Origin of the sequence: Spirosoma aerolatum, assembly GCF_002056795.1 — a bacterium.
Lineage (GTDB): Bacteria > Bacteroidota > Bacteroidia > Cytophagales > Spirosomataceae > Spirosoma > Spirosoma aerolatum.
This window is the reverse complement of record NZ_CP020104.1, coordinates 2946517-3061859: the sequence shown is the minus strand read 5'-3', so window position 1 is coordinate 3061859 and position 115343 is coordinate 2946517. Positions and strand designations below refer to the sequence as shown.

Here is a 115343-nt window from a genome sequence, read left to right as displayed (position 1 = left end):
CGATAATCGTCTGTCGATAGTCAATAGTAAGTCATTGTTTATACTTACTATTGACTATCGATTATTTTTAATCCATGAAACGAAACATCTGGATCGGTGCCGGAGCAATAGTGCTACTACTGATAGGCTGGTGGGTCTATCGGCAATTCGTACCGGCATCCCGTACAGTTGGCTCGTTGATTCCGCCCGGTTCGCTGATGATTCTGACCAGCGACCGCCTGCAGGATACGATTTCGGCCCGTGTGCTACGGACAGAGATGTCGCTCCGGCAGATACCCGTTTTTGATGAAGCCCGTCGGCGGCTGGATCGGTTTTTATACGCTACTGCCGATTCGGCCACGGTTATTAAATTCATATCTGGTCGGCAGGTACGCTACTCGCTTCATTCCCTGTCAAAAACAACGCTCGATTTCATCTTTTATATTCCAATTACGGATAAAGATGCGTCATTTCTACACCGGCTTACCACCCCTGACCCCCGCCAGTACAGGGTGCTCAGTCACACATTTTCGGGGGAAAAAATCCTGGATTTAGTTTCCCGAATGAATGAACCGATTGGCTCATTTATTCTCACGGATGGATTCCTTGTCGGCAGTGTATCGGGGATTCTAATTGAAAATGTGGCGAAACGAATGCACCAGTCCCTCAAGTTCTCTCAGGCTGAACCCGATTTTCGGGTCGATGCCGACCACCTGGCTGGTGTATCGGTTCGGCCAGAGGTACTTCAGGCGCTATTCAGCAATGCAGGTTCACTGGTTCGTTTGTTTCTGCCCGAGGAGCTAAACTTACAGTTTCGTCAATCGGCTTCGCGTTCACACCTGATCGGCTACGCAGTTGACCAGATTGGCAATCGACGTGATGTGGCCGACTTATTTGCCGATCAGACACCCCAGCGAATTCAGCGCGCCAACCTGATTCCACAAACGACAGCTACCCTCTATCACATCGCCATTAGTGATGCCGGGCATTTTGGTAGTTCACTGAGTCGATTACTAGGATCGGCATCCAGCGATTTTCTGCGCGATCGCTTCGACCAAATAAAGCCAGCCGCCCAAACACTCTACAAATCGTTGGGCAGTGACCTGCTGTTAGTTCGTCTGGAATCGCCAACAGGAGCGCTCCGGCAGGTTCTGATTTTGACGGGGAAAGACGGCAAAAAACTGGCAAACCTATATCAACTGGCGGCTTTTCAGGCAGGTGCCAAATCGCCATCTTCTCCTAAAGACTATCTTGGCCATAAACTTTTACAGTTAGCTGTTCCAGAGCTTCCCGCGTCCTTATTTAGTAGCCTTTTTGCAGGCTTTTCACAGAGCTGGGTCACTTTGCATAACAATGCACTGATTGTGGCAAATAGTGAAGAAGCCATGCAGGACTATCTCCAGCAAATACAGCGTGGGACTGTCTGGACAGCGGATAAACGTCAGGCTGAGTTACTAAATACAACCCTTCGTCCCGCCAATTTCACCGCACTGGTTCGGTTAAATCGAGCCCAAACAACAGTACCTCTATCCTGGCCGTTGGCCTGGCAAAATCTGCTGGATCAGGTTGACCCCACTACGGGTAGTACAACCCTCTCTAATCTGGAAAACATGGCCTACCAGGCCAGTTACGGCAACGAAAACATTCAATCGACGGTCATTTTAGGCCGTACGACCCGACGGGCCAGTCGGACAGTCCTTAATAAATTGCTGCTACGGAAGAAGGTAGTATTCGAAGCTCCACTCATTGCCGCTCCCATAGTATCGGGTAATTTAAGCGATAGTTCGGCTCAGTTTTACGCGCAAAATGAGGCCGGTGAGTTTGTGCTGGTGACGCCAAAGGGTGAAAAAATTGTTCAGAGCCGCACTGATGGCCCCATCCGTAGTAACGCGCTGGCAGTCGATTTCCTGAACAATGGGCGACTCCAGTACCTGTTCATGACCGATCGAACGCTGTACGTAGCCGATCCGATCCGTACTCGTAACGAAGTTAAATTACAGGCTATTCCACTACCCCAGGGCCTGGACCCATCCTATCTGGCTCGTCCACGAGGAAGTCAACAACGTAATCTGGTAGCGCTGGCAGCCCATCAGGATGGCCATGTTTACGCCCTCGATCGCCAGCGTAAGGCGTTTATTCGGATAATGACAGCACCCCGAAAAGGACCGTTGCAGTTACCTTTCCAGGTCATGGCGACATCATCGGGTATGAACGTACTGGGCATTCAGGCCGACGGAACCTTGAACTACTGGCGCGAAAACGGCAGCGAATTCCCTCATTTCCCCGCCCGTATTGAGCGAACGAGTGAAGACGAGCCCGAAATCCGGTTCGCAGGTCCGGCCCTGATTCCTACGGGTCAAACGTTGATCCAGACCATTGCCGACGAAGGCCAACTGCTTTCGATCAACACCAATGGACTTATTGCCAAACGGACTCAGTTATATCGGCCGGTTCGGCGTGGCTCATTCCGGCTATTCCCTGATGAGGAACAAACGAACTGGCTACTTATTCGGGCGGCCGATACCGAAGTAACCATACTGAACCAACAGGGCCAGCGGATGTTCGACGTTCGGGCGTTGCAGTCTGGTCGTAACAACGTACGTTATCATCGGCTTGGTGCAGGTATCGAACTCATCAGTGTGCAATCGGGTGGGTTCACCACTTTATATAATCTAAACGGTCAGATTATTGGGGAACGACCCATTCCGAGCGATTTTCCAGTAGTTTTGCAGTTCGATGAACGATCAAACGAATTGTCTATTTTGAGCGGAATCAAACAGGCTGTTCAGTTATTCAGCATTAGATTGAGGTAAAGTAACTAAGAATGGGATAACCTACAGCGGCAATTTACCACTCCATACATATGCGTGTTCTACGTTACCTTATTTTAGTGATCGCTATTCTGCTCTGGGGAGGTGGCCTTTCGACTACGCTATCACGGTGGTTATACCGTATTGGGGTTATTGTTGACGACTATCGATTTGGTGATTTGTATCGGTTGTCGGCTCTTCCTCAGTTCAAAGTAGCTCAGCCTCAGTGTCCTCCCTCAAACCGATCCAGTGATACGGCTTCGACACAGTTATATTTGATTGGCGATAGCTTTTCAGAACCTCAACGGCTGAGCCAATCCGATTTTCGGGTGAGTCATTATCAGCGAGTGGGTTGGGATAATCAGCAACGCATCCAGCTCGATCCATCAAAGCGTAATCTCTTACTGATCGAATCTGTAGAACGCCATGTGCGGGAGCATTTCGCCAAACACATTACCGAATTTGTAGTTATACAGGACTCCACAAAGAATCCGACCCCAAAGCCAACGCTGACCCAGCGTATCAGCTCTGAGCTTCACCGCACCGATGTAGAAGAACGGCTCGAATCGGCCTTATTCAGTGGCAACTGGGCTTTCTGGTTTAAAGAGTTGAAAGCGACTCTCACCCTGAACTGGTTCGACCGACCCAATGCCAGCGTTAGCCTATCCCGAAACCACCAGCATATTTTTTTACACAGCGATACCGATTCGGCCAATAGTTTAAACTCCTCCTTTTCAACCTTATCGGATCGGGAAGTCAATACGCTGGTGGATAGTATCAATTCGGTGGCAAAGCGATACCAGCAATTGGGCTTCGATGCGGTTTACCTGTCGCTTATTCCCAATAAAGCGACTATTCTGGAACGGGAACGCACCGGCTATAACCATCTGATTGAGCGAATTCAAAACAACCCCAGGCTAGCTGTACCGACAATCAACACCTATACTCGTTTTCTTGAAGCTCCCCAGTCGCCTTATCTGAAAAGCGATACACACTGGAATTGTGAAGGTCGGGCCATCTGGCTGGACCTGGTACGACAGAAGTTGCAGCTATAAATTAGCTGGTAATCCCTATTACAGCCCAGTCGATTTCTCCATTTGTTCAGGGTAACGAGCTCCAGTTACAGTAATCCGCGAAGAAGCCTCTTCAATTTCCTGAAGTTCGTCGGCCGTGAGTTCAATGGAAGCAGCACCGTTATTTTCCGTTAGCCGATGTACCTTCGTTGTGCCAGGAATAGGCACAATCCAGGGCTTTTGCGCCAACACCCAGGCTAGGGCGATCTGGGCAGGTGTGGCGTTGTGCCGAGCAGCAAAGGTATTCACTAAATCGAGCAGCGCTTTGTTGGCTAAGCGGGCTTCTTCGGTATATCGGGGTAAGATGTTCCGAATATCACCTTCCGCAAATTGTGTGTTCTCGTCGATTTTGCCCGTCAGAAAGCCTTTACCTAAGGGGCTGTAGGCAACCAACCCAATCCCTAATTCGTCAATCGTCGGAATAATTTCCTTCTCATGCTGGCGAGTCCAGAGTGAGTATTCGCTCTGAAGGGCCGTAACGGGCTGTACAGCATGCGCCCTACGAATGGTTTGTGCACCTGCTTCAGATAGGCCAAAATGCTTTACTTTCCCTTCCCGAATCAGGTCTTGTACCGTGCCAGCCACATCTTCAACCGGGACCTCAGGATCGACGCGGTGTTGATAAAACAGGTCGATCACCTCCACCCGAAGACGCTTCATCGATGCTTCGGCAACCTGTCGGATACGCTCAGGACGGCTATTCAAACCCTCCAGCCGGTTGCCAGCATAATCGATATTAAAACCAAATTTAGTGGCAATAACGACCTGACCTCTAAAAGGCTCCAGGGCTTTGCCGACCAGTTCTTCGTTGGCAAATGGACCATACACTTCAGCCGTATCGAAGAAGGTAACGCCTTGTTCGACAGCCGACCGAATTAGCCTGATCATGTCCGTTTTATCGGCAGCCGGTCCATAGCCGAAGCTCATTCCCATACAGCCAAGTCCAATGGCCGACACTTCCAGATTTTTGCCTAGTGTTCGCTTTTTCATTGTTGTATGCGTACTTTGTTTACTTCATTTATTCATTAAACAAACCTACAGCCGCCATGGCTCGAAAAACAACTAAATCCAAATAGGAACTTACAAAAATCAAACAGGTTATAAAGGGCGCCTTCCTAAGAATACCTTTCTATTCGTACTCACTAAAGTGCCTAAAGTCTAGCAACAGTTGCCTACAATACAATGTAATTTTTGGATACTGCAAAGTAGAGATCAACTGTTTTTGAGTTTTTTCCAACCTACATTGCGCAGACAAATTTTAAAACACGACTAAAACGTTGGACGATCCTAAACGTATTGTACAGCAAGGGTATGACCGTCTGGGCAGCTCATACCGGGCTTTCTTTGAGAAAACGGATTCAAAACGGTATATGAACTGGCTGGCCAATTTCGTCCAGCACCTTCCTACTGGAAGTAGTGTACTTGAACTAGGCTGTGCGGATGGGATTCCAACCGCCCAATACCTAAGCCAGTTTACGGATTATCTAGGCATCGATCTATCCCCCATACAAGTCGAATTAGCTCGCCAGAACGTCCCTCAGGCTCGCTTCGACATTGCCGACATGTCAGCTCTTTCTTTTCCTGCCGAATCATTCAATGGTGCTGTTGCCTTATATTCCATCATTCACCTACCGCTGGCAGAGCAGCCTGATTTATTCAAAGCTGTTTACCAATGGCTCAAACCGGGTGGTTACTTTCTGTGTATAGCAGGGTCTGGCGAGTGGACAGGTACCGAATCAGACTGGATTGAACCCAACACTGAGATGTACTGGAGCCACGCTGATGCCAATACATACCGAAACTGGTTCAGCGAAACAGGTTTTATCCTAGTAGATAGTTTCTTCGTACCCGAAAGCAACGGAGGTCACACCTACTTCTTACTGGCAAAGTAATCATTTCAGACCTAGTCGGAATCTGTAGAAACACGCACTGGCTAAGTAAGTCTAATCGACCAGGTACGGTAAATAGGGCTCTAGTTTATCAGTACCCCGAAAGGCTGAGACCTGATTCAACTGATTGTTGTAGGCGTCGTAGCGAAGTTCGACGTAAAAATCGCGAAGATTATAGAGCAGAAAAATATTGTCGCCCTCGTAGCGGTTGGCCAGAATGTCACCGGCAAAATACAGCGTGTCGAGTTGCTGCTCGGCGGGGAGTTTGGTAAAGTCGGTGGGTTGCATAAACGTACGGGGTTGACAGGCGAAATAAGTAAAAGTCAGGCACCCCACCAAATGCGCCAGCCGACTTTATATAATACAACTAAAACATCCAAGCCTACACATAAAACATACCCATGGCTAAATAACCCCATTTCAGGCAGTTCAATAAGAGCTTCTTTTAGCAACTGGATAAAGAGTTACGCTAAAGAAATTCAATGTCCTTCTCCATGTTACGAAAATGAAGGTTAGATGGAAGCCAACATTCGTAAGTTTTGGCCACTAGTCTGGCGTATTCGCCCCAAATGTGTCAGCTCTCCTTTTTATAACCCGTCAGCTACCCAAGATGTTAGTAAATTTCAACAAAAGGGCGAGTTCAGAGTGTGCAGATTCGATAGTATTGTAACTTCCAGGACCACCATTGAAATGTATATATTTATTATAATTTTGCTACTTCTTTTGTCAACGTGAACTATATTTTTTCAATTCATGTGACAATATTCGGCTGAATTAGAATACTCAACGGCGTAAACAATGAATTTGAAGCCCAAACTAGTCTCAATTGCCAGAAATTCATGAGTACAATACAAATACTCACTAACCTGACGGCCATGAAGCTTCTTCGCCTGGGGTATGTGCTATTGTCGGGCGCGGGTGCTTTCTTGGGTTTGTTTATAGCTGTCTGGGCCGATCACGTCTGGCTTGGCACATACGTGTATTGGATTCCGATTGTGTTTCTATCATTCGTAAGTGGCATATTGACAGCTGTTTTCTGGTTGCTTCGGCTAATCTGGCTGTTCGTTGCTTATGATCCGCAGCCAATACCCGTTTCTGACCATAAGTTAGAAGTGACATTTGTTTGTTTAGCCACATTGACTAGCTTCGAACTAGTATCATACTTTATACTTTATTAGCTAGCCGATCACTGGCTGTTCATGAAGTAGGCTTGAGATGGTCTACTAAATCGACACAGTGAACCTGTCTACTTTTACGAGATCATGTAGCCTAAAAACAAATCCATTAAATGGCGTAAATACGACCGCACGGCGGACCCGGCTAAGTCGTTTATGCCTCGCACGACAGATAGTACCCACGGTAGAGGCTACTGGCCAAATTATTATTAGAGCAGCTTCGCCCAAGGCACCCAATTTGGTGGAACACCTCACCCATAACAATCCGTGTTCTATGTGCAGTATACCAATCTCCAACTGATTCTAATCAAGTCGGTTCCTGTGTCAAATCATAGGCTAACGGTCCGAATCTGGTTTGTTTTGTCTTGACTAACAAGCCGTTTACCTCTATGAAAACTATTCTGGTACCCACCGACCTAAGCCCTATCACAATCTATGCCCTCGATGTAGCGGCTGATATAGCCCGCACCTACGATTCTGAAATCATTCTTCTCCATACCGTATTGTATGGCGTTCCCTCTTTAGGAATAGCCGATAGCGTTACGGGCCTTTCCCTGGATATGGGGCCTCTCTATGCAGATGCCTGGAAAGAAGCCGAAAAAGCCCTTCATGAATTGGTAGCCAACCCGGCCTATGCCGATGTGACCATCAAACCCGTACTAGGCAGCAACATAGAAGGGCTCATAAACGCCATTAATGCGCAACAGGCCGATCTGATTGTGCTGGCATCAAAAGGGGCATCTGGTTTACTGGAATGGATTGAAGGTTCGCATGCTGAATTCATTACCCGTTTCGCTACCTGCCCGGTACTGGTTGTTAAGGAGCCTGTAGGCCGGTTCAGCCCTCAGGAGATTGTGTTTGGCATCGATCTGGATGAGGAATTAAAAAAGCCACATTTATTCCCGTTTAGGCTCGATGATCAGTTTTGCCGACAATATGTGTATGTAGTTACCCCTACCGACAATCGCCAGCCTGAAGGGATTCGGGAGTGGGTAGGCGACTTTACTGCAGCAAACGACATTGACCACTATAATCTTAAAATTATTCACGACCACACCGTACCCGATGGCATTCTGGATTATGCCCATTCCATTCACGCCGACCTTATCGTGCTATATACACATGGGTACACGGGTCTGCGGCACTGGATACAGGGTAGCGTGGCCGAAGACGTTTTAAACCATGCCGATATACCAGTCCTGATTATGCGGGCTTAGCCTAGCTTCACCTCTTTCCCTGACTTCGCTGCGGCATAGATCGCTTCAACAACCCGTATATCACGAAGCCCCTCTTCGCCCGGTACCAGCAGCGGCTTTTTTGCCAGGATGGCGGCCGCATCGTCGTCCATTTGCATGGCCTGTTGCATAGGTACTTCGTAGGGGTGTTCTATGCGACCTCCATTGCTCCAGACACCTTTCTGGCCATTATAACCCGAATACGGTTCCATATAGAGTGTTCCTTTCGATCCCGTCACATGCAGGTAATTCATATTCATGCCGTAACTGGTTTGTAGAGCAGCACGTGCGCCACTCGGGAAAACGAGCTGGACCATTGAGGTTTCGTCGAGGCCATTCTTGTAGACGTTTGGCCGGGAAGTATACTGCTGGGCTGTTACCGCAATCGGTTCTTCTCCCGTAGCCAGTCGAGCGCCCTGCACCACATATACACCCATGTCGTACATAACCCCACCGCCCATTTCTTTTTTCTGCTTCCAGTGATCGGTACGCGCATCATAATAAGCCGCCGAGCAACTCACCATCAGCACATTACCAATTTTCCCTCCCCGCAGCGCCTTCGTCCACTCCTGCGTGTTGGGTTCATGATGCAGTCGGTAGCCTATAGCCAGCGAAACCTTATTTTTTGCACAGGCGTCGATCATATTCTGACACTCCTTTGCCGTAACTGCCATTGGTTTTTCGCACCATACATGCTTACCCGCTTTGGCAGCCCGAACCACATATTCCTCATGCATCGACGGGGGCAACACCACATACACGACATCGATGTCAGGATTGTTGGCAATCTGATCGAAGGTCTGGTACGAATAAATATTCTTATCTGGAATGTTGTATTGCTTCTTCCACTTCTCCGCCTTTTCGGGCGTACCTGTCACGATACCAGCCAGGTAGCAATTCTTTGTTTTCTGGAGGGCCGGGGCCAGCAGGTCGGTGCTATAGTATCCTAAGCCAACCAGAGCAACCCCCAGCTTATCTTTGGCAGGTCGGGTAGCCGCCCAAAGAGCATTGGGAGCGATCGTGGTAGCCAGGCCTGTAATGCCAGCAGTATGAAGAAAGGTTCTGCGTGAAGTCATGGTTCTTTAGGTTTGCGATTTGGAGTTTCAGGCTGATTACTATAGAATCTTTTAAACAGATTCATAAGTAATTCGAATACTAGCCGATATGAACGTTGAAAGTTTATCAGACAAACTTAAAAAGTTTTCTGTTCTAACTATGTACCTCCTAATTTTGTCGCATGTCTAAAAAAGTCAATATCGGTTTGGTGCAGATGAGTTGCTCGGCGGATGTCGAAGCCAATATTCAGAAAGCCATCGACCACATTCGGGAAGCCGCCCAAAAAGGGGCCCAGATCGTTTGCTTACAGGAATTATTCACCTCGCTTTACTTCTGCGATGTCGAAGATCACCATAATTTCAGTTTGGCCGAAGCCATTCCCGGTCCCACCACTGAGCGGCTGGGCAAAGTAGCTGGCGAATTGGGTGTGGTCATTATTGCTTCGCTGTTCGAAAAGCGGGCGCAGGGTTTATATCATAATACAACGGCCGTGCTGGATGCCGATGGGTCGTATCTGGGTAAATACCGAAAGATGCACATTCCTGATGATCCGGGCTATTACGAAAAATTCTACTTCACACCCGGTGATCTGGGTTATAAAGTATTCGATACTAAATTTGCTCGCATCGGCGTATTGATTTGCTGGGATCAGTGGTATCCCGAAGCAGCTCGTATTACCTCGCTGATGGGTGCCGAAATTCTATTCTATCCAACGGCTATTGGCTGGGATACGAACGAGCCGGACCCCAAACAGAACGAAGAGCAATATAACGCCTGGCAAACGATCCAGCGTAGCCATGCCATTGCCAATGGGGTCCATGTCGTGTCGGTGAACCGCGTAGGTCGTGAAGCCGATCAGCAATTCTGGGGTGGGTCGTTTGTTGCCAATCCATTCGGTTCGTTATTATATCTGGCCCCGCACGACCAGGAACTGGTTCATGTGCAAACCGTCGACCTCGAATTGTCCGAAAAATACCGCACCACCTGGCCTTACTTCCGCGACCGACGCATCGACTCCTACCAACCCATCACAAAACGCTACATTGATTAATGTATAATAGATGTATGAGATAGGATGTAGTTTCGGTTTACATCATACATCCTACCTCATACATCTATTAGGCATCATACATTCACTATGAGACTTGGTATTGAAATAGGCGGAACAAAATTGCAGTTGTTTACAAGCGATGAGCCTGGCCAGATAACGCAACGCTTCCGATTAGCCATCGATCCTGCCAAAGGGGCCGAAGGAATTCTGGCACAAATTGCCTCAACGATCGATCAGATCAGTACACCGATACAATCGATTGGGGTTGGCTTCGGTGGTCCGGTCGACTGGCAAACGGGTCGAATTGCAACCTCCCATCAAATTGGGGGCTGGTCGGGCTTTAACCTGGGCGAATGGCTCCAGCAGCAGGTTCCCGGCGCTCAGGTACGGATCGAAAACGATGCCAATGTAGCCGCCCTGGGCGAAGCGCTTCGTGGCGTAGCTACCGGATTTCGGAACGTCTTTTATGTGACCCTGGGCAGTGGTGTCGGCGGTGGCATGGTCGTTGATCGACAATTGTATCATGGGGCTCTGCCCGGCGAAGCTGAAATCGGCCATTTATGGCTTGTGCCGCCCAGCGAGTCGAGCGAAGGACAAACCATTGAACAAACGGTTTCGGGCTGGGCAGTCGATCAACAGATTCGGTCGTTACTCCCACAGCTACCCGATGATTCCTATTTGAAGCAGGCCGTACAGCAGGCGCATGAAGGCGGAACGACTGGCAAAGAAGCCCGTTTTCTACATCCTGCCTATGAGGCCAGCGACCCGGTAGCCAAAATGCTGATTGAACAGATCGGCTCGGTACTGGCGCTTGGTCTATCGCACGTTACCCATTTGTTTCATCCCGATGCCATTGTACTAGGCGGAGGTCTTTCGCTCATTGGTGAACCGTTACGGGCGGCTGTTCGGCAGGCCCTTCCCCGATTTGTCATGAAAGCCTTCCATCCCGCCCCCATCGTTTTACTCGCTAAACTCGGCGAAGATGCCGTACCCATCGGTGCCTTAGAATTAATGGGTGATGAGTAATGAATAATGGATAATGAATAATTTTTGGGTCCTTCTTCATTATTCATTACTCATTGTCCATTACCCAATGTTCATTATTAATTACCCCTTTTCCATGAACCAGACGTATTTTAAAAATTACCTTGAGCAGCAAAAAGCCGCTTACGATGCTATCCCCATCGATCGGGTCGAACATTTTATTAATCTGATCAAAAAATGCTGGGAAGACGACCGGCAGTTATTTGCATTCGGCAATGGAGGAAGCGCGTCCAACGTGTCGCATTTTATCACAGACCTCGGTAAAAGTGCTTCCGATCGGATGGGAAAGCGATTCCGCTGCATGTCGCTCAACGAAAGCATTTCCTGGATCACCGCCCTTGGCAACGATTATGCGTATGAGGACGTATATATGCGCCAATTAGAGAATTACGCCCGTCCCGGCGATTTGGTTCTAACCTTAAGCGTTAGCGGTAATTCACCCAACGTAGTTAAAGCGGTAGAGTGGGCCAATGCACATGGGCTGACTACGATGGCCCTGGTGGGCGGTAAAGGCGGCAAACTGGCCGAGCTGGCCCATGAATCGATTACGGTTCAGGATCGTCACTATGGTCGGGTCGAAGATGCCCAAATGACGATCTGCCATATGCTGTGCTATGGATTCATCGATAGCTAGCCAGCTCATTTAAAACGCTTCGGAAATATTGACGTAAAAGCCGTGGGTGTGATTGCCCACGGCAGCATCGAACCGAACATTAACGTGTTCTTTCCGGCTGATCATAAAACGTAAGCCAGCTCCTCCCGTCGGTTTTAGGTCACTGATGGCAAATTCGTTTGGTTTATGCGCCACATCGCCAACGGATGCAAACACAACCCCACCGAACCGCCCAATGAGCCGCTGGCGTAACTCGGCCTGAAAAATGACGGCATTATTGTCCCGGTAACGACCATTGTAATAGCCCCGCAGTAACGACGATCCGCCTAGGGTAGCTGCCTGCTTAAAAGGGACTTCGCCTACGTTCAGATTTAAATAAAACTGCCCCGCCAGAACCGTTTTGGGCGACAATGAATGATAATGCCGGATGTCGAATAGGTAGTTGGTAAAATCAAACTCGGTACCCATCCATTTTTCATAGTCCATAAATGACACATCGGCATACCAACCCCGAACGGGCGAGTAAATATTGTCGCGGGTATCCACAATACTCGCCACGCCTACCCCATTTACCACGCTACCCAATCCGCCTATAAGCGTTTGAGCAGGTACTTGCCGATCCGACGACCGACTGACATCGAACGTTTTAAAATACTGCTGCTGAATACCCACAAACCAGCCAGGTTTTACTTTCCGCAGAAATCGGTTATAGGCCCGTAAACTTTTGTAGGAAATCAATTCTTCCTGATTGTCGGTCGTCCCCGGCCCTATGCCGTAGTACAGCTCGGGGAAGTCGGCATACAGAAAAAAGCCCCGAATCAGGTATTTTTCATGACGGGTAAAAATCGTGTACGTCGGCTCAACAACGGTCTGAGCATTCTGGGTGTGAATAACCGCAAAATCCAGATTCGACGTACGGGCTGTGCTATCAGTCCGGAACAGGAAAACGCCCAATGCTCCGTATGCAATGTGCGTTTCGGGAGTATAGAATATAACAGGGAGTGGAATAAAATGAAACCGGTGCGTTTCTTTGGCTGTATCTGCCACCATTATGGATTGGCTGGTTCGGCTCCGGCCAGAAAGAAGCGTCCCAGAACGGCCAGGACGGGCGAGCATAAAAAACAGCAGGCTCATCCAGTAAAAATAGCTACGCATCGACACGCAAAACGCTCAGGGTTATTGACTGTACTTTCTAAACGATTCGTCTGCAACTACTCGTTTGTTGGCATCGAACAAGGCTTTAGAGTACATGAAATTTACAAATAAATAATGGTAGCTATACCTGATTAATCAGATTTTAACTTATACCCCTCAACGCTTGTTTAGTCTATCATCATCCGTAATCATCTTCTTATTCGTACCTTTGCGGCCATTTTATAGTGCCTATGTCCATTTTCACACCGAATTCTGTTGGCGATATTGCCTGGTCAATCGCCTGGCAGTCATCCGTATTTCGCCGAAAGTTTGCGATTGGCGTTATTAGCTTACTCGCCTTGTTAGCCACATTTCCCTACTTTTTTGCGACGATCGAACAACACACTGGCCCCGTTCTGAACGACTGGCTACTGAGTCGTATTCCGCCAGTCGATGTATCGCTCATCATTTTTCTGGTAATCTGGGCAACAGCCTTATTATTGCTCGTCCGCGTCCGACACAGTCCAGCTCTGTTCATGATGTTCGTGTACAGTTACGTAATCGTCAGTTTATCCCGCATGATCAGCATTAATGTGATGCCACTCAATCCGCCGATTGGCCTGATTCCCATGGTCGATCCGATTACTAATGCGTTTTACGGGAAAGTCTACATCACCAAAGACCTGTTTTATTCCGGCCATACGTCAACCATCTTTCTGATGTTTCTATGTTTCCGTCGGCGGGGGGATCGGGTTATTGCCTTGATTGGTTCGTTGATTGTTGGGGCCTTATTGCTGGTACAACATGTTCATTACACCATCGACGTGTTATGTGCGTTTGCGTTTACATATCCGCTGTATCGACTGGGAACATGGCTGGCCTTAAGCGGCTGGAATGATGCGGGCAAATCAGTGGCGAACACCGGGAACTGATCGTTCAAACTTTATAAATCGCTGCTTCAGATCATTCAGCAGCGATTTTTTTAATGCCTCTTCCTCAATAAAACTGTAGTCGATGCTATTGAAAACGTATTGTTTTATGTCCTGATACGAGATTTGTTTGTAGCGTTTTGCCAATAGTACATATTGGTCCGTCAGATTCGTTCGCAGAACTCCTGCATCATCTGATGAAATAACAATCGGTACATTAAACGTTTGATACAGACTGATCGGATGCCTGTCATCTTTCACTTTCAGGATAAATTCATTGCTGAATAGATTAATTTCGACGGCTATTTTTTTCCGGCTCATATACCGTAACAGCTCATAGCAATCGGTTTCATAGGGTATGTCGACGCCATGTCCGATTCGATTGGCGCCGGCTAAGTAAACGGCCGAATGAATATGCCAGGTCAGGTCTTCGGGTTTGACCATACCCAGAGCTAGTTCGCCCGCATGTAAGGTGTATTTAACGGCAGGGTATTTTGTGTGGCAGTACCTGAACATCAGCATGTGGAGCCAGTAATCTCTCATGGCCACTTCGTTATCTTCAGGGGCAGCAATATTGACGCCCACCACCAACGGACTACTGGCGGCTGCTTCAAAAGCTACGATCATATTTTTGAACAATTCGACCGGCTCTACCGTGCGGACTACATAGCTTTGGTAACGCATCGTAAACTGCCCGTCGTCGATCTTCAGGCTGGTATGCAGGCGGTTAAGCGTCTCATGGATAAATGTAGTGGCACATTCCCGCACATTTTTTGTCTGGATGGCCGCATACAGCGAATCCAGTAATTGTAGACAGGCGGCTGTATCTTTTTGCGTCTGCCCGTCTCTCAGTTTCGTCGTAAAATCGGCTAGCTCGGTTAATTCTTTGGGGCAGGGCGCATAAACAAACAACGTCTCGATATAGCTGACATTTTCTTTTTTAGCGCGGTTTTTAATTTCCAGTAATCCTTTGTCTAGCTCTGCCCGGCTGGCAACGCCAAAACCAGCGAACGTCTCAAAAAATAATTTATCGGATGGGTAGTCAACGTGGTTATAATCTTTAACCGACCACTTTTGGAAAAGCTTCTGTTTATAGTCTGAAAATGTCCCCTCCTGTTTCAGCGTTGCGAAGTCGACCCAATCATCGCCCTGTGGTTTTTTATCTGAAACTTTCAGTGTTTTTCGATTAAGAAAATAATTATTGTTGACAACATAATCGATGTAAGTTTCGGTATAAATAGAGCCACTGTAATGGTGATGTAAATCACCGCCTTTAGGCATTTGGGCAAAAAAAGCCGTCAGGAGCGCATCGTTATTCCGAATTTTCTCAAAATAATCGCTTACCGACTGACCAAAAGAGGATAGTGATATAAAAAAGCCAACTAAACAAAAGCGTATTCGCGCGATCATCAATCGATTGTTTCTGTGCAGGATTATCGTTGAGTAACGCGGACGATCCGAGTTACTTAAGGAAATAATACGGTCAGTGTTCCGACCAGTAACGCCAAACCGAAAATAATGAGTAACCCGATTAATACCGTTTTTAACAGGCCGCCGGGTCGCTCTGGAGTTGATTTTGCCATACAATTAACCATTACTAAAGCATATCCGTCCATACACCGTTTACAACGGAATATTTCCGTGTTTTTTCTTGGGCATGCTCGCCACTTTATTTTCCAGCATCTGGAAGGCCCGGATTAGTTTCTGACGGGTCTGGTCGGGCATAATGACCTCGTCGATATAGCCCCGGTGAGCCGCCCGGTACGGATTCGCAAATTTCTCGGTATAGTCCTGCACTTTCTCCTGTAATTTGGCCTGGGGATCTTCGGCCTCCGCAATTTCTCGCTTAAAAATAATCTCGGCCGCTCCACTAGCCCCCATCACGGCAATTTCGGCCGATGGCCAGGCGTAGTTCAGGTCAGCACCGATGTGTTTGGAATTCATCACATCATACGCGCCACCGTAGGCTTTGCGGGTAATGACCGTTACACGCGGCACGGTAGCCTCACAAAACGCAAAGAGCAGTTTGGCCCCATTGGTGATGATCCCATTCCACTCCTGATCGGTGCCGGGCAGGAAACCGGGAACGTCTTCGAGTACCAGTAAGGGAATATTGAAACAGTCGCAGAAACGTACAAACCGGGCCGCCTTAGTGCTGGCATGAATATCCAGTACCCCAGCCAATACAGCCGGTTGATTGCCGACCACGCCAATGCTTCGACCCGCGATCCGGGCAAAGCCCACTACAATGTTCTCTGCGAAATTTTTGTGTACTTCAAAGAAGCTACCCGCATCGACCAGTTCCTCTATTATCTCCCGCATATCGTAAGGCTGATTCGGGTTGTCGGGAATGATCGTATTCAGACTAGCGCGGGTTTCTTCGGTTGCTTCGTAGGCCAGCATAGGTGGCTCATCTTCACAATTTTGTGGAATATAGCTCAGCAACTGCTTGATATGCTGAATACAGGCCAGCTCATTTTCACAGGCAAAGTGCGTCACTCCCGATTTAGTGCTATGGGTGCTGGCCCCGCCCAGCTCTTCGGCCGTAACGGTTTCATGCGTAACGGTTTTCACCACGTTCGGGCCAGTCACAAACATATAGCTCGTGTTTTCGACCATAAAAATGAAATCCGTAATAGCCGGACTATAGACGGCGCCACCGGCACAAGGCCCCATAATGGCCGACAGTTGCGGAATTACCCCCGATGCTTTGGTATTGCGGTAAAAAATATCGGCGTACCCCGCCAGCGACAATACCCCTTCCTGAATTCGGGCACCCCCGGAATCGTTCAGCCCAATAACGGGTGCGCCATTCTGCATGGCCAGGTCCATAATCTTACAGATCTTTTCGGCGTGGGTTTCCGACAAGGCTCCACCAAAAACCGTAAAATCCTGCGCAAACACATAAACCAGTCGCCCATTAACCATCCCATAGCCCGTTACGACGCCGTCGCCCAGGTAGTGTTCTTTGTCCAGTCCGAAGTCGCGGGTGCGGTGCATAACAAACTTGCCAATCTCTTCGAATGACCCCTCATCGACCAGCAACGCGATACGTTCGCGGGCGGTGAGTTTGCCTTTTTTATGCTGAGCGTCAATTCGTTTCTGGCCACCACCTTGTTCTGCTTCCGCATGTTTCTGCGCTAGAACGTCGACTTTAGATGGCCTGGTAACTGGGGATAGATTGGAATCGGAAGGGGTTTCGGTTTGCATAAAGTTGGTCGTCTCGACATCAAGGACGAGCAAAGTTAATTTTTCTTACGAATTCCAACGGTTCAAATTGTTTTTGTATCCTTACCGCAATCTAAACCTATACACCATGCATCGACTGTTCTCTGCCTTTTTATTGACAATGGCTTGTTTTCTTTTGGATGGCTGCGATCGCTACTACGCCCCCAAACCGCCAAGCACAGGTGCCACGTACCGCCCCGTTTACGCAGCCTATTCCGACATTCGAACGATTCAGGCACTAGGCCCGCAGCCGCTCAGAAATGCGGGCAAAATTTATGTAAAAGACAGCTATTTGTACATCAATGAAGTGGGTAGTGGTATACATATCTTCGACAATCGGAATCCCGAAAAACCCGTTCAGGTTGCTTTTATTGGAATTTTGGGCAATCAGGAACTGGCTATTAAAGACAGCATTCTCTACGCCGATAATGTAACCGATCTGGTGGCGCTCAACATCGCTAATCCCCTCAACGTCCGAGTAGTAAAACGCGTCGAAAACGCCTTCGACTACTCGGCCTATCCATTGGCTACCAACGTGCGCTTTGAATGTGCAGATCCAGCCAAAGGGGCTGTTATCCGGTGGGAAAAAGCTGACATCGACAATCCACAATGCTATCGGTAGCCTGTATTAGGTCCCGAAAGTCTAAAGAATCCTTTCCCATGAAAATCCACCTTATTTTACTCTCGCTGATTGGCATATCGACGGCCTGCTCTAGTAGCAGCGATTCCGTATCACCCGGCACCGGCGTTGGTGGCTCCACAGCCCGGTTTACGATTAGTGGCAATACACTATATACCGTCAGTAACACGGCCCTGCAAGCGTACGACATTTCGGAAAGCGGCAACCCTAAAAAAGGAACGAATACAAAACTCGGATTTGGTGTCGAAACGATTTTTCCGTACCGAAATAACCTGTTCATCGGCACTCAAACGGGCATGTACATTTACGACATCAGCCAACCCAACACCCCTAAACAGGTCAGTCTGTATACACACATCCTCAGTTGCGACCCGGTAGTGGCGCAGGGGAATTACGCCTACGTCACATTACGAACAGGGACTAACTGTCGGAATCAGTCCGTAACCGTTAATAGTCTGGATGTGATCGACATCAGTACTGTGAGCAATCCGAAATTGCTGAGAAGCTATCAAATGACCAATCCTCGTGGGCTTGGTGCCGACAGCACATTATTATTTGTGGGAGAAGGCGATTATGGCCTGCGAGTTATGGACATCAGCAATCCACTCGATGTTAAAGAGTTGGAATACTTTTACAACACCAAGACGTACGATGTTATTCCAACCCAGAAACGGCTCATCGTGACCGGCCCGACCGGAATTTATCAATATAGCTATGCCGATTTTAGCCAGTTAAAACTCCTCAGCCAAATCCCTGTTCAGCCATGAGACTAGTTTATACGCTTAGCATAAGTGGCCTGCTTTGGTTTGGGTGGCTACAAGCTTTAGCTCAATGGGTTAGCCCGGCTCCTACTACCTATACGCCCACTTCCAACACCCTTCCCAAATGGGTCGTCAAGTTCGCGCCATTAAGCCTGCTTGACCCCAGTGGTACGGTACAATTTGCTCTTGAACGAACAATTGGTCATCAGCAAAGTCTGCAATTCGAAGCAGGTTATGGCTCCCAGCGGACGAATATCTGGCAACAACCTGACAATAACCACTATACCCGATACAGTCAATATGAAGTTTGGCGTGGCCGCGCCGAATGGCGCTACTACTGGCGTCGATTTCAGGCTCCTATTGGTTCTTATTTAGCTCTGGAAGGACTTTATAAGCAGGAAAATGCCTTCGAAAACGGTACTGTTGGTGTAGGAGTTAATGAGCAGACAGGCCAGTACCAGTACTACCAATTGTATTCGCTACCTCTTTCAAAGCACGTCTGGGCCTTTACGGTTAAAGTGGGCCGACAATTTCCTTTACCGTTCAACAATCGATTCGTCGCTGACTTCTACGGTGGGTTGGGCATCCGGCACAGAACCATTACAAGGCCTGACCGCCCCGAAGGCTACTTATTTTATTCATCAAGCGGCTCACTAATCGATCCGTTTTCAACAGCTTCAAGCCCTTATTCTTTTTTGAATGTTTCATATGGAGTAAAGGTCGGCTATACGTTTTAGGAACAACACTTGGTTTTTGGTTATCCAGTTATAGCTCAGTTTTCCAAGCTGAATATGTTTAAGCTTTCCTATCTAACTTTTAAACGAAGCTACAATTGCGTGCGTTTTTGCCATTCCGACCACAGGGAGGAATCTCAAAAAATCGATGGCTTAGGCTAATAAAATAGCTTCTTTGTGGTGTCAGATGAAAGCATCTGACACCACTCATGGCTTTTATGGTGGCTAAAATTGGCGTTTCTTTGTACCAAACTGCGACCAAATCCGCTTGAAAAACCGATTTATTCTTTTGCTACTTAGTGGGCTTCTACCCATTTGGGCAGTTGCCCAGCCCATCGGCGGACAGCGTGTCTTTTCATTCCTGGATTTACCTACCCATGCCCGTGTGGGGGCATTGGGAGGGCAAGTCGCCACAGCCGTCAGTCCCGACGGTTCGTATCATCTGAACAACCCAGCCTTAGCCGATTCGTTACCTGCCAATCAACTATCGATCAGCCTGATGCCCTATCTGGCAGCGGCTAAATACTATACGCTGCAATACGGGCTTCCTATTCAGTCGCAGGGGAAATGGGCCGTTGGGCTGCAATACCTCAGTTATGGGCAATTTACACTGACCGACCCGGTTGGCAATACCCTGGGAACATTTATGGCCAACGACTATGCACTGAGCCTCACTCATGCCCGAACCGAAGGCAATTTTACCTTTGGAGCCACATTGAAAGCCGTTGGGTCGAGTATCGAAATGTATTCCGCCTTTGGGGCTCTGGCCGATTTAGGGGCCGTTTGGCGGCATCCGAAAAAGGGCCTCACCTTTGGGCTGGTCGCCAAAAACGTCGGCTACCTGATCAAAAATTATGGTACGCTGGATGCCGATTTACCCTTTGATTTGCAGGCGGGTATCACCCTGAAACCCGAACACGCCCCAATCCGGCTCACGCTGACGGCGCATCATCTGCAACGATTCGACATTGCCTACAACGACCCCAACCTGAATGTGCGCTACGACCTGAGCGGCAATCCGATTCCACAAACGACCAGCATAACCGAAAAAATAGCCCGGCATTTGAGCGTGGGGGCCGAATTGCTCGTTCATCGAAATGTACACCTACTGGTTGGCTATAACCACCAGAAACAACAGGAAGGCAAACTAACAACAGGTGGTGCAGGTGTAGGCTTTTCTTTTGGCATTTCGGTACAGGCCAAAAGCTTCCAGCTCACCTACGGCCATTTTTCCTCCGTTCCTACGGCTGGCACCAGCCAGCTATCCCTGCGTATCGACCTGGCCCGGCTCATGAAGTAAACAAAGACAATAACAACAAATAGCTATGGCTCACAGCAGAGTCCAACTCTGCTTTTACCGAACAATACCTGTAGCTTATTCTGAACGCAGGGCATTAACAGGATTTGCCAAAGCGACTTTTAGCCCCTGATAAATAACCGTAAGAATACCGACTACCAGGCTAATTACACTTCCGGCAATAAATATCCACCAGTGTATTTCTACCCGATAGGCAAAGCCCTGGAGCCACAAATGCATCAAATAATAGGCGCTTGGTATAGCGATTAAAACAGCAATTACCATCAACACTAAAAAATCTCTGGAAAGCAACGAGAGAATATTGGCTATGCTAGCACCCATTACTTTCCGGATACTAACTTCCTTTAAGCGAGTATGGCCAACAAAAGCTAATAGGCCAAACAGCCCCAGACAAGCTAATGAAATCGCTACAGCCGTAAATAGTTGAACCATATACAACATCCTGGTCTCGGCAATAAAGGTATTCTGAAAGTCATCATCTAAAAACGAATACAAGAACGGTGTCTCAGGGTCGTATGTATGATAAATCTTTTCCAGTATTGCTAGCTTATCACTTATGTGATCCTGTTTACCAAGCCGAACCTGCATATTTCTGAACCCATCGGCTACCAATGTATTTTTTTTCACGAGAAATAGCATTGGCTTACTGTCTGTCAATGGACCGTTTAGGCTAAAATCCTTTACAACGCCTACAATTTTACCATACTCCTGTCCATCTTTGGGAAAGATGCTTTGCCCGATAACATTACCATTTGTATAGCCTAGTGCCCGAACTGCTTTTTCGTTGAGTGTAACGTAAAAACCATCAGCATTAACTACTGCATTTTCAGTTGGTTTTACTTTCCAAATAAGCCCAAGATTAGACACAAAATCTGCATCTGCCTCCAGCATAGCAAGAGATGTTACCTTGCCCAATGTCTTCGTTTGAAACTTACCTTCCATGTAACTTTTGAAAAAGGGGGTATTTGACAAACTGACATGCTCAATTCCGGTTTGACTCTTTATATCTTTCTTAAAATTGTCACTCTTAGAAGAAACCTTGCTACTCAACTTGATGCTTACTACCTGATTTCGATTAAACCCGAGGTCTCGATCTTTTATGTAGTCAATTTGACGCTGCATCATCAGACTGCATAAAATAAGTGTAGCAGATACACTAAATTGAAAAACCATCATCGTGTTTCGTACACGCCTGCCCTGATTTTTGCTGATGTAATTTCCCTTAAGAACCTTTATTGGGGAAAAGCTTGATAAAATCAGTGCGGGATATGAGCCAGCGATTAAGGTACTTATTAAAAATAAACTTATAAGAACCGCAATAAATTTTTGACTTAATAGAAAGGAGAGGTCTATTTCTAGCTGAAAAAGGGCATTGAAAGGTTCTCTAAACAACAAAATCAGGCAAAAGCTTAATATAAAAGCGAAAAAATTAACCAGAGTTGATTCCAAAAAGAATTGTTTGACAAGGCTGAACCGATTTGCGCCGATAGCTTTTCTGACCCCAACCTCCTTTGCTCGTAACGTAGCGCGTGCTGTAGCCAGGTTGATGTAATTGAATAAGGCTAAAAAAAGTATTAGCACCGAAACTCCGGATAAAACATACAGCAACTTTACACTGGTCTTTTCATTGTAAGTATAGCTATTCCCAAATCGAAGTTCCTGCAAAGGCTCAAGCTCATATATATCCTTATCATTGTAATTCACTGCACCGATCAATTTGTTAGCAACTTTAATATTCCTGATAATTTTAGGAATGGCCGCTTTTTGATCGATCAATAGGAACGTTTCAAAGTTGGGCAGGTTATCGAATGCAAATGGATTAATTTTTTGATAGGTATCCTGAGACGATACAAAATCAAATCGTAGCGTAGAATTTGTTGGCACATTGTTCGCTACGCCTGTAACTTCAAGCAAATGCTGTCCGTTATAGCTAATAGTTTTACCAACTGGGTTCTCTTTTCCGAAATAGTTATCTGCTACTCGTTCAGAAATAACCACAGTGAAAGGCTTTTCCAGGCACTTTTCTACATTGCCGTATTTTAATGGAAAAGAGAAAATTGAAAAGAAGGATTGATCTGCGAACACAAATCCGGTTTCTTCATTAATCAGTGTTGGGTTTTCCAAACTTTTAATAACCGCTGACTTATCCCGAAGAATTCGCGTACAGGCTTTGATCTCTGGATTTTGCCGGACAAGTTGATTAGCTAACTTTGAGGAAAATGCGGGATAAGAACTTTGTTCATTCCGACTTAGTATACGGTATATACTTCCCTCTTTTTCATGAAATGAATCGTAACTCCATTCGTGAAACACGAACTGAAAAATTATAACAGAAATAGAAACCCCGACAGCCAGACCACCAATGCTGATCAGAGAATAGAACCGCTCTTTCCACAGATTACGGAGCGCTATTTTTAAATAGTTCCTAAGCATAAACCAAGAATATTACCTTTATGAATACGGATCTGTTTTATTAATAAGCAAGCAATTGAAAAGAGCGGTTCTTACCTATATGATTTTACCTAAAACCGACCAACCCGGCGTTGCAGAGCATCTCGCGTCAAAGTAATTAGGTGACCGATGGGTTTTCCGGCACGATAGGTGACGACGCGCAGGGTGATGGGGCCATCGGGCAGGTCAATGGGTTGGGTGTATTTGGTCGAAAACTGGTCGGGCATGGTGTCATCGAGGGTGTAGTAGATGTCGAGGTTGGGGGCTTCGCCAGCGAGTTCGAGCCGGAGTTTACCGTCTTTCATACTTGTCCGCACAATGGCATCGTAAATAGCCTTCGAGTAATTGACCTGGGCCACATCGGCCCGGTCGAAATGGGTTTCCATACGCTCCACAAAATTGGCCCAGTTCTTTACCGCCTTTGGCGACCAGAATACTTCCGACAATGCCCAGCCACGCGGGTAAGTCATGTATTCGGCATAGCGCAGGGTGGGTATCTGCTCGGTCCAGAGGTTACCCTGCCCACCCAAAATATATTTAGCATCGACACCATCCGGTACTGGATCGAAACTGTAGCACTTTTCAGCCCGCAAACTGGCGTAGATCGGCGGATCGACCGAAGGATCGCCCTGCGTGTAATCGATATAGGCAAATGTGGTTGGGGTCATCACCACATTGTGCCCGGCCTGTGCCGCTTCGATCCCTCCTTTGATTCCCCGCCAGCTCATGACCGTTGCCCCCGGAGAGATTCCTCCTTCCAGTATTTCGTCCCAGCCTAGCAGTTTCTTGCCTTTGGCAGTCAGAATTTTCTCAACACGGTTCATGAAATACCCCTGCAAATCTTCCACATGCCGGATGTTCAGTTGTTTCATCAATGCCTGACACCCCGGATCATTAGCCCAGTAGCCTTTGTAACACTCATCGCCCCCCACGTGAATGTAGGGATTGGGAAAGAGAGCCGCCACTTCGGTAAACACCTTATCCAGAAACGCATAGACATTTTCGTCCGATGGATTCAGCGTGTTTTCTACTTTCATCTTAAACGTACCGTTTCCGTACCATTCCGAGAAGGGCGTACCGGGATTTACGCTCACCTGCTGTTTGGTACAACTCAGTTCGGGATAAGCCGCCAGAGCCGCCATACTGTGACCCGGCACATCAATTTCGGGAACGATGGTTACGTTACGAGCCTGTGCATACGCCACTACCTCCCGAATATCGTCCTGCGAATAAAAGCCACCAACGGGAGTAGGTTCGCCGGGTTTCGGCTCGGCACGATCCCCAAAATGACCGGCCCGTGCCACCCGCCAGGCACCTACCTGGGTCAGTTTAGGCAACGATTTGATTTCGATTCGCCAGCCATTGTCGTCGGTCAGGTGCCAGTGAAGCGTATTGAATTTTAGTTTGGCCAGTTGATCGATATACTGTTTGACTTCCTCTTTCGTAAAAAAGTTACGGCTCACATCGAGCATAATCCCCCGCCAGCCAAACCGTGGATAGTCGGTAATCTTTACTGCCGGAAGCGACCAGTTTTTTGAAACAGCCGTTTTACTCTCAATTTCTTTTGGCAATAACTGCGTGAGCGTCTGCATCCCATAGAATAGCCCCGCCGGACGATTAGCCGTTATCACCACGCCTTTCGACGATGCATCGAGCATGTAACCCTCGTCGCCAAGTTGGGCATTCGGTGTTGTATTCAGGTTTAGTTGAATTTTGCCCGCTTTTCCTTGTTTTGCTGCCAGCGCATAACCTGTTGGTTTGTTTAAGCGTTGGCTAAGCATGTCAGCAACCACGCGGGCATCGGCCTGATTATACTCGATTGAGGTTGTTTTGGTCAGAGCGAACAGACCGGTTTGAGGCTGAACACTCACGGGCTGCGGTATTAAATGAATGGGCGTTTGCGCGTAGGCTGTGGTCAGGCAAAACGCGAAAAGTAGAATCCGACAGAAATTCATGCAAAGACTGATTATTGATTTCTGGAGAAAGCCAGTTAGTCGAAGTTTTTAATCATGGTTACTTAAACTACTATTTTTTCTGTAGCATTGGCACAATTTTAAAATTCCTGTGTTTTAGAAAAAGCGCAAGTAGTGTTTCGCTTTTGTTTTTATCAATGACCCACTCACTGAAAGACCTTACTCCCCGGCAGATTGTTGCCGAGCTAGATCAATACATTATTGGCCAGCACGATGCCAAACGCAACGTAGCTATAGCCCTGCGGAACCGCTGGCGCCGGATGAACAGCAGCGCCGACATGCAACGCGAAATTACGCCCAACAACATCCTGATGATTGGGGCTACGGGCGTTGGCAAAACGGAAATTGCCCGTCGGCTGGCTAAAATTGCTGATGCGCCTTTTATCAAAGTAGAAGCGTCCAAATTTACGGAGGTTGGTTACGTAGGCCGCGATGTAGAAAGTATGGTGCGTGACCTGGTCGAGCAATCCGTCAATATGGTGCGGGCGGCCAAGAAAGAAGCCGTTCAGATAAAAGCCCAGCAACAAGTCGAAGAAACCATTCTGGACATTCTGATTCCCCCCGTCAAACCGGCCAATGGTCAGCTTGGGTTCGAAAATGCCCCAAAAGACGCCGACGCTGAGCTCAACGAACGCACCCGCGAACGGTTCCGCGAAAAAATCCGCTCGGGCGAAATGGACGACCGAAAAATCGATATCGACGTTCAGCAAAGCCAGACACCCAATATTGGTGTAATGGGCGGCACCGTCGATGATCTGTCGATGATGAATATCCAGGAGATGATTGGCAACATGATGCCCAAACGCGGTAAAAAACGCAAAGTGAGCATTGCCGAAGCCCGCAAAATTCTGCTGGAAGAGGAAGCCGCCAAACTGATCGATATGGACGAGGTGAAAGAAGAAGCCATCCGCAAAGCGGAAGACGCAGGTATCATTTTCATTGACGAAATCGACAAAGTGGCCTCGGCTCGTTCCGGCAACGGCGGTGGCGGTCCCGATGTAAGCCGCGAAGGGGTGCAGCGCGATCTGCTACCCATTGTGGAAGGCAGTGCGGTAAATACAAAGTATGGCGTTATTCATACCGACCATATTCTGTTCATTGCCGCCGGTGCTTTCCACGTGGCCAAACCAAGCGACCTGATCCCTGAATTGCAAGGCCGCTTCCCGATTCGTGTTGAGTTGCAAAGCCTCTCGGAAGATGACTTCTACCAGATCCTGAAAGAGCCTAAAAACGCCCTTACCAAGCAGTATGAGGCCATGCTAGCAGCCGAAGAGGTTGAACTTGGTTTCCAGGACGACGCCCTTCGCGAACTGGCCCGGATCGCTTTTGACGTAAACAGCGAAGTGGAAAATATTGGTGCCCGACGACTTCAAACGGTTCTGAGCCACCTCATGAACGACTTTATGTTCGACATTCCCGACGTGATCGGCGCTAATGCCAAAGTGGTGGTTACCAAAGAACTGGTCAGTGAAAAACTAAATGGCCTGGTCAAAAACCGGGATTTAAGCCAGTTTATTTTGTAATTTTTGATGTAGCGACTCGTTCCCCTCTTCCTACCCAGCCCCCTTTAGGGGGAGGACGTCAGAAGACTTGACCTTGCGAGCAACGGTAGATATGCTGGTCGTAGATGGCACGATTATCAGCCTGGCTGAACCACAAATTATTCAACTTAACCGCTCAACGGCCGACCGACTTACCGGGCGATTCGGTAGCCAATCCCTTACCCAAGCCGTGGTAGAGGTAATCGTTGATTCGACTCAAGTTATTGCTATAAACCTGAAGGGTGGCAGGACTAACGTATATTGTAACGATTACTGAACATTAACTCATCCCCCAGTATCTAATCGATCATAAATTAACTTTTCTACCTGGTCAATGGCCCGATCTACATCTGTTCGTTTGCGGTCGGGGGATCGAAGCGATTGAAGGGATGAAGTTCAAGCACAAAGGTTTCTTCCACCCGTTCGTCTTCGATGGGTGTGTAGAGTTTATAGGCCATTAATTTAACCGGAATCAGGCCATGCTGGTGTTTGAACCGGGTAAGCACATACGCCAGCAGGTTTTCTACCTGAGCCAGGGAGCAGTCTTCGGCAGGTATAAAGCGAACATACGCATGATTGCGATCAACGATCGTTTGCTGGTCAGGAGCAAAATGGCCTTCGCAACTGGAAAACGTGCGTGCGATACCCGTTCGGTTCAGCGCATCGACCAATGGGCGGATTTTCGGCTCGATCTCGTTCATCCCGGTTCACCATCCATCAGAGCCACTTCATCGGCTCCGTCGGTCCGATGCCGGGATGTTCTCCGGCCTTTTTGCCATAACCAGCCCAGATACCCAACCGCAATCAACGCCATCCCCCCTGATACGGCAAAGGCCGCATCTACCCCCAATTCACCCACTACGTGATTGAGCAGCCAGCCCGAACCGACGGCTCCCAATCCAATACCCGCTTCGAGGGCAATGTACATGGTAGCCATCGCTCGTCCACGGGTATGCTCGTCGCTAAGGTCCGCTGTCCAGGCCTGCACTGTCGGCGAGTTCATGCCCCACGACATACCATAGAAAATAGCGGCCGTCCAGAACAAAACCGGCGAGTCGACCATAACCAGCAAGCCCATTGAAAAAGCTAGAATAACCGTAGAGATAAATAATACGGGTACCCGGCCGTAGCGATCCGACGACTTACTGAACAGAATACGAACCATCAGCGAAGCCACTGTATAGACCGTGAAAAACAGCCCTTTATTGGTAATGCCCAGTGACCCGCTCAACGTAGAGATTACCGTGAGTACCGCGCCAGAAGAGAACGATTGCAATAGCAGAACTAGAAATGGCGGAATAGCCTGTTTATCAAAGAGCTCATCTTTTTTCAGACGAAGTAAGCCAAACCGAAAACGTTCTGGTGTCGCCAGGGTTTCGGGCATACGGAGCAGAATACCAATGGAAAGTAAGGCAAAAGCCGATGATGTCCAGAACATAACATTCATGGAAAAATCGGTAGCCAACCAACTCCCAATAGCCGGTCCAAGCGACATGCCCATCGCCGTAAATAGCCCAAGCATACCCATTGCTTCGCCCCGACGATTGGCCGGAACCACATCGGCAACATAAGCCGATGTAGCCGTTGGTTTAGTCCCCGTCGAAAAGCCGTGAATTAGCCGGAGCGTCAGAAACCCCCATACGGTCAACAGATACGGATACAACAGTCCGCAGACAAAGCACACGATAGACCCGAAGGCCATCACCGGAACCCGACCAATTGTATCGGTCAGTTTGCCGCTAAATGGCCGTGAAACCCCAGCCGTGAACGTAAAAAGTGCAATAATCAGTCCGATGTATTCTTTGCCGCCCAGCTTCGTCAGATAGGCCGGTAACTCGGGAATCATCATCGAAAAACTGGCCGAAAACAGGAAGTTACTGACCGACAGTAACCAGAACGAGAGCGTATACAGCGAGGGATCTCGCAACGTTTGAGGAGTTGACGATGAACGAACGGTCAAAACGAGTTGAGTTGGTTCGCCCAAATTTACGATTCATTTTTGAAAAGGTTACCGTAAGCCGTAAACTCTATTTGGGTTCGGGGGTACTGTTCCCACCATCGACAACAAACCGCCATTGACCGTTGCGTTGGCGTTTCCATACAGTCACATAAACCCCAAACTGTGTTTTCTTCTTGCCCGACTCGTCGCGTTGGCTAAGCATCCACTGCCCAAACGTGTAGCCCAGATCACCCGCCTGCGAGGCATCGGCCTTAAGCACCTGCCAGGTTAGCACACGTCCATCAACCGGCATACGACTCATCTGTGCCCGCAACGAATCGAAGCCGACCGTCGGAGCACTGCCATCGTTCAGCTTGATTACTTCATCGGCTGCATACGTTGTAAAGGCTTTGGCCATTCCCTGTCTTTCAGACAATTGGCTAAAATTTAAATCCGCTTCACGAATCTCATCAATGGCCTGTTGTCGTTTGGCGGCTGCCGGATTCATGGCTCGTGGACTATCAGCACTCGTCCGGCAAGATGTCATCACGGTCACCATCAGTAAGAGAGATAATACGTACTTCATTATGGGTAGGTAGCTATTTTGGCTAAATTTGCAGCATCAAAATGAATAATGCCTAGTGGACACTACACAATTGTAGTGCCAAAAATCGTAGTTGTAACCATCTGCGCATTCTTCATTATTCATTGTTCCTTATTGCTCGCAATCATGTCTCGTAATTTTAAAATTGGGCTGTTTCTCACCGTTTCTATCCTTCTGACCACCTTTACCTTTTACTTCTGGCAAGTTTTCAAAAGCCCAAACCTACAGGTAAAAGAGAACGACAAAACGTTTGCCCTCCTGATTCCACGTGGTTCAACGTTCGAGTCAGTCATGGACACGCTCAAAACGCATAAGGTCATCAACGACGAAACGTCGTTCCGTTTCCTGGCCAAACTGATGAAATACCCCGAACTCGTTAAAGAAGGACGGTATGAAATCAAGCCAAATATGGGCAACCGCGACGCGCTGGTCAAACTCCGCAGTGGCAATCAGGATGCCATGCCCGTAACGTTCAATAGTATGCGGCAGAAATCGGACCTGATTCAGCGCCTGGGCAGCAAATTTGAGTTTGGCTCCGAGGCCCTGGGTAAACTGCTGAACGATCCGGCTACCTGCGAGAAATATGGATTCGATACCACAACGATCGTCTGTATGTTTTTGCCTAATACCTACGAAATGTTCTGGACCATCAAGCCCGAAGCCCTGTTGGATCGGATGGGGAATGAATACAAGAAATTCTGGACGCCCGAACGTCAGGAAAAAGCCAAAGCCCTTGGACTGACCCAAACGCAGACTCAGGTACTGGCTTCGATCGTAGCGGCCGAAACCAACAAACGCGATGAACAACCCCGCGTGGCTGGTGTGTACCTGAACCGCCTGAAAAAAGGCATGAAACTCGAAGCCGACCCCACTGTCATTTTTGCCCTGCGCGATTTCACGATTCGTCGGCTGCTCAACAAGCAACTCACTATCGACTCGCCTTACAACACCTATCGGCATACCGGCTTACCACCTGGGCCAATTAACCTGCCTGCTCCTGCCACCATCGATGCCGTTCTGAACGCCGAGCAACACGACTACCTTTACTTCGTGGTCGATGCCCGTTTCAATGGGTATCATACCTTCTCGAAAACTATGGCTGAACACCTGGCCAACGCTCGTCTGTACCAACAGGCACTCACCCGCATGAAGATTATGAAATAACCTATGATTACCCACGACGTTACCAATATCCGGGTGCGCTATTACGACACCGATCAGATGGGCATTGTTTATTATGGCAACTACGCCCGTTATTACGAGATCGGACGTGTCGAAGCGCTTCGCCATCTGGGACTTACGTATAAAAAAATGGAAGAAGATGGCATTTCGATGCCTGTCTACGACCTGAATTCCCGATTCATTCGACCAGCTAAATACGACGATCTTCTTACCATTCGAGTGACGATTCCGCAAATGCCCAAAACCCGGTTGATGTTCAATTACGAAATTTTCAATCAGGATGGGCAACTGCTAAATACGGGCCAAACTACACTCGTTTTTGTTCGTTCAGAAACGGGGCGTCCGTGTTCTGCACCCATCGATTTACTAGAAGCGACCAAACCTTTCTTTGAACAATAATTGTCAATCGTTAGTCACTAATTTATAGTCAGTTGCACCAGCATGCTCTTGAGGTGACCATTGACTACCCGCAACGGCGGGCCTTGACCATTTACTAACGACGTTTGCAATATGTTCGATAAACTATTCGGCTTCAAGGCGTTGGGCAGGGCAAAGGCCTGGTTACAGGCGCACCACCCATTCAATTCCAAAAGCACCTGGTATTCGTTTTTGAAGCGAATGGCCACCCAAATTATTGACAATGATACCAGCGAACGGGCCGCTTCGGTATCGTACAGTCTGATTCTGGCTGTTTTCCCGACGATCATTTTCTTTTTCACACTCATACCCTATATCCCGATTCCTGATCTTGAAGAACAGGTGATGGGCTTTTTGCAACGGGTTTTACCAGGCGACACCTTCAGTACAGTCGATACAACGATACGGGATATTATCAATCGGCCGCGCAGTGGTGTCCTATCATTAGGCTTCGTTCTGGCGCTCTATTCAGCTACCAGTGGGCTGGTTGCTTTGATGCAGGCATTCAACTCATCCTATCATTCGGCAGAGCGCCGTAGCTTCCTCAAAATTCGAGCCATAGCTGTGGGGTTAACGTTTACCCTGGCATTTGCGCTGATTTTAGCCGTAGTCGTTCTGATCATTGGTGGGATTGTGAGCGACTATCTGCTTCATTTTGGCTTTTTTAACAACGTCGTGTTCGTTAATCTGCTCACGATTGGGCGGTATCTGATTGTGTTTGCGGTATTTGTGGGTTCCATTTCGGTGATATACCGATTCGGCCCAAACGTGAACATGAAGTGGCTGTTTATTTTGCCAGGCGCTGTTACCGCTTCGGTACTTATCGTTCTGATCACGCTCGGCTTCTCCTTCTATGTTGCCAACTTTGGGTCTTACAACAAACTATATGGGTCGATTGGAACGCTGATTGCCCTGATGATCTGGATCAACCTGATTTCGCTGGTGCTTATTTTAGGGTTTGAAATGAATGTGGCACTCTATAATCTTGAGGGTGACCCACACCCGAGCGTAGCTGCTAAAACAACAAACGCCACCTCGAACACTTGAGGTGACGTTTGTAAAACCTAACCCATAAATGTAAAAGCACACGCTTTCCTGGCGCCAAAACTGGCACGGGGGTCACGTGTTCGTATTACGAAATCGCGAAAAGCGTGCCAATCTTCCGCTCCATCCAAAATAAGCGATTTAACAGTGGGCTAAATTGGGAAAATGACCGATGTAATCGTTCGTCGTCTGTATAGTATCCGCTCACTGTCAATAGTTTCCATGCCGAGCAATTTGTGGCAAAAAAATTTACCTGTTCCACACATACCTACCTGGGTAACGGTCATTTGCATCTGCTACAATCATCGGAATTACGTTAGGCAAGCCCTGCAATCGGTTATTGATCAAACTTATCCCTTTATTGAATTAATTATTATTGATAACGGAAGTATCGATGGTTCTGATGAACAAATCTGTTCGTTTATTGAGCAGTACCCATCTGTACGATCCATAAAAAACAGCACCAATCTGGGCCTGAACCGAGCCTTCAACCAGGGGCTGGCGACTGCCAAAGGGAGTTATATTATTGATTTCGCAGCCGATGATGTGCTGTTGCCTGATCGGGTGGCTAAACAGGTTGCCTTATTCGAGCAATTACCCGATTCTTACGGGGTGGTATTTTCCAATGCAGCCTTTATCGATGCAGCGGGTAAACGAATCGGCGTGCATTATCCGGTTGACAGCCTGGGACATACAACCGTGCAGGTGCCAACTGGAGATGTATTCGAGGCTGTTTTGGCTAGTTATTTCATCTGTACACCTACCATGCTAATTCGCCGTTCTGTATTCGATAGGTTGGTCGGTTACGACGAAGCATTGAGCTATGAAGATTTTGATTTCTGGGTTCGTTCATCACGGTTCTGTCACTACGCGTACCTCGACGAGGTATTGACTCTGAAACGACAATTACCCGATTCGTTATCCAGCCAGATCCTGCAACGTCACAATCAATTATTGCCTTCTACACTGATCGTCTGCCAGAAAGCATTCGAGCTATGTCAGACTACGGATGAGTTCGATGCATTGGCTGGCCGACTCAATACGTTTATCCGAAAAGCCTTTTATACCGAGCAGTTTACGCTGGTTCACCAATTCTATAGCCTGCTAAAACAGATTAAACAACCGCCTATATTGACCCGATCTATAGCTGCTTTTTCTTACTATCATCTGCCTATCAACTACATTTACCGTTTGTATCATCGGTATTGGCGAAACCCGTTTAGGACGTTTATGGTTACTGATGTATAGTTAACCGTTTTAGCTATGTCTGCTGAATTCATCAAGCTTTATCCGAAAAACCCTGATCCCCGTCGGATTGCGCATATCGTGAACGCACTTCGCGATGGAGCCGTCATTATTTACCCAACCGATACCATTTACGGTATGGGTTGCGACATCCATAATGCACGGGCTGTTGAGCGAGTTGCCCGTATCAAAGGCATAAAGCCGACCAAAAATGATTTCTCGTTTATCTGCTATGACCTGAGTCACATTGCCGACTATGCTCGCGTGAGTAATCAGGCCTTTAAATTGATGAAGAGTCTACTCCCAGGACCCTTTACATTCATACTTCAGGCAACCAACCAAGTACCTAAGCTACTGAATACCAATAAGAAAACCGTAGGTATTCGCGTTCCTGACAATGACATTCCCCGGCAGATCGTTCATGAGTTGGGTAATCCGATCATTACCACGTCGATCCGGGATGAAGATGAAATTATTGAGTATTCAACCGACCCGGAGCTAATCTTCGAGAAATTTCAGCACCAGGTGGATATCGTAATCGACGGGGGCTATGGCGGCAACATCCCTTCTACTATTGTCGATGTCACGAACGATGAGTTTTCTATTGTACGGCAAGGCTTAGGCGAATTAGTGCTTTGAAAAGTTACAAATAGGAATTATACTTGCACTGTAGGGTAGGTTCTACTACAGCGGTTACATGCTGTCGGCAAGGTTATTGCTCCAATCCCAGAAATAGGGTTATTACTGATAAAGCCAGGGGTTGCCCACCTAATTAAAAAACAATTGTCAAACTCATTTCACAGTATGCGTTTCTCCTTGGCCGCGCTCTCTCTGCTGGCTCTCTATTCGCTTTCCAACTGCACGTCTTCTTCAAAAGAAGAGTCCTCCCACACCGGAAAACTCACGGCCGAAGCGTCTGCCAAACCCGTTGCCGATTCATCGAAAACGCCAGCACCTGAACCTGTTGCCACAACTGGCAAGGCTAACACAGGCGATCCAACGCTCGACTCGCTGACCTACGCCCCGACGGGCGCTATACTGCCGGGCAAACGCATTTTCGCTTACTACGGTAACCCACATTCCAAGAAAATGGGCATACTGGGTAAGTATGAAAAGGAAGAAATGCTCCAACGACTTGATAAGGAAATTGCCAACTGGCAAAAAGCCGACCCGGCTACACCCATCCAGCCTGCATTGCATCTGGTGGCGATCTCAGCCCAGGGTGCTCCAGGAAAAGATGGCGGTTATCGGCTTCGAATGTCGGACAAAACCATCAAAAAAGTCATCAAGTGGGGGAATGAGCACAAAGCCATCGTCTTCCTCGATATTCAGCGTGGCCACGCACCGCTGGGTGGCGAAATGGAATACCTTACAAAATACCTCAAATTACCCTTCGTCCACCTCGGTATAGACCCTGAGTTTTCGATGGTAACGGGCCATAAGCCTGGCACTAAAATTGGTAGCTACGATGCCGCCGATGTAAACCAGGCCGTTCAGTTTCTGAGCAAGATTGTGAAAGAAAACAATCTGCCTCCCAAAGTACTGGTCGTTCACCGCTTTACACAGGGCATGATTAAGAACTACAAAAACATTAAACTCGATCCAAACGTACAAATCGTTATGGATATGGACGGCTGGGGCCCTCCCGTATTGAAAAAAGACTCTTACCACGACTACATCCAGAAAGAGCCAGTTCAATACACAGGATTCAAACTATTCTATGATAATGATTTCCGCAAGCCTGGCTCGCGTATCATGACTCCCGAAGAAGTGCTGGCCCTTACCCCAAAACCGATGTACATCCAGTACCAATAGGTATTTTTCTCTACAAATAGAAAAGGCTGCTCAACTAAGTGGGCAGCCTTTTCTATTTGTAGAGAAAAACAATCAATACAGTGAGACAGAGTAAATGACCGCCTTGGTTAATGGATTCATTGTTCCCTGCTTAGTCTGCACGTTTACCTTTTCAAACTGCATCACGTAGCGATCTCCTGCCTGTGCCTGAGTGGATAGCTTTATTAATGACTCGTCACCAGTCCAGTTCAGATAATCAATCCGTTGGGTTCCTCTTACTAAACTGATCATGACCCGTTCAATCAGAACATCGGAATGAAGTTGAGGAAACTGCGCTTTACTTTCTTTAGTCAGTTTCCCTTGCAGTTGAATGGTTTGTGTAATCGCAGCAATTCCTTCTTTTAGATCAACAGGCTTACCATCCGCAATGATCGATACCGTGTAGTCCGGTTCCTGAAACAGAGGTTGCGCTAACGCGATCCTTGAGATTATGGCCAGAATAAAGGCAAATAAGCATACGGTACGCATTGGTCAATTTATTTAGGTGAAACACACCTTAAAAACGCCATGAGTATAGTTATATATATAGTTGGGTCAAAATAAAACTACAAAAATAGTTTTACAACTACATATTCAGGTTATAAAACCGATACGGTTAATCTGTTTAGCTATCAGGCCTCCTCCATCATCCAACAAAAAAGCGCCCCAACCTATGGCCAGGGCGCTTCTGAAGCAGTCTTTTCACTCAACTAGCGGTTTTCAACCAACGCTTTAAATTCATCAACAGTGACTTCCTGAGTTGTCAGGGTCAGCTGCGTTTTAGCATAGTCGATCACTTTGTCGTCGTACACCTGGTTGAAGGTACTGGTGTAGTTCTGACCGTTATTTTTTTCATCCATCAGGTAGTTGCGGGCAATGCGATCGATGGTCTGATTCATCTCGGCATCTTCTGAACTGGCAAAGCCAAACTGTTCGCGCACCATCCGACGAGTCGCTTCCATTACCTCTTCAAAATCAACTTTGATGTCGGCTTTGTCGGCAATTTTGTTTTTAATAAGCTGCAGCTTCACCGATTTGGTGAAATCGTCATACTGTTCATCAATTTGCTCAGGAGTAAACTTGCCTTCATTCACTTCCATCAGCCAGTTTTTCAGGAACTCATCAGGCAGCAAAATAGGTGTACTGTCGAGCAGGGTTTTCTCAATATCCAGACGCAGCAACTGAGCCGTCTCACGGGCGTAATTGCTCTGGATGATTTCAGCCACTTTAGCCCGGAATTGCTCTTCGTCTTCTACAGCACCAGCACCCAGCACCTTATCGAAAAGCTCCTGATTTAGTTCAGCAGGCTCATGACGGGTAATATCGTCGATAGCGAAGGTAAACTCACCGGTCAGATTAGCAACTTCCTCCGCTTTAGCCCCCGTCGCATTGGCCCGGGCTTTCTCATCCGGAAACGCCTGCTCTAGTACAAACGTAACGACGTCTCCTTTTTTCTTACCGATAAACTGCCCTTTAGCATCATCGGCCATTTTGGCCATCGGAAAAGCAGTTTTCGCCGAGAAACCTGTAGCGCCTTCCGGTGCCGATACCTGATTCAATTCACCATAAATCGTGTCGCCATCAGCTACTTCCTCGCCATGCGAATGGGTGTGGAAACGCTGCTGCAACTCAGCAATGGTTGAATTGATTTCGGCATCACCAGCCTGAATTTCATACTGCGGTACACTTGGTAAATCGTTGAAATCAATATCGAACTCCGAAGCCAGCCCCAGCGTGTAGCTGAACGCAAAATCCGTCTGATTATCCCAATCAATGGCATCAGCCTCTTCCCGATTTGGAACCGGGTCACCAACTACCTGTAACTTATTGTCGCGGATGTACTGGCTAACGGTTTTGCTCAGCATCGAGTTGATTTCATCGACCAGAATGCTTTTCCCATACATCTTTTGTACGAGCGAAGCGGGTACGTGTCCAGGACGAAATCCTTTAAGTTGAACTTTCCGACCATAGTCTTTCAGTTTCTTATCCACTTCGGGTTTATAATCAGCAGGGGTTAGCGTAATCTTGAGTGAAGCGTTGGTGTCGCTGGCTTTTTCGAGCGTAATATCCACGGGTATGTCGGTTTAAAAGTAAAGAGCGAAAGAGTGAAAAAGCGAAAGAGTGAATTGTTTAGACAAACGCTCTTTCGCTCTTTCACTCTTTCGCTTTTATAGTACGGGCGGAGGGACTCGAACCCCCATGCCTTGCGGCACCAGATCCTAAGTCTGGCACGTCTACCAATTTCGCCACGCCCGCTGGTAGTTAATGGATAATGTTAAATGAATGGGCTTATTAAAGCCAATATTCATTTCGCATTTCACATTATGTGTTGTTTTTGGGACTGCAAAGGTAGCAAAAAAAATCAATAGACCAAATCAATTCACAGAAGGTTTTATTTTTAGTTAATACTGGCCCATTTTTCGATGAATATTTTGTTATCTTGGTAGTACGAGTACAACCTCAAGGCCATTACCTACAACGAAGCCATTTATGACTAATGCAATCGAGCATCGACCCAGCCCAGAGCCTGTAATTGATCTGGAACTGGAACGCCAGGAAATCCTGAAGCGTTACCGTCGATTGTTGCGTGCCGCAAAACCCATGCTCAAAGGCGACGACGCCAAGCTGATCAAAAAAGCGTTTAACACGTCGGCCGAAGCCCATAAAAACATGCGTCGGCGCTCAGGTGAGCCCTACATCTATCATCCTCTAGCAGTAGCCCAGATTGCTGTTGAGGAAATTGGGCTGGGTACAACCAGTATTGTAGCTGCACTCCTTCACGATGTCGTTGAAGATACAGATACTACTATTGCCGATATCGACCGGGCGTTTGGCCCGAAAGTAGCCCGCATTATCGACGGCTTAACCAAGATTTCGGGGTATTTTGAATACGGCACGTCGCAGCAGGCTGAAAATTTCCGAAAAATGCTGCTGACGTTGTCCGACGATGTTCGGGTTATTCTGATCAAATTGGCCGACCGACTGCACAATATGCGAACGCTGGACTCGATGCCCCGCGATAAGCAGTTGAAGATTGCGTCGGAAACGATTTATATATACGCCCCCCTCGCCCACCGCCTGGGTTTATATACGATCAAGTCGGAACTGGAAGATCTGTATCTGAAACACGTTGAGCCAGATGCCTATAAAGATATTGCCCGGAAATTACGTGAAACCCGGCTAGCCCGCGATCGATTTATTGGCCGTTTTATTGAACCAATCGAGAAAGACCTGGCCGAAACGGGACTTAAATACGTGGTTAAAGGTAGGCCCAAGTCCATTTATTCGATCTGGAACAAGCTGAATAAGTCGAAAAAGCCCTTTGAGGAGATCTACGATCTGTTTGCGGTTCGGATTATTCTGAACGTACCTCCCGACGAAGAAAAAGCCGCCTGCTGGCGAGCCTATTCGATCGTTACCGACCACTACAAACCCAACCCCGACCGGCTGAAAGACTGGATCAGTACCCCACGCGCCAATGGGTATGAATCGCTGCATACGACCGTAATGAGCAAGCAGGGGCAGTGGGTAGAGGTTCAGATTCGAACCGAACGGATGAACGAAATTGCCGAGAAAGGCTATGCTGCCCACTGGAAATACAAAGGCAACGACACCCAAACCGGCGCGGGTATCGAAGCCTGGATCAGTCAGGTGCGCGATATGATCGAGTCGGCAGGTAGCGATGGTAAAAAAGCCGCGATCGAATTCGTCGACGATTTCAGAAGCAATCTGTACAGCGAAGAAGTCTTTGTTTTTACGCCTAAAGGTGAACTACAGGTATTGCAACGCGGAGCTACAGCTCTCGACTTTGCTTTCAGTATTCACACCCAGATTGGGGCCCGTTGTATGGCGGCCAAAGTCAATAATACCCTCGTTCCACTAAGTTACGTCCTACAAAATGGTGACCAGGTCGAAGTGATTACCTCAAACCGACAGAAGCCGAATGAAGACTGGCTGCGGTTTGTGGTTACCTCAAAAGCCAAGACCAAAATTAAGGACTTAATTAAGGAGGATAACAAACGATATGTGACGGATGGCCGGGAAATGGTCAACAAGAAGCTTCGTCTGTTAAAACTGGAAATGACCAACGAGGTCATTAATCAGTTACGGGCCTATTTTGGCTCGAAAACAACCGATGACTTCTTCTACCGGGTCGGTAAAGGGCATATTGACGTTGCTGAGCTTAAAAAATTCAAGGCCGATAAAGAAGCCAAAGAAAATCGGGCCAATAAGCTGAATACCGACGCCCTGCCTGATGCCAAGGCATTCGTTAAGGAACTGAAGAAAATCCACGGCGAACGGGCGGATGCCGACATGCTGCTTATTGGCGAAGACATGGACCGCATCGATTACACGCTGGCCAAATGCTGTAATCCAATCTCGGGCGACGATGTGTTTGGCTTTGTGACCATCAACGAAGGCATTAAAATTCACCGGGTTACCTGCCCCAATGCCGTCGAACTGATGTCGAATCACGGTAATCGGATCATCAAGGCGAAGTGGACTAGTCAAAAAGAACTGGCGTTTCTGGCTGGGTTACGCATTACCGGAACCGACCGGGTAGGGCTCATCAACGACGTAACCCGCGTGATTAGTAACGAGTTGCATATCAACATGCGCTCGGTAGCCATCGACTCCAAAGACGGTATTTTCGAAGGGAATATCAAACTCTACGTTCATGATACCGAACACCTTGAAACCCTGATGCGCAAACTAGAGCGGGTTCCGGGCGTGTTTGAGGTCATTCGCTTCGACTCATAATATCAGTTTATGGTATTCATCGTATGGTTTACGGAGGCTGACGCGTCAACATTTCTTGCGTCAGCCTCCGTAAACCGTAAACCATAAACCTCTACCTTTGCACCTTAAACTAATCGGAACCGGATATGCCTGCGCCGAATCAATCTAATTTAGACGCGGCTCAGTCGATTTTTCGGGCTTACCTCGAACGGAAAGGCCTCCGAAAAACCCCTGAGCGCTTTGCCATACTCGAAGAGATTTACAACCGGCAAGACCACTTCGACGTGGACGAGTTGTACATCTCGATGAAGAACAAAAAATACCGGGTGAGCCGGGCTACAGTCTATAACACCCTCGATGTACTGGTCGACTGTGACCTGGTCACTAAACATCAGTTTGGCCGTAACCTGGCTCAATACGAAAAATCGTATGGATATCGCCAGCACGACCATCTGATTTGCACCGACTGCCATAAGGTCATGGAGTTCTGCGACCCCCGCGTTCAGAATATCCAGAATATGGTTGGCGACATGTTGAAATTTAATGTCATGCACCACTCGTTGATTTTCTACGGCTCATGTACCCGCGACTTTTGCGAAAACCGTCAGGAGTCCGAAAAAGATCAGCAGGGTATTCAAGTTCCTGTAGAAGAATAACGGAATGAATCACGCATAATGAACGATGTAAAATGGCTATTGAGGGAAGTCGAAGTACACTCCATTTTACATCGTTCTCCGTCTATTGTTGAATTCACCGATGCCGCTAGCTCAACTGAATATTTCGCGGATGCTTGCACCCGATATTACGCATCCTGTTATGGCTGATTTTGTGGCACAACTTGAAAGCATCAACCAACTGGCCGAACAAAGTGCAGGTTTTCTGTGGCGACTCAAAGGTGATGGGAATAATGCCACTGATTTACGTCCATTCGACGATGAACGTATCATTGTGAATATGTCTGTTTGGGAGTCGGTAGAAGCCCTACAGAATTTTGTCTTTAGAAGCCGCCATACCGATGTCATGAAAGACCGCCGGAAATGGTTTGAAAAGCCAGATCAGGCCACAACTGTACTGTGGTGGGTTCCTGTGGGCCATGTCCCAACTATTCAGGAAGCCAGAGCACGTTTGGAACACCTGAATGCAAATGGTTCTGGACCACATGCCTTTACGTTTCGGACCATTCAGCCTGAGCCAACTGCACTCGGCACCATCAATCCAGAATTAGTGTAACCATAGCTGCTGTAGCAGCCCATTATCAGAATGATCGATGTTTTATTAGGCCTCCAGTGGGGCGACGAAGGAAAGGGCAAAATCGTAGACGTATTAGCCCCAAAATATCAGGTGGTTGCCCGGTTTCAGGGCGGTCCAAACGCTGGGCATACGCTTGAATTTAACGGTCTGAAGCACGTACTGCACCAGATTCCGTCGGGTATCTTTCGCGACGATATTCTCAATATTATTGGCAACGGCGTTGTTCTTGACCCGATTGTCTTCAAAAAAGAAATCGATGGGCTGGCAAAGTATAACCTGGCCTTAACCCAGAATCTGCAGATTTCCCGGAAAGCCTCCATCATTCTGCCTACGCACCGTCTGCTGGATGCAGCCTATGAGCAAGCCAAAGGCGAGTCGAAAATTGGATCGACTCTGCGCGGTATCGGCCCTACCTATCAGGACAAAGTAGCCCGTCAAGGTTTACGGGTTGGTGATATTCAATCCCCTAATTTCCGGGCGAAATACGACAAGCTGGTAGCTATTCATAAGGTTATCCTCGATCAGAATACGTTTGACTATGCCTCTGTACTACCCCAGGCCGAAGAAGAGTTTTTCGGTGCCGTGGAGTTTATGCAGCAGTTTAAGCTTACCGATAGTGAATATACGGTCAACGAAGCGCTGGTAGAAGGCAAAAAAGTACTGGCCGAAGGAGCCCAGGGTTCACTGCTTGATATTGACTTCGGTTCATATCCGTTTGTTACCTCGTCCAATACCATGACTGCCGGCGCCTGCACAGGGCTTGGCGTTGCGCCCCGACAGATCGGCGAAGTGTACGGCATTTTTAAAGCCTACTGCACGCGAGTTGGTAGTGGGCCTTTCCCAACTGAACTTTCGGACGAAACTGGCGAGCAAATCCGTCAGGAAGGTCGTGAGTTTGGTGCTACAACGGGCCGTCCCCGTCGATGTGGCTGGCTCGATCTGCCTGCGCTCAAGTATGCGATTATGATTAATGGCGTCACGCAATTAGTCATGATGAAGGTAGATGTACTGAATATTTTCGACGAGATCAAGGTTTGTACGCATTACGAATTACCCGATGGTACAGTTACAGAGCAACTGCCTTACGATCTGTGCGACACCGCCGTTACACCAATCTATAAAACGTTTAAAGGCTGGCAGGCCGATCTGACTAACATTCGTTCGTTTAGCGACGTACCTGAGGCCCTGGCCGATTACGTTTATTTCCTGGAAGACACCCTGGGTTTACCCATCAACTTTATCTCAACCAGTCCTGACCGGGAAGCGATTATCCACCGTCAGGCCGTTATTGCCTAAGTTGCCTTTACCTGTATGATCCCGGCAAGGTGCTCGTCAGTATGCCTTGCCGGGATCACATTTATCCTCTATCTGCCCGTTCCATGTCCGTAACCGATTTTTACCGAACCTTCTACCAAACGGACCAGTTGTACCGTCTGGCAGATGAATCGTGGGAGCCCTCAAAACCAACTCCGGTAGACGCTGCTGACCCAGTAGCTATTGTTGCATTGGAAGTCGATTTGCTGGCCGAACTGGATATGCTATCGGCAAATGGCCAACCGGCTGCGCAGGTAATCACGCCAGAGCCAGAACCGTCAATAGTCCCTGTCCAATTTCCGGCAGAATCAGCCGCAGAAGCGCCGGAGGTTTTGCCGGACCTGGCACCGCGCCCTAAAGTACCACAGGTAGTTCCACCCTTACAGCAACAACCCCGGTTGCCGTTATTAAATCATAAAGTGCTGCTCCTGGCCGATGAAGAGCTGGACCCCAGCAACTTACTATTCCTGGAAAAAATTCTGAAAGCCGTTAACCTGAATATCGACGGGGTTGACCTGCTGAATCTGCACGGGGTAAAAGACATGGATTTTGCGGAGTTGCTTCGGGGTAAGTACATCAACCACTTTATCACCTTTGGCGTACCCTTCGAGCGAATCAACCTCGACATCATGATGGACCGCTATTCGCCGGTTCGCTTCGAGGGAATTACCTTTCTGATGGCCGATTCGTTACCTACTATTGAAGCCGATCAGAACTTAAAAAAACGACTCTGGACGGCTCTTCAGCGCGTATTCCTACGTTAGCGACTCTCCCGTTTCAATTTCTTCAAAACGGCTTTTACCTGATCAAATTCGGCTGGATGAAGGCTGTCGGCCCCTTTGTAATGGTCCTCAAAAAAATCAATGTAGGTCTGGATGGTTGTTCCGTCGGGCGATGTATAGTGGACATCGGCGCCCCACTGAATCAGTAACAGGCATGTATCCCAATACCCAAAAGCCGACGCAAAGAGCAGTGGGGTATAATTTTTCGTATTCTGGTCGTAGGTACCTACTAGCATACAATCGGCTCCACGGTCGAGCAGAAGCCGAACTTTATCAATCGAATCAGGTCCACCGGAACGTATGGCTTCATAAAGAATTGGGACTCCATTGCTGCCCACTGCATTCGGATCGGCTCCGTGATCGAGAAAAAAGTTGAGCATATCGGGCGTAGCATTCCAGACCGAAGCGGCATGGGTCGATACACGAGCCGGGTTCGTACTGTTGATTGTGGCTCCAGCCGCCATCATAAGCTCCATGATCCGTTTTGTCTTTTCCCAGTCTCTGGTATACTGGCTATAGTGCGTTGCGATATAATCAAGCACAGTTTGCTCACCCTGGGTATCCAGATTATTGATTTGCGGGCAAGGCTCCTGCAATAGGGTTTCTACCTTATCAACGTTTTGGTCAAAACAGGCAGCCAGCAACTTTTTGAGCGTTGGATCTGAAAAATACGCTGACCCATCGTAATCAGATTGTGAATAGGTAATAGTCCTGACCACATCTTTCAGGCTGGAACCGAGACTACTCAGCAACAAGATAGCAAACGGCAGCATAATCATCGAAAAAGCCACGTATTTCGCCCACGTATACGGGATCAGATTTAGTAACAGTAAAACACCCAGAACAATACCCGCCAATATCAGGGTAGCCTCGCCCATTCCTCTTCCAGCCGCATCCCCCCCTTTAGTCGGGAATAGTAACGAGCTGATCACTAAAAGAGCCAGAATCCCAATAATAATCCAATTGATAACGGTGATGTATTTCAGCATAGCTGTGTATTTCGTATCAGTGGGTTTTACGGCCTGCTTTGCCTCCGTGACTTCCATGGTCTTCGTAGTTGATGGTAAATAGGTTAACCATAATATCCTAGTGAATCCCATCCGTCGATTAACCAGCTACCAGCCATTCCCAGATAGCCGCAACCGATTCCCCGATTGTCCAGACAGACAGCAGCAGAAATACAGCCCCTATGCCTGCCATAACATACACCAGTAGGTAATCGCCATCTAGCTGAACCCGCTCCGGTTTTGCTGGATCGTAATAGAGTGTCACCTCCTGGCCAATGGAATAAGCCGGAGGATTACGCCCTTCTGAACTATGAAATAGCAACTCACGGCCATCCTGTATACGATAGCGAACAGAAGGGGCCACAGGGTATTCGCGCGGTTTTATTCGATGCATACTCATCACAACTCCTTTGGTCATGACACCTTTTTTAACCAACTGCTGATGATCGTAATAGAGGTAACCAGCAATACCAACCAGCAAAACACCGATTAGAAAGAAGAGGAGAATCAACAGATCGACCATGGGGAGTTTCATCAGTACGGAACGTGACGGATAAACGATCGGTATCCAGTCTACGAAACTGGCTGAAAACGCCGACGATTACCAGAAGCAGTCAATAACTAGTGGATTTGAGCTAATAGTTTGCAGAAATCACTTCACTGAATACAGGACTCAGAATTCGGTTTCTGACGAAATTCTTTTCCGTCTGTCCAGAATGATTTGCATTCATACCGTACTATTTCCGTATTTACAGCCGTTTTCCGTTTAACAACCTGATCCGGCCAGCCGACTCGATTGCCCGGCTTCGATAATGACGCTTTTTCAACGATTTCAGTCTTTTTTTTCTCGTACTATCCCTGTTCCCGCGACGCTCACACCCGCTTCGCTGGTTCATACGCCATCGGTAAGCCCTGGTCCTAAAGAAACCGTCAGCGGGTTGGCTACTTACTCGATTCCGGCCGTCCCCGTTCCAGCCGACCCTCTACCCCAGTGGCTGGCGGATGAAGAAAGTTTACGTGACGAAGGGGTATTGTTTGGCCTCTCCGACGCCCGGCCTGATAGCAAACTCGCACAAATCCGGGCTTATTTTGGGCAACTGAACGCTCCGCTGGAAGAAGCCATCGGGCAGTATACCGAAAAAATCAGTGAGCTTAATCTTTTCATTGAACAACGCGAAAACCACCTGACAGCCCTCCGTGATCAGCTCGACACATTGCGGAATAAACAGCCGGGTACGAACAACTTATTTCGAAATAGTTTTAGTCTGGTGCTTTCCCTTGCGCTGTGCGTCGGAAATTATTTCCTGATTGATGAAACCCTACGTCCTGCCTTCGCCAACCGCTGGATTGCCGTCGGTGTCTTTCTGGCGGGCATGTTCAATCTGGCCGGGCGCACATCGTTTTTCTACGAAACCAATACCAGGCTAACGGTCCGTCGTCTTTTGGAAGAAGCAGGTCTGCCCCTCGCTACCTCTGTTTTCATCTTCATTCAGGCGCTTCAATCGCAAACAGTGATCAAATCTATTGGCTTATTCGTCTTTGTTTTCTTTCTGTTTTTGCTGGCTGGTAAACTGCTACTGAACACCTTATCGGCCATCCAGACTGATCTTCTTACGATTCAGCAAAACCGGCAGCTACTTGTTCAGAAGGTGCAACATATAGCCGCGTGGGAGAGCGATATAGAGCGACTTACGCAGGAGATTGATGCCTTTCGAATGCAGAAGTGGCCTATCGTTACGGCCCTGAATCAGGCCGAAACAAATCTGACCCGATTGAACACTCAGCGCGATGGCTTTGTTCATTTATTTATAAGTGAATTCGAACTGGCCCGTAGTCTTCGCGATCGGCTTACAGAACAACAGCGAAAAGGCATTATAAACTATGAATGATAGATATTTACTTGCCAGATAAAGCATTGATTTACAAACCACTGCACTGATCAGACGATTTATTCAGTGATTAGTACGCGTCATCTCTGCTTACTGGTTTTGTTTTATTGAGATAGCGAAACGCATAACTTATCATTCATACTTGATGATGGAGCCAACGAACAATCCCGACTTTCAACATGGGTATACAAGCGGTGTTGAAGGCGTAAATCGGGAAACCTACGAAGGATATTTATCGAGCCAGATTAATACCGATTGGCTAACGGAGCGGATTCAGGAGAAGCGCACCGAACTAGCTACGACCGAGCAACGTCTGACCGAAACGACCGAAGCCAACCGGACGGCTTTTGCCGAGCTGCAAAATCATACCTTGCAGGTCGATCGACTCGATAAGCAGGTGAAGCAACGTGAAGCCGATCGGCAGGCGCTGGAGGCTGACCGCGAAGCCTTACGCGAACGTCGGACCAAAGCCGCTCCTGACTACTCGTTACTGGCCGGCATTCTGTTTCTGATCGCGGGTATCTCATTTCTAGCTGGTGATTTGATCATCTCGCACGAAATTGTAGCCTATGCCCTCAACATCCGCAATACCAACGAAGCCTGGGCCTTTGCCGTTGGTCTGGCGATGGTGTCGATCCTGTTAAAACCGGCTTACGACCGCCTGATTGAAAAACCGTACCAGGAAAACCCGGAAGCTAACGAGCGCAAATACAGCCGTTTCAAGATGACTCTGGCCGTTTTCGCGGTCCTGACGCTTGCTGTGCTGGGCTGGTTCCGATACGAAGCTTATCGAACTGACCAGCTCAAAGCGGCCATTAACAAATCGATTCGACAGTTGCAGGTTAACCCCGACCCGACGGCAGCCACGCAGGCGCTCAGCCCATCGGCTATGCATCAGATCGAAAAACAACTCAACGAATCGAGTGAGCTAAATCTGGCACTGGTCAACAGTCCGTGGGCGCTACTGTCGTTCGTTCTGAGTGGTATTCTATTTGCCATTGCAGGGGCCGTCTGTTTAGGGATTGCCTTGCCAGTACTGTCGGCATTCTGGTTCCGATGGCTCCAGGCCGACATCAAACTCTGGAAGCTGCGACGGCGCATCAAGCGGATTACAACCGAACTAGCTCCTCTGGAAGCGCAGTTAGCGGAGCAACGAACCCAGCAGAATGTACTTCAGCATAATCTGGATCTACTCCCTTCGCTTACCGAGCTGAAAGAACAACGCCAGACGCTGAATGCCGAACTGGCCGAACTGTTGGCGGAACTTAAACTGGCGCAAACCGACAGTCGAATCAGCAATTTCAATGATGGGTATGGCCAGGGAGAAGCTACCCGCACCGGGCTAACCGAAGAGGAACAACGGCAATTACGTAAAGATAAGCTGTCCCGTCAGAACGGTAGCCGCAAACGCGTCGAAGAACTCCATACCAATGGGAACCCACCTGCTAATGGGACGAATGGTAAAACCAATGGTATGCGACCGTACCAAACCATCCGCAAATTTCTCTCGGACGAGAATCTATAGTAAGTTTTAGTTAGTCCATGCTGACGGAGTAGCGAAACTTTCTTTCTATGCTCCAAGACTAGCCTGATTAACCCCTAAATCCTCTGAAGGGGATTTAGGGGTTAATCAGGCTTCTGTTTTACAAGCTTCCCTGCGCTTTTCGTACCTGAATCTGCCCAAGTAGCACATCATACACAGCCCGCAGGTAATTATTTTCGGCCTGTTGCAGGCTGTATTCACTGTTCCGAAAATCAGCCAGAACTAACGTACCAGCCTCAAACCGTACCCGATCAACAGCGAGAATGGCCTGCGCCTGTGCTATATTTTTCTGAGTCTCGGACAGGTTTTCGCGGGCCTGATCAAGTGTGTTACGGGCCGAGCGTAACTCGTAATCAAAATCGTTTTGCAACTGCTGCAAAGTATTCTGATTGATCTGCGCCCGGCGTACATAATCCTGACGATTGATTCGGGCCTGACGTCCATTATAGATCGGCATCGATACTTTAACGCCTACGTAGTTGTACGGAAACCACGTACCGCTCTGAAACGGGTTGAACACATCGGCAAATTGCTGGGCAGCATAGGCTCCATAGCCCGTTACGAGCGGAGCCAGACGCGCCTGTTCACGACGCTGATTCAGGACATTAATCTGTCGGTCTGCCTCTTCCTGCTGTAACTCTGGGCGTGTTTTAGCGGCCAGTTCCTGCGCGCTAAATTGCTCAAATAAAGCCCTTAACGAGTCGATGGGTTCAACCGCCTGTGGCGACTGGATTCGGTAGCGTAGGTTTTCCAGACTAAGTGCATAATCCCGCTGATCGTTTCGAAACGTCATTTCGGCATTACTCAGGTCAAGCGTAAATCGATCGAAATCCGTTTGGAGGAGCGTACCCGCCTGAAAACGGGTTTGGGCCTGTTCCAGATAACTTCGCGCTCGTAGTCGGGCCAGGTCCGACAACCGTTGCTTTTCTCGATTAAATATGGCCTGATAGTAGGCTTCAGTCACCTGTTGACGAATATCAATCGCCTGTTTATCGAGAGTTACCCGTTGTTTATCGACCGTCAACTGGTTAATGCGCCGATCAATGCGGCTCTGAGCATCGTATATTTTCTGCTCAGCCTGCGCCGTTAAGGCATTGCTGAACGGGGTTCCGAAACGTAACACCACATCCTGATTGTTGGCAAATGGTGCGTTTTTAATGATGTTACGCTGGATCTGCGTATTCCAGCGCAGGTCGGCTCCCAGATTAATCTGCGGTTGCCAGGCTGCCCGTCGTCGGGCCTCATCGCTTTCGGCCAGTTCTACCTGAAGTTTTTGACTGGTAATTTCCAGCCGATTCGCCTGAGCCAGTTCAAGAGCTTCGGTCAAACTGATGGGTTTTGATGTACTACCTGCCGACTGTGCTCTGACAAGCTGGCCTAAAAAAATCCCGGCAAGAACAAATGCGTATTTCATACGGAGATAGAAAAACAGGTTGCTTACCCTCTAAATACAGTGGCTGGCTCCAGGGAGTTGATTCGTCGGATCGCAAAGACACATCCGCCCAGCGAAATGATAAGCGTTATGGCAAATAAGGCGTACTCAAACCAGTTGGGGAAATAAAATAAGGTGCCCGACTTAGCAATGCCCAACCGAAATCCCTCAACCAGTAACCGCCCGATCGTAAAGCCAACAATAGCGAATAAAAACGCCTGTGTGAGAATTAGGCGGGTAACGTAGCCATTTGTTGCCCCAATGGCTTTCAACGTACCATAGTCCTTGATCCGGTCGATAGCCGCCGAGTATAACGTCAGGCCAATGATGACTAACCCGGAAATGATCGCAAACCCAATCAGGCTACCAAACGAAGCCGCAATACCGTTCGTCGACAAAACGGTTTTAACCGTCGTTTGCGAAAGCTCATCAGCATTCCAGGCCCTTACCCCATTGATACTCTGATTGATTTGCTGAATCACAGCCGCTTCGGCCACGCCTTTTTTGGGCTTAACCAGATAAAAACTAACCTGAGTGGTCGGTACATTGCCCAGATACCGGGCGCGTTCGATGGTTGTAAAGCCCAATAATCCCCCGCCAAACGACCGGGCGCCACGGGTTAGCCCAGCGTTGTAGACTTTCTTCCCATTAACCTCAAAATAATCGCCGGGTTTCAGATTTCCCTGGGCTTTTGAATCGTAGTAATCCGTAATCAACGCCCCATCGGGTATCATGTCTTCATTTTTAGCAGTATACAAGCGCCAGGGACCTCCCACAAAAGCTGGTGCTTCGGACCCAATCAGTGACAACCCGCCTGTAGTGCCATTGGCAAACTTAGCCCCTACGGCAGCCACCACAACCGGATAAGCGCGTTCGACGCCCGGCAGAGAACTTATTTCATACCCTTTTCGAACATCGAGCGGGCTCAATTGATTGGCATTTGTAGTGGTTTCGTCCGTTACCCAGATGTATCCTTTGTTGTTATCGACAATACTCCGCATGGCATCGGTCAGGAAAATAAAGACCCCTGCCTGTTGGCCAATCAGAAATACCGAAATGATAATACCTGCCAAAGCCCCAAATGACTTGGCCACATCGTATCGAATAAATCGAAGCGCTATACTAAACATATCCAGATGCGTTTTGACGATTTCGACCTAGTTATGGAACCTCATTCGCTACAGTTGGGGAACTGGTCTGCGCTCCTACCTGAATAAGGCATTCAACTCGTGCCCCAATGATCACTTTCGTCGGATCGTCCAGTTGAACCCGAACTTCCCGAACGCGTCGGTCTTCAAGGTTAGCGGTATTGTCGGAAAACAGGGACTTTTTTCGCAGATAGGGAGATGCCAGGATGACCGTCCCCGTTGTGAGTCGTTCGCTACTACCCTGCGGCCGAACGTAGGCTTTCTGGCCGACCTTTACCCGCAACGCGAACAGCTCATCAATTTCGGTGACGGCTACCAGGGGACCTTCGGGGGCAAAATCGCCAATCGACTGGTTGCTGTTCAGGTATTGTCCTACTTTGGCCTCCAGGCTAAGAATCGTTCCGTTTTCGGGCGCTTTCACCATTTTCAGTCCCGCTACGGTCGAAGCATACTGAATATCAGACCGGAGCTGTTTCATTTGCCCCTCAGCCTGCTTTACCTGCGCTTCCGATGCCCGAATTTGCTGTTGCAGGTTTGTGACCTGATACTGAGAATCGTCCAGTTCCTTACGCGTCAGTGCCTTGCCCGAAAACAGCATCTGATTGCGTTTTAAATCGTCCTCGGCTTTCTGCAACTGCACCCGGAGCGTTTGTACATTCTGACGGGCAGTTTCGATAGCATCCTGCTGGGTCTGAATCTTTACGCTGGCCTGCCGCAGCTGTGCCGTTTCAACGGCATTATCCATCGTCAGGATCACATCGCCTTTTCGAACGACCTGCCCAATAGCAACGCTGATGGATTTGACCAACCCACCCGATTCGGGGGATAGCTGACTAATGCGTTTAGCGGGTTCGATTACGGCAATACCTAATACTTCATCGACCCGGTTTGGTGTTCGTACCGTTCGTACTGTGTCTTTCCCGTCGGTAGTGTCGGACTTCTTTCCACCACAGGAACTGAACAGACAAGTGACTACTACTAAGCCAAGTACATTTGTTATATAATGCGTTGCCTTCATGAGATTTGTCATTAATCGTTAAATCCGGAAACTTCTTTAACAGCCCCATTATCGACTTCTACAATTCGATGCGCGTAGGGTTTCAGCCTTGGATCGTGGGTGACCACAGCAACCGATTTTCCATTGTCGGCCAGGGTTCGTAACTCCTGCATGACTACGTTGATTGAATCCTTATCCAGCGATGCGGTCGGTTCGTCGCAGAGAACCAGTTTGGGGTTAGTGACCAACGCCCTCGCAATGGCAATACGCTGTTGTTGTCCACCCGACAACTGGTTCGGTAAGTTTTTACGTCGGTCGATCATCCCTACCGTTTGCAGTGCCTTTTCGGTACGGTCTCGAGCTTCGCTACTGTTCACCCCCTGCAATTGCAGAGGCATCATCACGTTAGCTTCGGCCGTTAGTGGAGCCAGCAGATTGAAGTTCTGAAAGACGAAGCCGATGGAATTCAGCCGCAGCCTGGCCAAGGCTTTTTGATTCAGTTTATTCACATGCTGACCATCGACCCACAAATCGCCATAACTGGGGTAAATCACACACCCCAAGAGCGACAGGAGGGTCGTCTTCCCTGAACCGGAAGGGCCAATAATCAGCAACAACTCCCCTTCCTGCAATTGCAAGGTTGTCGGCTGGAGCGCCACAATGGTCTGATCACCCGCCCGGTATTCTTTGCCTACCTGTTTTAATTCGGCTATCATGGATCTCCTAATTTTATCAGCACCTCATATACTGACCTGAAAACATATATAATCCTGTCATCTGCTCTAGCGCTTTAGTAGCCTAAATAAATCTACGAAAACCTAGTTTACCTGTTATTTTTTGACAATATTATTACGATTTTATAGTTTTTGCAAAGTTTGTAAGAAAATTTTATGTATTTTCGTAGTGATAGTCATGAATTACTATCTTAGTTAATACGAAATTGTAGTTTATGGAACGAGGAGAAAAGGCATTGATCGATCTGGTAAATTCGTGGGCCACCTACAGCGAAGTAACCCCAAATGCCGATTTGGGGGGTTTCTGTCTGCATTATTTAACAGAGCATGCCCATCAACCTATGGTGAACGAGCAACAACCGGTTATGGCAATCAATGAGCTGAACTACCGGCAACAGGCCAATTCGATTAATCCACCCTTTATGCAGATAAGGCCTGAATCCAGGCTGGCCGCCCTCGTAGGACGCTTATCGAAGTACAGCTATTTCTACTCGAAGAAAGCCATGCAGCCGCTCCAGTTTAAAGGAATCGACGACCCTGTGTACCTGCTCGTATTGATGAAAATGGGCACCCCAAAAAAAAGCGAGCTTATTTACGAAATGATGTCGGAATTTGCCTCTGGCATTGACATTGTTAATCGGCTGGTAAGTATGGGGCTAATTGAGGAGTTCCCGGATGAAGAGGACCGGCGTTCCAAACGGCTCCGAATTACCCTTAAAGGAATTGAGGCACTCCACGAATGCTTTCCCGTCATGAATAAAGTAGCCGACGTGGCTTTTAGCTCACTCACCGAAGGCGAAAAAGCGTTGCTGGTTCAGCTTCTGGACAAACTGGATCGATACCACGCAGAACATTACCGCCAAAGCAGGAATGCGGAATTCGATGCGGTATACGAACAGATGGTGGGTAGTGAATCGATTGGTTAATTGAGTACTATGCCAAGTAATAAACCACCCAGAATTAATAAGTAGGGCGGAGTTTTGGTATACAGCAACAGGGTGATTGTTAAGATGACCACCCCCACCGATGGCCAATGCGGAGCCATCGGCTCAAACAGGGCAATAGCTGCGGCAGCCGTAAGTCCGGTACTGGCCGCATTAATACCCGCCAACGACGCCCGCACCACCCGATAACGCTTGAGCTGTTCCCAGAATCGGTACACAAAGAAGATGAGAAACGTACCGGGCAGAAAGATTCCCACTGTCGATACCAGACTCCCCCAAAGCTGCCCATGCCAGCCAGCGCCCCGCATCGACAAAGCCCCGATATACGAAGCAAAGGAAAAGACTGGCCCTGGCATGGCCTGTACCAGCCCTAGGCCCGACAGAAACTCTTCGTGTGTGAGGTAATGCTTAAACGCCACAAACTCATTGTAGAGCATTGGGGTGAGTACCTGTCCTCCACCGAACACGATGCTGCCGTTCCGGTAGAAGTTTTCGAATAAACGTACGGGTAGCGAATGGGTAAATGCTCCCAGCAAGGCAGCGGTGACGAAAACGCCCATCCAGAGAAAAAAATTAGCCCACTGCACACGCAGGGGCTCTTTTTTCATTCGTTGTTGCTTTTCGTAAGTCAGGGCTGTAGTCAGGCCACCGACGGCAATGACAATGGGGGTCATGAAGGGTGAGTGAAATATATATCCCACCAATGTAGCCGTGAGTGCCAGTGCCAGACTAACCTTATCATGGATCACTTTCTGCCCGATTCGATACCCCGCTACAACCATGAAACCAACAGCCATTGGCTGGATAAATCGGGTAAAGTGCAGCGAAAGCTGGTGTCGTTCGAGATAATAAATGCCAATGCCAGCCGCTGTCATGGCACTGGCTGCGGGCAATATCCAAATCAGAAGCGTCAGGTAGGCCAGGTTTGGGCCACCGATTTTAAATCCTAACGCCGTAATCGTCTGAGTCGATGTAGGGCCAGGCAAAACCTGCCCAAGCGCATTCAGTTCCAGCAGTTCCTCCTCTGTCAGATACCTCCGCTTTTTCACCAGCCGATCAAAAAACAAGGCCAGATGTACCTGAGGCCCCCCAAATGTTGTGCACGCCAGAATCAACACATCTTTCAGAAAGATGATGTACCGTATTCGGCGAACGGGCTGGTGTGTGGTCAGGTAAGGGAGCATTATAGAGGAAGGTATTGACGGTCATTCGTAGTCAATCAATAATCATCGGTAGTCATTCATCGTAACTTTTATGTACAAACGGCACTTAACAATGAATGACAACCGAATGCCCGTCAATGACTATTGACTGACTATTTTTTCTTAAGCCCCAGTTCCATCAGGCGCTCGTCCAGGAACTCACCCGCTGTCATGTCGACATATAACTTAGGATGCTGGGCGTCAATACACGTTTCCAGACTGGTCAGGTCCATATCGGCGCGGGGGTGCATGAAGAACGGAATCGAGTACCGCGACTGGTTCATTTTTTCGCGGGGTGGATTTACCACCTGATGAATCGTCGACTTCAGTTTATGATTGGTCAGTCGGTCGAGCATATCACCCACGTTCACTACCACCTGATCAGGCAGGGCGGTAATGCCAATCCATTTACCATCGCGACGTAATACTTCCAGCCCATCGGCCGAAGCCCCCATCAGCAGCGTAATCAGGTTAATATCGCCATGTGCGGCTGCCCGAACAGCGCCTTCCGGTGTGGTTTCGGGGTCGAGTGGGAAATAATGCAGTGCGCGCAGAATGCTATCCCCATTCCGGACTTTATCGTCGAAATAATTTTCGGGCAGTTCCAGATACAAAGCAATAGCCCGCAGCAGTTGTTTTCCGGCATTTTCCAGCGTGCGATAAGCTTCCAGCGTGGCGTCACCAAATTCAGGGTCTTCGTCTGGGAAAACGTTGGCAGGCATGTCGCCTTCCGGCTCGGGCTGACCAACGTGGTAAAACTCTTTCAGGTCAGCTACTTTGAATCCTTTGGCCGTTTCTTTGCCTTTACCGACATAACCACGCTGGCCATTCAGTTCGGGATGTTCGTATTTTTGTTTAACGCTATCGGGCAGCGAAAAGAATTTCTGAGTCGAATCGTAAAGGCGCTTGACCAGATCATCGCTCAGGCCGTGATTACGGATGGCCACGAAGCCGATCTGATTAAAGGCCCGGCCTAAATCCTGCACAAAACTGGCTTTACGCTCGGAATCGCCTGAGTTGAAATCCGCCAGATCTAATGACGGAATTTCATTGTATAATTCTTCGGATAACATAGACTAAATCAATTTCTACAAAAATACGAAAGTTTAAAGGCTAGTTATAAAGATATAGAGTCATAAAGTTATAAAGTTAGCTGACGAACCCACATGAGTTTTGTCAGTCAACTCTATAACGTTATGACTCTATACCTGCAAAGACAAACCCTTTATAACTTCCTACACCGTAGTAGGAAGTTACGAGAAGTTTTTAGCAACCTTATTCCAGTCGACCACATTCCAGAATGCCGTAACATAGTCGGGCCGACGGTTCTGATATTTCAGATAATAGGCATGCTCCCACACGTCGAGGCCCAGCACAGGGGTTCCTTTCTTCTCGGCCAGAGCCATCAGGGGGTTGTCCTGATTAGGTGTTGAGACAATCTCGACATCGTTGCCGTTTTTGATCAGCCACACCCAGCCAGACCCAAACCGCGCTGTTGCCGCTTTCCCCCATTCGGTTTTGAAATTATCGAACGAGGTGTACTTTTTGTTGATCGCTTCGGCAAGGGCACCTTTGGGAGCACCACCTGCATTGGGTCCCATAATGTTCCAGAAGAATGTATGATTCCAGTGACCACCGGCATTGTTCCGGACAGCGGCCGGAGTACTCGCATTGACGCTTTTCACCAGCGCTTCTATGCTCATTTTCGCCATGTCGGTTCCGGCTACAGCTTTGTTAAGGTTATCCACATAGGCTTTATGGTGTTTGCCGTGGTGAATTTCCATCGTCATTTTATCGATATGCGGTTCGAGCGCATCGGTCGGATAGGGCAGCGCGGGTAAGGTAAACGGGCCTTCTGCCTGCGCAGGCGACAATCCAAAGGAACGAAAAGCGATCAGCCCGGCCGAAGCACCAAAAGCCAGTTTCAAAAACTCGGAGCGATTCATGCGAATGATTGGTTTTGGAGAAACAAAAAGCGTTTGATGAACAAACCCGTTTTAGGGGCAGATGTTCATCAAACGCAAATAAACGACATTTTTGCCTCTCCGGCTATGTTCGTATCGTTATGTTTCAGCCTAGAAACCCACTATTGATTACGAATCAGCTTATTATTCGTACGCAATCCGACTCAGGATGCTTCGGCCCAGTGTTACCTCATCGGCATACTCAAGATCACCGCCAATCGGAACACCACGGGCAATGGTCGAGATTTTCAGATTGAACGGTTTGAGCTTTTTCTGAAGGTAAAAGGCGGTGGTATCGCCTTCCATCGTCGGGCTGATGGCCAAAATGATCTCCCGTACCTGTTCGCCTTCGGCACCACGCAGCCGCTCCATCAGCGACTCGATCTGCAAATCGCTGGGGCCAATGCCTTCTACGGGCGAAATGATGCCACCGAGCACATGATACAAGCCTTTATACTGCGCAGTATTTTCAATGGCCAGTACGTCGCGGGTATCTTCCACCACGCAAATCAACGACTGATCCCGTTTATGACTAGCGCAGATCGTACACAGGTCGTTATCGGACAAATTATGGCATCGCTGACAATATTTGACGTTGGTCCGCATCGCAGTCAGGCTCTGGGCCAGCGCTTCGGTTTGGTCTTCGTCGCGTTTCAGCAAATGGAGTACAAGCCGAAGGGCGGTTTTCTTCCCGATGCCCGGCAGCTTCGACACTTCATTCACCGCGTCTTCGATAAGTTTGGATGGATACTCCAATTTCGTAAAATTAAAGAGTGAAAGAGCGAAAGAGCGAAAGAGTGGCTGGCGCTTCAAGTTTCGCTCTTTCACTCTTTCACTCTTTCGCTCTTTAATTGAGAACTTCCGCAGAGATACCCCGGCGGCAGATTTCGTTCCGCATCGGGACCAGTTCATCCCAGGAACCATTTTTGACAGTACACTTGCCTTTGTAGTGAATCAGTAAGGTGCACTGCTCGGCTTGTTCGGGTGTATGATGACAAACATCAATCAGTGTTTCGATGACATGATCGAAGGTATTTATATCATCATTAAAAACGACGAGGTTATGCACGTCGGTTTCAATCACTTCGTCGAGTACATCAACATCCGTCGACCAGTCGTTTTCTTCAAAAGGTTGCATGGGAGAGAAAAGCGTATTTACTTAGCAAATTTACAAAAAAACGACCACTTTTGAAAGCCGTTCCTGTATACTCAAAAACCGGAATTGGGGCCGAAAAGTTGCCAGCATCAGCCTGCTTATCGTATAATTTACACCGCATTTGCGGACCGTTTCGTAATTTTCCTTCATGAACACAACGCTTGCTTTAGTTATCCTGATTGTCTACTTCGGCGTACTCATTGCCGTTTCATTTTATACCGCCCGTGGAGCCGACACCAATACGTTTTTTACTGCCAACCGACAGTCGCCCTGGTGGTTGGTGGCCTTCGGCATGATTGGTACGTCGTTGTCGGGGGTTACATTTATTTCGGTGCCCGGTGCGGTGGGCAAGATTGGGTTTTCGTATTTCCAGGTCGTGCTGGGCTATATCGTCGGCTATTTCGTCATTGGCTCCGTACTGATGCCCTTGTACTACCGACTGAATCTGATTTCGATCTACGGCTATCTTGAGAAACGCTTTGGGTTCTGGTCGTATAAAACGGGGGCCGGGTTCTTTCTGCTCTCCCGAACAGTTGGGTCAGCTGTGCGGCTGTATGTAGCGACGGGTGTTCTGCAACTGGCCTTATTCAATTCGCTGGGCATTCCGTTTGGCGTTTCGGTCCTGATTACCATCGCGCTTATCTGGATTTATACGTTCAAGGGGGGTGTAAAAACCATCATCGTCACCGACACCTTACAAACTCTGTTTCTGGTTACCGCTGTTATCCTGACGATCATCCTCATTTCTCGGGAATTGGGGTTATCCTTCAGCGGGCTGGTCCAAACGGTCAATGACAGTTCAATGTCCAAGATCTTTTTCTGGGACGGTAACGACTCCAAGAATTTCTTTAAGCAATTCATCTCCGGCGCATTTATCGCCATCGTCATGACGGGGCTGGATCAGGATTTGATGCAGAAAAACCTGACTTGTAAGAACATCGGCGAAGCCCAGAAAAATATGTTCTGGTTTACGGTTACACTGGTGTTTGTCAACTTTATGTTTCTGTCGTTGGGTGTGTTGCTCTATGTATTCGCCCAGCGCGAAGGCATTCCCATTCCCGAGCGTACCGACGATCTTTACCCGCTGCTTGCCCTGAATCATCTTGGCCTTGTGGTTGCCATCACATTTTTGCTGGGCATTACAGCCGCCACCTACGCCAGTGCCGACTCTGCTCTAACGGCGCTGACCACCTCGTTCTGTGTGGATTTTATGAACGTTGAGAAGCGTCCCGAAGCCGAACGGTCTCGGATCAAGCACATCGTACACATTGGCTTCTCGCTGCTCTTTTACGTAGTTATCATAGTGTTCCGCCAACTGAACAGTAAAGAAGTGATTACGGCGGTTTTCGATATTGCAGGCTATACCTACGGCCCTTTGCTGGGCCTGTATGCGTTCGGCATTTTCAGCAAACGTCCGGTGATTGATAGGGTTGTGCCCTTCATTTGCCTTGCTTCGCCTGTATTGACCTACATTATCAATGAAAATTCAGCAGCCTGGTTTGGCGGGTATCAGTTTGGCTTCGAACGTCTGTTGCTCAACGGCCTGATCACCTTTTTAGGGCTTCTGGCCGTTTCCAAACCTGTTCGCGAAGAAAAGCCCATAGCCGTGTAAACAGGCCCTTTTACCTTTACGTTATGAAATCAGTTGCCAGTCTATTCGCCCTTTGCCTGATTTGTTGCCTATCTGCCAACGCTCAGTTATGTTTTTCCCCTGAACGACCCCAGATTGGGCAGATCGTATCGTTTACCTACACGCCATCCGCAACGCTGGCTCAGGACAGCACGCTGGAAGGTCGCTTTGTTCGCTATGGCGCTCCTACCATGATGCGCATCAGCCAGCCAACCACTGTGACGCTGGTGCGTCAGGGGAGTAATTATGTGGGCGAACTGTACATACCCAAAAAAGACGTGGCAGGCACCATGCTCTACTTTCGGAACAGCAAACAGCCGCATCGAATCGACCTCAACAACGGGCAATTTTATGTCGTTCTGGTTTGCGACAGCACAGGGCGCATTGTCCCGCATGCTACGGGTGGGCAGGCTTCGGTATTTTCGCGGAGCCACTTCCTGAACGAAACCGGAATACGTGCTGATCCAAACTGGGTTGTGACGTTGTATGAGCACGAACTGTCCATGAACCCCGACCTTCGCCCCTTATACTGGTCCGATCACCTGGCGGCACTAATCAAGCAGCGAAAGCCCGGTTATGGTCCGAAAGTCAAGGCCGCTATTGAAGCGTATCTGGCCTCTCGTCCTACACCTACCGTAGCCGAACTGGCCGATGCCTCCCGGTTGTACGAAAGCATGGGCGATTTTCAAAAGGTAGCCGCTTTGCGTGAACGGCAGAAAACCACCGATCCGGCCGGTTTGCTGATGCAGAAAGACCGGGCCATAGCCATCCGAAACGAAGCCGACTGGGGCCGCAAAAAAGCCACCTACGAAGCTTTCCTAAAGGACTATCCGACATCTGCTCATCTGCCTGATCTGGCAGCAGTGATGCTGAACAGTTACTTTAAAAATAACGACATCAAAGGGCTGATTGCCTTTGCAGAAAAGCAACCGGCGACTCAAACAGATGTCATGGTCCTGAACACCATTGCGAATCAACTGGCAGAAGAGCGACGGTCATTACCCGAAGCGGAGCAGTTGATCAAACATGCCCTGACCGTACTGCATAGCCAGACCAAACCCCGCAATGCTGCCAGTACATGGGAATCGGATAAACAAACCCGATTTCGGCAGTTGACCAATACCTATGCCCGTACCCTCGATCAACAGAAAAAAGATACTGAAGCCTTTGCCCTGTATCAATCAGTCGTTAATCCCGACGATGTAGAGAATAGCGATCCCCGAAACACGGAACGCTACTTTCTTTGCGCCCTCCGCACCAATCATGCCGCTGAAGCCCTGCCGATGGTCGAAGCAGCCATTCAGGCTGGGAAAGCAACCCCCAGCCTGAAAAATACCCTGCGCGACTGGTACGCCAAACAACCCGGCAACGACCCAGGTAAAGCCAAAGCCTATCTGGCTAATCTGGAGTCCGACATTAAGGCTGAACAACGGGATGAACTGCTCCAAAAATTAATCAACGAACCAGCTCCGGCTTTTACAATGACCGACTTGCAGGGCCGCACAATTTCGTCGTCAACATTCAAAGGGAAAGTGATTGTACTCGATTTCTGGGCTACCTGGTGCGGCCCCTGTATTGCGTCGTTTCCGGCTATGCAACAGGCTAAAAACCAGTTCCAGGACGATCCGAATGTCCGCTTTTTGTTCGTCAACACCCGTGAAGGGGGGCCTTTATCGCGGGTTCATGCCTTTATGGAAAAACACCCGTACGACTTTACCGTACCCATCGATGGGCAACAGCGCGTATCGAAAGCGTATAAGGTGCTGGGTATACCGACCAAAGTGGTGATTGGGCCTAACGGGCGGGTTCGCTACCGAACTATTGGCTACTCAGGCGACCCCGAAGCCACCGTCAACGAACTGGCGCTGGTTGTCGAACTACTTAAAGAAGGGAAATAATACGGCAAACACTCTATTTTCTGCACCCAACGAATGAAACCAGAGTCGATTGGCATCATTAATACCCATAACGCTGAACAGTATACGTGGGGCAATGGATGTGCTGGCTGGCACTTAGTCAAGTCTGACGCGCTGAGTATTATTCAGGAGCGGATGCCACCGGGTACTGCCGAAGTAAAGCACTTTCACCAACGATCCCGCCAGTTCTTTTTCGTCCTGGCGGGCGAAGCCACTATGGAAATAGGAGCCGAACAAATCGTACTAAAAGCAGGTGATGGCGTTGAAATTCCGCCTTTAGTCGCCCATCAGTTGCGAAATGACTCAACCACCGACCTGCATTTTACAGTAACTTCCGTGCCCAAAAGCCACGGTGATCGGGTTGTTATACCTCAATAATGATCGTTCATTGCCTACGAAAAAAACCTGAACAGCACATAGTATATGACCATTCGCCCGGCCACTCTGACCGATTTACCCAATTTACTGGTCTTATTGAAACGCGTAGTTCCACTCATGCATGAAACCGGAAACTTCCAGTGGGATGAGCAGTATCCCAACGCAACGGTCTTTACACAGGATATTGAAAAAGGCCAATTGTGGGTCGCCGAAATCGACGGACAGATAGCTGGTGTAGCCGCCCTGACTGAAGATCAGGAGCCGGAATATGCCCAGGTTGGTTTCGATCTTAGCCAACGAGCTGTGGTTACCCATCGCCTGGCCGTTGATCCTACTTTCCGAGGACAGGGCGTTGCAGCCGCTTTATTAACGCAGGCCGAACAACTCGCCATAGATCGGGGCATTGAGTTCCTACGCATCGATACGAACTCAGAAAACCAGTCGACGCAAAAGCTATTTCCCAAGGCTGGCTACGTGTATGCTGGCGAGATCACCCTTAGTTTCCGGCCCGGTCTGCGGTTTCTGGCCTACGAAAAACGACTATCGTAGGAAATGTCCGCTACCCTTATTTAAATACCATCGGTCGACCTTCCTGCGGAACGAGAAATTTGGCCTCAGGAATTTTGTGCTCATTTAGTACTTTTTTCAGATCAATAGCGGGTTCAAACAAACCGTCGTCCCCTTGTTGAAATGTACCGAAGTGGATACCCACAGCTTGTTGAGCCTTCACATCAATAAATGCCTGAACGGCACCCGCTGGCGACACATGCACTGGTGCCATAAACCACTCAGGCCGATAAGATCCAATGGGTAACAAAGCCAGTTTTATCGGGCCACCTGCCCGTTCGGCCTGCTCAGCTATATGCTTGAAATGAGGACCATAGCCGCTATCGCCACAGAAGTACGTGATACCGAAACTCGTATGAAGCAGATAACCGCACCAGAGTGTTTCGTCACGGTCACCCATGCCCCGGTTGCTGAAATGCTGAGCCTGCGTACAGGTAAGCCGAAGCTTTTCATTAATCGTCAGTGTATCGTTCCAGTCGAGTTCACGAGTTGTTCGTCCATTAACCGATTTGGGCAGATGCGATACACCCAGGGGTGTTACGAAGAGAGGGTTATGGGCTTTAACCAATTTCTTAATGGTTGGCAGATCGAGGTGGTCATAGTGGTTGTGACTCAACAACACAACATCAATCGGTGGTAATTCGTCGAAACGGAGCCCTGGCGGGCGTTTTCGTTTAATTCCCAGCCACGAAGTCGGCCCCACCCTATTTGACCAGACCGGATCGGTCAGGATGTTCAACCCAGCCGTTTGAATCAGAAACGTGGAGTGATTCACAAACGTAAGTACCAGGCTGTCGCCCTCAATTCGTGTTGCTGGACGATCACCGACGTAGGCATCAGGCTGGTCGGGCCAGGGTCCTTTATCCCGATTCAACAGCCACTTCAACAGGCTGCCGGTTCCCCGTTCCGGCATACCGGGATTGAAAAATTTTTTACCATCGAAATGATCTGTTACCGGGCCTTTATAACGCGGTGCGCAGGCCGATACCAGTAGAATCAAACCCGAGATGAGAACAGGGAGCAGGTAATACATGCCGTTAATCTACAAATGAACCTGAATATAAATCGCATAGCTAACTGAATGTTCAAAACTTTCGGGAATTCGCGAATACCAAAACACTCCTTATCTTTGACTTATACTATTCCTTCTTTTTTAGCCCATACTACTTATGTCCTCGCCAATCCGCGTCGTACTAACGGACGATCACGAAATAATTTTAGATAGTTTATCCTTACTTCTGGGCCGTATCGAAGGTGTAGAGGTCGTCGGTGCATTAAATGACAGCCGAGATGTAGTCGATTTTCTCCGTGAGCATGAGGTCGATATTTTGCTCACCGATATGGATATGCCCGACCTGAACGGTATTAACCTGACCTTGCAGGTTCGGCAGCATTTCCCCCAGCTTAGAGTACTGATGCTGACGGTTTCGGAAGATGCCGATCGTATTCGGGAAGCCTTCCGGGCAGGTATATCGGGTTATGTCATGAAAAAGGCTGGTAAAGCCGAACTTGAACGAGCGATCAAAACCCTGGCCCGTGGCGAAAAGTACTTCTCCGAATCGGTGATGACGCAGTTAATGGCCCTACCCATTGAATCGCCCCGACCGACCGACGAAGCCCCTGCCCCACTGGTGCCTCTCACTGATCGCGAAATTGAAATTATCAAACTAGTAGCGCAGGAACTGTCGACCAACGCCATTGCGGATAAGCTTTTCATCAGCCCAGGAACTGTCGAAACACACCGGCACAATATCCTTCGCAAATTAGGCGTCAAAAACTCCATCGGCATTATTAAATATGCGGTGAAACATGGGTTATTATAAAGCCTCCTAATCAGACTTCTAAATGAGGAGCACAAGGTACGGCCCCGATGGTGCCAGGCCGTACCCAACCAACTTATACGTCTTATAGCAAGCTCATCTGAATAAGTTGCGACTTGTTCAGTCTATAACCCGATCCGGTTTAAATGACTGGCGCCCGCCTTGCTAAAAGATTGCCCCAGAAACTTTATATTGCTGGTTATTCGACCAGATTCTGCAACAAATTAAGCTCATTTCATGCATTTTACGACCTGGAACCTGCTGTTTACAGGCATGGTCAGTTCGATTTTACTGCTTAACCTCGTGCAGTGGAATATCTATCGCGAACGGATCTATGGGCTATATGCCGTTTATATGCTGGCCTGGCTGGTGTACTTCGGTCTTCGGCTCAACGGCATTTACGTATACACTTCACCCAGTATGCAGAATTTCGTTCGTGGCACTGCGCCCATGCTGGCATATGTTATCTACTTCGATTTCATTGATGCGCTGGTCAATCTACGAAGTACCATTCCGTTTCTGCTGAAGCTGTTTCGCATTAGCCGAATTATTATTCTGGCTTACGTCCTACTAATTGGCCTTCTGTGTTTTGGGCATTGGAATGAGTCTATCTTCAATATTGCGCATACGGTCATCCGATTGCTCATCATTGCTTTAGCCACCTATGCCATTCCCAAAATCAATCAGTTGGAAGGCACCGTGCCCCGCTACCTGGCCCTGGGTTCTGGTTTGCTTCTACTAGGAGCGATTGCCTCCATGGTTATGTCAATTGGCGAAGTGTATAAGCTGAACCCGGATTCGTTCCTGTACTCACCGCTGAGTTATCTGGAGTTTGGTATTCTTGGCGAATTGATTTGTTTTACCCTCCTGCTAGGCTATCGTCAGCGCCGGGGAGCCATTCAAAGTGCCATCATCGAACAGGAGTTGGCTCGTGAGCGCGAACAACACCACCGGGAACAGGTCGAAGCTGAACTGGAGAACGAAAAACTCCAACAGCAGATGTCGGCCGTTCAAATGAAGGCACTTCGGTCGCAGATGAACCCCCACTTCCTCTATAACTCACTGAACGCTATCCGCTTGTTCGTCCTACAAAACGATAGCGACAATGCCGATAAGTTTCTGGTAAAGTTTTCCCGGTTGATGCGGCTGATTCTGGAAAATTCCCGACAGGAGTGGGTGACCCTGGCCAGCGAACTCGAACAGTTGGAACTTTACCTCGAACTCGAACAGCTTCGGTTTGACAATAAGTTTGATTTTTCGGTTGAAACCGATGCAACAATTCCGCAGGAGAGCGTTTCAATTCCTCCCATGATTATTCAGCCGTATATCGAGAACTCAATCCTGCATGGTATCGCGCACAAACCCGGCCGAGGGCATATACACGTCTCCGTTCGACAGAATGGGGCTGGGTTACAATGCATCGTTGAAGATGATGGGGTCGGACGCCAGAAAGCGAGTGAGTTAAAAAGCCGAACGGTTTCATCACACAAAAGTGTCGGTCTGAAAGTAACCGAAGAACGGCTCCAGCTCATCAGTCAGCAGACAGGCAAGCAAAGTGCCGTAACCATCATCGATAAAGCAAGCGAAGAAAATCAACCAACAGGCACCATCGTTGCTATTCAATTGCCTCTGATGGCTGTAGAAGTTTGATTGAATTTGTAGTAAAAACTAATCAAATAGACTATTATAATCAAGGCAAATAGATAAGTAGGCACTGAAAATTAATTGAAACTACCGTTGATAATACGGTAAATTCTTCCGGCAAATTGAAGTAAAAAAAGAAAAGTAGATAGCATGAAATTCGGAAAGACAATAAAATTATTTCTTATTGATGGAGACCCCAACGGACGTATGTCTTGTGAATTATCCAATTGGACAGGTAAAGCTTATAAAATACCCCGAATCAACATCAAGGAGTGTACTGATAGAGGTGATCTAGCTAATACAGGTATTTACTTTCTTTTAGGCAAGAATGAAGAAGGTGTCGATCAAGTATATATAGGCGAAGCAGAAAATATTTTAAAAAGGCTATCACAGCATTTGACTCAAAAAGACTTTTGGAATGAAGTTATTGTGTTTATAAGTAAGGATGAAAATCTAAATAAAGCACATATAAAATATTTGGAAAACCGACTATATGAGATTGCAAAAATAACCAATCGGTACATTTTAGAAAATACGATTATCCCTACCAAATCTTCCATTTCAGAGTCCGATAGAGCTGAGATGGAAGAATTTTTAGAAAATGTTAAAATTCTTGTAAACACACTAGGCCATAAAATTTTTGAAGAAAAACGGGAATTTAAAAATAAGCCAAAACAAGAAGTATTTATCCTTAATGCACCCCGAGGAGCAAACGCCCAAGGAGAACCAACTTCAGAAGGCTTTCTAGTATTCAAAGGCTCAAAAATCGCTACCTCGACAGTAGCATCATTCCCGCCATCAATGAATAAGTTACGCCAATCACTTATAGACAAAGCTTTAATCGTTCCCAATGGCGATACATTAGAGTTAATGGATGACTACATTTTTGGAAGTCCATCTACAGCAGCTGCAATCGTAATGGGTCGAAGTGCTAATGGTTTAATTGAATGGAAATTACCCAATGGACAAACTCTAAAAGGTGTCGAGTCAGAAGAAGCTCCCTTGATTTTGTAATATTATACGTTTTCAACTATGACTGAAGAAATCAAAACAGAGCTATTACAGCTAGAAATTCAACATGATATAAAAATACTTTATGCCGTTGAAAGTGGCAGTCGTGCCTGGGGCTTTGCTTCAGCAAACAGTGACTGGGATGTGAGATATATTTATGTTCATAGGCTAGATTGGTATTTAAGCATTGATGATAAAAAAGACAATCAGGAACAAATTTTACCAAATGATATTGATTTGGCGGGCTGGGAATTACAAAAGGCTTTACGGCTTTTCCGCAAATCAAATCCACCCTTGCTGGAATGGCTATGGAGCCCTATTGTTTACCTTGAGCCTTTTTCTACAGCAGGTAAATTAAGAGAATTGACAAAGCAATATTTCAACCCCAAATCGTGCCTCCACCATTACCTACATATGGCAGAAGGTAACTTTCGTGAATATTTACATAGAGATAAGGTACGAGTAAAAAAATATTTTTATGTACTTCGGCCTATTCTTGCTTGCGACTGGATCAAACAAACAAATACAATGGCTCCGATGGAGTTCCATAAACTTCTAGACTCTCAGGTTCCAGATAAAGAATTAAAAAATGAAATTGCAAATCTATTGGTACGAAAAATGTCAGGAGAGGAGTTAAAAGAAGAACCGAAAATTAAAAAGCTGAATGATTTCCTAGAAGAAAAAATTCACTATTACACAAAATATATCGACAGTATTGAACGCCCAGAGCAGCCTAATACGCAATTACTGAACGAATTATTTAAACAAACTATGGATGAAGTGTGGTAACTACGCAGCCACCGGAATTTGTACGTTTACCTGCGTGCCGCCCTGTTCGCGGTTAGCGATCTGGCAGGTGCCACCCAGCCGCTCCAGACGCGATTGAATATTCTGTAGACCGATACCGTTTCGCACTTTTCCAGAAACAATACCTTGTCCGTCGTCCTGGACGGTTAGAGCCAGAATTCCATTCTGACGGGCCAGCGTAATATCGGCCTGACGCGCTTTGGCATGCTTGAGGATGTTGTTGACCAGTTCGAGTGTGATGGCGTAGAGTTCATAAGCCGTTTTCCCCCGCACATCCTCCCCCGACTCTTCTACGGCTAGCTGAAACTTCGTGCGATTCTGGACATTCAATGTATCGGTCAGCTTAATGAGGGCAGCCTGCAATCCCTGCTTTTCCAGAATTTCCGGCATAAGGTTGTGCGAGATGGCCCGTATATCGTCGTATACCTCACCCAGGTGATCCAGCAACCGGTTGTGCTCTCGGAGTTGCTGTTCGTCGAAACTGTCGGTATCGAAGGCTTCGAATCGCCATTTCAGGGCAGATACTTTGGCGGCCACGCTGTCGTGCAATTCACTGGCGACCCGCTTGCGTTCGATGGTCTGGCCGCGATAGAGGGCTGCTTCGATCTCTGCGTTCTTTTGCGAAAGTTCTTCATTTTTAACCTTCAACTGCCGGTTCGACCAGAACACATACCCCAGAATACCCGCAGCCGCAACCAGCAGAGCAATCAGGAAATTGCGAAGTTGTTCGAGTTTATCGTTTTCCAGCGACTGAATCCGGGCTTCCTGCTGCGCCTGTTTTAACCGAACACCCTGCTGTTTTTTCTCGAATTCATAGGTCATACTGGCAACCGTTGCCTTCTGCATAGCCTCTTCATTGAGCATGGTATCAGCTTCCGCCTTGTACCATTTATAATACGTGAGTGCCTTCGCTGGCTGGCCCAGATGGTCGTATGCTTCTGCCAATTGTCGAATGTATTCTGTTCGTTCGGGACGCATCTCTTTCACGCCTTTTGTCCAATCGAGACCAACTTTAGCCGAAGCAGCCGCTTTATCATACTGTTTTAAAGCCAGATATATTTTTCCAAAATTACTCTGCGCGTTGTGCTCAACAACATCCTGGGTATCTTCTACAGTCTTCCGATAGGTTGCCTGGGCCAGCCTGCTGTAGTCTAATGCCTTATCATACTGTTTAAGCTCAATATACAATCGCCCGGTTATGCCATAAGCCCTGGCCAGCGAAGCCGGCTGATAGGGATCAGAATAAGCTTTAACTAACCCTATCATGAGCGGTAACGCTTTGGTATACTGCTTTTTGCGTTCCAGAATCTCCGCCTGCCGACCTGTTAGGAAGTGCTGCACCATCTGGTCATTTAATCGTTGGGCCACAACCTTTGCTTCGGTAAAACAGGCCATGGCTTCGTCGTAACGATTGAGTTTAATATATACAGCACCCAGATTTGGCAACGTCGACCGTAAGCCTTTCCAATCCTGAATCTTCTCCTGAAGGCGTCGGGCATTCAGCCAGAGGTTAATAGCCGCTACATAGTTGCCTTCGCCCATTTTCATGATCGCCATTTCGTTATAGGCTTGCGCTTCCCATTTCTGGTCATGTGCCTGCTGAAATTTTTTCAGTGACTGCTCCAGGAGAGTTCGGGCCTGAGGCAGCTTGTCCATGATGTTTTCATAGAGTTGCGCCCGTCGTAAATACACTTGCCCCTCCAGCGATAAATCATGAATGGCCGTAGCCATTTTCAACGCTGTGTCTAACTGAGCATGGGCCGATTTCGTATCAGACAGATAGTCGGCTTCGATTCGAGCCAGCGCAAGTCGGGCGCGGATTTCCCCTGGCTTATAGGCTACTTTTCGGGCCACCTGCCTCGCCTGCATCAGTGTCTGTCGAGCCAGTGAATCGTACCCATTCCACCACAGGTTAGTTGCCAGTTCGTGCATCGTTTTTACGCGATTGCTGTCGGCAGGCAATTTGGTTAGCTGGGTCTTTAACGAATCAATGATGGGGTTCTGCGCAACAGCCATCATACAGTTCAGGCAGAGAAAGAAGAGGTAGCGCATGGGGAAAAAAGAGCGAAAGAGTGAAAGAGCGAAAGAGCGGATGGAGGTTGCGCGATAAGGCCAACAAGCAAGGCAACTACCTCACTAGTAAAGCCTTATCACTCTTTCACTCTTCCGCCCTTTCACTCTTTACGTAAATCTACAGGTTTTCCTATAGATACAAAATATAGGTTTTTCTGAACGGAAATCCGGGCATTTCCCGATTTCCCACCGAGGCCCAATCCGCCAACTTTGTATTAGTCAAAACGACAACAACTTTTCACCTCAAGATAGATACGAAATCATGGCAACGATTGTAAACCGCTACGTAATCCGCCACCTCTCTGGCACCAAAGCTAATCAAGTCGAAGAATTCGATTACAAGAAATACAATGAACTGACCTTCGGCCGGGCAGCTACCAATGTGGTACGGTTCGACCCAGAACGCGACGCAGCCGTCTCCCGCGAACACGGCAAAATTGTTCGGGAACCAGGTAAGGAGTTCGCCTTCACGGTAGTCGATAACAATTCACGGAATGGAATTTTCGTCAACAAAAGCCGCATTGCCGGTTCGGCCCCAATTCAACCCGGCGACGAAATCCAGTTAGGTCAGGGTGGGCCGGTGTTCCAGTTCGATTTGAATCCGCGTCCGGCTGAGCTGATGATGAGCACTCGTGTAGTCGACATTCCAACGTCTATCAAACCAACTACTGAACTGAGCCTTGCCGAAACCGTTGCGGCAGCTTCCGCCAATGACAATGATGTGGCGGTTCCACACAAAGTAGGCCTGGGCAAACAAACGGTGGAGCGGATGATGATGACCGAGCGCCGGAAAACCAATAAGTCGGTGCTGGTAGGCGTTTCTGCCCTGCTGGTTGTCCTCTCTGGTTTAGCCTATGCGTTCAAAGACAAAATCAAGCCAGAGGTTAAAACAATAACGATTCACCAGCACGACACTACGAAAATTATCGAACCCGTTAAGGATGGCCTGAGCCCCGAACAAATCGCTTCAGAAAATACGGCTAAAGTTGTGTTCATCGAATTTGGCTACAAACTGGTTCATACGACGGGCGAAGACATTTACCACGAGTATATGCCAATCAAGCTAAAAGATGGTTCGATCATCAATAAGGCCGTATACATTGAAACCGCACCGGGCAAAATTGAACCGCTGCTGGGCCTGAAACGTGATGTAGCAGTTGGTAAACCCATTGCGATGGTAGGCGCCAGCGGAACCGGATTTGTAATGTCGCCACAGGGGCATATTATGACAAACCGGCACGTAGCAGCCGCCTGGAATTCATATTATAGTTTCCCACAGGATGCTTTCCCTGGCATTCTGCTGGTTCAGGGGGCCAAAGGATGGGAAATCAGTGCTCAGCCTGTTCAGGAATTCCGGTGGGTACCCGGCGAAACCCAGTTCTTTGGGAAGAAACCGATGTCGGGCAAAATCATCGATGGCGTCAACACGTACATGGATGTCACGTTCAACAAAAACGAACAGCGGTTTCCGGCACAGGGTAAGCCCATCGTTTCGCAGAAACATGATGTGGCCGTCATCAAGATCGACATTGGCGAGTCGCTCACACCAGTAAAAGTGCTCGATGCCGATAAAACAATTGCTCCAGGTCAGCCAATCACAGTAATGGGTTACCCTGGTATTTCGCCCGATGTATTCGTCGGTGAGTACTCGTCCGACTTCTCGAACCGTAATCCACAGATTGTGAAAGTCCCTGATGCAACGGTAACCCCCGGCTACATTGGCAAGCTGATCCGTGGCCAGGCCGCTGGTAAAGCAGCCGCATACTATAGCGAATTTGGCGACTACTATCAGTTGACTGCCAACGCAACGGGAGCAGGTAACAGCGGAGGTCCTGTATTCGACAAAAATGGCAATACAATCGGTATCTTCTCTGCCAGTACCAACAGTGGCGATGCCACACGCATCACCTTCGCTATCCCCATCAAATACGGACTGGAATTGATGGGCCGTCGGCAAGTGGTTGAATAAAAACAGAGTACAGTAAAACGGCTTACGGTAGCGCAACGGCATTCGCTACCGTAAGCCGAAATCAAACAACCGAAAAATCAATCAACGTCATGTCACCCACTCACTCCTTCCTAAACCGCACTGTTGCTGGCTACCGCCTGACTGAGTATGTAGGGGCCGGTGGTATGGGTGAGGTGTTCAAGGGCACTCATCGTGAAACAGGCCGACAGGCAGCGGTCAAAGTGTTGTACCGGCCCGAATTTGCCGCCCGGTTCCGCAACGAAGCCCTGGTACAAGCCTCGATCTCGCATCCGAACATTGCTGCGCTGTACGATTTCAGCTCGTTAGATGATCGCCCGGCTTTGGTCATTGAATGGATTAACGGTTTGTCGCTAGAGATGCTGATTCAACGGAAAGGCCGACTGAGTAATGAAGAAGCCACCCGAATCATCAAGCAGATTGCCAACGCCATGGCATACCTGCACCAAATGGGCATTGTACACCGCGACCTGAAGCCTTCCAATGTTCAGATTCAGCCCAACGGTCAGGTTAAACTAGTCGATTTTGGGATTGCCAAAGGCCAGTACAGCCCTCAGTTAACGAAAGTAGGGTATGCCGTTGGAACCACTGAATTTATGGCCCCTGAGCAGTTTCGGGCGCAGGTCGATTCCAAATCGGATATATGGGCACTAGGCGTTATGCTCTACGAAATGACAACTGGCCATTTACCGTTCAATTCAACCAATCCGCTACTGCTACGCCAACAGATCGAACGAGCACAATTCACAAGCGCTCAATTACTTAACCCAACCGTTTCGCCCGCGCTATCCAACTTGATTTGCCAGTGTTTATCTGTAAATTCGGCCAGACGACCAGCCGCCAATTCGATTGAATCGCTGCTGGAACACCCGATTCAATCGGGCTTTATCATCGAAAAAGCATTGGCCCAATTCAGCCTCCCCCCCGTCGAATGGTCTTTTTCCAGTCAATCATTTCGGTACTGGCTGGTTGCGATTGTAGCGGGCATCGGTTTATTGATTTGGCTGAATAGTCCGCAGAACGAGCCAGCATTAATCAACCACCCAACAGATACGCCTGTAAAGCCGCCTGTTCGGTATGAGCAGGTCAAAGTCGAAGTACTTAACGCTGATTATGAGCTTGAACTGGTTTTGCCCGATGGCAGCGTGCAATCGCAGGAGCCATTTGTGGTAAACCGAACCCCTGGTCAGCCCACACCCATTACCATTCGTTACCGGGGTGTTGAACAGCAATACACCATACCACCCCAAGTTAAAGACATTTATCAGTGTTATTTCGACCGATAGCAACGACATCAGCATGAAAAATTTCTTCAAATGGCTATTTGGGCAAGACGAGCCAACAACGCTGCCGGAAACAGCCGAATCGGAACTCGACCAACCAACCCAGGTAACCACGCCACCAGCCCCTACGCCTTCGGCCGATGAAATCAACGCTGTGGTGGTTTCCGACCGGGGGAATGTCCGCCAGAATAATGAAGATACCGGGTTGTTTGTCCGGCTGGCCGATGAAGGGCTTCGGCGAATAAAAGGGCATCTACTACTTGTAGCAGACGGCATGGGCGGCCATCTGGCCGGTGAGGTGGCGAGTCAGATGGCCGCCGAAATCATAAACCGGGAATATTTCCAGCAAACCGAAACCATCGAAAAAAACCTGGGTCGGGCGTTTCAAGTGGCCAACCGCCAGATTTTTGACGAAGCCCGACTGCACGATACGTTCCGGGGTATGGGCACCACCTGCACAGCTATTGTTGTCCACGACCATCAGCTTTATTTTGCCCATGTTGGCGACAGCCGGGCTTATCTGTTTAAATCGGGACAGTTAATTCAGTTAACCCAGGATCATACCTATATTCAGGAATTACTGCGAAAAGGCGGTATAACACCCGAAGCCGCAGCCAGCCACCCGGAACGCAACGTGCTCACCCAGGCCATGGGCACCAAAGCCGATATTCGGGTCGATCTGGGGCGCTGCATTCTCCCGTTCGATCAGGGCGATCGACTGATGCTCTGTTCCGATGGCCTGTATGAGTACTGCCTGGAAGCCGATTTTATCCGCGTGTTGCAACAGGCCGATCTTCACGATGCTGCCGACGAACTGGTGACTATGGCTAAGAGTCGGGGAGGGCATGACAACATTACGATTGTACTGGCCGAACGTACCGACGCCGACCCAGGAACTACACCCAAAGAAACCCGCGAATTCGATTTACCTTTCACTCGTGATGTCGAACTTCCTCAATGACTACCACCATGCAATCCCCCATGAGAGGCCGATTAATCCACCATTACCGCGTTGAATCGCTGCTGGGCGAGGGCGGGATGGGTACCGTTTATCAGGCCACCGATACACATCTCGAACGTCCTGTAGCTGTTAAGATGTTACATACGCACCTCGTCAGCCAGACCTCGTTTATGGAACGTTTCCGCAACGAAGCGCTGATTCTGGCCCGGCTCAACCATCCCAACATAGCCGTCGTTTACAACTTTTTGCAGGATGGGTCGGACTATTTCATGGCCATGGAATTTGTGGAGGGCGACAGCCTGGAAGCACTGATTCGCAAAGCAGGGGCATTGCCCGCTCCAGTAGCCGCCGAAATTGTCAGACAGGGTCTTGAGGGCCTTTCTCATGCCCACCGGAAAGGGATCTTACACCGTGACATCAAACCCGCCAATCTGATGCTGACTCCCGAGGGAACGGTAAAGCTGATGGATTTTGGCATTGCCCGCGTGATCGGCAACCAACGGTTGACTCAGGTAAACCGCATCGTTGGCACGCTCGAATACATGGCGCCCGAACTGGTGCAGGGAGAAGCTCCCTCGGCGGCTTCCGACATCTACGCGATGGGTATTCTCCTGTATGAATTGCTATCGGGGAAACTTCCATTTGCCAGCCGTACCGACTACGCGCTGATGCAGGCTATTGTTCAGGAAAAACCCACTGCGCTTCGGAAGCTGAATCCACAGGTGCCCAAAGAACTGGAAGCCATTGTCCACAAAGCCCTCGATAAAAATCCGACCAAGCGGTTTGCCGATGCCAAAGAGTTTCAGAAGGCACTCCAACCGTATTATTCGCAACTGGCCATCCTCGATCCCTCCAAACTAGCCGCTTCAACAACTGCACCAACAACCGATGTGTGGAATATCCAGCCTGTTCGGCAAACGGTACTGGCCGAAACAAAAGTAACGCCAGCCGCCACCGAGTCTGGCAGGAGTCAACCAGCTATGCGCTGGGCTTCCGACAACTGGCAAACGTTACTGGCAGGAGGCCTTACGCTGGTGGCGCTTCTGTTCATTGGCCTGATCGTTTTCGACCAAACCGACAAGCCCCAAACCACAGCCGATCAAACACAGACGGTTGTGCCTAAACAGGATGTAAAACCGAAGCCTAAGCAACCCGAAACACTGACCGATCAACATCCGACTGAGGTTACACTGGCTCAGGAAACACCAACCACCGTTTCAGTTCCTCTACCTACCCAACCCAAAACGGTGGCACCTGCCCCAGTAGAGAAAAAAGAGAAGGTACCCCAACCGAAAACTGTACTCCCCAGACAATACGTAGCCGGGCCAGCAGAGGTTAAAAAATCGGGTACTGGATCACCAGTTACGCCATCGGAAACGCCTGCCAATCCAGCCGCCCCAGCGACCAAATCCGAATCTGTATCTGAGACGGTTACTCCGAAAACAACGGTTCGAAAAGCAATTATCATCCGACGTTTGCGAGTAAACCTGGCGCTGGTAGAAGGGCTGTCGTCGGATGCCTCACAGGAAGGCCAATCCATTCGTTTTCGGGTTACTGAACCCGTTATCAGTGATGGCGAAGTCGTTATTCAGAGTGGGGCTACCGCTTATGGCGAAGTAAGTCGCATCAAACGAGCCGATGGCGAAATGTTCCGCAAACGGAGTTTACTGGAGTTTCGTATCAATAGCGTTGAGGCCGTCAATGGCAAACGAATCGCCCTCCGATCAGCCACGATCAGCGACGAAGCCAAAGGGCAGGCGGTTGTGTTTCGCCCCGGACAAACCTTCGAGGTTCGCACTGGCGACGATGTCCTGAATTTTTAGCTCTAACCATTTATTCACCTCATTTAACGCATCATCCTCATGCAATTCCTTCGCTTTTCTTGTTTACTTCTCTGCCTGAGCTTACTTTCTTTCAACAATCTTCAGGCACAAACCATCCGCCAAAGGTCGACTACCGAAGGGCTGAACCTGAGTTTGCAGGGGCATTACATGGGCTGGTCGTCGGATTATTTTCAATTTCTGGACGAAAATGCAGGCTCCGGCCCTGGCATTGGCGGGCGGATTGGGTATGGTCTGAACCAACGGTATGAAGTCTTCGGCCAGTACGACTACACAAGTCTGAACCCCGATAAAATTGCAGGCAAATCGTTTCATTTTTCCCACCTGACGGGCGGGGTTCGTTTCAACTTCTCGGCGACCACCCGCGCTTTACGTCCTTATGCCGAACTTGGTTATGTATACCAAACCGGCAAAGCCGATCAGGTACTCAATGTAAGTGGAGGGCGGGATAATTTGCTTTTTAAAGGCGGAGGTTTACATGTGGGGGCTGGCCTTCAGTATTTTGTATCGCTTCCGGTAGCCATCACCTTAAATGGCAGCTTTCAGACCCTGGGCAAATACCCCGTCTCGCTGAACGGCTTCGATCTCAACCAAAAGGCCGATGTCACTTCATTCCGAATCGCAGCAGGGGTAGCCGTCTATTTGAGTGAATTGTTTTAAGACCATCTGTTCAGGAGACGCCAGGTATGGCATCTCTACATTAGAACAGACTCAACTGCGACGATTTGGCGAAGGCTCCTTCATGTTCCAGCAACCACTTCTTCCGCCATAGTCCACCAGCATACCCTGTCAATGACCCATCTGAACCAATGATCCGATGGCAGGGCACGACGATCCAGAGAGGATTGCGTCCGTTGGCGGCTGCTACGGCCCGAATCGCTTTTTCATCGCCAATCCGTCGGGATAAGGCCAGGTAGGATTGTGTTGTCCCAAACGGCACATCGAGCAGCGCCTTCCAAACCGTTTGTTGAAATTCGGTCCCTGCTGGGTTTAGCAGAAAATCAAACGTCTGTCTCGACCCGGCAAAGTATTCCTGCAATTGCTGTACTGCCTGCTGAACCGGCTCAGCCATTGCCTGATCTGGCTTGTTTACCGATGCACCTTCGGTTTGAGACACATCAGTACAGGAAATTACCGAGACACCATCGACATCACCCGATACACGAACCAAACCCAGTGGTGACTCAAAAACGACGGTGTTCATGGCAGATATTCTTATAACACGTTGCAACTGATTGAACCGCAAGGACGCGAGGACGCAAAGAATTGGAAACTAATAAACTGTTCTTTGCGCCCTCGCGTCCTTGCGGTTCAATTTCAGTTTATTTCTTTGTTATCAATTCAGCTGCCTGGGCATCGACCAGCCAGACAAGTTCGCCCTGCGTTGGTTTGATAACCTGCGATGGGTATTGGTCTGGATTGTATTCACCTTCCAGCACTTCCTTAAGCGGTGCCGCTTTCTTGGGTCCAGCCACCAGAAAGGCTATGCAACTGGCCCGGTTCACAATAGGCGCAGTCAGCGTAAGCCGGTACATAGTCTGCTGGGTTAGGAAGTAGGCTTTTGTCCAGGCCGTTTGTTCATGAACGACTTCGGTGCCGGGAAACAAAGAGAGGGTATGCCCATCATCGCCCATGCCGAGCAGTACCAGATCGAATGTTGGGCCGGATTCCCCGAAATAATCATGTAGGACCCGGTCGTAATCGGCCGCAGCGGCATCAGGCTCCAGGTCAGTGCGCCAAACGTGTATCTGCGATTCAGGCGTGTAGACGTGGCCCAGCAACGTATCATAGGCCATACCGGCATTACTCTGTGGATCGTCGATCGGTACGTAACGTTCATCGCCCCAGAAGACATGCAACTGTAACCATGGAATTTGCTCGACATAAGGCGATTTAGCCAGCAGTTCATGTAAGGCTTTGGGTGTGCTGCCCCCCGAAAGCGCAATCGTAAACCGATCCTGTTTTTTAAGTACGTCTTTGATCCGCTTTGTAATAAATTCTGCCGCTGCTTTTGCCAGGTCGGCTGGATTCTTTTTTACAATCAGTTGCATAAATTAATAGTTTGGGTTTTAACACGAAGGTACAGCGCACACAGAGTGTTATTAGTTATCTCTCTGTGTGCGCTGTACCTTCGTGTTAAAAAGCCTTATTTATTAACGAAGTCTTCGCGCATAGGCGTAAAGATGTCCACCAGTACACCCGCTTCGACGCAGACAGCCCCGTGCCAGACATTCGATGGAATGTAATAGGCATCACCTTCTCGAACCGTACGTGTTTCGTCGCCGATGGTAATATCGAAAGCCCCGCTAGCCACATAACTCATCTGTGTATGATAGTGGCTGTGCGGTGTGCCGATACCACCCGTCTCGAAGGCTACTTTGACCATCATCAGGTTGGCATCGTAAGTCATAATTTTACGCTTTACCCCCTCGCCTACCGTTTCCCACGGCAGCGTCTGATCGTCGACAAAAAGGGCAGCAAGTTGGCTGGTCATAGTAACAGTTTACCGTTTTCTATTCAGAGTTTAAAATTGGCGGATGCGTCCACTATAAACCATTCACTTATTTCATCATCCAGTGAAAACCATCTTTTTCAACCAGTTGCATAGCCGCTTCGGGGCCCCAGGAACCCGGTGCGTAGTTAGGAAAGTCGGGCGTTTCGGACTCCCAGGCATCCAGAATGGGCGTAACCACTTTCCAGGCGGCTTCGACCTGATCGGCCCGCATAAACAGCGTGGCATCGCCCGTCATTACATCGAGCAGCAACGTCTCGTAGGCTTCGGGCTCCTGACCAGCATAGGCATCTTTGTAGCTAAACACCATTTCAACCGGGTCGATGGCGAGTGTCTGACCGGGCCGCTTGGCCTGGAACCGCAACCGAATATCCATGCCGGGCTGAATACCGATCGTTAGCCGGTTCGACTGCCAGCTATGGGTAGCTTCGGATGGAAAAGCGTAATAGGGAGCGGGCTTGAACTGAATGGTTATGACCGTCGCTTTTTCGGGCAACGACTTCCCCGTTCGCAGGTAGAAAGGTACATCCTCCCAACGCCAGTTATCGACAAACAGCTTGACAGCGGCAAACGTTTCGGTCGTTGAATCAGGCTTGACCCCTTCTTCTTCCCGGTAACCCGGAATCGGCTTGCCGTCTTTTTCACCGGGGCCATATTGCCCACGTACAGCCATGTCTTTCACCTCTTCGGGCTTTATACGCCGAATGGCATTCAAGACATCCACTTTTTTGTTTCGAACCTCGTTGGCATCAAACGAGATCGGTGCTTCCGTAGCAACCATACACAAGACCTGAAGCAGGTGATTCTGTATCATATCGCGCAGCGCACCGGAGCCTTCATAATACCCGCCACGACCTTCCAATCCTACGGTTTCAGCTGCTGTGATCTGTACATAATCGACATAACGACGATTCCAGATCGGCTCGAACAACGAGTTGGCAAACCGAAGGGCCAGAATATTCTGTACCGTTTCTTTTCCCAGGTAGTGATCGATACGGTAAATCTGCTCTTCGGCAAACAACCCGCCCAGCAGCGCATTCAACTCCTGTGCCGTTTTGAGGTCACGTCCGAAGGGCTTCTCAACCACAATCCGCACCCGCGATTTATCCCCACAGAGAGGAAGTTTTCCTAGATTGGTGGCAATACCCGGCACCAGTTGAGGGGCCACCGCCAGGTAAAACACCACATTGGCCTGAACACCCCACTCTTTCTCTTTGCCAGCGACAAAATCTGACAATTTCGTGTAAGAGGCTTTATCCCCAGCATCCATCTGAAGATACGATACCATAGGAGCAAACGACTTCCAGGTATCATCAGGGCCATTCTTCCGACGGGAGAACGATTGGACCCCTTCGAGCAGGCGCTCCCGAAACGACTCATCCGTATAATTGCTCCGACCCAGCCCAACAACGGCGAACCGATCAGACAGGTATTTGTCGAGGTAAAGATTGTAGAGAGCGGGAGTAAGTTTACGCAGGTTCAAATCGCCACTGCCGCCGAATATAAACAGAATGGTAGCAGCCGGACGCTGGTTAGTTGCAGGAATCATTAGAAAACGGATTGTTGTCTGACAGAAAGACGGTGCAAGTTACCCGCCTTCCCGTTGTCGAACAAGTTTAAATGTGTTTGCGTCGTGCAGAGCATCGGCATGACCTTTGCACTTATTCCCTCAAACCGATACAATTAACTTTTTTGTTCATTCTGACCACAATTATTTAATTTACCGAAGTACCTTTAATGATTAAAACCAAGTCTACCGTTTACGTAAACTGTACTTTTAAGGTCTTCTTATGGAGCAGGTCATTGACTTTTTCCGACGACTCACTGATTCGAGCGACTGGCCTCCCCGCTGGTTTTGCGGCAACTGGACCGATTTTCATGGCTGGCTCTATATTGGCTCCGATCTGATGATCTGGCTGGCCTATATGGTCATTCCGCTCATTCTGATTCGGTATTTGTTTGTCAAAAAAGGAGTACCGTTACCAGGCGTTTTCTGGCTCTTTGGTGCATTTATTCTACTCTGCGGGCTAACTCACCTGCTGGATGCCATCATTTTCTGGGTACCCATTTACCGGATCAGCGCCCTGGTGCGCTTTCTGACTGGCCTCGTCTCTATTGCTACGGTACTGGCGCTATTTCGGTATTTCAATGAAGCCGTGGGCCTCCGTACATCGAAAGAATACGAGCGTGAGTTATCCTTTCGGCAACAAGCCGTTCTGGAGCTGACCCGGTCGAACGAAGAGTTGCAGCAGTTTGCCTATGTGGCTTCGCATGATCTGCAGTCACCTTTAAAAACCATTTTCAATTACCTCAATTTATTAAACAATAAGTATGCACCACAGCTTTCTGAAGATGCCCGTAAACTGATCACCATTTCGATGAGTGCGGCCGAACGGATGCGTACCCTGATCGACGATCTGCTTGACTTTTCGCGTGTGGGTTCGAATGTAGTGTTTACACAGGTTCATCTGAATCAGATCGTTGCAGAAGTACTGGAAGAGCAACAGGAAGAAATTCAGGTCAGTGGCGCCAAACTGGATGTCGGGCCGCTCCCTATCATTAAGGCCCATCCTACTGACCTGAAACAGGTGTTTCAAAATCTAATATCGAACAGCCTGAAATACCGAAAACCAGGTATTTCGCCACAGATTACAATTCGGGCTGTTGACGAGTCGGATCAGTTCTGTTTTGCGGTACGCGATAATGGCATTGGGATTGAGCCTCAATATTTCGACCGGGTCTTTCAGATTTTCCAACGGCTGCATGGGCGACATGAATATTCAGGCACAGGCATCGGATTAGCAACCTGTAAAAAAGTTGTTCATATTTACGGTGGCCAAATCTGGATTGAGAGTGAACCGGGTATAGGTTCTACTTTTTACTTTACTATTCCTAAAAACATCAAAACGACGCATCATTATGCCCAAACCGATTCGGTGCATTCTGCTGGTTGACGACGACCCCGACGATAACTTTCTGCATCAAATCGTGATCGACGACTCTGGCTTGTGCGATCAGGTACGGATTACCACAACCGGTGCGGAAGCCCTGCGGTACCTGACTGATACCGCCCACCCTGACTATGTACGTCCTGATTTTATTCTGACGGATATTAACCTGCCGGGCATGAATGGGTTCGAGTTTCTGGAACGATATCAGCAACTGGATGATCAACTGAAATGCCAGCATGCCGTTTTGGTGCTGACCACTTCACTCAACCCACTCGATACCAAACGGGCAGCCCTGTTGCCAGACATTAAGGGATATTACGCCAAGCCTCTCACAGACTCCATTTTACAATCAATTGTAAATCAATACCTCCATCCCTAACACGGTGTTCCCACTTAATCAAAAGTCTTGTGCTACAATGAACGATAGAAAAGCATCGTAGCGTAAGACTTTTCTTCGTATTCATGCCTAAGCCATCAAACTACAGGCTAATTTTGCGGGAATACATTTACTTTTTACTAATCAAGCTTACCAGATGAAAATTGCCATTGGCTCCGATCATGCCGGTTTCCAGTACAAAGAAGCCATCAAACAAATGCTTATCGACCTGGGTCACGATGTAATCGATAAGGGAACCTATGCCGCCACACCTTCTGTCGATTATCCCCTGTTTATCCGTCCGGTTGCCGAAGCCGTTGCTGCTGGTGACGTCGAACGTGGTGTTGTACTGGGTGGATCAGGCAATGGTGAAGCCATAGCTGCCAATCGAGTTCGGGGCGTTCGTTGTGGACTATGCTGGAATGAGGAGTCGGCTCGGTTGTGTCGGCAGCACAACGATGCCAATGTGATTTCGCTGGGCGAACGGATGATGAGTCAGGAAACAGCGCTGAAGCTGGTTCAGATCTGGCTGGATACGCCCTTTGAAGGCGGTCGCCACCTGGCCCGTATTCAGGAACTGGACAATTATTGATGTATGAACTAGGATGTATGATGCATTTTCTAGTTATACATCATACATCCTAGTTCATACATCATAATTATGCGCATTCTCTGGCAGTATCTAAAGCCTTATCGGTGGTTGGCGCTGGCTGCGTTGGCTTTGGCGGGTGTTGCTCAGATTCTTGCCCTGGTCGATCCCATCATTTTCGGTAAAATCATTGACCAGTACGCCACTCATCCAGGTCAGAAAACTGACTCAGAAAAAGTCAATGGCGTACTGCACTTGCTGGCTATTGCTATTGGCGTAGCCATTCTGTCGAACATCACCAAAGCGTTTCAGGAATACTTCACCCGCCTGGTTGTTCAGCGATTTGGAACCGATATTTTCGATGCAGGGCTGCGCCAAACACTCCGGCTATCGTACCAGGAATTTGGCGATCAAAGTAGTGGGGCTACGCTATCGACACTGCAAAAGGTTCGGACCGACACCGAGAAGTTTATCAACTCCTTCGTCAATGTACTATTCTCGTCCGTTGTCGGTATGGGGTTTCTAATCTGGTACGCCATCACGAAACACTGGGCACTTATCCCCGTCTTTCTGATTGGCGTCTTACTTCTGGGTGGTTTAACGGGTCTGCTCAGCAAGCAAATCAAAACCACGCAGCGCACTATCAATCGGGAAACGGCGCTGCTTTCGGGGGTTATTACCGAATCGCTGCGGAACATCGAGCTGATCAAAAGCCTTGGCCTGACCTTTCCTGAAATCCGTCGACTGAAAGGCCTGACGGCCCGAATTTTTGATCTGGAAATGACCAAAGTCCGTCGAGTAAGACTGCTGACGTTCTGGCAAAGCACAACGCTGAACGTGCTGAAACAGTCGGTGTTATTCACCCTACTGTGGCTCATTTTTCGGAATGTGCTCAGCACCGGCGAGTTGATTTCCATGCAGTTCATTTCCGTCTCGATCTTCAATCCACTACAGGATCTGGGCAACATCATTCTGGCCTATCGGGAAGCCGAAGCGGGATTGAACAGCTTCGAAAAATTAATGGATAAACCCATCGAGCGGAACCCGGAAGCTGCCGTTGAAGTAGGTCCTATCGAACATCTGCGCTTCGAGAATGTGGTTTTCCGGCATACAGGAGCCGCTCAGAACGCCATCGATGGGGTATCATTCGAAGCATCACTAGGCGACACCATTGCGTTTGTTGGGCCATCGGGCTCGGGTAAGTCGACTATGGTTAAACTGCTGGTGGGTTTGTACCGACCTGTTGATGGTGAAATTTATTATAACGATATTTCCACCAAAGATCTCCGGTTCAATCCCATGCGTCGGCAAATTGGGTTTGTTACCCAGGAAACGCATTTATTTTCGGGCACCATCCGCGAAAACCTGGTTTTCGTCAAACCCGATGCCACCGAGGCCGACCTGCTCGATGCGCTGGATAAAGCAGCCGCCGAACATCTGTTAACCCGATCCGGGAAAGGTCTCGACACCCCTATTGGCGAAGGAGGGCTAAAGATGTCGGGTGGGGAAAAACAACGGCTGTCAATTGCCAGGGCATTGGTTCGGCATCCACGTCTGCTGATTTTTGATGAAGCAACTTCTGCCCTTGATTCGCTTACCGAAGAAGAAATTACCGATACCGTTCGAAACGTTTCGGCACTTCATGAGCAAATTACGATTTTAATTGCCCACCGTTTATCAACAATAATGCACGCCAACACCATTTTTGTTCTTGAAAAAGGAAAGATTGTTGAGACCGGCAACCACGATGCATTGTTAGCGCAGAAAGGCCTATATTACGCCATGTGGCGGCAACAGATTGGCGAACGAAAGTCCGATGTTTCTTCCGCGATCTAACCAATTTTACTCACCGCATGAACAAACGCACCCGGCAGGTCAGTTACTTCTTGTCCAGTCAGTACTTTTCTGACGGGTTGCGTACTACGCTCTCTATTTTGCTGCCTTCGCTGCTGTTCATGCAGTTCGGTCAGCTTCAAACGGGCCTGGCTATGTCGCTGGGCGCTTTAAATGTGAGCATCAGCGATGCTCCGGGCCCCGTTGCCCACCGACGTAATGGCATGACCGTTACCGTTCTGTTTGCGTTTCTGGTGACGCTTATTACAGGCTTCGCCCGGATGAATGCGTATATCCTGGGGGCTGAAATTCTGCTGTTCAGTTTTTTCTTCTCCATGCTGGGAATCTATGGCAATCGGGCTACCTCGGTCGGAACGGCGGCTGTATTGATCATGATCTTGATGCTCGATCGCCCACTCGACGCAGCTGGAGTTATCCACGAGAGCCTTTGCGTGCTTATCGGTGGGCTGTGGTATACCGGAATCAGTTTATTGGCAACCCGATTACAGCCCTATCGTCTGGCACAACAGGCACTCGGCCAATGCATTCATGAGATGGCAAAACTGATGGCCATCAAAGCCGATTTTTACACCATTTCGACCAATCTGGACGAAGACTACCGACGGCTCATTACCCAGCAGGTCGTGGTGAGTGAAAAACAGGATGCCGTTCGGGAAGTCTTGTTCAAAAGTCGTCGTATTGTAGCCGAATCGACCCGAATGGGCCGGTTGCTCCTGCTTACCTTTGTGGATGTGGTCGACCTGTATGAACAGATTACGGCCATGTATTACGATTATGCCGCCATTCGTGAACGGTTCGGTGGGTCGGGGGTGTTGGAAAAGATTGCCCGGTTGATTCGTTATTTATCCGTTTCCCTCGACCATATTGGGTTAGCTATTCAATCGCCGGTTCCGATCCCTATGCATCAGGCCGACGATATGACCCTCGCCCTGGATCGGTTAAAACGGCGGATCGATTCGCTGGGCGATCAGGAAGGGAGCACACTGGTACTAAAAAAAGTGTTGGTCAGCCTGCGAAATGTCAGCCAACGATTGACAACCTTACAGAACAACCTGGCGATGCCCGTTATTGATCCTGTTCAGGCTGATAATCTGGAATATGGTCGATTTGTATCACACCAGGAAATTGACCTCAAATCGTTTCGGGACAACCTTACGTTCGGCTCGGCCGTATTCCGGCATGCGGTTCGCCTATCGCTGGCGATGTTGATTGGTTTTGTCCTGACCAAACTCCTACCCTACGGCCACCATAGCTACTGGGTGCTGCTGACCATCGCTGTTATTTTAAAACCAGCTTTTAGCCTGACTAAACAGCGAAATATCGAACGCATCATCGGTACACTGGTGGGTGGTCTGATGGGCGTTCTGGTGCTGACATTCATTCCCGACAAAACCATTCATTTCTGGTTCATGGTGCTGTTTATGCTGGGCACCTACAGTACGCAGCGAACCTATTACATTGTGATGGTGATCTGCGTCACGCCGTTTGTACTTATCTTATTCAGCTTCCTGGGTGTCAGCTATGTAGGCGTAGCCGAAGAACGTTTATTTGATACATTCCTGGGGGGGACTATTGCCCTGATAGCCGGGTATCTGCTCTTTCCGCAGTGGGAGTCGGAGCAACTACTGAAGCCGATGAAAGCGGTACTAAAGGCCAACATTCGGTATATTCAGCTCCTGCTCGATAGCCTGTCTGGACGCCCAATTGCGCTGGTTGATTACAAACTAGCCCGAAAAGAGGTTTACGTAACCTCAGCCAACCTGGGGTCGGCTTTCGAGCGTATGCTTTCGGAACCTAAACACAAACAACGCAACGAAAAACTGATCTACGAATTTGTTGTGCTGAACCATGTGTTATCGGCCAATGTCGCTACCATTACCTCGGCTCAACTCAACGGAGAAACCAAAACATACCCTGCTGCGGTCTTACGCCCGGTAAAAAGAGCACTGCATACGTTAACCGAAAGCCTGCGTCGTTTAGACTCTGCCGAAGCCAAACCTGCTTCTGAGACCATTGTGTCGGACTCTGTGCCGTCAGTATCAACCGTATACGACACTTCATTACTGGAGCAACTCAACTTCATCCAGCAAATCAGCAGTGACATTGGTAAGCTCGTTGAACGGGCTAAACGCTAAGCGGTTCTTCGTCTGGGTTAATCAGGGACAGCCAACAGGCTTGCCGAATTCCCTACCAGGGTTGACAATGAGGTTGGTTATGAAATTAAAAATGGCTGCGGACTAAAACAAATTACAAAGATTAGCAGTGCTATCCAACCAAGCACCTGACGCTTTCCATCCAGTGGCTCTTCCAGTTCCGTTTCGGGGTGATAAACGCCCAGAAACCGGCCCAATACAAACACAAATACGGTAAAGCCAAAGTAGCCGTTCACGGTTGGTATCATCCATGACACGATCAATTGCCCTACTACTACACTCAATGTAATCAGCAGGTTTGTGGTTCGGTTATCGCTGATACGGCCAAAAGCCAGATACAAAAAGATAATATACAGTGCAAAATTGCCCAATTGCGAGAAAAACGCTTCATCGGTTGGGACAGCAAAATCGGCTGGTTTAAAGGCCCCTAATCCGGCGTAAAACGCGAACCCAATAAACAACACAGGCGCTACCCACTGAAACCGCCTACGCCCGATCAGCGCGTACAGAATATGCCCCCCATCCAGTTGACCAATCGGGATGAGGTTCAGTGAGGTAAAAAACAACGCCAGATAACCCGCCAGTATGTACGGGTAATGCACCATCTCGTACGGGTGTGGCACACGGGCCGGATCGGCAACATAAGTTTTGAAGAAGTGAAACAACAGGTTATCCCCTAATCCTATAGCGGCCCCTTCCGGTAAGTTCTGGTAAGCATATAAACCATAATTGAGGCCCCATTTCTGGTATTCTGGATGGATTGTAAAAATAAATTCGGGTGGGGGCAAATGCGTAAACCCATACCATAGCACAATCAATGCCAGTACAAATCCGGCCAATGGCCCTGCAATTCCAATATCGAAGTATTTCCGACGGCTATTGATATAGTCCTGAATCCGAATGAAAGCTCCCAGCGTACCAATACTTTGGCCAATACCAATCCAGAGCGGAATATAAAAGGGTAACGTTACCCGTACACGATTGGCCCTGGCGGTGAAATAATGCCCAAACTCATGCACAGTCAGAATAGCCAGAAACGGTATTGAAAACTGAAACCCAGCCAGAAATTCATTCCAGCCCAGCGAAGGCATGCCTTCAGACGGAATAAAAAATCGCCCAAACATCCATTCGGCTCCCGCCAAGGTGGTGGTAATGAGCGTGATTAAAAAAAGACCTCCATGCAGGAGGTAAGTACGGGTGCGAGGGCTCATGATCGATTATGTATGCTGTCTGCTATAGGATGTATGGTTGACCCGCTTGATAGCTACATCCTATAGCATACACCATACATACTTATATATCCTTTAAATAGTCTATAATCGTTTTAGGCGGCTGTACATGCACAGCCTGAATACCTAACGCAGCGGCCGCTTTGATGTTTGCCGCATTATCGTCAAAAAAAGCGGTTTCTGAGGCAACAAGTCCCGCTTCAGCTAAAACATGCTGATAGATGTCGGGCGACGGTTTAGCCATGCCTACTTCGTAGGAATAAAACACATGCTCGAAAAGATCTTCCAGCGTTGGCTGATTCAAGCCAGTCAGCACACCATTTACATGCTTGATATGGATAGGGCTAGTATTGCTGAGCAGAAATAACCGATAGCCTTTTTTCAGTTCTTTGATCCGTTCGACACGCTCAACGGGAAGTTCCAGCAAAACGGTATTCCAGGCTGTATCGATCACCTCATCAGCCCAACTATCGTTCTTCAGTAACTGCCGAATCTGCGTCCGAAAAGCCATATCGTCGATCAGCCCCGTTTCGTATCGATTGATAAAGTCGTGCTGCTTCCAGATTGCCCAGACTTCATCTTCCGGCAAATTGGCCAGCATAGCAAAATTCCGAACGGGGGCCGTCAAATCAATCGGGATGATCACATCGCCGAGGTCAAAAATTAAATTTTTCACAATTATATGACTTGAGGTTTCAGGCTGACCGACTCAAAATAGCCTGTATATCAGCCAACCTGAAACAATTTATTCAACAACGACGCCCATTTCGCAGAACTTTTCAATCCGTTGATTGATGCGCTCTTCGGGCGATAGGGCATTCAGCTCGGCCAGAGCCGACAGAATAACCTCTTTGAGGTGGTTGGCCATTGCCTGATGATCATTATGGGCTCCGCCAACAGGCTCTTCGATAATTTCATCGACCAGCTTGTTAAGCTGCATGTCACGGGCGGTCAGTTTCATGGCCTCGGCTGCCTGCTCCTTAAAGTTCCAGCTCCGCCACAAAATTGTTGAACAGTTTTCCGGCGAGATCACCGAATACCAGGTATTTTCAAGCATCCATACCCGGTCGCCAATGGCAATACCGAGGGCTCCACCCGACGCCCCTTCGCCAATGATAATGCAGATCACCGGAACGGTCAGCATGAACATCTCTTTCAGGTTCCGGGCAATGGCTTCACCCTGACCGCGCTCCTCCGCTTCCAACCCCGGAAAAGCCCCCGGTGTGTCGATCATGGTAATGATCGGCTTATTGAATTTTTCAGCCAATTTCATCAGCCGTAGAGCTTTCCGATATCCTTCGGGGTTTGGCATGCCAAAATTACGGTGCTGACGCTGTTTCGTATTCCGCCCTTTCTGCTGACCAATAATCATCACTGTCTGGCCACCCAACTCGCAAAAACCGCCCACCATGGCCGGATCGTCGCGAACCGTACGGTCGCCATGCAGTTCGATAAACTGATCGCACATGAGCGAAATGTAGTCGAGCGTATAAGGTCGATCAGGATGCCGTGACAGTTGAACCCGTTGCCATCGTGTCAGATTCTGGAAAATCTCCTGCCGGAGTTTGTCGATACTTTGTTCCAGAATAGCGACCGCTTCACTCACATCCACGTTGCTGCTCTGAGCCAGTTTTTTCGTTTCTTCCAGCCGCGCTTCGAGGTCGGCAATGGGTTTTTCAAAATCAAGATACGTTCTCATGAAGTAGTTGTTAGAAGCGGGGCATTAGGAGCGAGGAGTGCGAATGCTGACGTTTATTTTTCTTGATGCGTCAGCATTCGCACTCCTCGCTTCTAACTCCTCACTACTTATAATTCATAGGTTTCTCCTTTTTTCGGAATAATCACCTGAGGAAATCCTTCTTCGGCCAGTGTGTCGCGGAAGGACTCCATGCTCTCAAATTCGCCATGAACCAGGAAAATCGATTTGAGCGTGTCGGGCGATTGCATTCCAACAAAATTAATCAGATCGTTTCGGTCGCCATGACCACTAAATACATCTATTTTCTCAATGTTTGCCAGCACCTGATGATCTTTCCCTTTGATACTCAGAGTTTGCTGGCCATTCAACAGCCGCCAGCCAAGTGTTCCTTCTGCACAATAGCCAATGATCAGAATGGTGGCATAGGGGTTACTGATATTCTCGGCAACATGGTATTCGACCCGTCCCCCCTGCACCATGCCCGACGATGAAATGATAATGCACGGCTCATTGTAATTCGAAACGGCTTTGCTGGCTTTCGACGACTCCAGAAACTGAAAATTCTCAAAGTCGAACAAGGTCTCGTTTTCTTTGTAAAACTCCCGGGCCTCTGTGTTCAGCATACGCACGTGCTGCATATAAATCTTGGAACTTTCGAACGCCATCGGGCTATCCGAAAACACCTTGATGGGCGGAAAGTTGCGCTCGGTATACAATCGGTTGAGTGTATAGAGCAATGCCTGTGTGCGGCCTACACTGAACGACGGAATAATGAGTCGACCCGGCATATCGATACAGGTCCGCTGAATAATATCGGCCAGCGTATCTTCGGGCGAGAGGTGATTATCATGCAGGCGGTTGCCATACGTACTCTCACAAATTAAATAATCGACTGGAGGTACAGGAGCCGGATCGACCAGCAGTGGATAGTTCTTGCGGCCAATATCACCTGAAAAACAGATACTTTTCCGAACGCCCCCTTCTACTATATTGATCAGTATGTGGGCAGCGCCCAGCAGGTGCCCGGCCGGAATAAAGGTAACGTCGACCCCATCAGCCACCCGAAACTTTCGGTTGAAAGCAATCGGGACAACATTTTCCATCGACTCCCGAACCTGCTTATCCAGGTACAAATCTTTCTGTAGCTGCAACTGGCGTTCCTTTACCCGCTGCTTTTTGCTGGCATTCAGATCGTTGATGCGTTTCTGATTCAGCGAAGCCGCATCTTTAAGCAATACATTCGTAAGTGCAAAGGTTGGTTCCGTGCACAATATTTGCCCTTCATACCCTTCCCGATACAGGTTAGGCAGATTTCCCGAATGGTCGACGTGCGCGTGTGTCAGCAGGACCAGGTTGATACTTGAAGCCTCAAACGGAAAAAATCCCGGGTGAGTAACGGCGGGGGCCGTCTGACCGTTCGAACTGGATCGCTCCATATCCGAACCACAGTCAATCAGGATGCGGTAGTCATCCTCCAGTTCCAGCAGATACATACTACCCGTTACCTGCCGGGCTGCCCCCAGAAATGATAATTTCATGCGTACAACTTTAACTTACCAGTGTTCTTTCTTACGAAGGTTTGCGAAGGTGGCTTAACGTAAACTGGATGGCTCATATTTTGTAAGTTTGCAAAGGTAAGCAATACCCATCGAATCGCCTAACCGTTCTTAAATGCGCTTTCTTCACCGTTTTCCTATACAATCTGCATTTGTTATTGTCGTCTGTTTATTTGTCGGTTACACCGCGTCGAGCGCGCAGACGAGTTCCAGGCGAACCATCGATTCGCTGGCAACGCAACATCTGCTGGCCCAGGTAGAAGCCTTCCAGGCTAGTCCGGCTACTCGATTCGGAACCGTTGCGTTATCAGTCCGGCGGGTACGAGACAGCGAAGAACTCATTGGCTACAATGCCCGGCTTAGTTTACCATCGGCCTCCACACTCAAACTCATCACCACCGCCACGGCATTGGCCGTACTAGGGCCAAACTATACCTATACTACAACCCTCGAATATGATGGAACGATCAAAGACAGTGTGCTGACAGGTAATCTCTACCTGCGCGGCACTGGAGACCCATCGCTGGGGAGTTGGCGATTTCCTGGTTATTCTGATGTAACAGCACTCGTAACGAGTTGGAGCGAGGCCGTCAAAGCTTCGGGGATTCGGCGAATAGAGGGCATGGTTGTCGGCGATGCCAGTTTGTACGACGATATTACTACACCTGATACCTGGCCCTTTGGCGACCTGGGTAATTATTACGGGGCCAGTTTGAGCGCGCTGAATATCAATGAGAATTTATACCGTGTATTCTTCAGACCTGGAAAATCCGTCAAGACCCCTGCAAACGTTCTACGCACCGACCCGGCCGTACCCTATATTACTTTTCGAAATACGGTCACAACCGATGCGGCCAATACAGGCGACCAGGTCAATATTTATGGGGTACCGTTTATGAACCAGCAGTGGCTAACGGGCAAAGTGCCCCTTGGCGAGCCGGGTAACGAGTTCAGTGTCAAAGGAGCCTTACCCGATCCCGCCTACTTTGCGGCCTACGCCCTGCAAAACCAGCTTGTTCAGCACAACATCACAGTCAGTCGCCCACCTCTTTCGATTGGCGGGGGCTTGCCAACAACGATACCAGTTGGTGCGAAACGGACCGTAATCAACCAGTATAAATCGCCCATTTTACCCCAATTGATCCAGCAAACCAATTTCCAGAGTATAAACCTGTATGCCGAAGCCCTGCTACGAACCACAGCGTTAGCGGTCAATAAACACGTACGAACAACAGAAGAAAGTGTAGAAGCAATTACGTCGTTCTGGAAAGCTAAAGGGGTTAATCTGGATGGTTTCCGCATTCGCGACGGTAGTGGACTATCGACCGTTGGCGCGCTCACAGCTGATAATATGACCGGTATTCTGAGTGCTATGGGCCGCGATAAAAACTTTCCGCAATTCTACGAGACAATCCCGATCGTTGGCCAAACTGGCACCGTGCGAAGCCTGGCCCGAGGAACAGCAGCCGCTGGTAATATCCGGGCTAAAAGCGGTTCCATTGAGGGCGTCAGGGCCTATGCAGGGTATTTTACTGCCGTTGATGGTGAGCCGATGACTTTCTGCATTCTGGTGAACAAATTCACACCTGGTCAAAGCCGAATCATCACGAATGAACTGGAAAAGATCTTTGTCAGCCTTGTCGGATTGAAAGGGGGGGAATAATATAGTATCAATTAATAAGATCATCAAATAAACTAACAAAACATAAGCATACTCTACTAGGTTACATTTACTTTCAGCAATACACAGCAAATCCAACTAAAAGTGTCGCATTTACTATAGTACCCCATAGCATAGGCAGTCACTTCAGTACTAAAGAAAAATGCAGCCCTGTACCCAAACAGAATGGAAGGGCTACCTATACGATTCAACCTTGTATGATCATGACCGATAAAACGCTAAAAAAAGTAGCCCGAATTGCACTGGGAGGTAGTTTGGTAGCCGCTGGTATTAGTCACCTTACGATTGCCCGCAAGGAATTTCAAGCCCAAGTCCCCGATCCGATTCCTCTACCGAAAGACGATACCGTTGTGTATTCGGGCATTGCCGAAATTGCCCTGGGCAGCAGCCTCATTCTGGCCGACAACGTCCGTCAGAAAGCGATTGGGAAAATAGCTGCCACATTTTTTACCGCTGTTTTTCCCGGTAATATCTCCCAATACGTCAATAAACGGAGTGCGTTTGGTTTGGACACTGACAGGAAGCGATTTGCCCGCTTATTTTTTCAGCCCGTATTGGTGTATTGGGCGCTGAAAAGTACGAATAACGTATAAGTACAGCGACTGGCTTTCGAAGGCTCGTGTATTGCCAACCCAGGCAATTACTTCTTTGCTAAATGTTTCGAGAAGAAAGGAAGCATTTTCTGCTCGATTCGCTCAGCAATGCGATTGATGTGATCGCCTTCATATTCTTCATAGGTGTGCGCAATCTGATAATTGGTCAGGATCTGATCTAAAACCTTATTGCTAGCGGCAATGCTCTGGTCACGATTGCCCGCATCGAAGGCCAGCGCATTCAGTTGCTTTATATTCATAATGTACTGATCGATCATGGCCAAAGGTGCATTAGCGGCCCATTTAGCGGCAATAGCGGGTTGAGGTTGGCCGTTTTCAATCGGTAGGTCAATAAAAAATGGTGATTTAGTCGGATTGGGCGACCAGGCTGCCGCCGACGCAAACATAGCCTGCGTGCCGAAATCAGCCTTCACAACATCATCCGGCGTTTTTATCGCTTCAATTTTGGCAATCGCTTCGGGACTGAATGCTCGATTGGGATTAGCCGTCATGCAACATGGACTTAGCAGGTATAGGCTCGAAAAGATTTCCGGGTGCTTTTGCCCAATTCGTATCGTCCCATATCCGCCCATCGAATGTCCTGCCAGCCCTCGACTGGTCGCTTTCGCAATGGTTCGGTAATGCTGGTCAATGTAGCTAACCAGTTCTTTCGCCACAAAATCCTCCCAGTTGCCTGTCGTTACCGAGTTGGAGTACATGCTTCCCCGGTAGCGAGTATAAGCATTGGGCGTAACGATGATCATCTCCTGCGCCTGTCCACTGGTAAACACTTTATCAACTACCGCTGGCAAGTTGATCCAATGCTTGGTTACACCATACCATTGGCCATCGTTGTCGGTAAAGCCATGCAGAAAATACACCACCGGATACCGTCGTTTCGGCTCTTTTTTATAGCTGGGAGGTAAATAAATCGATACGTCCCGGTCGGGCGAATCCCCTTCCAGATTCCCCTCCAGACCTTTTCCATGTACCTTAATACGTTCTACGGTACCTTGTAAGGTAGTCTGTCCGTAAACTTGTGTACCGACGATCAGAACAAACAGGCTTGTGAAAACCCAGAAATAATTAACAAACCGGACTCGATTCATGAGCGGGATTTAGGCTAGTTTATGTATCTAACCAAAGGCCAAACCTCTCTTTTTTTAACTAACCAGGTTCTGAGCATTCTTTAGTTATTGCCATCGCCCCCTTTCTTATCGTCGTTGCTGATCCGTTTTTTCTGGCGCTGGTTGCTGGACATTTTCCCGAATTCATATTTCAGGTTCAGCCGCCAGCCCCGACGATACATGGATACATCCTGAGTTTGGACAAAATTAGGTCCTATGAAGTCATTCCGCCAGCTAATAGTTTCATTGAATGGATTGTCGTAGCCAAAGCCAATAGTGCCTTTCTTTTTGAGGACTTCCTTCTGCACCACGATGTTGTAAAAACCAAAGCCGCCGTATGTGCCTTGCAGGTTTACCCGCGCCGAATTATAAAAGCCGAAGAATTGGGCTTTGATTCCTTTCCCGAAATCAACGGAGGAATTCAGATTGATCCGATACATCCAGTCTTCGTTGCGGGTTTTCAGTTCAGCGCTTTCCAGCACATTATAGAACACGTTGAGCGATCCGTTCACCGACCACTGCTTCGTTAGTTTTGTGTTGGCACTCAGGTTAAAGCCATAGGCTGAGTTCTGGGCCACATTCTGAAAAATCTGCTTCAAAACGCCCTGATCGTCAACTGTGTTAATGCTTTCGATGGCGTTGTTGGTCTGCCGCAGAAACGCCGATAGATTAAGGCTCGTTTGCTTTATAGAAATACTGTAGTTGGCTTCTACCGAATGGGTTAACTCCGGTTTCAGATACGGATTGCCTCCATACAGGTTTTTCGAGTCTGACTGATTGACGTAGGGATTCAGGTAATAAAATTGTGGTCGCTGTATCCGTTGCGAATAATTGAACCGTATCTGCTGCTCCTTTTTAAGCGACCGCGACAGGCTGACGCTGGGGATAAAATTTCCGTACGTGCTGGAAAAAGGGGCAGTACCATTCAGGAAATTGGCCTGAATAAAAGTATGCTCGTAGCGGGCTCCCAGGTTGATTCCCCAGTTCTTTTTAGGTGTTCGGCTATACACGACATAACCTGCTACTACCTGCTGGGCGTAATCAAATACGTTGGCCAGAGATGGCTGATCCGAAAAGTTGGTCGAACCGTCAACGGCATTGGCGATACGATAATCGCTGAGGATCTGTCGAAAGATGGTTTTGGTGCCGAGTTCGAGTTTACTGATGCTATCGAGCGGATTCGTAAAATCGAGCTGAATCGTCCCTTCTTTATTATTATTGATGTTGTAGCTTTTCTCGCGGTAATAAACGGTACTCTCCCGGTTTAACAGATTCGACCAATAGTCACTGTCTTCGCCTTCAAAGGAGTACATCATCAGGAAATTGAGTTCCTTTTTGGGCTTTTTGAACAACCGGGTATAATCAAGGTTCAGTGTGGCGCCCGCCCAGTCGTAGGTCCGGCTCATATCCCGATGAAAATACTGGCTGATAACGCCCTGGCGGCTTTCTTCAAAATCAATATTGAAGCCATTGGTGTTATCACCATTGTAGTAGTTTATGCCTGCCCCCATTCGGTTCAGCGAATCAATGTCCCAATCGGCATTGACATTGGCATAGACGTTTTGCCCATTGCCGATGACCCATTGCGGCTGACGTTGATTAGTAGTCACGCCTTCGGCGGAGAATGACCGTAGTAATTGAATGTATCGCTTATTTTTCCAGTCGCTGTATCCCCCATTGGCCGACAGGCTGAGGTTCTTCATGCGGTGGTTAATGCTGGCATTCTGCCAGTTGTTCCACTGACTAAAATTCGGGCTAATGGAGCCATTAGTCCCCTGTAAGCTGTTTTTCTTTGTGATAATGTTAATGATACCGGCTGTCCCTTCGGCATCGTATTTGGCTGATGGCGACGTAATTACCTCGACCTGCTTGATAATATCGGCTGGTATCTGCTTCAACGCATCGGATATACTCCGGGCGACTATACTCGATGGTTTGTTGTTGATCAGAACTTTGATATTGGAGCTTCCCCGTAGTTGTACGTTCCCCTCAATATCGACGGCTATCGACGGAATTTTCTTGAGCACATCAGTCGCGTCGCCCCCTTTCACGCTGATGTCTTTTTCGGCGTTATAAACCATCCGGTCCGATTTTTCCTCAAACAGCGATTTTTGCTCCGTCACCGTTACTTCGGCCAATTTCTGTACGGCCTGACTCAGTTTGATCACACCTACGTCCAGATCCTGCTCAGCCACAACGTTAATCCCCTCAACTGTTTTGGGCGTATAGCCAACAAATGAAATCTGAAGACCATACTTGCCAGCCGAAGCCTTTGTAAACACGAACTTACCGTTGGCATCGGCCGTAGCGCCATCGACAATTTTACCCTCTTTCAGAAGAGCAACCGTAGCAAATTCAACAGGTTTGCTCGCGGTTGAGTCGAGTAGCGAGCCCGAAATTTTCGTTTGTTGAGCCAACAAGATTCCTGTACTCGACGCAAGCGCGAGCAGCGTAAGTAAAAACGATTTCATAGGATATGCCGATTAACGACGAGGTCTTTTGTGTAAGGAGTGCTGAGAGTGGTTGCTGTGCATTAAAGTCACATTAAAGACGACTGAGCAGCTAAAACGTTGCAACCGTTTTACTTTTTTCTATAAAATAAAAAAGCCGCTGGCTACCCAGCGGCTTTAGTAACTAACACAAATACAACTAGATACGTTGAATATCCATCCGTTTAATCAGGCCGTTTTCAAATTCATATATATGCTGTATCTGTTCATCGGCCAGCGTATGTCCTGCATAATCGCTAACTACCTGATGTACATCGACAGTCACTCGCCCATCGTCATCGGTTGTACAGCGCTGGGGTTCCACATGCGGATTGAGCTCCTCCCATTGCTGTGTCCAGTAGGCTCGTATGGCGTCATGGCCAATCACTCGCCCCCCTTTCCAGCCGTTGGGCCAATTAACGTCGGGGTGCATGGTAGCCAGGGCAGCATCAATTGCCCGTGCATTAAACGCTGCATAGGCAGCTATCAGAACTAAACGATGGTCAAAATCAGCCATATACGAGGAAGTCGATTATCCCCGTAAAGATCACCGGTCCTCCATATGGATGCGTGTCGGTTTACGTTGAGATTTTCTCGGAAATAACGCAGATTACCCGGCAGCTACTAAAGGAGAATTAAAAACGGCCTGCATCCACATCATGAATAAACTGGATTACGCCAGTCGAATATCGTCTGATCATCCCACATGGATAGATGTCATCCAGCCTGATTTACCCAACTGATTTCGTAGCTTTATATACGTTTTGACCCAACTCACGTTTTGACGTAAACCACTGTAACTATCGAGTTCCCGATTATTTATATGCATCCTGGACGTTTACTCCGGTTCGTTATCCTGCTTATTAGTGTTTTTTCACTAACCCCATTTATTGGTTTAGCCCAATCTGCGGGGCATCTCCTTCCCATTATCATTCAGGATAATCTGATTTATGTTCAGGTGCGGGTCAATGGGCGAGGCCCCTATAATTTCATACTCAATTCGGGCATAAGCGGGTTAGGGCATATTGATCAGCAACTAGCTAAAGAACTGAATCTGAACATCGTTGGCTTTCAGGAAAACCGGGAAGGGACACAGATTAAACGCGAATTTCTGGTAGCGGTCGATAAGCTCAGCATAGGTCAGGTTACCCATACTAACCTAAAACTGACCGTTCGCAATGACAATGAACACGCGCATCAACTCCCGATCAACGGCGTAATTGGGCGAGACTTCTTCAGTCGTTTCCTCATTACAGTCGATGGGCCAAACCAGCGGTTGCGTATTTCCCAGGATACACTGGCCAGTAAAAACAAAGGAGTCGTTCGCTATACAAATCCGTTTCTTGTTCTGGGAAAACTGGGGCCTCGAGAGGTATTGTTTAATCTGGATGTAGGCTCTGCCTTACCCCTGTTAGTTCCAAAGGCTTTATTGACAGGTATCCACTATACCGACACGGCCCACCAGCAAATAGTTACCCAGGCTAACACGACGTTTACACTACAGGAAGCCGTTATTCATGATGAACTAACTGTGGGAGGAATTTTGCTGAAGGATCAGACGATTTACTACTCCGATAAAGCACATCAGATCAATGTGGGTGTCGATTTTTTAAAAAACCATACCGTTTCATTCGACCAGCGTAAAAAACTGATTCGCCTTGAATAGGGTAAACTTAAGGGTGAAGAAAGTTGATTTGTAGATAACTGTAGCCCCTGCAAAAGGAGAGCAGAACAAGTTATTAATCAATTGCCTCCGCAGATTTGAAACGGCTTAAGCCGAAGCAGGCAAGGCAACGGGCTGTATATACGCATGTTTGATAGCCGGGAATTGCGCCTGTATGGAGTGGTGTACACGAACAATGGTTTCATTGATTTCGTCTGTTGTCAATTCGGGTTGAAAAGCTACGCCCTGCACCAGCGTAATTTCTTCAGGACCCAGGTAAATCGTGGCGATGTTAACGACTTTCTGTACCGCTACATCCGCTTCTGTAATAGATATCAGTTGGTACCGGGTTTCCGCATCAACCCCTTCGCCCAATAGTAAACTCTTACTTTCGCGGGCCAGTACACCGGCTACCATCACCAGCAGCAGACCAATCAGGATCGAGGCCGTTCCATCCAGATATGGATTCTGCAGGGTATGCCCCAGAAAGACCCCTAGAAATGCGATAATCAGCCCCAGTACATCAGATACATCTTCAAACAGCACCGTAAATGTAGCCGAATCCTTACTGTCTTTTACGGCTGCCCAGAACGGCTGCGAACCACGTTGCGCATTAAATGCCCGCAGGGCCGTCAGCATCGAATACCCATCCAGCGCAAAGGCCACACCCAGCACGATGTAGTTCCAAAAAGGATCGCGAATCAGTTCTGGATGTTGTAAATGGGTAATGCCCTCATAGAGCGAAACGCCCCCACCCACAGCGAAAATAAGCAGGGCTACTACATACGACCAGAAATATTGTTCCCGACCATAGCCAAACGGACGTTTCTGATCGGGAGGTCGCTGACTACGGGCAAGTCCCAGCAGCAAAAGTAACTCATTGAGGGTATCGACCAGCGAGTGAATTCCTTCCGAAATCATGGCCGAGCTACCCGTTACACCAGCCGCTACAAATTTGGTTGCGGCAATACCCAGATTAGCCGCCAGCGCGGTATAGAGTGGGGTTTTCGATGAAGCCATGCCAGTAAAACTACTGTTTTATAAGGATGTTCAACAGAATAGTCTTTTGTATTCTGGTCTCAACCCATATCACAAACAAACTCTGGCAAAAAACCTGAAAAGACCCTGCCACGACCAACTGATAGTTGAGCGTAACAGGGTCAATTAGTGAATAGTGAGTGATTGTGCTTAGCCTAGTAGATGCCAGAGCTCCCGAACACAGATGCCAACTAATGTTGTGGCAACGATCAGGGCAGGCAACAGAGAGAGTTGTATCGAATCGTGTTTCATAGCCAGAGTTATTAAGCGTGTATATACTAGACGCTGAAACAAAAAGAAGTCACGCCCGAAACAGGTAATTATACCTAATTAATGGAATAAATAAATTATACGGGCTGTTTAGTGAACCTCTGGCAGATTTTTAACGACATGATTTGAACATACACCCTGTTTTTTATTTGGGTTTTTCCTCTTTAGCCTGCAAAATACCCTGAACAATAGGCTCTGGTTTAGATTTCGGTGTCGTATAACGCACCAGGGTAGCTGTTGGGTACGACGACCGGGGTGGACGCCTGATCACGAGCTGATAGGAACGAGTCCCGATCACCAGATTGGAATACGCCATCTCACCCGACTCCTGCATCAGACTCCAGTTGGCGATTGGCTCTTTGCTTAGTAAGGCCTCATCTTCGGCCGACAGGCTGGCATATACGGTGTCGGGCACAAAATGTTTGCCGGAAACACTTTCAATGACCGATACAATCGAAGGCGGTGCCGTAGCAGTCGATTTGTTTTGTGCACTGGCCAATGGCAGACTCAGTACGCACAGACTCAATAGTCCATATAGTACTTTAACTAGTTGTGTCATCGTATTGCATTTGTTGTTCGTTCTTTAGATAAACTAAAATGAGGGCCGTTGGTTAGCCTAGTGCCCGGCCGGAGGATTCACCTTCTATCCTAAGTAGCCATTAGTCAAAAAAGTATGATACTTACCAACCCGTGTATTCGTCTAATACAGGTTCTTCTGGCTGTATCATGTTTCGCTTATTCGTCTACCTGATTTTTATCTTCTTGGTTGGCTCGTCCTTTCCCATAAAAGCACAGGCTATTGATCCTAACCCTACCCAGTGGATTTCCTACGACCAGACTTATTATAAAATTCCAGTAGCCGAGCCGGGCATTTATCGTATTACAGCAGCCGAATTAGCACGGACCGGGATACCCGTACATCAACTTGATCCGACTACCCTACAGCTTTTTCACCGGGGTATCGAACAAGCTATTTTCATAGAAGGCGAAGCCGATCACCGATTCGACCCAACCGACTTTCTGGAATTTTATGGACAGCCAAATGATGGTACTCAGGATTCGCTGCTCTATCGGCCTCATTCTGCTCAGCCCCATCGCTACTATAGTCTATTCAATGACACCACAGCCTATTTCCTGACCTGGCGATTGGATGGTAAACCTGGCAAACGCATGGCTATCCAGACCGATACTAACGCCAATGGACTGATACCGGAAACCTATCATTGGTCCGAAGAACTACGTCTGTTCACGTCTGACTATCCTGGCTGGGCGGCTGGGTTACTGGGCAAAACGGAGTATAGTTATTACGAAGCGGGTGAAGGCTATACGGGCCAAAGACAACAGAAAAACCAACCTTCCTTCGCTCCCTTCCAGCTAACAGATCCTGCACGATATGGCCCTGATCCACAAGTAGATGTTCTGGTCGTTGGTCGGGAGGTGTCCAACCATCGGGTAAGCTGTTTGATTGGCTCAACAGCCGAACATCTAAGACTTCAGGATAGTGTTCGATTTGTTGGTTATGCCAATGCACATATGCAGTTTCCTGTAAACTGGTCAGCCATTGATACCGACGGGCACTTAATGGTGTCGACCGTTTCAGGCAACGAAACCACAACCAGCGATACCTATTCAGTATCGTACATCCGGCTCCGGTATCCACAACGACTTACGGCCAACAGGCAGTCATTCAAGCGTTTCGAGCTTCAACCCAATTTTACTGGACGAGCACTGCTTACTATCAGCGATGTGCTGCCCAATACAGCCTTCTGGGATATAACCAGCCCGGATACACCCAGCCGGTTGCGAGTACTAAGCGATTCAGCCACCTCGGCCCGACTGGTTGTTTCGGGCACTACCAGCCCCCGAACCTTGCTGAGCACCACCGATCGAAAATTAATAGCAGGCTTGCATCGGATTACCTTCACTGACTGGTCGGGCCGAACGCCATCCTATGTGATTATCAGTCACGAATCACTAATGAAACCTGCTACCAGCACGGCTGGCGATACGACATCGAATGCCGTTAAGGCTTATGCGGCTTACCGGGCTTCGACAGCGGGAGGTGGCTTTGATACGCTGACGGTCACCATGCAGCAACTAATCGACCAATACAGCTATGGAGAGCGTCATCCGTTGGCGATTCGACGTTTTATCCGGCCATTCCTTCAAGCAAACGCCGTCAGTCCATACCTGCTGTTGATTGGCCGGGGACGCAGCACACCCGGTATTCGGAAAGACCCACAGCAAGCGATGCTCGACATGGTCATGACGGCCGGTTATCCAGGCTCTGATACCTGGTTCAGTGCCGAACCGATACCTGATCAACCCAACATACCGACTACTCCTACCGGCCGAATCAATGCTTCTACTCCTCTGGATGTTATGAACTATCTGGCAAAAGTGAAGGAATTTGAAAAACCTTCCAGCAATCAATTATGGCGTAAACACCTGTTGCATCTGAGCGGGGGCCTGTCGCCGAACGAACTCAGTCTGTTTCGCCAGCTCGTCGATACGTATCGGACTCAGGCAGTTGGTCCTGCACTAGGTGCTCTTGTGACCACCGTTTCCAAAGTAAGCGACCAGCCTGTTGAAGTACCTGGCATAGCCAAAACCGTAAATAATGGTGTCGGATTAATTACCTTTTTCGGCCATTCGGGTCTGGACGTTACCGATCTGGATATTGGCTTTTGCTCAAACGAAGCACTCGGCTACCGGAACAAAGGCAACTATCCACTCCTGCTCGTCAATGGTTGCGCTATCGGAAACATTTTCTATGGTCGTCCAACACTGTCAACGGATTGGGTACTGACCGCCGATCGGGGAGCGATTGCCGCACTTGCACATAGTCATCTTGGCACAGTCGACGCACTGCATCAGTACACATCGACGTTTTATAACCTCCTGGCCGATAGCGTACAACTCAATAAATCCATTGGATTACTCCAGCTGGAAACCATCCGCCGGGTGTTGACACAAACCACCGACGGGCAGGCATTGGCGACCTGTCAGCAGATGGTTTTGCAGGGCGACCCTGCCATTCGCCTGTTCCCGTTCTCTACTCCAGACTACGTTCTGAATGACAATAGCCTGACTATCGAAGCACCCACTGGTCAACCTTTAACTCTACTCAGCGATTCAATTCAAATTCGGGTGGCGGTTGACAACATTGGCCTATTTCGACCCGGACTACTGCCTTTTCGGGTGCGTCGATGGATAAATGGGCAGGAAACGGGCGTATTCAACCTGACCCTGGTCCATACCATCGCCTATCGGGATACCTTAACTCTGACCCTTCCAACGGATCGGACAGCCGAAGGAGCGAACCGCTTTGAGGTAACTATCAATCCAATTGGCCAGCCAGCCACGCAACCGGAGAGCGATCATACGAATAACCAGGCCCAGATCGAGATTAACCTTATCAGTCCAAAACCAGTGCTGATTTATCCGCCATCTAGTACCACGTTGACCAACCCATCTGTTCAGCTAACAGCTCAATATATCAGTGATGGACCACACCGCTTCGAGCTGGATCTGGATAGTACAGCTCGGTTCGACAGTCCTTTTCGCACAACCCAACTCCTGACAGCCCATCAATTCATCAGCTATTCAACCGTTTTGCCCAATCAGCCAAACGTAACCTATTTCTGGCGAGTACGACTGGCCGACAATCTGGCGCTCCCCTTCGATACAACGGCCTGGTCTGTCGGCTCGTTTGTATACGCGCCTTTTACCGCAGCGACGGGTTTACCCGAAGGGCAACTTCAGGCCATTGCCCAATTGCCCACCGATAGTCAGCAAGGCGACATCGTTTCAATTCCTGTTCAGCTAACGAACCTGAGCCCTTATCCATTTTCTGACTCATTGGTTGTTCAGCAAACCGTTTATGCAACTGCCCTATCGACACCACAACTGACCCAATGGCGCATCGAACCGCCAGCGCAGGCCGATACGGTTCGCTTTTCGATCAGGATCCCTACCGAACGCCTACCGGGCAGGAACCGGGTACGGCTAACTGTAAATCCACATCTCCAACCCGAATACTCGTACCTGAACAACACGCTCGATTTTCCATTGCTTGTTGATCCCGATGTGTTGGGTCCGCTGCTCGAAGTTGCTTTCGATGGTGCCCGTATTGCCGATGGAGCCGTTGTTTCGTCCCACCCTGTCCTTGACATTCTGGTGGCGGACGATAATCGATCCCTTATGCGACAGGATACGTTGGGCCTGGATATATACCTGCAAAAAACCGGAAAGAACGCACCTTTTGTACGGCTTAACTGGCACAACGTCATTCGGCAATCGATGGAGAAAGGCAATATCTTTCGGCTTCAGTATCCGTTACCAACACTTACCGATGGTTTATATCACCTGATCGCCACAGCCCGCGATGCGGTCGGCAATGCAGCCGTTCCTTATCAGGTTAGCTTCCGGGTAGTATCCGAAACGTTACTGGATCAACTCTCGGTATCGCCCAACCCATTCCAGCATCAGGTTGTGTTCAGTTTTTCACTCACGGGCGAGCAAGCCCCCAGCACCATGACGCTTACTATTATTGATCTGAACGGGCACCTTGTTCGATCACTTTTCCCTGTTGCCCGTATTGGGCGGAATCAACTGGTTTGGGACGGTCGGGATGAAACGGGTACACTACGTCCAGCCGGTATGTATCTCTATCAGCTTACGGTGCTGGATGCCCAAGGTGAATTCTGGCCAGTAGCTGACCCCGACCGAGAGCGTCTGCGTGGTCGAATTGTGTTCATACGCTGATGAATCCAACCGCTCATAACCAGACTACTGGTATGCCCCGCCACTACGTTCCTGCTCTAACCGGTTTGCGGGCTGTAGCAGCTTATCTGGTCTTTTTTCATCATCACAATCCGATGCCGCCCAATACGGCCGCCTACCTACTTATCAATCAAGGCTATACGGGTGTATCCATCTTTTTTGTACTTAGCGGTTTCCTGATTTACCACCACTATGCCGATAGCTATTTCACTGACCAAAACTGGTCATGGCATACGTATCTATGGAACCGCTTCGCCCGTATTTTCCCGCTGTACATTCTGCTCTACTTGCTGACTCTGGCGGTAAAGGTTCTAGACAAACACCCTGTAAGCTGGCCCACTGTACTGCTGAATACTAGCCTGCTGAAAGGATTTTTTGACACCTATAAGTTTACGGGTATTGCTCAAAGCTGGAGCCTGACGGTTGAACTTTGCTTCTACCTTTCGGCTCCTTTTTTGTTCACTGCCCTTAACCGATTCGGCCCTTTCTGGCTTACCCTAAGCCTGGTCGGCAGTGGGTTGATTCTCTGGCAAACGCTGGGGCAATCAGTCTTGTTGAATGCAAAAGCGTCAGGATTTTTCGATAGTCTGCCTTTCGTCCAATTTTATACCTTCTTCGGGCGGGCTTTCGAGTTTGTGGTGGGTATGTGGCTGGCTCAACGATGGCATCAAAACCAATTACCCAAGCTAACGAATGCGACGTTTCTGGGGTTCCTGGCACTAGTTGGCTGTCTGCTCTGGCAAGCGGCCCTATCCATTTTTACCACGCAGGCTACCAATCTGTTCTGGAGTGAACTTATCGTTTACAATTACCTTCTCCCCATCGGGATCGGTCTGTTTTTCATAGGCGTATTAACTCAGCCATCCGGCACCTGCCGACTCCTATCCAATTCATTTTTGCAAACAGCCGGTAAAAGCTCATATGCATTCTTTCTCATTCATAACGGACTGGTAGCAAATGGCCTACAAAAAATAGGAATCACCAACATATGGTTACTCTTAGCGTTGCTTATCGGAATAAGCTATGGCTTATACAACTATCTTGAACGACCCGTGTACAACTGGCTAAAGAAATTGATTGAGCGAATGAATGATTGAGCGCAAAACTGCCGGATAATTCGCTCAATCACTCATTCACTCAATCAATTAGTCCCAACACTCCATAATCAGCAGATCACCGGCTTGGGCTTCGATGCGGACAAAGCCATCCTGGGCCGCTTCGTTGCTGCTGCTGGTAAAGTAGCCGAGTTGAAGCGTTGCATCCTGAAGATTGTATTTGAGACCATCGGACGTAAAGCCAGTTACGGTGCCTACTGGAATCAATGAAATGGGCGTTCCGGCTTCATACCATTTTTCAAATTGGCCGACTAGCGGAAAAATCCGGGAATGGTCGTCGAGCATTGTGATGCGAATCTGGTCTTTGTACCGCACGATATTGGTCATGTTCGTGAGCGTATGATCGGCCCGGCGCCCCGTCGCCCAGATGATATTGACGGCCGGATAGCCTCGTTCGATCAGGAATTCAATACCCTTATCGAGGTCCGTTTTATTCTGATCGGGCGTATGGACGATTTCCAGCGGATACTGCTCTGCCATAATCGCTTCCAAATCCAGCCCCTGATCAAAATCGCCCAGCAGCACATCGACCTTAATGCCAAGCTCGAATACGCGCCAGATAGCCCGGTCAAGTACCACGACTGTCGGACTCCACTCTAAAAGCTGCCCAATCAGTTCGGGCTGGCAGGCTTCGCCATTGGCAATCAATAGAGCCGGTTCCTGTTTTTCGCGGACGATGTGATGTGATGACATAACTGGGGCAAATATAGTTTACGATTTACAGCAATCGGTGAACTGGCGTATCATCGTGCTGGCGTCAGTCCAATGAAAACTGAATCCCGTAAACTGTAAACCGAAAACCACTTATCCTGTTTAATTTTACAGAACGTAAACAGTCCTGATGTTGCAACGCGTTTTTCAATTTCTGACCTTACCCCGATTGATGGGGTTATTTATCGTCCTGTTTTGTTTGGTTGCCCTCCAGAACTACCTGCTTGGGTATGGCAATTACAACAATTACCTGATGTTTGCCCGCCCGTTCGACAACCTGCTTAAAGACAGAAGTATCTACGGCCTTCATCCGCATCTCTATTTCGACAATTATAAATACAGCCCAACATTTGCCTGGCTGATGGGGCCGTTTTATTATATGCCCGATCTGCTGGGTATGATCCTCTGGAATTTACTCAACACAGTTGTACTGCTCGCGGGTGTCTGGTATTACCTATCTGACGAAAAAGACCCTGATCGCCAGCGCCGTACCGCCCTACTGATCATCCTTCTGGAAGCACTCATTACGGCTCAGAATCTGCAAAGCAATAACCTCATTGTCGGTGCCATACTCCTGGGGCTTTATCATTTGCGTAACGAACGGGTTTGGCAGGCGGCCTTTTTCTTTGTGTTGTGTGGTTTCATCAAGTTTTACGGGGCTGCGGCTGCGGGCTTCTTTCTCTTTTACCCAAAAAAGCCACAGTTCATTTTAGCGATGCTAGGCTGGACACTGGTATTTGCCATTGCCCCGGTAACGATGATCCCATTCGACCATCTGCTGGCCGAATATAAAGAATGGTTTAGTGTCATCGTTGTTAGTAAATTGGGCCTACAGGTATCGGTGATGGGGATTGCCGAAGCCTGGTTTGGCATGGCGAAAACGGACAGCAACTATCGTATCATCGAACTGATTGGAGCTACGCTGTTTCTCCTGCCTTTCCTGCGATTTGGCCTCTGGTCGGATCGACTGTTTCAGCGTCGGATGGTAGCCTACTTCCTGCTGTTTATGATAGTATTCAACAAAATGGCCGAGTCGCCTACGTATGTGATGGCCGTGACGGGTGTGGCGCTGTGGTGGGTAACTCTCAACGAGCCTGCTCAGTTGGATAAAGTCCTGCTGGCCCTGGTCATTATTTTCACCTCGCTTTCGCCAACCGACATTTTCCCGCAGGTCGTCCAAAAGCAGTTTTTCCAGCCGTACAATATTAAAGCGGTTCCTTGCTTACTGGTGTGGGCGCGGATTCAGTACCAGATCTGGACGCAGTCCAATTCTGCTCATCGCACCTTACAAACCACCTAGAATCTTTTCAATATCGGCCGGACTGTCGACGCTGGGTGTTTGATAGGTTGTCGCTACGAGTTTGATGCGGTAACCGGCTTCCAGCCAACGCAATTGTTCCAGTGATTCGGCTTTCTCCAGGAGCGAGGGGGGCAATTGAGTGATTTTAGCCAGAATATCAGCCCGATATGCGTATAAACCTACATGTCGGTGATATGCGTGATGCAAATGCCACTGGTCAGGTTCAATATCCCACAGATATGGAATGGGTAACCGACTGAAGTAGAGCACTTCATTCTGCTCATTGACGACAATTTTGGCTTCTTTGGGATCATGCAGTATAGCGGCCGAATCGACAGTAGCCATCTGCGTTGCCAATTCAACCGATCCGTCCAGAATAGCAGCCAGTTCGTCAATTTGTGCCGGATCAATGAAGGGTTCATCGCCCTGAATATTGATGATATAATCGTTCTCGCTCGGCTCAAGCCCCTCGGCAACCAGTCGGTCGTAGGCTTCCCAGCAACGGTCGGTTCCACTAGGATGATCGGTGCGGGTCAAAACTACCTCTTCGCCCAGCCGACGCACCGCTTCCACAATCCGTTCGTCGTCGGTGGCGACAACCACTTTGCTTAATGAAGTCGCCTTTTTTGCCTGCTCCAGCACACGTTGAATCATGGATTTACCACCAATATCGGCCAATGGCTTGCCGGGAAACCGAGTAGAGCCGTAACGGGCAGGAATAATACCGATAATCATTACAAAGAGAGAAAGAGTGAAAGAGTGAAAGAGCGATGTGGAGATAAACAGCTTCATATATTTCTCTAGGCTTCTCCACTGTCCCTCTGCAATTCTGTATTTTATTTACGCTCTGGCCCATTCGAGCCCACTATCCAGTAGCTGGGCTCGATGGCCTGGCGTTGCTGGTAATAGTGGTCGTAAACTGGCTTATAACGGAGTCGTTCGGCCATCACGGTTTCGAATTGACCTAATAAGCCCAGCAGTAATTCGCTGCTCTCGCGCACGGCAAACTGACCACTCTGATTACCCGTCACATAATCGGCAAGACCGTTTCGGATGACATACTCCATAAATAGTGGATTGGCATCCCGCCGTATCATGATCCGGACTCCTGCTACTTCGGCCACGGACAGGTCGAGAGCATCATCGAAGAAAAAGGCTACTTCCGATGGTTTGAGCTGGTGCTGATCCAGCAAGTGATGCAGTACGTCGATCTTGTGCTTGGCCTGCGCGTAGTAGGCATGAAAATGTTCCCGACGCACCAGCATTTCAGCCAGATCGTTCGTTACCCCCGTAATGACAGCGGCAACGGGCAATTGCTGGTTATGCTGCAACCAAAGGCCAAATCGGAGCAGGTTTGTACCCATCGAATCGACTTCACTGAACGAGCTGCTACCCGATGCGGTCTTAATTCCGTTATTAAACACACCATCCCAGTCGAACACGATGGCCTTCACCGACTGAAGTTTCTTCGCAATCTGGTCGGCAGGCGTAACAAATTTTCCACCCAGGGCGGTAAAGGCAGTTTCAATTTCAGTCATATAAACTATGTATGAAGTATGATATAGGATGTATTATTAAAGCCATACATCCTATATCATACTTCATACATCATTAAGCTAGTTCTGGCAGTGTATTGCGGTATTTAACTTCAACGGCGTGGAGTTCGAGCAGGGGCTTAAGGAACTCTTCCAGGTATCGGATGTCGAGTTGGCTGGCTGCGTCGCAAAGGGCTTCGGATGGGCAGGTATGCGTTTCCACAAACAGGCCATCAACACCCGCAGCGACACCCGCGCGAGCTAATACAGGCAGGTATTCGCGAGCGCCACCTTTGGCATCGGCCGAGGGAATACCGTACTTCCGAATAGCATGCGTCACGTCGAATACGACCGGATAATTGGTACGCGCCATATGGTAGAAACTACGCGGATCGACCACCAGATCGTTATAGCCAAACGTGTAACCGCGCTCAGTCAGGATGATCTGGTCGTTGCCCGAATCTTCAATTTTTTTGACCGGATGTTTCATATTTTCCGGTGCCAGGAACTGTCCGTGTTTGATGTTAACAACCCGCCCGGTTTTGGCAGCCGCCGTTACCAACATCGTTTGCATACAGAGGTAAGCTGGAATCTGAATCACATCCACCACTTCAGCAACTGGAGCGCACTGGTCTGGATAATGAACGTCGGTCAGCAGCGGAAAACCGAACTGCTCTTTTACTTTAGCTAATACCTGAATTCCTTTTTCCAGGCCGGGGCCGTTATAATAGTTCAGACTGGATCGATTGTCCTTCTGAAACGATGATTTATAAATGATTTTGATACCGACCCGCTCCTGAATTTCGCGGAGTTGTTCGGCTACGGTCATCATAATTTTTTCGTCTTCGATTACGCAGGGACCGCTGATGAGGAATAAATCATCTGTCCCGCACTCAATGTCGCCAACGCGAACGATTTTTTGTGACATTTTTTCTGTCGTTTTAAGTAAACTGGCTCTTATCCTTCTTCAGGACGCCATTCAACAAAATAAGTCCGGCTCCCACCATGACTGATACGTCAGCCATATTGAAAATGCCAGTTTGAAATAGCCCAACACGGATATGCAAAAAGTCGGTTACCGAACCGTAAGCGGCCCGGTCGATGAGATTGCCAATGCCTCCTCCTATAATAAAGCTGGCTCCCAGCGCCAGAAGCCGGGTAGCTTTAGCCGAAAGAAGTAGATAAGCAAACCCCGCCAAAAGCGCCAATATCGGCAGTATCAGTAAGAGAATGTTCTTAATCAGCGGAGGCCATGCATCGCCTACGCTTAAAAACGCGCCCGTATTCTCGACTTTGGTCAACGTCAGATGACGATCCAGCAATGAAATACTTTCGCCATAACTCACCTTGTCGCGTACGATGGTTTTTGATACCTGATCGCAGCCGATATTGACCGAAACGGTAAGGATGATGAGAAAGATTCGGATTGCGTTTTTCATGCTTAGTGGTAACCTGAACACCCTCTATTTACAGCCGACGGAACAGATCTTTCAGCAGATCGATGGTAATAACCTCCTGCCAGTTGTCGCCAATAGCGTGCAGCCACATATGCGGCAGATTGTACGATACATGCGCCATTTTCGTAATGGTGTCGTCATCCCAGTCTTTTGCCAGTCCCTGTGGTAAATCGATCTGGTGGTAGGCGACCATCTGCTTAAACTCGGCCACACCCTCTGGATAATAGTCTTCCAGATGATTCATGATCAGGCAATTGGCATAACAATGGCGAGTTCCCAAAATTTTCGACAAGCCATAGCTCAGTGCATGACACACGCCCACTTCCGAATAGGTCAGGCTCAATCCCCCCATCAGCGAAGCGACCATCAGTTTATCATCATTTTCGGGGGTCTGGCCGGAGTTTTCACCCAGATACACCTCCCGGCAAAGCTTCATAGCCTGCTCGGCATAGGCGTGCGAATAGGCATTATTCATCCGACCATTTTCCGACTCTACGCAGTGGATATAGGTATCCATACCCGTGTAGAACCACCAGTTGCGCGGCACCGTCGCAATGAGTTCAGGATCGAGAACAACCTGGTTGAATACCGTCCATTCACATTTGAGACCGAGTTTTTTTACCGGACCCGTCAGTACAGCCGTCATCGACACCTCAGCCCCGGTACCCGAAATGGTTGGTACACCAACATGGTAAATACCCGGCTTTTTGATCAGATTCAGTCCCTGATAAAGCGTAGAAGACCCTTCGTTGGTAAACATCAGCGACAGGGCTTTGGCAATGTCCATGATGCTACCGCCCCCAATGCCTACTACGCCTGAAGGAAGTCCTTTTTTAGCCAGAATTTCGTCGCGAAGCTGGTCGATCTGGTCGGTGGTTGGCTCATGCTCTTCAACACTAATGTAATAGGTCAGGTCTTCGGGATGTGCCGGAACCCGTTCCTGGAGCGGTTTACCTTCGAAATACTTATCGACCAGAAAAACGAAATAGTGTTCATTTTCGGCCCGGTGCGGAGCCAGAATGTCATCGAGTTGGGAAAAGCTCCCCCGACCAAACACGGTCTTTTCGATGCCTTTAAAATTTTTATGCGTGGTTTGTGTAGCTACCATATTGTACGCTCTATTCGCTTAAAATTACGCTTCTATCAGGGTTGCTTTCCGAACGGCGGCTTCAATGGCAGCGGCTAGCTTTTCTACTTCGTCTGTGGTCCACGATGCCCGAATACCGAACGAAATCAACCGGCCAATGACGGCCTGGGCATGCGGAATGTCGAGGTTTTTATAATCCTGTGGGGCACCGAACTTCTCAACCGCCAATGCCGATGCGGTCCGCATTTCCTTGATATGGTCCCACTGATTGATGAAGTGATACATATTGACGAACCAGTAATTAAATCCACCAACACCAGCCGCATTCAACTCGGCAACAGTACGCTGGGCCGACTGTGTATCTTCCAGAAACAGGTTAAGGAACGTAGCCGAATCGCCGTCGGCGTCAGGAATACGGGCAAACGATACCCCCGGTACATTCGCCAGGAGCTCCATCAGCCGCTTTTTGTGGGTGTTATTTTTCTGGACGATTTCAGGAACCCGGCGGGTTTGTACCAATCCTACAGCCGCATGCAGTTCGCTAATCCGGTAGTTGAAGCCCAGAATCGGGTGTTGCTCCATACCCCGGTTGGTGCCAATGTGATCGTGGCCATGATCGGAATAGGAATCAGCATGTTTATAGGCCGTTTCGTCGTTGGTAACCATAATACCCCCTTCGCCTGCCGTTGCGATTTTAAAGAAATCGAACGAATACGCGCCGGTTTTACCCCACAACCCTGTTGAAACGCCTTTGAACGATGCACCCATCGCCTGACCAGCATCTTCAACAAGTACCAGATTATGTTCATTAATAACGGCCATGATCGCATCCATATCGGCCATTTGTCCGCACATATGCACCAGGCAAACGGCTTTGGTCTTAGGCGTAATGGCTTTGCGAATACCATCGGCACTCAGGCAAAGTGTTTCGTCAATGTCGGCAAAAACAGGCAAAGCGCCAATCATCAGAACCGCTTCGACGGTAGCGATGTAGGTAAAGGGCGGCACAATGACCTCGTCACCTGCGCCAATCCCAGCGGCTGCCAATGCACAGAGTACGGCCGTTGAGCCACTCGATACCGCATGAGCATATTTCGCCCCTACGACCTTAGAAACCTCGGCCTCAAATTCGCGGGCTTTGTAGATATTGTTCCGCTGCGCTTCGTGATTATACCGAAACAGGATGCCGGTCTCGAGCACATCGTTGATTTCCTTGCGCTCAGCCGCTCCAAAAAATTCCATTCCTGGCATGACGTAGTCTATTTTTTTACAAAAGTACAGCTTTTTCTCTCTGACAGGATTTACAGGATGAACAGGATTTAAGCTAGAACAATAAATCCTATTCATCCTGTAAATCCTGTCGAAAAAATTAACGTATCAATAGGGCATCCGTTTCTCCAGAGCCACCCACTCCCGAAACACCTGTCCGGCTTCGTTGCGCAGCAGTTGTTGCATGGGGATGTGGCGCTCTTCGTGCTTTTTTTCCAACTCTTTGTAAATAAACGAATCATCGAAACCAGCGTCGGCCGCATCGGTATGCTCGGCGGCATACACAATCCGGCTGGGTCGGGCCCAGTAAATAGCCCCCAGGCACATGGGGCAGGGTTCGCAGGAGGCATAGAGTGTACAGCCATCCAGTTGAAACGAGTCCAGATTCTGGCAGGCATCCCGAATAGCTACTACTTCGGCATGAGCCGTTGGGTCGTTGGTTGAGGTAACCCGATTGCAGCCTTTCCCAACAATTTCACCATCCCGAACAATTACACAACCAAATGGCCCGCCCTGATTGCTGTTCATACCTTCGCGGGCCAGTTGGATAGCCTCACGCAAAAAACGCTCGTCCTCAATTGTTGTCATAGAGTAATCATTCATTGGCATTGGGTGGGCATTCATTGTCATCCATAGCTTCACTGTTTACCAATAAATGGCTACCGTATGGCGATTAATGACAACGAATGACAAATTTTAAAGGGCAGCAAGATACTTGGTAACGGCCAGTTGTGCTGCACTGTTTTTACGAAACGTGTCGGGGGCCAGTGCATCACGCAGGGATTCATACATATACATTACTTCCCATAAACTACTCAACAACGTCATTCGGTCGGGCATCGAAACCGTTTTACGAAGGCGGGTTAACTCGTCGGTCCCGAACGTTGTTTCGGCCCGACGGACACCCCTTGGTAAACTGGCATTTTTCAGGTGAAGCATCGGTCCGATGACGGCATTTCGAACAAAGGCAAGAAAATCAATGGCTTCGAAATACTCCCCGCGACCCACTTTCAGGGCAGCATAATGGGCCCAAATCCAGAAACGATCTTCGGCCCACTGAAAGTCGAAAGGAGGGTACTGAGCCGTGGTCTGTTCAATAATTGATGTCAGTATGCCGTCCTTTTCCCAGAGAATCGTCGGGTTTTCAACGCGGTGATGGAACTCGTCGGGCGTTAAAAATTTAATATCCACATGCAACAGGGCCGATTCGTAGAGGGCGATCAACAAACGGGGTTCGCCTACGTGGTCGCCCCGAAAGGAAGCCAGCATCGATCCGAATCGGGCAGCAACGGCCTGCATACTGGCTAGCTCAGGAGCGATTTGCTGGTTACTGACCAGAACCAGATCGAGGTCGGAGTAGGCATCCAGCTCACCCGATGCCCAGGAGCCACCAACGGCTAGTCCAACGGCATCGGGGTCCTGCTGAATAACAGTAATGGCGTTTGTAATGAATAACTGATAGGGTTGTAACGGTACCTGCATAAATTCATGGCGCCGAGCTTTCGGTGCGCTTAGTAAATTACCGCAGAACGATCCCCAAAAGGGATTGGTTCGGATTTACGCTCCTATTTCATCGGTTCAATTCAAAACAGAGAATGAATTCGCAACCACTGGATTCACAAGTACCCTACAAAATCAGCAATACATAGTTTACAATTCCGTTACTGACTCAGAATCTCTTCAAACGTAGTTATGCGACCTTTATTTATCGTTTTTATGCTGGTATCTCTGAACAGCCTACCACAACGTACAGTGGCACAAGCTATAGCTGAACCTCCCGTTCAGATTACTATTCTGGCCGATGGAAAGCCCGTTGGGCCAACCAGTAAAGTCCCAATTTCTTCACAAACCATTACCCTCACCTGCCAGCTTACGCCAGAGGCTCATCGGCAACACCCAGAGCTAGATTCCAACGTGATCATTAAAAATGCCGTCATCAATCGAGTGCGGGGCACAACACGAGTCGGTTTTTTGAACTGGTCAGGTTCAGGTAATGATTTATCTATCGCCTTCGCTCCTGCTGAAGCTCCGGGCGACCGATACATTATTCAACTAGAGGATGCCCGCATTCAATACAAGAATGGTACAAGTGTAAGGCTGCACAAACCCATCTTTTATACCATCTCGTTTCGGGAATAATGACATGAGTATCCCTACACGGTCTTACCGAATCGGCCATATCAATCCGACGCCCGATGGACCTGATGAGAGTAATAAACGCTCCTGTTTGTCTCCCCTTTTTTTGAAGATCAGGTAATTGACCAGATCGAAAGCCAGCAGAAATCCACCCTGCACCATGATGGACTTTCCGTAACCTCGCAGTTGATCGGCCTGGTCGGGTCGGGTTTCTGCCCGTTCACGCAAATACGCTCCGCCAATTACGTAGGCCACATCGAGTCCGGTATTGAGCAGCAAAATCTGTTTCATGGTTTCGTGTTTCCGAACCGCATCACCCAGCGTTTCATTGCCTTTTTGAGACCTGCGGGAACTTAACAGGCCCGCTCCAGCAATACCCAGGTTGACCAGATTCCAATACACGTTCATCCGGTGAAAATACTTCGTTTCGCCCGATGTTTGTCCAGCGGCAATACTGCCAACGGCTATGTTTGCAAGCGCATACCCGCCTAATGTAAGACCAAGCGTTTTTTGATGCTGAATACGTTGACTCGAAAATCCCTGTAAATCAGTTGTCGCAGATTGGGCAGTAGCCGGAATACCCAGCAGTACTGAGCCAGCGGCCAGGAGAAAATGGCGAAATATGGTCATAGCGAATTGGTTTGATCATCTGTTTTTTTCGACAAACCAATTGTTTATAGTCCAAGTTTTTCCCGTTCTTCAGGATTGTTAATATTTGTCAGCTCGCGTACATCCGGTGCCGTCAGCAGACGAATATCATTCTGGAGAAGAATCTGGCGAGGGGAATAGGCTCCTTCAGCAACAGCCTGAAGCAAAACAGGGCCAAAAGCAGGTTCGTAAATCCCCAAGAGCGGTTCGGGCAATTGACCATCTGAATCGTAAAATACAGTAGCCAGTTTGGCCGGATTTCGCCCTTTTACCAGTGCGTCAATGGATTTGAGGGAGATAAGCGGCATATCACAGGCTACCACAAACCAGGCGGCCTGTGGATCATAGGCAAACGCCGACAAAATACCGTTAATTGGCCCCGGTAGGTCATACCGATCCACTAGCCGAAGCTGGAGTTTCCCAGCTACTTCCAGCTCAGTTTCCTGCGTGGTATTCACCGACCAGAATACCACGCTGCAATACGGTCGGAGCAGTTCAGTTAAATGATCGCGCTGGGATTTTCCGTGGTAGATCAACTGCGATTTATCCGTACCCATACGCGTACTACGCCCGCCCGTCAGGATGAGTCCATTCAATTTAC

At 48.5% G+C, this 115343-nt stretch carries 105 protein-coding genes and 1 tRNA gene (2 of these 106 only partly in view); 54 read left to right on the top strand and 52 right to left on the bottom strand.

Features of this window, described 5'->3' with window-relative positions; all coding sequences use genetic code 11:
- Positions 1-74: 74 nt before the first annotated feature.
- Both B5M13_RS12375 and B5M13_RS12370 read left to right on the top strand, forming a co-directional pair.
- Positions 75-2792 (top strand): hypothetical protein, encoded by a 2718-nt coding sequence (locus B5M13_RS12375; protein ID WP_080055960.1) that lies wholly within the window; start codon positions 75-77, stop codon positions 2790-2792.
- Between the two features lie 50 nt (positions 2793-2842).
- Positions 2843-3844, top strand: a complete 1002-nt coding sequence (locus B5M13_RS12370; protein WP_080055959.1) for a hypothetical protein — start codon at positions 2843-2845, stop codon at positions 3842-3844.
- 18 nt (positions 3845-3862) lie between these two features.
- Here B5M13_RS12370 and B5M13_RS12365 read toward each other — a convergent pair whose 3' ends face one another.
- Positions 3863-4852: an aldo/keto reductase gene (locus B5M13_RS12365; RefSeq protein ID WP_080055958.1), complete on the bottom strand. Its 990-nt coding sequence runs from the start codon at positions 4850-4852 to the stop codon at positions 3863-3865.
- Between the two features lie 287 nt (positions 4853-5139).
- On the opposite strand from B5M13_RS12365, the gene B5M13_RS12360 reads away from it, so the two are divergent.
- Positions 5140-5754, top strand: coding sequence for a class I SAM-dependent methyltransferase (locus tag B5M13_RS12360; protein ID WP_245859968.1), 615 nt, complete (start codon positions 5140-5142; stop codon positions 5752-5754).
- Positions 5755-5805: 51 nt separating this feature from the next.
- On the opposite strand, the gene B5M13_RS12355 is transcribed toward B5M13_RS12360, so the two are convergent.
- A complete protein-coding gene (locus B5M13_RS12355; protein ID WP_080055957.1) occupies positions 5806-6039 on the bottom strand; it encodes a hypothetical protein in 234 nt (77 codons plus the stop codon).
- A 551-nt stretch (positions 6040-6590) separates the two neighbouring features.
- On the opposite strand from B5M13_RS12355, the gene B5M13_RS12350 reads away from it, so the two are divergent.
- Positions 6591-6929, top strand: a complete 339-nt coding sequence (locus tag B5M13_RS12350) for a hypothetical protein (RefSeq protein WP_080055956.1) — start codon at positions 6591-6593, stop codon at positions 6927-6929.
- Between the two features lie 386 nt (positions 6930-7315).
- A complete protein-coding gene (locus tag B5M13_RS12345) occupies positions 7316-8143 on the top strand; it encodes a universal stress protein (protein ID WP_080055955.1) in 828 nt (275 codons plus the stop codon).
- On the opposite strand, the gene B5M13_RS12340 is transcribed toward B5M13_RS12345, so the two are convergent.
- Positions 8140-9237, bottom strand: coding sequence for a Gfo/Idh/MocA family protein (locus tag B5M13_RS12340; protein ID WP_080055954.1), 1098 nt, complete (start codon positions 9235-9237; stop codon positions 8140-8142). The genes B5M13_RS12345 and B5M13_RS12340 overlap by 4 nt on opposite strands.
- 161 nt (positions 9238-9398) lie before the next feature.
- Here B5M13_RS12340 and B5M13_RS12335 point away from each other — a divergent pair, with 161 nt between their 5' ends.
- From B5M13_RS12335 to B5M13_RS12325, 3 genes are all read left to right on the top strand, one after another.
- Positions 9399-10268 carry a carbon-nitrogen hydrolase gene (locus B5M13_RS12335; RefSeq protein WP_020600683.1) on the top strand — a complete coding sequence of 290 codons (870 nt, stop codon included), beginning with the start codon at positions 9399-9401 and terminating at the stop codon, positions 10266-10268.
- Between the two features lie 87 nt (positions 10269-10355).
- Positions 10356-11294, top strand: a complete 939-nt coding sequence (locus tag B5M13_RS12330; protein ID WP_080055953.1) for an ROK family protein — start codon at positions 10356-10358, stop codon at positions 11292-11294.
- Between the two features lie 94 nt (positions 11295-11388).
- Positions 11389-11946 (top strand): D-sedoheptulose-7-phosphate isomerase, encoded by a 558-nt coding sequence (locus tag B5M13_RS12325; protein WP_080059900.1) that lies wholly within the window; start codon positions 11389-11391, stop codon positions 11944-11946.
- A 9-nt stretch (positions 11947-11955) separates the two neighbouring features.
- Here the strand turns inward: B5M13_RS12325 and B5M13_RS12320 are convergent, their stop codons facing one another.
- Positions 11956-13059, bottom strand: a complete 1104-nt coding sequence (locus B5M13_RS12320) for a BamA/TamA family outer membrane protein (RefSeq protein WP_170061123.1) — start codon at positions 13057-13059, stop codon at positions 11956-11958.
- A gap of 251 nt (positions 13060-13310) precedes the next feature.
- Between B5M13_RS12320 and B5M13_RS12315 the strand changes: the two genes are divergently transcribed.
- Positions 13311-13991, top strand: a complete 681-nt coding sequence (locus B5M13_RS12315; RefSeq protein WP_080055951.1) for a phosphatase PAP2-related protein — start codon at positions 13311-13313, stop codon at positions 13989-13991.
- Here B5M13_RS12315 and B5M13_RS12310 read toward each other — a convergent pair.
- Both B5M13_RS12310 and B5M13_RS12305 read right to left on the bottom strand, forming a co-directional pair.
- Positions 13968-15398, bottom strand: coding sequence for an amidohydrolase family protein (locus B5M13_RS12310; RefSeq protein ID WP_155297238.1), 1431 nt, complete (start codon positions 15396-15398; stop codon positions 13968-13970). The two genes, B5M13_RS12315 and B5M13_RS12310, sit on opposite strands and share 24 nt — an antisense overlap.
- 213 nt (positions 15399-15611) lie before the next feature.
- Positions 15612-17198, bottom strand: a complete 1587-nt coding sequence (locus B5M13_RS12305) for an acyl-CoA carboxylase subunit beta (RefSeq protein WP_080055950.1) — start codon at positions 17196-17198, stop codon at positions 15612-15614.
- A 106-nt stretch (positions 17199-17304) separates the two neighbouring features.
- On the opposite strand from B5M13_RS12305, the gene B5M13_RS12300 reads away from it, so the two are divergent.
- The 4 genes from B5M13_RS12300 to porQ all read left to right on the top strand — a co-directional run bounded on the left by B5M13_RS12300 (position 17305) and on the right by porQ (position 20651).
- Positions 17305-17838 carry an LVIVD repeat-containing protein gene (locus B5M13_RS12300; protein ID WP_080055949.1) on the top strand — a complete coding sequence of 178 codons (534 nt, stop codon included), beginning with the start codon at positions 17305-17307 and terminating at the stop codon, positions 17836-17838.
- 38 nt (positions 17839-17876) lie between these two features.
- Positions 17877-18623: an LVIVD repeat-containing protein gene (locus B5M13_RS12295; protein ID WP_080055948.1), complete on the top strand. Its 747-nt coding sequence runs from the start codon at positions 17877-17879 to the stop codon at positions 18621-18623.
- The gene (locus tag B5M13_RS12290; protein ID WP_080055947.1) at positions 18620-19354 is read left to right on the top strand and encodes a hypothetical protein; all 735 of its coding nucleotides are present in this window, start codon (positions 18620-18622) and stop codon (positions 19352-19354) included. The genes B5M13_RS12295 and B5M13_RS12290 overlap by 4 nt, the downstream gene beginning before the upstream one ends.
- A gap of 265 nt (positions 19355-19619) precedes the next feature.
- Positions 19620-20651 (top strand): type IX secretion system protein PorQ, encoded by a 1032-nt coding sequence (gene porQ / locus B5M13_RS12285; RefSeq protein ID WP_080055946.1) that lies wholly within the window; start codon positions 19620-19622, stop codon positions 20649-20651.
- Between the two features lie 75 nt (positions 20652-20726).
- On the opposite strand, the gene B5M13_RS12280 is transcribed toward porQ, so the two are convergent.
- On the bottom strand, positions 20727-23102 hold the full coding sequence (locus tag B5M13_RS12280; protein WP_080055945.1) for an ABC transporter permease: 2376 nt from the start codon (positions 23100-23102) through the stop codon (positions 20727-20729).
- A gap of 89 nt (positions 23103-23191) precedes the next feature.
- Positions 23192-25075 (bottom strand): beta-N-acetylhexosaminidase, encoded by a 1884-nt coding sequence (locus B5M13_RS12275; RefSeq protein WP_080055944.1) that lies wholly within the window; start codon positions 25073-25075, stop codon positions 23192-23194.
- Positions 25076-25230: 155 nt separating this feature from the next.
- Here B5M13_RS12275 and hslU point away from each other — a divergent pair, with 155 nt between their 5' ends.
- Together hslU and B5M13_RS12265 are read left to right on the top strand one after the other, a co-directional pair.
- The gene (hslU, locus tag B5M13_RS12270) at positions 25231-26616 is read left to right on the top strand and encodes an ATP-dependent protease ATPase subunit HslU (RefSeq protein WP_080055943.1); all 1386 of its coding nucleotides are present in this window, start codon (positions 25231-25233) and stop codon (positions 26614-26616) included.
- A gap of 73 nt (positions 26617-26689) precedes the next feature.
- A complete protein-coding gene (locus B5M13_RS12265) occupies positions 26690-26911 on the top strand; it encodes a hypothetical protein (protein WP_179950488.1) in 222 nt (73 codons plus the stop codon).
- Between the two features lie 67 nt (positions 26912-26978).
- Here B5M13_RS12265 and B5M13_RS12260 read toward each other — a convergent pair whose 3' ends face one another.
- The 3 genes from B5M13_RS12260 to B5M13_RS12250 all read right to left on the bottom strand — a co-directional run bounded on the left by B5M13_RS12260 (position 26979) and on the right by B5M13_RS12250 (position 29159).
- Positions 26979-27335, bottom strand: coding sequence for a hypothetical protein (locus B5M13_RS12260; RefSeq protein ID WP_317047001.1), 357 nt, complete (start codon positions 27333-27335; stop codon positions 26979-26981).
- A complete protein-coding gene (locus B5M13_RS12255; RefSeq protein ID WP_080059898.1) occupies positions 27332-28594 on the bottom strand; it encodes an MFS transporter in 1263 nt (420 codons plus the stop codon). The genes B5M13_RS12260 and B5M13_RS12255 overlap by 4 nt, the downstream gene beginning before the upstream one ends.
- Positions 28595-28661: 67 nt before the next feature.
- Positions 28662-29159: a YybH family protein gene (locus tag B5M13_RS12250; protein WP_245859966.1), complete on the bottom strand. Its 498-nt coding sequence runs from the start codon at positions 29157-29159 to the stop codon at positions 28662-28664.
- A 144-nt stretch (positions 29160-29303) separates the two neighbouring features.
- On the opposite strand from B5M13_RS12250, the gene mltG reads away from it, so the two are divergent.
- From mltG to B5M13_RS12220, 6 genes are all read left to right on the top strand, one after another.
- Positions 29304-30341 (top strand): endolytic transglycosylase MltG, encoded by a 1038-nt coding sequence (gene mltG / locus B5M13_RS12245; protein WP_080055940.1) that lies wholly within the window; start codon positions 29304-29306, stop codon positions 30339-30341.
- 3 nt (positions 30342-30344) lie between these two features.
- The gene (locus B5M13_RS12240) at positions 30345-30758 is read left to right on the top strand and encodes an acyl-CoA thioesterase (RefSeq protein ID WP_080055939.1); all 414 of its coding nucleotides are present in this window, start codon (positions 30345-30347) and stop codon (positions 30756-30758) included.
- Positions 30759-30869: 111 nt separating this feature from the next.
- Positions 30870-31823 (top strand): YihY/virulence factor BrkB family protein, encoded by a 954-nt coding sequence (locus B5M13_RS12235; protein ID WP_080055938.1) that lies wholly within the window; start codon positions 30870-30872, stop codon positions 31821-31823.
- A gap of 219 nt (positions 31824-32042) precedes the next feature.
- Complete coding sequence (locus tag B5M13_RS12230; RefSeq protein ID WP_080055937.1) at positions 32043-33068, top strand: glycosyltransferase; 1026 nt, start codon at positions 32043-32045, stop codon at positions 33066-33068.
- A 15-nt stretch (positions 33069-33083) separates the two neighbouring features.
- Entirely contained in the window at positions 33084-33704 is a 621-nt protein-coding gene (locus tag B5M13_RS12225) for an L-threonylcarbamoyladenylate synthase (RefSeq protein ID WP_080055936.1), read from the top strand.
- 165 nt (positions 33705-33869) lie between these two features.
- A complete protein-coding gene (locus B5M13_RS12220) occupies positions 33870-34880 on the top strand; it encodes a hypothetical protein (RefSeq protein WP_179950487.1) in 1011 nt (336 codons plus the stop codon).
- A gap of 72 nt (positions 34881-34952) precedes the next feature.
- Here B5M13_RS12220 and B5M13_RS12215 read toward each other — a convergent pair whose 3' ends face one another.
- The 3 genes from B5M13_RS12215 to B5M13_RS12205 form a co-directional block, all read right to left on the bottom strand.
- Positions 34953-35387: a hypothetical protein gene (locus B5M13_RS12215; RefSeq protein ID WP_080055935.1), complete on the bottom strand. Its 435-nt coding sequence runs from the start codon at positions 35385-35387 to the stop codon at positions 34953-34955.
- A 221-nt stretch (positions 35388-35608) separates the two neighbouring features.
- Positions 35609-36970 (bottom strand): trigger factor, encoded by a 1362-nt coding sequence (gene tig, locus B5M13_RS12210; protein ID WP_080055934.1) that lies wholly within the window; start codon positions 36968-36970, stop codon positions 35609-35611.
- A 102-nt stretch (positions 36971-37072) separates the two neighbouring features.
- Positions 37073-37154, bottom strand: a tRNA-Leu gene (locus B5M13_RS12205).
- Between the two features lie 234 nt (positions 37155-37388).
- Here B5M13_RS12205 and B5M13_RS12200 point away from each other — a divergent pair.
- The 5 genes from B5M13_RS12200 (at position 37389) to B5M13_RS12180 (ending at position 42967) form a co-directional block, all read left to right on the top strand.
- Positions 37389-39659, top strand: a complete 2271-nt coding sequence (locus tag B5M13_RS12200) for a RelA/SpoT family protein (protein ID WP_080055933.1) — start codon at positions 37389-37391, stop codon at positions 39657-39659.
- Between the two features lie 125 nt (positions 39660-39784).
- A complete protein-coding gene (locus B5M13_RS12195) occupies positions 39785-40294 on the top strand; it encodes a Fur family transcriptional regulator (protein WP_080055932.1) in 510 nt (169 codons plus the stop codon).
- Between the two features lie 100 nt (positions 40295-40394).
- The gene (locus B5M13_RS12190; protein ID WP_080055931.1) at positions 40395-40868 is read left to right on the top strand and encodes a DUF3291 domain-containing protein; all 474 of its coding nucleotides are present in this window, start codon (positions 40395-40397) and stop codon (positions 40866-40868) included.
- A gap of 30 nt (positions 40869-40898) precedes the next feature.
- The gene (locus tag B5M13_RS12185; protein ID WP_080055930.1) at positions 40899-42185 is read left to right on the top strand and encodes an adenylosuccinate synthase; all 1287 of its coding nucleotides are present in this window, start codon (positions 40899-40901) and stop codon (positions 42183-42185) included.
- An 83-nt stretch (positions 42186-42268) separates the two neighbouring features.
- A complete protein-coding gene (locus B5M13_RS12180) occupies positions 42269-42967 on the top strand; it encodes a hypothetical protein (RefSeq protein ID WP_080055929.1) in 699 nt (232 codons plus the stop codon).
- Here B5M13_RS12180 and B5M13_RS12175 read toward each other — a convergent pair.
- Both B5M13_RS12175 and B5M13_RS12170 read right to left on the bottom strand, forming a co-directional pair.
- Positions 42964-44031 (bottom strand): ankyrin repeat domain-containing protein, encoded by a 1068-nt coding sequence (locus B5M13_RS12175; protein WP_170061122.1) that lies wholly within the window; start codon positions 44029-44031, stop codon positions 42964-42966. The two genes, B5M13_RS12180 and B5M13_RS12175, sit on opposite strands and share 4 nt — an antisense overlap.
- Positions 44032-44092: 61 nt before the next feature.
- The gene (locus tag B5M13_RS12170; protein ID WP_080055927.1) at positions 44093-44527 is read right to left on the bottom strand and encodes a DUF3592 domain-containing protein; all 435 of its coding nucleotides are present in this window, start codon (positions 44525-44527) and stop codon (positions 44093-44095) included.
- A 277-nt stretch (positions 44528-44804) separates the two neighbouring features.
- On the opposite strand from B5M13_RS12170, the gene B5M13_RS12165 reads away from it, so the two are divergent.
- Positions 44805-45881, top strand: coding sequence for a hypothetical protein (locus B5M13_RS12165; RefSeq protein WP_080055926.1), 1077 nt, complete (start codon positions 44805-44807; stop codon positions 45879-45881).
- Positions 45882-46029: 148 nt separating this feature from the next.
- Entirely contained in the window at positions 46030-47406 is a 1377-nt protein-coding gene (locus B5M13_RS12160) for a hypothetical protein (RefSeq protein WP_080055925.1), read from the top strand.
- A 118-nt stretch (positions 47407-47524) separates the two neighbouring features.
- On the opposite strand, the gene B5M13_RS12155 is transcribed toward B5M13_RS12160, so the two are convergent.
- Genes B5M13_RS12155 through B5M13_RS12140 form a run of 4 tightly spaced genes read right to left on the bottom strand, consistent with a single transcriptional unit; the run spans position 47525 to position 51717 of the window.
- The gene (locus B5M13_RS12155; protein ID WP_080055924.1) at positions 47525-48838 is read right to left on the bottom strand and encodes a TolC family protein; all 1314 of its coding nucleotides are present in this window, start codon (positions 48836-48838) and stop codon (positions 47525-47527) included.
- A 23-nt stretch (positions 48839-48861) separates the two neighbouring features.
- Positions 48862-49986: an ABC transporter permease gene (locus B5M13_RS12150; RefSeq protein ID WP_080055923.1), complete on the bottom strand. Its 1125-nt coding sequence runs from the start codon at positions 49984-49986 to the stop codon at positions 48862-48864.
- A 31-nt stretch (positions 49987-50017) separates the two neighbouring features.
- A complete protein-coding gene (locus B5M13_RS12145) occupies positions 50018-51022 on the bottom strand; it encodes an HlyD family secretion protein (protein WP_080059896.1) in 1005 nt (334 codons plus the stop codon).
- Between the two features lie 11 nt (positions 51023-51033).
- The gene (locus tag B5M13_RS12140) at positions 51034-51717 is read right to left on the bottom strand and encodes an ABC transporter ATP-binding protein (protein ID WP_080055922.1); all 684 of its coding nucleotides are present in this window, start codon (positions 51715-51717) and stop codon (positions 51034-51036) included.
- A gap of 233 nt (positions 51718-51950) precedes the next feature.
- Here B5M13_RS12140 and B5M13_RS12135 point away from each other — a divergent pair, with 233 nt between their 5' ends.
- Complete coding sequence (locus tag B5M13_RS12135; RefSeq protein WP_080055921.1) at positions 51951-52661, top strand: MarR family winged helix-turn-helix transcriptional regulator; 711 nt, start codon at positions 51951-51953, stop codon at positions 52659-52661.
- On the opposite strand, the gene chrA is transcribed toward B5M13_RS12135, so the two are convergent.
- The 5 genes from chrA to B5M13_RS12110 all read right to left on the bottom strand — a co-directional run bounded on the left by chrA (position 52658) and on the right by B5M13_RS12110 (position 56983).
- Positions 52658-53863 (bottom strand): chromate efflux transporter, encoded by a 1206-nt coding sequence (chrA, locus tag B5M13_RS12130; RefSeq protein WP_080055920.1) that lies wholly within the window; start codon positions 53861-53863, stop codon positions 52658-52660. The genes B5M13_RS12135 and chrA overlap by 4 nt on opposite strands.
- Positions 53864-53994: 131 nt before the next feature.
- Positions 53995-54954: an isopenicillin N synthase family dioxygenase gene (locus B5M13_RS12125; protein ID WP_080055919.1), complete on the bottom strand. Its 960-nt coding sequence runs from the start codon at positions 54952-54954 to the stop codon at positions 53995-53997.
- A gap of 180 nt (positions 54955-55134) precedes the next feature.
- Positions 55135-55827 (bottom strand): superoxide dismutase, encoded by a 693-nt coding sequence (locus B5M13_RS12120; protein WP_080055918.1) that lies wholly within the window; start codon positions 55825-55827, stop codon positions 55135-55137.
- Positions 55828-55989: 162 nt separating this feature from the next.
- Positions 55990-56601, bottom strand: a complete 612-nt coding sequence (gene recR, locus B5M13_RS12115; protein WP_080059895.1) for a recombination mediator RecR — start codon at positions 56599-56601, stop codon at positions 55990-55992.
- Between the two features lie 91 nt (positions 56602-56692).
- Entirely contained in the window at positions 56693-56983 is a 291-nt protein-coding gene (locus tag B5M13_RS12110; protein WP_080055917.1) for an ATP-dependent Clp protease adaptor ClpS, read from the bottom strand.
- Positions 56984-57149: 166 nt separating this feature from the next.
- On the opposite strand from B5M13_RS12110, the gene B5M13_RS12105 reads away from it, so the two are divergent.
- Genes B5M13_RS12105 through B5M13_RS12090 form a run of 4 tightly spaced genes read left to right on the top strand, consistent with a single transcriptional unit; the run spans position 57150 to position 61474 of the window.
- Positions 57150-58613: a sodium:solute symporter gene (locus B5M13_RS12105; RefSeq protein WP_080055916.1), complete on the top strand. Its 1464-nt coding sequence runs from the start codon at positions 57150-57152 to the stop codon at positions 58611-58613.
- 23 nt (positions 58614-58636) lie between these two features.
- A complete protein-coding gene (locus tag B5M13_RS12100; RefSeq protein ID WP_080055915.1) occupies positions 58637-60529 on the top strand; it encodes a TlpA family protein disulfide reductase in 1893 nt (630 codons plus the stop codon).
- A gap of 33 nt (positions 60530-60562) precedes the next feature.
- A complete protein-coding gene (locus B5M13_RS12095; RefSeq protein ID WP_080055914.1) occupies positions 60563-60925 on the top strand; it encodes a cupin domain-containing protein in 363 nt (120 codons plus the stop codon).
- A gap of 45 nt (positions 60926-60970) precedes the next feature.
- A complete protein-coding gene (locus B5M13_RS12090) occupies positions 60971-61474 on the top strand; it encodes a GNAT family N-acetyltransferase (protein ID WP_080055913.1) in 504 nt (167 codons plus the stop codon).
- A 16-nt stretch (positions 61475-61490) separates the two neighbouring features.
- On the opposite strand, the gene B5M13_RS12085 is transcribed toward B5M13_RS12090, so the two are convergent.
- Positions 61491-62525 carry an MBL fold metallo-hydrolase gene (locus tag B5M13_RS12085; protein WP_080055912.1) on the bottom strand — a complete coding sequence of 345 codons (1035 nt, stop codon included), beginning with the start codon at positions 62523-62525 and terminating at the stop codon, positions 61491-61493.
- Between the two features lie 136 nt (positions 62526-62661).
- On the opposite strand from B5M13_RS12085, the gene B5M13_RS12080 reads away from it, so the two are divergent.
- The 4 genes from B5M13_RS12080 (at position 62662) to B5M13_RS12065 (ending at position 66756) form a co-directional block, all read left to right on the top strand.
- On the top strand, positions 62662-63315 hold the full coding sequence (locus tag B5M13_RS12080; RefSeq protein WP_080055911.1) for a response regulator: 654 nt from the start codon (positions 62662-62664) through the stop codon (positions 63313-63315).
- A 234-nt stretch (positions 63316-63549) separates the two neighbouring features.
- On the top strand, positions 63550-64962 hold the full coding sequence (locus B5M13_RS12075; protein ID WP_080055910.1) for a sensor histidine kinase: 1413 nt from the start codon (positions 63550-63552) through the stop codon (positions 64960-64962).
- Positions 64963-65106: 144 nt separating this feature from the next.
- Complete coding sequence (locus B5M13_RS12070) at positions 65107-65970, top strand: GIY-YIG nuclease family protein (protein ID WP_080055909.1); 864 nt, start codon at positions 65107-65109, stop codon at positions 65968-65970.
- An 18-nt stretch (positions 65971-65988) separates the two neighbouring features.
- Positions 65989-66756, top strand: a complete 768-nt coding sequence (locus B5M13_RS12065; RefSeq protein ID WP_080055908.1) for a nucleotidyltransferase domain-containing protein — start codon at positions 65989-65991, stop codon at positions 66754-66756.
- Here B5M13_RS12065 and B5M13_RS12060 read toward each other — a convergent pair whose 3' ends face one another.
- On the bottom strand, positions 66757-68826 hold the full coding sequence (locus B5M13_RS12060) for a tetratricopeptide repeat-containing sensor histidine kinase (protein ID WP_080055907.1): 2070 nt from the start codon (positions 68824-68826) through the stop codon (positions 66757-66759).
- Between the two features lie 283 nt (positions 68827-69109).
- Between B5M13_RS12060 and B5M13_RS12055 the strand changes: the two genes are divergently transcribed.
- The 5 genes from B5M13_RS12055 to B5M13_RS12035 all read left to right on the top strand — a co-directional run bounded on the left by B5M13_RS12055 (position 69110) and on the right by B5M13_RS12035 (position 75579).
- Positions 69110-70816 (top strand): trypsin-like peptidase domain-containing protein, encoded by a 1707-nt coding sequence (locus B5M13_RS12055; RefSeq protein ID WP_080055906.1) that lies wholly within the window; start codon positions 69110-69112, stop codon positions 70814-70816.
- Positions 70817-70905: 89 nt separating this feature from the next.
- Positions 70906-72120, top strand: coding sequence for a serine/threonine-protein kinase (locus tag B5M13_RS12050; protein WP_080055905.1), 1215 nt, complete (start codon positions 70906-70908; stop codon positions 72118-72120).
- A 13-nt stretch (positions 72121-72133) separates the two neighbouring features.
- Complete coding sequence (locus B5M13_RS12045) at positions 72134-73078, top strand: Stp1/IreP family PP2C-type Ser/Thr phosphatase (RefSeq protein WP_080055904.1); 945 nt, start codon at positions 72134-72136, stop codon at positions 73076-73078.
- A 20-nt stretch (positions 73079-73098) separates the two neighbouring features.
- Positions 73099-74901, top strand: a complete 1803-nt coding sequence (locus B5M13_RS12040; RefSeq protein ID WP_170061121.1) for a serine/threonine protein kinase — start codon at positions 73099-73101, stop codon at positions 74899-74901.
- Positions 74902-74940: 39 nt separating this feature from the next.
- Positions 74941-75579, top strand: a complete 639-nt coding sequence (locus tag B5M13_RS12035; protein ID WP_080055902.1) for an outer membrane beta-barrel protein — start codon at positions 74941-74943, stop codon at positions 75577-75579.
- 40 nt (positions 75580-75619) lie between these two features.
- Here the strand turns inward: B5M13_RS12035 and B5M13_RS12030 are convergent, their stop codons facing one another.
- The 4 genes from B5M13_RS12030 to zwf form a co-directional block, all read right to left on the bottom strand.
- Positions 75620-76123: a methylated-DNA--[protein]-cysteine S-methyltransferase gene (locus B5M13_RS12030; protein WP_080055901.1), complete on the bottom strand. Its 504-nt coding sequence runs from the start codon at positions 76121-76123 to the stop codon at positions 75620-75622.
- Positions 76124-76241: 118 nt separating this feature from the next.
- Positions 76242-76970 (bottom strand): 6-phosphogluconolactonase, encoded by a 729-nt coding sequence (gene pgl, locus B5M13_RS12025; protein ID WP_080055900.1) that lies wholly within the window; start codon positions 76968-76970, stop codon positions 76242-76244.
- A 95-nt stretch (positions 76971-77065) separates the two neighbouring features.
- Complete coding sequence (locus tag B5M13_RS12020; RefSeq protein ID WP_080055899.1) at positions 77066-77413, bottom strand: cupin domain-containing protein; 348 nt, start codon at positions 77411-77413, stop codon at positions 77066-77068.
- Positions 77414-77480: 67 nt separating this feature from the next.
- Positions 77481-78980 (bottom strand): glucose-6-phosphate dehydrogenase, encoded by a 1500-nt coding sequence (zwf, locus tag B5M13_RS12015; protein WP_080055898.1) that lies wholly within the window; start codon positions 78978-78980, stop codon positions 77481-77483.
- Positions 78981-79221: 241 nt separating this feature from the next.
- On the opposite strand from zwf, the gene B5M13_RS12010 reads away from it, so the two are divergent.
- The 5 genes from B5M13_RS12010 (at position 79222) to B5M13_RS11990 (ending at position 85336) form a co-directional block, all read left to right on the top strand.
- The gene (locus B5M13_RS12010; protein WP_080055897.1) at positions 79222-80385 is read left to right on the top strand and encodes a sensor histidine kinase; all 1164 of its coding nucleotides are present in this window, start codon (positions 79222-79224) and stop codon (positions 80383-80385) included.
- Positions 80351-80761 (top strand): response regulator, encoded by a 411-nt coding sequence (locus B5M13_RS12005; protein WP_080055896.1) that lies wholly within the window; start codon positions 80351-80353, stop codon positions 80759-80761. The genes B5M13_RS12010 and B5M13_RS12005 overlap by 35 nt, the downstream gene beginning before the upstream one ends.
- A gap of 154 nt (positions 80762-80915) precedes the next feature.
- Positions 80916-81350, top strand: a complete 435-nt coding sequence (rpiB, locus tag B5M13_RS12000) for a ribose 5-phosphate isomerase B (RefSeq protein WP_020600763.1) — start codon at positions 80916-80918, stop codon at positions 81348-81350.
- A 69-nt stretch (positions 81351-81419) separates the two neighbouring features.
- A complete protein-coding gene (locus B5M13_RS11995; protein ID WP_080055895.1) occupies positions 81420-83183 on the top strand; it encodes an ABC transporter ATP-binding protein in 1764 nt (587 codons plus the stop codon).
- A gap of 17 nt (positions 83184-83200) precedes the next feature.
- A complete protein-coding gene (locus B5M13_RS11990) occupies positions 83201-85336 on the top strand; it encodes an FUSC family protein (protein WP_080055894.1) in 2136 nt (711 codons plus the stop codon).
- Between the two features lie 77 nt (positions 85337-85413).
- Here B5M13_RS11990 and B5M13_RS11985 read toward each other — a convergent pair whose 3' ends face one another.
- From B5M13_RS11985 to B5M13_RS11970, 4 genes are all read right to left on the bottom strand, one after another.
- Positions 85414-86565: a site-2 protease family protein gene (locus B5M13_RS11985; protein WP_080055893.1), complete on the bottom strand. Its 1152-nt coding sequence runs from the start codon at positions 86563-86565 to the stop codon at positions 85414-85416.
- Between the two features lie 82 nt (positions 86566-86647).
- Entirely contained in the window at positions 86648-87259 is a 612-nt protein-coding gene (locus tag B5M13_RS11980; protein WP_080055892.1) for an HAD family hydrolase, read from the bottom strand.
- Positions 87260-87328: 69 nt separating this feature from the next.
- Positions 87329-88282 carry an acetyl-CoA carboxylase carboxyltransferase subunit alpha gene (locus B5M13_RS11975; RefSeq protein ID WP_080055891.1) on the bottom strand — a complete coding sequence of 318 codons (954 nt, stop codon included), beginning with the start codon at positions 88280-88282 and terminating at the stop codon, positions 87329-87331.
- Between the two features lie 107 nt (positions 88283-88389).
- Positions 88390-89820 carry an MBL fold metallo-hydrolase RNA specificity domain-containing protein gene (locus tag B5M13_RS11970; RefSeq protein ID WP_080055890.1) on the bottom strand — a complete coding sequence of 477 codons (1431 nt, stop codon included), beginning with the start codon at positions 89818-89820 and terminating at the stop codon, positions 88390-88392.
- A gap of 133 nt (positions 89821-89953) precedes the next feature.
- Between B5M13_RS11970 and dacB the strand changes: the two genes are divergently transcribed.
- Positions 89954-91501: a D-alanyl-D-alanine carboxypeptidase/D-alanyl-D-alanine endopeptidase gene (dacB, locus tag B5M13_RS11965; protein WP_080055889.1), complete on the top strand. Its 1548-nt coding sequence runs from the start codon at positions 89954-89956 to the stop codon at positions 91499-91501.
- Between the two features lie 221 nt (positions 91502-91722).
- Complete coding sequence (locus B5M13_RS11960) at positions 91723-92112, top strand: DoxX family protein (protein ID WP_080059894.1); 390 nt, start codon at positions 91723-91725, stop codon at positions 92110-92112.
- Between the two features lie 47 nt (positions 92113-92159).
- On the opposite strand, the gene B5M13_RS11955 is transcribed toward B5M13_RS11960, so the two are convergent.
- The 3 genes from B5M13_RS11955 to B5M13_RS11945 form a co-directional block, all read right to left on the bottom strand.
- On the bottom strand, positions 92160-93221 hold the full coding sequence (locus tag B5M13_RS11955; RefSeq protein WP_080055888.1) for an alpha/beta hydrolase: 1062 nt from the start codon (positions 93219-93221) through the stop codon (positions 92160-92162).
- 80 nt (positions 93222-93301) lie between these two features.
- Positions 93302-95710, bottom strand: coding sequence for a TonB-dependent receptor domain-containing protein (locus tag B5M13_RS11950; RefSeq protein WP_080055887.1), 2409 nt, complete (start codon positions 95708-95710; stop codon positions 93302-93304).
- A gap of 178 nt (positions 95711-95888) precedes the next feature.
- The gene (locus tag B5M13_RS11945; protein WP_080055886.1) at positions 95889-96245 is read right to left on the bottom strand and encodes a nuclear transport factor 2 family protein; all 357 of its coding nucleotides are present in this window, start codon (positions 96243-96245) and stop codon (positions 95889-95891) included.
- 306 nt (positions 96246-96551) lie between these two features.
- On the opposite strand from B5M13_RS11945, the gene B5M13_RS11940 reads away from it, so the two are divergent.
- Positions 96552-97394, top strand: coding sequence for an aspartyl protease family protein (locus B5M13_RS11940; RefSeq protein WP_080055885.1), 843 nt, complete (start codon positions 96552-96554; stop codon positions 97392-97394).
- A gap of 105 nt (positions 97395-97499) precedes the next feature.
- Here B5M13_RS11940 and B5M13_RS11935 read toward each other — a convergent pair whose 3' ends face one another.
- Entirely contained in the window at positions 97500-98411 is a 912-nt protein-coding gene (locus B5M13_RS11935) for a cation diffusion facilitator family transporter (RefSeq protein ID WP_080055884.1), read from the bottom strand.
- A gap of 433 nt (positions 98412-98844) precedes the next feature.
- Positions 98845-99258, bottom strand: a complete 414-nt coding sequence (locus B5M13_RS11930; RefSeq protein WP_245859964.1) for a hypothetical protein — start codon at positions 99256-99258, stop codon at positions 98845-98847.
- A gap of 167 nt (positions 99259-99425) precedes the next feature.
- Here B5M13_RS11930 and porU2 point away from each other — a divergent pair, with 167 nt between their 5' ends.
- Together porU2 and B5M13_RS11920 are read left to right on the top strand one after the other, a co-directional pair.
- Positions 99426-103466: a putative type IX secretion system sortase PorU2 gene (gene porU2 / locus B5M13_RS11925; RefSeq protein ID WP_080055883.1), complete on the top strand. Its 4041-nt coding sequence runs from the start codon at positions 99426-99428 to the stop codon at positions 103464-103466.
- Positions 103466-104581 carry an acyltransferase family protein gene (locus B5M13_RS11920; protein WP_080055882.1) on the top strand — a complete coding sequence of 372 codons (1116 nt, stop codon included), beginning with the start codon at positions 103466-103468 and terminating at the stop codon, positions 104579-104581. Before porU2 ends, B5M13_RS11920 begins: the two co-directional genes overlap by 1 nt.
- A gap of 48 nt (positions 104582-104629) precedes the next feature.
- Here B5M13_RS11920 and B5M13_RS11915 read toward each other — a convergent pair whose 3' ends face one another.
- Complete coding sequence (locus B5M13_RS11915) at positions 104630-105292, bottom strand: thiamine diphosphokinase (RefSeq protein WP_080055881.1); 663 nt, start codon at positions 105290-105292, stop codon at positions 104630-104632.
- Between the two features lie 148 nt (positions 105293-105440).
- On the opposite strand from B5M13_RS11915, the gene B5M13_RS11910 reads away from it, so the two are divergent.
- Entirely contained in the window at positions 105441-106610 is a 1170-nt protein-coding gene (locus B5M13_RS11910) for a glycosyltransferase family 87 protein (protein ID WP_080055880.1), read from the top strand.
- On the opposite strand, the gene kdsB is transcribed toward B5M13_RS11910, so the two are convergent.
- From kdsB to B5M13_RS11870, 8 genes are all read right to left on the bottom strand, one after another.
- Positions 106596-107345: a 3-deoxy-manno-octulosonate cytidylyltransferase gene (gene kdsB / locus B5M13_RS11905; protein WP_080055879.1), complete on the bottom strand. Its 750-nt coding sequence runs from the start codon at positions 107343-107345 to the stop codon at positions 106596-106598. The two genes, B5M13_RS11910 and kdsB, sit on opposite strands and share 15 nt — an antisense overlap.
- Positions 107346-107446: 101 nt before the next feature.
- On the bottom strand, positions 107447-108148 hold the full coding sequence (locus B5M13_RS11900) for an HAD family hydrolase (protein ID WP_080055878.1): 702 nt from the start codon (positions 108146-108148) through the stop codon (positions 107447-107449).
- Between the two features lie 73 nt (positions 108149-108221).
- Positions 108222-109073: a 3-deoxy-8-phosphooctulonate synthase gene (kdsA, locus tag B5M13_RS11895; protein ID WP_020600802.1), complete on the bottom strand. Its 852-nt coding sequence runs from the start codon at positions 109071-109073 to the stop codon at positions 108222-108224.
- Between the two features lie 13 nt (positions 109074-109086).
- On the bottom strand, positions 109087-109584 hold the full coding sequence (lspA, locus tag B5M13_RS11890) for a signal peptidase II (protein WP_080055877.1): 498 nt from the start codon (positions 109582-109584) through the stop codon (positions 109087-109089).
- A 28-nt stretch (positions 109585-109612) separates the two neighbouring features.
- Positions 109613-110710, bottom strand: coding sequence for an iron-containing alcohol dehydrogenase family protein (locus B5M13_RS11885; protein WP_080055876.1), 1098 nt, complete (start codon positions 110708-110710; stop codon positions 109613-109615).
- Between the two features lie 24 nt (positions 110711-110734).
- Complete coding sequence (locus B5M13_RS11880) at positions 110735-111940, bottom strand: DegT/DnrJ/EryC1/StrS family aminotransferase (protein WP_245859963.1); 1206 nt, start codon at positions 111938-111940, stop codon at positions 110735-110737.
- Positions 111941-112066: 126 nt separating this feature from the next.
- Positions 112067-112546, bottom strand: coding sequence for a nucleoside deaminase (locus B5M13_RS11875; RefSeq protein WP_218919492.1), 480 nt, complete (start codon positions 112544-112546; stop codon positions 112067-112069).
- 108 nt (positions 112547-112654) lie between these two features.
- The gene (locus B5M13_RS11870; protein WP_080055874.1) at positions 112655-113440 is read right to left on the bottom strand and encodes an aminoglycoside 6-adenylyltransferase; all 786 of its coding nucleotides are present in this window, start codon (positions 113438-113440) and stop codon (positions 112655-112657) included.
- A gap of 210 nt (positions 113441-113650) precedes the next feature.
- On the opposite strand from B5M13_RS11870, the gene B5M13_RS11865 reads away from it, so the two are divergent.
- Complete coding sequence (locus B5M13_RS11865) at positions 113651-114097, top strand: hypothetical protein (protein ID WP_080055873.1); 447 nt, start codon at positions 113651-113653, stop codon at positions 114095-114097.
- A 24-nt stretch (positions 114098-114121) separates the two neighbouring features.
- Here B5M13_RS11865 and B5M13_RS11860 read toward each other — a convergent pair whose 3' ends face one another.
- Positions 114122-114724, bottom strand: coding sequence for a DUF6992 family protein (locus B5M13_RS11860; protein ID WP_080055872.1), 603 nt, complete (start codon positions 114722-114724; stop codon positions 114122-114124).
- Between the two features lie 44 nt (positions 114725-114768).
- On the bottom strand, positions 114769-115343 hold the 3' portion of the coding sequence (locus B5M13_RS11855; protein WP_080055871.1) for an NTP transferase domain-containing protein. 4 nt of this gene lie beyond the right edge of the window; only the last 575 of its 579 coding nucleotides appear in the window; its start codon lies beyond the right edge, outside the window — the gene reads right to left on this strand; it ends in the stop codon at positions 114769-114771.
- Positions 115340-115343: the final stretch of a cyclic pyranopterin monophosphate synthase MoaC gene (moaC, locus tag B5M13_RS11850; RefSeq protein ID WP_080055870.1), read on the bottom strand. The gene runs 479 nt beyond the window's last position; only the last 4 of its 483 coding nucleotides appear in the window; its start codon lies beyond the right edge, outside the window; the stop codon is at positions 115340-115342. Before moaC ends, B5M13_RS11855 begins: the two co-directional genes overlap by 8 nt.

Excerpts from the sequence above, each read along its gene's own strand:
- B5M13_RS12375 (WP_080055960.1), top strand. The coding sequence starts at position 75 with ATGAAACGAAACATCTGGATCGGTGCCGGAGCAATAGTGCTACTACTG.
- B5M13_RS12370 (WP_080055959.1), top strand. The coding sequence starts at position 2,843 with ATGCGTGTTCTACGTTACCTTATTTTAGTGATCGCTATTCTGCTCTGG.
- B5M13_RS12365 (WP_080055958.1), bottom strand. The coding sequence starts at position 4,852 with ATGAAAAAGCGAACACTAGGCAAAAATCTGGAAGTGTCGGCCATTGGA.
- B5M13_RS12355 (WP_080055957.1), bottom strand. The coding sequence starts at position 6,039 with ATGCAACCCACCGACTTTACCAAACTCCCCGCCGAGCAGCAACTCGAC.
- B5M13_RS12350 (WP_080055956.1), top strand. The coding sequence starts at position 6,591 with ATGAGTACAATACAAATACTCACTAACCTGACGGCCATGAAGCTTCTT.
- B5M13_RS12345 (WP_080055955.1), top strand. The coding sequence starts at position 7,316 with ATGAAAACTATTCTGGTACCCACCGACCTAAGCCCTATCACAATCTAT.
- B5M13_RS12340 (WP_080055954.1), bottom strand. The coding sequence starts at position 9,237 with ATGACTTCACGCAGAACCTTTCTTCATACTGCTGGCATTACAGGCCTG.
- B5M13_RS12335 (WP_020600683.1), top strand. The coding sequence starts at position 9,399 with ATGTCTAAAAAAGTCAATATCGGTTTGGTGCAGATGAGTTGCTCGGCG.
- B5M13_RS12330 (WP_080055953.1), top strand. The coding sequence starts at position 10,356 with ATGAGACTTGGTATTGAAATAGGCGGAACAAAATTGCAGTTGTTTACA.
- B5M13_RS12325 (WP_080059900.1), top strand. The coding sequence starts at position 11,389 with ATGAACCAGACGTATTTTAAAAATTACCTTGAGCAGCAAAAAGCCGCT.
- B5M13_RS12320 (WP_170061123.1), bottom strand. The coding sequence starts at position 13,059 with ATGAGCCTGCTGTTTTTTATGCTCGCCCGTCCTGGCCGTTCTGGGACG.
- B5M13_RS12315 (WP_080055951.1), top strand. The coding sequence starts at position 13,311 with ATGTCCATTTTCACACCGAATTCTGTTGGCGATATTGCCTGGTCAATC.
- B5M13_RS12310 (WP_155297238.1), bottom strand. The coding sequence starts at position 15,398 with ATGATCGCGCGAATACGCTTTTGTTTAGTTGGCTTTTTTATATCACTA.
- B5M13_RS12305 (WP_080055950.1), bottom strand. The coding sequence starts at position 17,198 with ATGCAAACCGAAACCCCTTCCGATTCCAATCTATCCCCAGTTACCAGG.
- B5M13_RS12300 (WP_080055949.1), top strand. The coding sequence starts at position 17,305 with ATGCATCGACTGTTCTCTGCCTTTTTATTGACAATGGCTTGTTTTCTT.
- B5M13_RS12295 (WP_080055948.1), top strand. The coding sequence starts at position 17,877 with ATGAAAATCCACCTTATTTTACTCTCGCTGATTGGCATATCGACGGCC.
- B5M13_RS12290 (WP_080055947.1), top strand. The coding sequence starts at position 18,620 with ATGAGACTAGTTTATACGCTTAGCATAAGTGGCCTGCTTTGGTTTGGG.
- B5M13_RS12280 (WP_080055945.1), bottom strand. The coding sequence starts at position 23,102 with ATGCTTAGGAACTATTTAAAAATAGCGCTCCGTAATCTGTGGAAAGAG.
- B5M13_RS12275 (WP_080055944.1), bottom strand. The coding sequence starts at position 25,075 with ATGAATTTCTGTCGGATTCTACTTTTCGCGTTTTGCCTGACCACAGCC.
- hslU (WP_080055943.1), top strand. The coding sequence starts at position 25,231 with ATGACCCACTCACTGAAAGACCTTACTCCCCGGCAGATTGTTGCCGAG.
- B5M13_RS12260 (WP_317047001.1), bottom strand. The coding sequence starts at position 27,335 with ATGAACGAGATCGAGCCGAAAATCCGCCCATTGGTCGATGCGCTGAAC.
- B5M13_RS12250 (WP_245859966.1), bottom strand. The coding sequence starts at position 29,159 with ATGAAGTACGTATTATCTCTCTTACTGATGGTGACCGTGATGACATCT.
- mltG (WP_080055940.1), top strand. The coding sequence starts at position 29,304 with ATGTCTCGTAATTTTAAAATTGGGCTGTTTCTCACCGTTTCTATCCTT.
- B5M13_RS12240 (WP_080055939.1), top strand. The coding sequence starts at position 30,345 with ATGATTACCCACGACGTTACCAATATCCGGGTGCGCTATTACGACACC.
- B5M13_RS12235 (WP_080055938.1), top strand. The coding sequence starts at position 30,870 with ATGTTCGATAAACTATTCGGCTTCAAGGCGTTGGGCAGGGCAAAGGCC.
- B5M13_RS12230 (WP_080055937.1), top strand. The coding sequence starts at position 32,043 with ATGCCGAGCAATTTGTGGCAAAAAAATTTACCTGTTCCACACATACCT.
- B5M13_RS12225 (WP_080055936.1), top strand. The coding sequence starts at position 33,084 with ATGTCTGCTGAATTCATCAAGCTTTATCCGAAAAACCCTGATCCCCGT.
- B5M13_RS12220 (WP_179950487.1), top strand. The coding sequence starts at position 33,870 with ATGCGTTTCTCCTTGGCCGCGCTCTCTCTGCTGGCTCTCTATTCGCTT.
- B5M13_RS12215 (WP_080055935.1), bottom strand. The coding sequence starts at position 35,387 with ATGCGTACCGTATGCTTATTTGCCTTTATTCTGGCCATAATCTCAAGG.
- B5M13_RS12200 (WP_080055933.1), top strand. The coding sequence starts at position 37,389 with ATGACTAATGCAATCGAGCATCGACCCAGCCCAGAGCCTGTAATTGAT.
- B5M13_RS12195 (WP_080055932.1), top strand. The coding sequence starts at position 39,785 with ATGCCTGCGCCGAATCAATCTAATTTAGACGCGGCTCAGTCGATTTTT.
- B5M13_RS12190 (WP_080055931.1), top strand. The coding sequence starts at position 40,395 with ATGCCGCTAGCTCAACTGAATATTTCGCGGATGCTTGCACCCGATATT.
- B5M13_RS12185 (WP_080055930.1), top strand. The coding sequence starts at position 40,899 with ATGATCGATGTTTTATTAGGCCTCCAGTGGGGCGACGAAGGAAAGGGC.
- B5M13_RS12180 (WP_080055929.1), top strand. The coding sequence starts at position 42,269 with ATGTCCGTAACCGATTTTTACCGAACCTTCTACCAAACGGACCAGTTG.
- B5M13_RS12175 (WP_170061122.1), bottom strand. The coding sequence starts at position 44,031 with ATGGAAGTCACGGAGGCAAAGCAGGCCGTAAAACCCACTGATACGAAA.
- B5M13_RS12170 (WP_080055927.1), bottom strand. The coding sequence starts at position 44,527 with ATGAAACTCCCCATGGTCGATCTGTTGATTCTCCTCTTCTTTCTAATC.
- B5M13_RS12165 (WP_080055926.1), top strand. The coding sequence starts at position 44,805 with ATGACGCTTTTTCAACGATTTCAGTCTTTTTTTTCTCGTACTATCCCT.
- B5M13_RS12160 (WP_080055925.1), top strand. The coding sequence starts at position 46,030 with ATGGAGCCAACGAACAATCCCGACTTTCAACATGGGTATACAAGCGGT.
- B5M13_RS12155 (WP_080055924.1), bottom strand. The coding sequence starts at position 48,838 with ATGAAATACGCATTTGTTCTTGCCGGGATTTTTTTAGGCCAGCTTGTC.
- B5M13_RS12150 (WP_080055923.1), bottom strand. The coding sequence starts at position 49,986 with ATGTTTAGTATAGCGCTTCGATTTATTCGATACGATGTGGCCAAGTCA.
- B5M13_RS12145 (WP_080059896.1), bottom strand. The coding sequence starts at position 51,022 with ATGAAGGCAACGCATTATATAACAAATGTACTTGGCTTAGTAGTAGTC.
- B5M13_RS12140 (WP_080055922.1), bottom strand. The coding sequence starts at position 51,717 with ATGATAGCCGAATTAAAACAGGTAGGCAAAGAATACCGGGCGGGTGAT.
- B5M13_RS12135 (WP_080055921.1), top strand. The coding sequence starts at position 51,951 with ATGGAACGAGGAGAAAAGGCATTGATCGATCTGGTAAATTCGTGGGCC.
- chrA (WP_080055920.1), bottom strand. The coding sequence starts at position 53,863 with ATGCTCCCTTACCTGACCACACACCAGCCCGTTCGCCGAATACGGTAC.
- B5M13_RS12125 (WP_080055919.1), bottom strand. The coding sequence starts at position 54,954 with ATGTTATCCGAAGAATTATACAATGAAATTCCGTCATTAGATCTGGCG.
- B5M13_RS12120 (WP_080055918.1), bottom strand. The coding sequence starts at position 55,827 with ATGAATCGCTCCGAGTTTTTGAAACTGGCTTTTGGTGCTTCGGCCGGG.
- B5M13_RS12110 (WP_080055917.1), bottom strand. The coding sequence starts at position 56,983 with ATGCAACCTTTTGAAGAAAACGACTGGTCGACGGATGTTGATGTACTC.
- B5M13_RS12105 (WP_080055916.1), top strand. The coding sequence starts at position 57,150 with ATGAACACAACGCTTGCTTTAGTTATCCTGATTGTCTACTTCGGCGTA.
- B5M13_RS12100 (WP_080055915.1), top strand. The coding sequence starts at position 58,637 with ATGAAATCAGTTGCCAGTCTATTCGCCCTTTGCCTGATTTGTTGCCTA.
- B5M13_RS12095 (WP_080055914.1), top strand. The coding sequence starts at position 60,563 with ATGAAACCAGAGTCGATTGGCATCATTAATACCCATAACGCTGAACAG.
- B5M13_RS12090 (WP_080055913.1), top strand. The coding sequence starts at position 60,971 with ATGACCATTCGCCCGGCCACTCTGACCGATTTACCCAATTTACTGGTC.
- B5M13_RS12085 (WP_080055912.1), bottom strand. The coding sequence starts at position 62,525 with ATGTATTACCTGCTCCCTGTTCTCATCTCGGGTTTGATTCTACTGGTA.
- B5M13_RS12080 (WP_080055911.1), top strand. The coding sequence starts at position 62,662 with ATGTCCTCGCCAATCCGCGTCGTACTAACGGACGATCACGAAATAATT.
- B5M13_RS12075 (WP_080055910.1), top strand. The coding sequence starts at position 63,550 with ATGCATTTTACGACCTGGAACCTGCTGTTTACAGGCATGGTCAGTTCG.
- B5M13_RS12070 (WP_080055909.1), top strand. The coding sequence starts at position 65,107 with ATGAAATTCGGAAAGACAATAAAATTATTTCTTATTGATGGAGACCCC.
- B5M13_RS12065 (WP_080055908.1), top strand. The coding sequence starts at position 65,989 with ATGACTGAAGAAATCAAAACAGAGCTATTACAGCTAGAAATTCAACAT.
- B5M13_RS12060 (WP_080055907.1), bottom strand. The coding sequence starts at position 68,826 with ATGCGCTACCTCTTCTTTCTCTGCCTGAACTGTATGATGGCTGTTGCG.
- B5M13_RS12055 (WP_080055906.1), top strand. The coding sequence starts at position 69,110 with ATGGCAACGATTGTAAACCGCTACGTAATCCGCCACCTCTCTGGCACC.
- B5M13_RS12050 (WP_080055905.1), top strand. The coding sequence starts at position 70,906 with ATGTCACCCACTCACTCCTTCCTAAACCGCACTGTTGCTGGCTACCGC.
- B5M13_RS12045 (WP_080055904.1), top strand. The coding sequence starts at position 72,134 with ATGAAAAATTTCTTCAAATGGCTATTTGGGCAAGACGAGCCAACAACG.
- B5M13_RS12040 (WP_170061121.1), top strand. The coding sequence starts at position 73,099 with ATGAGAGGCCGATTAATCCACCATTACCGCGTTGAATCGCTGCTGGGC.
- B5M13_RS12035 (WP_080055902.1), top strand. The coding sequence starts at position 74,941 with ATGCAATTCCTTCGCTTTTCTTGTTTACTTCTCTGCCTGAGCTTACTT.
- B5M13_RS12030 (WP_080055901.1), bottom strand. The coding sequence starts at position 76,123 with ATGAACACCGTCGTTTTTGAGTCACCACTGGGTTTGGTTCGTGTATCG.
- pgl (WP_080055900.1), bottom strand. The coding sequence starts at position 76,970 with ATGCAACTGATTGTAAAAAAGAATCCAGCCGACCTGGCAAAAGCAGCG.
- B5M13_RS12020 (WP_080055899.1), bottom strand. The coding sequence starts at position 77,413 with ATGACCAGCCAACTTGCTGCCCTTTTTGTCGACGATCAGACGCTGCCG.
- zwf (WP_080055898.1), bottom strand. The coding sequence starts at position 78,980 with ATGATTCCTGCAACTAACCAGCGTCCGGCTGCTACCATTCTGTTTATA.
- B5M13_RS12010 (WP_080055897.1), top strand. The coding sequence starts at position 79,222 with ATGGAGCAGGTCATTGACTTTTTCCGACGACTCACTGATTCGAGCGAC.
- B5M13_RS12005 (WP_080055896.1), top strand. The coding sequence starts at position 80,351 with ATGCCCAAACCGATTCGGTGCATTCTGCTGGTTGACGACGACCCCGAC.
- rpiB (WP_020600763.1), top strand. The coding sequence starts at position 80,916 with ATGAAAATTGCCATTGGCTCCGATCATGCCGGTTTCCAGTACAAAGAA.
- B5M13_RS11995 (WP_080055895.1), top strand. The coding sequence starts at position 81,420 with ATGCGCATTCTCTGGCAGTATCTAAAGCCTTATCGGTGGTTGGCGCTG.
- B5M13_RS11990 (WP_080055894.1), top strand. The coding sequence starts at position 83,201 with ATGAACAAACGCACCCGGCAGGTCAGTTACTTCTTGTCCAGTCAGTAC.
- B5M13_RS11985 (WP_080055893.1), bottom strand. The coding sequence starts at position 86,565 with ATGAGCCCTCGCACCCGTACTTACCTCCTGCATGGAGGTCTTTTTTTA.
- B5M13_RS11975 (WP_080055891.1), bottom strand. The coding sequence starts at position 88,282 with ATGAGAACGTATCTTGATTTTGAAAAACCCATTGCCGACCTCGAAGCG.
- B5M13_RS11970 (WP_080055890.1), bottom strand. The coding sequence starts at position 89,820 with ATGAAATTATCATTTCTGGGGGCAGCCCGGCAGGTAACGGGTAGTATG.
- dacB (WP_080055889.1), top strand. The coding sequence starts at position 89,954 with ATGCGCTTTCTTCACCGTTTTCCTATACAATCTGCATTTGTTATTGTC.
- B5M13_RS11960 (WP_080059894.1), top strand. The coding sequence starts at position 91,723 with ATGACCGATAAAACGCTAAAAAAAGTAGCCCGAATTGCACTGGGAGGT.
- B5M13_RS11955 (WP_080055888.1), bottom strand. The coding sequence starts at position 93,221 with ATGAATCGAGTCCGGTTTGTTAATTATTTCTGGGTTTTCACAAGCCTG.
- B5M13_RS11950 (WP_080055887.1), bottom strand. The coding sequence starts at position 95,710 with ATGAAATCGTTTTTACTTACGCTGCTCGCGCTTGCGTCGAGTACAGGA.
- B5M13_RS11945 (WP_080055886.1), bottom strand. The coding sequence starts at position 96,245 with ATGGCTGATTTTGACCATCGTTTAGTTCTGATAGCTGCCTATGCAGCG.
- B5M13_RS11940 (WP_080055885.1), top strand. The coding sequence starts at position 96,552 with ATGCATCCTGGACGTTTACTCCGGTTCGTTATCCTGCTTATTAGTGTT.
- B5M13_RS11935 (WP_080055884.1), bottom strand. The coding sequence starts at position 98,411 with ATGGCTTCATCGAAAACCCCACTCTATACCGCGCTGGCGGCTAATCTG.
- B5M13_RS11930 (WP_245859964.1), bottom strand. The coding sequence starts at position 99,258 with ATGACACAACTAGTTAAAGTACTATATGGACTATTGAGTCTGTGCGTA.
- porU2 (WP_080055883.1), top strand. The coding sequence starts at position 99,426 with ATGTTTCGCTTATTCGTCTACCTGATTTTTATCTTCTTGGTTGGCTCG.
- B5M13_RS11920 (WP_080055882.1), top strand. The coding sequence starts at position 103,466 with ATGAATCCAACCGCTCATAACCAGACTACTGGTATGCCCCGCCACTAC.
- B5M13_RS11915 (WP_080055881.1), bottom strand. The coding sequence starts at position 105,292 with ATGTCATCACATCACATCGTCCGCGAAAAACAGGAACCGGCTCTATTG.
- B5M13_RS11910 (WP_080055880.1), top strand. The coding sequence starts at position 105,441 with ATGTTGCAACGCGTTTTTCAATTTCTGACCTTACCCCGATTGATGGGG.
- kdsB (WP_080055879.1), bottom strand. The coding sequence starts at position 107,345 with ATGATTATCGGTATTATTCCTGCCCGTTACGGCTCTACTCGGTTTCCC.
- B5M13_RS11900 (WP_080055878.1), bottom strand. The coding sequence starts at position 108,148 with ATGACTGAAATTGAAACTGCCTTTACCGCCCTGGGTGGAAAATTTGTT.
- kdsA (WP_020600802.1), bottom strand. The coding sequence starts at position 109,073 with ATGTCACAAAAAATCGTTCGCGTTGGCGACATTGAGTGCGGGACAGAT.
- lspA (WP_080055877.1), bottom strand. The coding sequence starts at position 109,584 with ATGAAAAACGCAATCCGAATCTTTCTCATCATCCTTACCGTTTCGGTC.
- B5M13_RS11885 (WP_080055876.1), bottom strand. The coding sequence starts at position 110,710 with ATGGTAGCTACACAAACCACGCATAAAAATTTTAAAGGCATCGAAAAG.
- B5M13_RS11880 (WP_245859963.1), bottom strand. The coding sequence starts at position 111,940 with ATGCCAGGAATGGAATTTTTTGGAGCGGCTGAGCGCAAGGAAATCAAC.
- B5M13_RS11875 (WP_218919492.1), bottom strand. The coding sequence starts at position 112,546 with ATGACAACAATTGAGGACGAGCGTTTTTTGCGTGAGGCTATCCAACTG.
- B5M13_RS11870 (WP_080055874.1), bottom strand. The coding sequence starts at position 113,440 with ATGCAGGTACCGTTACAACCCTATCAGTTATTCATTACAAACGCCATT.
- B5M13_RS11865 (WP_080055873.1), top strand. The coding sequence starts at position 113,651 with ATGCGACCTTTATTTATCGTTTTTATGCTGGTATCTCTGAACAGCCTA.
- B5M13_RS11860 (WP_080055872.1), bottom strand. The coding sequence starts at position 114,724 with ATGACCATATTTCGCCATTTTCTCCTGGCCGCTGGCTCAGTACTGCTG.